Origin of the sequence: Luteimonas viscosa (assembly GCF_008244685.1) — a bacterium.
Classification (GTDB): domain Bacteria; phylum Pseudomonadota; class Gammaproteobacteria; order Xanthomonadales; family Xanthomonadaceae; genus Luteimonas; species Luteimonas viscosa.
Map to the genome: position 1 here is coordinate 166,990 of NZ_VTFT01000001.1, position 115,343 is coordinate 282,332.

Sequence of the window (115,343 nt, forward strand, 5' to 3'; positions counted from 1 at the left end):
TGGACATGCCCATCGCGCGCGCCGCCTCCACTTCGCGCCGCGGCGGCGCGCCGAACAGGCGCCGGTACTCGCGACTGAACTGGGACGCGCTCTCGTAGCCGACGCGATGCGCCGCCGCCGCTGCCTCCACGCCTTCCATCAGCATCAACTGGCGCGCCTGCTGCAGCCGCAACTGCTTCTGGAACTGCAGCGGCGTCATCGCGGTCGCGGCCTTGAAGCGCTGGTGCAGCGTGGAGGGGCTCATGTGGGCGACCTCGGCGATCTGCTCGATACGCAGGTGCTCGGTGTAGCGCGCCTTGAGCAACTCGATGGCCCGGGCCACGCGCTGCGCGGCGCCATCGGCGTGACACAGCGCACGCAGTCGCGAGCCGAGTTCGCCCGCCAGCACGCGGTAGTGGATCTCGCGCAACGCCAGCGGCGCCAGCACGGCCGCCTCGCCCGGCGCATCGAGCAGCCGCACCAGGCGCAGCATGGCATCGAGCAGCGAAGCGTCGGTGCGGGCCAGGTAAAGCGCACGACCGTCGTCGGGCGCAACCGGTCGTGCCGGGGCCAGTTGCGCCGACAGCTCCGCGACCACCGCCACATCGATGTCGATGCGCAGGCACAGATAGGGACGCCCGGGCGACGCCTCGACCACCTGCCCGACCGCGGGCAGCGTCATCGACACCACCAGGTAGTGCAGCGGGTCGTAGCGGTAGAGCTCTTCGCCGACCATCGCCTGCTTGCGTCCCTGCACCACCACGCACAGGCTGGGCTGATAGACGCAGGCCAGCGGCTGCGAGGGCGTGTCGGCGCGGATCAGGGACAGGCCGGGCACCGCGCAGGCATGCACGCCGTCGTGCGGCGCGTTTCGGACAATCCGGTCGGCCAGTTCGGCGCGCTGCGCCTCGCTGCCCTGGCGGGCGGCGACCACCTTGGATGTGCGATCGGACACGGCATCTGCTCGCTTTCGGGATGGCTTCGATTATGCGCATCGGGCGCCCGGGGCCCAGCGGGTCGCCCGCGCTCACGGAGGATCGGGCAAGAATGGCCGAGCAATCGACTAACCGGCGAAGTCGCCCCGGGCCTAGGCTGTCTCCACTCCCCTTCCCCCCCAGGAGACGCCGCATGAACACGAACCTCCCCCGCCGCCAGCTCGGCCGCCAGGGCCCGACCGTTTCCGCGATCGGCCTGGGCTGCATGGGCATGTCCGACTTCTACGGCGCCAGCGAAGAGGCGCAGAACCTGGCCGTGCTCGAACATGCCGTCGACATCGGCGTGAACTTCCTCGATACCGCCGACATGTACGGCGTCGGCCGCAACGAGGCACTGCTGGCCAAATTGCTGCGCGCGCGGCGCGACGAGGTGGTGCTGGCCACCAAGTTCGGCAACGTGCGCGCGGCCGACGGCGCCTTCCTCGGCGTCGACGGCCGGCCCGAGTACGTTGCCGCCGCGTGCGACGCCAGCCTGAAGCGGCTCGGCGTCGACCACATCGACCTGTACTACCAGCACCGCGTCGACCCGAACGTGCCGATCGAGGACACCGTGGGCGCGATGGCGCGCCTGGTGGACGCCGGCAAGGTGCGCCACCTCGGCCTGTCCGAGGCCGCCCCCGACACCATCCGCCGCGCCGCCGCGGTACATCCCATCGCCGCGCTGCAGAGCGAATACTCGCTGTGGACACGGGACGTGGCCGACACCGTGCTGCCGGTGTGCCGCGAACTCGGCATCGGCTTCGTTCCCTACAGCCCGCTCGGCCGCGGGTTCCTCACCGGTGCCATCCGCAAGCCCGACGACCTGGCCGAAGACGACTGGCGCCGCCAGAATCCGCGCTTCCAGGGCGACAACTTCGACCGCAACTACGCCCTGGTGGAAGCTGTCACCGAAGTCGCCCGGGCGCGCGGCGCCAGCCCGGCGCAGATCGCCCTGGCCTGGCTGCTGCACCAGGGCGAGGACATCGTGCCGATTCCGGGCACCCGGCGCATCGAGCGCCTGGACGAGAACGCCGCCGCCGCGCAGTTGCGGCTGGAACCCGAGGATCTTGCGCGCATCGACCGCCTGCTCGCCAGCCACCCGGTCGCCGGCACGCGCTACCCGGAAGCGCACATGGGCGCCGTCAACCGCTGAGATCGCGTCGGAGCGAATCGAGGGACGCGCGACACGCAGCCACGGGATCGCCCGGCCGCGCGCAGGACGGGCGGGCGCCCGTCAATGCCCGCCTGCATTCCTGCCATGGGCAAGCATGTCCATCCGCTGCCCTCGGCGAGGCGACCCGGCTGCCTCCCGAGGGCGACTCCGACGCCTGCGCCTCGCGTGCGATCCGCTACGCCGAACCCGGCGCTGGGCCGGGAAACCGCCTCTGCACTCAATTGGTCGTCGGAGCGCCCTGGACGAAGTCGTAGCCGTTCTGCCAGGCGTCCTTGATGGAGACATCCCCGTTCGGACCCTGATAGGTCCCGTTGGGATCCGTGCGATTCGGCAGGACGTTGTCGCTCATGTGCTCATAGAGTTCCTCGCCCAGCTCCGACAGGTCGACGCCGTGATCCATCATGTCCTGGATCGCTTCCTCGATATGTCCGTCCCTGATCTTCTCCTGGATCGCCTCCTTCGCGGCGTCCGAGGCTCCCGTCAGATCAAGCGCCTGCGACACGACGGCGCCGATCGGGCCGGCCTTGTCCAGGCCCTTGCCGACGCCGAAATCAATCAGCTTGAACAACGGGTCCATGATCTCGGCGGCCTTGTCCGCGTCGTCCTTGACGCGTGTCAGGCCGGCGTCAAGCGCCTCGAAGAACACGCCGGTCATCTGCCCGTAGGCGGCGGCCATGGCTCCGCGGTTGCGGCCGTACTTGTCCTCGAACGCGGCATCGTCCATGGTCCTCAGGTCATCGCCGATCGCCTGGTACCTGTCGTCGATATGGCGCATCAGGGCCTCGGCGCTGTCGGAAAGCGGCGGCGTGAACAGAGTCATTTCCAGGACCTTGGAGTATTCGTCACGGGTCGTGCTGCCCAGGTCCTCGCCATTGGGCCCACCATCGGCATTCAGCGCCCTGTCCAGGAAATCGTCGTGTTCCTTGAGCGCCAGGGCGCCAAGCTCGTCCTTGAACTGCGCATCGTCCGCGAACTTGGCGAAGACATCCTCATTCGTCAGCGCGCTTGCGGTCGCGTCGAACAGTGCCTTCTGCAGCTCGGGCGGATAGTCGGGAACGACGATCTGGGCGTGGTAGTAGACCGTCACGTCGTTCGCGTTCGCAAGAATCCCGGAGATCCCGCCGATGGTCACGGTACTGTGCGAGTCGCCTTCACCGAAATACTTGCGCAGATCGATCCCTTCGAACTGCCCTTGCATGGACATTTCGACAAAACGGTCGAGTTCGGCCTGGCTCATGCCGCCAAGAATCCGGGTCTGGTCCTGCACCGGCATGTGCAACAGGACGTGCGACGCGATCGCCGCGGAATTCTCGTTGCCCTCGGCCATCGCCGCGTTGAAGAACAGCTCCTGCACCTCCGGGGAACTGTTCGCGAACAGATCGGAGACGAGGGTCGGCCCGAACACGTTCCCGTCGCTGGTGTCGAGATCCAGGTCCTTGTACAGGGCGGTCATGTCGGCCTGGGTCAGGTAGCCGTCCCTCGCCAGCGTGTCCAGGGCCGTACGAAGATTGTCGACGGTGCTCTGGTAATATGCGACGGCAGCGTCGTTCCCGCCGCCGCCGATGCCACCATAGGCGGAAGGATTGGCGGTTGCGGTGATCGACAGCCGCATCAGGTCGCCGACCCTGTCGTCCCCGAGCGCAGCGAAGTACTCGCTCAGCCATTCCGCGTCGTCCTTGTGGGCCTCGATCTGCTCGTTGAAGTAGTGGGCCTGGGTCGACATGTCGGAGTGACCCCACCGCTGTTCGTGGATCATCGATGCAGCGGCCTCACGGCCCGAGGCGCTCGTGTCGCCGATTGCGTAGCCGCCGGCGTCGAAGACCACGTCGGCGTTCTCATCGAGTCTCGCGCCGTCGTCGAAGGTGGCCGGGGTGTCCGAGGGAGTCTGCGGGCCGGCGTTGTGCAGCACGGGTGTCGCCGCGTCCGTCGGTGTCCCCAGGGCCTGGCTGGGCACAAGGGAGCTGGTACCGGTGTCAAGAATGATGGCCATGGCGACGATCCTCAGGGGCGGGCTACCGCCACGTTAGCCATGGCGGGCCGCCTCGAAACCTAGGGCGCACCCTATCGACCCGCCACCCCCGTAGCCCGGGTAAGCGAAGCGCACCCGGGGCGGCCCGGCACCCAAGCCCCCGCCAGAGGCAAAAGGCGTGGGAAAAAGACGTAAGGGACGATTGCCGCTGCCCGCTGGCCTGCCCCCTCGCCCGCAGACCCGCCTGCCCGTGCGCTGCGTGACCCACGCCTGGAACCCGTCCAAACCCAGGCCGAGAGGCGACCGTCTGGCGGACCGGGCGGGTTAATTCCCTCCGTCCCCTTTCCTCGTTCGCGCCACGCCATCGACGTCCGACAGTGCATCGCGCGAACCGTTCCAGCCGGATGTGATCACGCTGAAGGTGCCGTCGGTCTCCAGGACGACCGCATCGACACCTTCCAGCGATGCCTGCCCGGACGCCCTCACCGCGGCGCACAGTTCCCCATGGGTCACCCGCTGCCGGCGCATCGCGTCCACACATGGCTTGCCATCGCGCAACAGCAGCGTCGGCGCGTTCTTGACCGCCTCCTGTACCCAGCCGACGCGCACCGACGTCCACGTGATCGCGTACTGCAGCATGATCAGCAGACCCATGCCGACCACGCCCTCCACCAGCGCCACGTCCTGGGTCAGCAGCACCGTGGCGAGCGTCGAACCCAGCGCGATGGTGACGATCAGGTCGAACGCGTTCCACTTCGAGACCGTGCGCTTGCCGGTCACCCGCAACCAGGCCACCAGCGCCAGGTAGGCGAGCGTGCCCACCACGAGCACCCGCAGCACCCCGTGCCAGCTGTCGAAGAACATCGCCGCCTCCCGCACAAACCTGCGTGCATTCACGCATACGGGCGGTCGATGCGAGGTAACGGGACGCTACTCGCCAGCCCGCCGATCCAGCGATCGTGAGCCGTTCGCCCCTTTCACCACGCCCCCGGCGCCAGCCCGTCTTCCCGGCGCCCCATACAGATACTCGGCCGCGGCCTCTCCCATGCGCTTCGGATCGTGACCGACGCCGGGAACCACCTCCAACGTCCATTCGAAGTGCAGGCCCATCTCCTCAGCCGTTCTGCGGGCCTGTTCATGAAAATGCCGACCGCGGGCAAGGCGGTGCAGTCCCTGCCGGTCCGTGTCCGGGCTGCGAACCAGATCTCCGCGCGTCTCACTGGCGTCATCCAGCTCGCCCAAGAACACGACCAGCCGCCGGGCGAACGCCGTCGCCAGGCCGCGCGCGTCGATCGGCGCGTCCTCGAGGCCGAAGGGAAAACGTGCGTCCGGTGCTGGCACCGTATACCAGCCGGCATTGGAGGCCAGGATCCGGTCCGCGCGGGTGTCCTCCTCCGCGAACAACGCGAAGCGGTGCAGGAACTGTCCCCCGGCCGAATGCCCGAACAGGTCGTAGCGCCCGGTCTCCAGTCCGGCGGCACGCGCCGCCGCGGTGAAGATCAGGTCCATGTCACCGAACAGCCAGCGAGCACGATCGGCGACGATCCTGTAGTCCGTCATCGCACGCGCCTCCCGGTCGATGACGACATCGGCAAGCATCCCGGCCAGGTTGTAGTTCCAGAATCGCGGATAGGCCTCCTCTGCGTAGTGCGGCGAAAGCACCAGCACGCCGTGGCGCTCGGACGCGTCGATCCAGTGGTCGCGATAGGTCCAGGCATTGCGGCCCGCGCCGGGCAGCACGATCAGCACGGGCGAATGTTCCTGCAGCCGCGATGGCCGGTGGTAGAACACTTCCACCGTGCGCGACCCCCCAGGCCCCGTCCTCATGACGAAGGAACCGGAACCCGCCTCCAGCGCCAGTGCGGCGGTGTGCTCCACGCCGGCGCGCGGTTCCTCCAGGTTGGCCGCCGCGACCGGCATCGACCAAAGGCAGCCCGCGAGGGCAAGCAGGCGCAGCATCATTCAAGTACCTCCGGTTCGTGGTGAAACGCATTCCTTCGGTCAACTTCTGCGAAGCGCGCCCGCCACTCCGAGGGCCGCAGGCCGGTCTGGCGGAGGAAGGCGCGCGAGAACGCGTCGGTGTCGACATAGCCGCAGGCCCCGGCGATCTCGGCCAGGGCATGGCGACCGCAGAGCAGGCGCTGGGCTTCGTGCAGACGGATGCGCGCGACCAGCTCGGACACGCTGCAGCCGTAGCGCTGCAGCACCCTGCGCTGCAGCTGGCGCGGGCTCAGATGCGCCTGCGCGGCCAGCACGTCGAGGCGGGCGTCGCCGCCCGGCTGCGCCAACAGCCTGGCCACCAGTTCGCCCACCCGGTCGCCCCGGCCCGCCTCCAGCCTGAGCGGCTCCGAGTACTGGTCCTGGCCGCCGCTACGGCGCATGTACACGACCAGCTCGCGCGCCGTCGCCAGCGCGACCGAATGGCCGCAATCCTCTTCCACCAGTGCCAGGCACAGGTCGATACCCGCGGTGATGCCGGCTGAACTGCCCAGATCGCCCGCAACCAGGTGCAGTGCCCGCGCATCCACCTCCACGTCGGGGTAACGGCGCGCCAGATCGCCGGCGAAACGCCAGTGGGTGGTGATCCTGCGGCCGGCCGCCAGCCCCGACTCGCACAGCGCATAGGCACCCGTGCAGACCGAGACGATGCGCCGGCACCGAGGACGCGATCGCGCGAGCGCCGAAGCGACCTGCGCCAGCACCGCCGGCCTGCGCAGCCCCGATCCGCCGGGCACCAGCAGGGTGTCGACCGCGAGCCGCGCTGGGAGCGGCGTATCCGGCATGAGCACCACACCCGCCTCCGACCGCACCTGCCCCCCGCCGACGCCGTAGGTGCGCACCCGGTAGCGTCGCGACACGCCGGCCTCACGCGCATTGCGGTCGGCAGCTGCGAATACCTCGGCCGGACCCGCAACATCCAGCAACATCACTCCGTCGAACAGAATCATGCCGACGGACAGCTCGCCCGCGGAAGGAGGTCGATCACGCATGCGGGGAAGAATACGCTCGCGCGCCTGGTCGGAGGCGCCGTCGATCCGGCAGATCACGCCATGCGAGCGGCACGAGGATGTCAGGGGAAAGGGTGTCGCACCAAGGGGGCAGAGCAGGGAATCGGCCCAACGCCGGATCCAGCGCTCGGGCGCTCCCGCTATTCTGCGTTTCCAGTGCGCGCGGAGACCGACATGAAGGCAACGAAAACGACGGAAACGACGAAAACGGGACGGAGGGAATTAGTCACCCTTAATTCCCTCCGTCCCGTTTAGTTGCTCCGTCCCGTTTAGTTGTCAATCGCATACGGCATCTGCAAAGATCGCCCGGCTCTTCGGCAAGAAATGGCACGAACCAGCCCGGCCGATGAATCATCCAGGGAACTGGGAACCAGCATGAGCGTTCGCCCCACAGGTCGAGTTTTTCCCACGGCAACCGGCGCAGACCTGGTGATCGAGCGCAGCTTTCAGGCGCCGATCGAGGACGTGTGGGCCAGCGTCAGCGAGCCCGACCGCCTGGCGCGCTGGTTCGGGCGCTGGAGTGGCGAAGCGGGGCCGGGCAAGTACGTGATGCTCCAGCTGGGTTTCGAGAAAGACGCGTCGCCCTGTCGGGTGTTGATCGAGAGCTGCCGACCACCGACGCACCTGGCGGTGTGCATGAAAGACGATCACGGCGACTGGCGCCTGGAGCTGACGTTGGAGCAGCGTGGCGACACGACCCAGCTTCGTTTCGTGCAGCACCTGACCGATCCCGGACTGGTGGGCGACACCGGCCCGGGCTGGGAGTATTACCTCGACATGCTGATAGCCGCGCACGGCGGGCAGCCGCTACCGGATTTCGCCAACTATTACCCAGCCCAGCGCGAATACTTTGCCAGTCAAATCGTCGCCCAGCAGGTTGCAGGGGCAGACGGCTGAGCACCGGGCGCAGGCAGTCAATCGAAAACGGGACGGAGGGAATTTGTCACCCTTAATTCCCTCCGTCCCGTTTAGTTGCCTATATTTGGCAGAGCCGGTCAAGTGGTTTTCGCCCTCGGTTGCCGCCTGTCCCGGAAGCACCGGGCAGAGGATGCCTGCGGGCTTTCTGTAACCACTTGACGGTGGCGTAGTCGACCAGATGGAGTGGAGTGACCCCGTTTACTCGCCCTCGTCCAGGAACGCCCGCGCGATGGCGAACGCCGTCTCGTCCATTGGCGCGCGGGTGGTATTCGACAACAGGAGGATGCTCAGGCCGTCGCCCACGTACCGCAGCAGGGTGGTGTTGGCGCCCATCACCTGCCCCGGCCGATGCGCCACCCGATCCGCCCTGCCGCGTACGGTCGCCGGGGCGACCCACAGCCCATGGGCATATTCGTCCTTGTCCACCGTGAGCAGGCGCGCCAATGCATCGTGGCCGACCAGCCGGCCGTCGAACAGCAGATCGGAGAATCGCGCAAGGTCGTCGGACGTGGAAAACAGGCCACCGGCCGCGCCCCAGTTCTCGTGGTACACCGGCAACTCGTGGATGCAGGGCACGTCGCGCCCGAAACACAGGTAGCCGCTCGCCACCACGGGCGAGAGCGCGCGCCAGTCCATCATCCCGGTATCCGCGATCCCGGCCGGATCCAGCACCAGCCGCTTCAGCGCCACCGGGAACGCCTCTCCGGTCACCTGTTCGATGATGCGCCCGAGGATGAAATAGTCCGCGTTGTTGTAATCGAAGTGCGTGCCCGGCGGATGTACCAGCCTGCCGCTGGCGTACCGCTGCACGATCTGCTCCGGCGTGGCCGGCTGCTGGTACAGCGGCATGCCGTCGGCCACGGCCTGCTCGAAACTTCCCACTGAATCGCTGTTGGCGATCCCCGAGGTGTGGGTGAGCAGTTGCCTCACCGTGACCACCGGCCCACCCTCGCCCGTGTAGCCGGGCAGATAGTCGTGGATCACCGCGTCGTAATCGATGCGTCCCTGCTCGGCCAGCCGCGCGACGGCGACCGACGTGAACAGCTTGCTGATCGAGGCGATCCGGAAACGCGTATCCAGACGCATGCCGACGTCGGCCTCGATGTTCGCCTTGCCATACGCGCGATGGAAGAGCACGTCGCCACCCCTCCACACTCTCACCACACCGCTGAAATCATGCGACCGGAGCAGCGCATCCACGTCGTCGACCGGGTCGGCCCAAGCCGCCGCGGGCCACAGCAGGGCGAGCAGCAGCACAATCGCGTGCTTCATCGTGAGGACTCCGGCCAGGCGGCACGACAGGGTGCCCCGTACCACCCCGGATACGCTCCAGGCGCGACGGGTTGCAGGAAGGCTGCCGACTCGACGTTTCCGCCTTCGGTCGCGGTCCGTCTGGATCGGTCGGTGGCGTCCACATCTGCTGCAGCAAGTAGCCCGGATAAGCGAAGCGCATCCGGGTCTCTCTCGCGCCCGGAACCGACGCGACTCCCGGATGCGCTTCGCTTATCCGGGCTACGGAAGCTCTTGATAACGCCGTCACCCCCGGCATGCGAGCACCTCCGCCGGTCCTTGCCTACGGATTCGATCGAAGCAACGTGGGACTTCCGGTTGACGTTGTCTGCGCCTTGGCCGCGGATGGCCGCAAACGGGGGCCGGCGGACGGCTCGGCCGCACTAGGCCGCGATCCGCTCGATTCGATTGATGGCCTTGCCCAGCACGCGATGCGCCTCTTCCAGGTCGTAGTCCGCCTGCAGGCCCAGCCAGAACCGCTCGCTGGTACCGAGCGCCGCGGCCAGGCGCACGGCAGTATCCGCGCTTACCCCGCGCTTGCCCAGCACGATCTCGTTGATCCGGCGAGGGGGCACGCCCATGGCGCGCGCCAGCGCGTTCTGGCTGATCCCCAGCGGCTCGATGAATTCGGCCTGGAGTACCTCGCCGGGATGGACATTGGAGAGGGTCACCATTGGTCGACTCCTGACAGTTCAGTGGTAATCGACGAGTTCCACGTCGTGGGCGTCGCCATCCCGCCATCGGAAGCAGACGCGCCATTGATCGTTGATCCGAATGCTGTACTGCCCCCTGCGAGCACCCTTGAGCGCTTCCAGCCGATTGGCCGGCGGGATCCGCAGGTCGTCGAGGACGGCAGCGGCATTGAGCATGCGCAGCTTGCGCCGGGCGGTCTGCTGAATGGTGGACGGCAGCTTCCGGGAAGGGGTCCCTTCCCAGATCTTCTCGGCTTCCCTGTCGATGAAGCTCCGGATCACGACTGCACCATAACGTTATCCGTCATATAACGCAACCCGTTATAGGTCAGCAAGACGGGCGCGGTTGAATCCCCGCCACCAGCTCGATCCTGGGGGACGTCGCGCCCATGCCAACGTATGGAGATCGCAGGAACGCGGTGCCCGGCATCATCACCGGGCCCGGCACCGCGCCCTGCCCGCTCAGTGCAAGGTGGCTGCCGACGTGCGCCAACCCGTGGGCCCGCGCGGTGGCGCCATCGACATGGACGCGTCGAACGCGAGGCTTGCCCCGGTGGGCGCGCCGTAGGCGGCATGCGCTTCGCGGACGCGGCGCTTCCCACGCAGCTCGTCGGGAAGCTGCTGTTCGGCCACCTGGTCCATGAGCTTGCTGGCGGCCTCGGCGTCTTCGAAGATCACCTCGCCGAGGACGGTGGGCGTGCCGTCGGCCAGATTCATCCGTTCGAGGCCCAGAACCATGTCGCCATAGGCGTGCAGCCGGTCGTGCAGGCGGTTGAGGGCGTCCAGCTGGTCCATTGTCATGCCGATGACAAGGGGGTCGGTGGTTCCCGCGTCGGCATCTGCGGCGACGCTCGCGTCGCCCGCCGCGTGAGCCATCTCATCCCCGGCACTCGCCGGCGGCGCGTCCCCAGCCTCGTCGTCGTCCTGCGCCCGAGCGGTCAAGGCTTCATCGGCCTCCTCCTCGTCCGCGTCCTCCAGATCGTCCTCATCGCGTGCCTGGGGTCGTTCCGGCTTGACCTCCCGCTCTGCCGGCCACGTCACCTCGTCCAGCACCTGTTCGGCCTGCTCGGCCAGCAACTCCATGCAGACGGCCAGGTCCATGCCGCTGATCACCGGGCCCCGGTTCGTCTCTTCCTCGTCGTGCCTGCGTGGCTGCGCCAGCTGCGACAGGAACTCCATGTGGCCCTGCAGCTTCTTCAGCCGGAAGTGGGTGTCCTCGGGCAGGAAATAGCCGGTGGTGTCCATCTCGTCCAGTTCGTACTTCGACATCGTCGCCTCCTCGTTCCATGAAAGGACCACCCGCCGCCACGCAGCGGGTGAGACTTCGCGAGATTCGAAACCGCACGGAGCCGCAGGAAGATCCCGGAGGGTCGTCGCATGCCGCACCGATCCTGGAGCGGGTCTCGTCCCCGCCCTTCACCGGCGCACGCGCCACGACGCGGAATCTCCAGCTGCTCAGACCACTGGTTTCCATTCTCGCGACCCCGAAAGTATCCATCAACGATACTTCGGGTGTCAACCATGCAGAAACGACAGATGTTTCCCTGCCTTCGAAAATACCCGCCATGAGCAGCACTTTCGGTACACGGCTGAAACAGTTCCGCGACGCGCGGGGCTGGTCGCAGGAGCGCGTGGGGTTCGAGCTCGAAGTAAGCAAGGCCACCGTCTCAAAATGGGAGACCGGCCGCGCCCAGCCGAGCCTGGCGCACCTCGCGAAGATCCGCCGGCTCTACGCCTCCGATGGGCTGACCCTCGACTACCTGGTCGACGATACGTTCGCCGCACAGACGCACCAGGGCGAAGCGCGCCTGTATGTCAGCGAAGGGGCGAGCGAGCCCGCAAGGACGGCGCAGAACCAGCAGGAAGTCGCCCTCCTCACCCGTTTCCGTGCATCATCACCCGCCCGGCGCCGCAGCCTGCTGAACCTGTTGGCGGAGTAACGGCGCAGGCGCGAGCACGCCGTAAGTTTCCGCTCCGACTGCGAGGATTTGTCGGAGCACGTCCTGGGGATGACGGCCTGCAATCTGTTCGCCGTTCCAAGGCGCGACAAGCCGGATTAATCCCCTCCGTCCCCAATACTGGAGGCACAGGCCCCATCCGGTCGGGTCTCAACACCCCTACAACTCCAGCTCCCACGTCTGCTCCACCAGATCCCGCCCGAACGCACGATGCGGCGCCTGCGCGGTCAGGCTGAAGCCCGCGGCCTCGTAGATGCGGCGGGCCGAGACCAGCACGTCGTTGGTCCACAGCGTGAGTTGTCGGTATCTGAGTTGCCGGGCCCGGGCGATGCAGGTGTCGACCAGGCGCCGGCCCACGCCCAGGCCGCGGGCATGCGGTTCGACGTAGAGCAGGCGCAGGCGCGCGATGTCGGGCGTGTCGCCCTTCATCAGGAAGATCGAACCCACCACCTCGCCGCCGCGCTCGGCGATCCAGCCGTCCTCGCGGGCCGCATCGAAGCCGGTGGCGTAGTCGCCCAGGATCCGCGCGATGAGCGCTTCGTAGGTCCAGTCCCAGCCGTACTCCCGTGCATAGAGCACCGCTTGCCGATGGATCACCCAGCCCAGGTCGCCAGGCACCGGTGCCCGCAGCGTGACCTCCACCGGCAATGCCTGCTGCGCATCGAACGCGCCCTGGATGGCGTGCATCGAGTGCACCAGCGCCTGCTGGCGATCGCCGGCCAGGGGTTGCAGCACCGTGGCCATGCGTCGACGGGTGCCTGCGTCGAGTGCCGCGAAGGCGTCGCGCCCGGACGGCGTCAGCGAGAGCAGCCGCCGCTTGCCGTGCGCAGGGTCGACCTCGCTGGCCAGCAGGCCACGGCCGGTGAGCGTGCGCACCACCCGGCTGAGCTGGGCCTTGTCCATCCCGAGCGTGCGCGTGAGATCGGCCGCCGCCTGCCCGCCCGCGGTGGCCAGCTCGTACAGCACTCGGCCTTCCGGCAGCGACAGGCCGCTGTCGGGCAGATGCTCGTCCAGCAGGCCGACAAGGCGGGTGTAGAAGCGGTTGAACTCCCGGACTTCCTGGACCACATCCATCGCCCCGCCCCTCTATGTTGACTCGATCAACACTCTAGTCGGAGCCCATCGGGGTGGCAAGAGCTTTCTTCGCCACGATCCGCGGCGGCATCGAGTACGTGATCAACAACCAGTACCTGCGCTCGGTGGGTTTTCGGAGACGCGCGGCAGCCTGCATGGTTGCGGCCGAGGGGAGGCAGCGACCTGATTCCGGGGTGGCCCGAGCGAACGACTAGTTCCTTCCGTCCCCTTAAGTTCCACCCGGAGGTCAAGTTGCCATGATCTCCAGGATTCGACAGGCGATCTCACGGTTGCGCCGCGTCAGCCGGCGAATCGAACTGAGAACACGGCTCTCCAGCTCATCCATCGCAAAATCCTGCGTGAGCGCGGTCGGGGTCAGGTCCAACCCGTCCAACCGCATCGGTCCACGACCGGTGGCCAGCCACTCGAAGGACACACCAGCGGCCAGAGCGATATCGACCAGGTGCCCAATGCTCGGCGACGTCCCTTGAGACGGCTTCTCCCACTGGGCGACGGCACTACGCCGCACACCCGTGGCCATCGCCAGTCCTGACTGGGAAAATCCCCCCAGTCGCCTGCATTGCCGGATGCGGACATGCATATGACTCATGGCGAACCCTCCAATCCTTCCCCTGGATGGTGGACAGCGGTACTGGCCTGGTAAGCGAATCTGCTGCGATTCTGTACAGGAACGCTGCCCGGGCCCTTGTCAGGCCATGGAAACTTCGATTTTCTGGCCCACGGCAAGTGGATCTGACGACGCGTTGGCGGCTTCGACTATTGCTCCTTCCGCTCCGTTGTGTGATCAGTGTCACGCGGCACGGGGAGTGCCGGGCGTCACCAAATAGTTCGCGACTACCGGGCTGCCGCCCCGATGGTTTCAGAAGAATTCGACCGTTGCCCTGGTTCGAGGGGCAAGGGGCGGTTCCAGAGACCTTCTGCCTGGCCCATATCCCGAAGCCCCCACCGATTCCAGGAGAGCACCCCATGCCCGTCCTTGTTCCGCACGCGGAAGACCTGGAGATGGATGACCCGCTGATGTACTGGAATCTGGTCGCCCTGGATATGAATCGACTCACCCATTCGGTGGGCGCACCGCAGGGCGGCCCACCGCTCAGCGCCCGAGCGCTGGCGATCGTCCATCTGGCGATCCATGACGCGTACTTCTCCGTCTTTGGGCGGCAAGGTGGAGAGCCGGCGCATGCGCTCCACTTCCTCAAGCCCGACGCCGAGCATCCCGGCCCACCGACAACAAGCCCATGCATGTGATTGCGGGCGCTGCTGCCTTCAGGGGACTCCAGATACATTGCCTCTCGCCCGAGTGCGCCTACTTCGCAAGGTTGGCGGTTGGGGAATGCGCGGGGGCTAGCAGGAAGATCCTGGCAGTTGGCCTCGATGGATGCGTGACCGCAAGGCAACGCAGACCACACCAGCGGACACCGACAGCTATTGCCGACCTACAGTTTCATGAAGTCCTTGCGTGACAGCTCTCAACTGAAAAAAAGAGGATGATCGTGGCAACCCTCTACCTGCGTCAGAGCGCCAAGTTGCTGCTGCCCTACTCTTGACCGGCTGCACCAACTTGCAGACGCTGAGTCGTCAAAGTCGTCTACCTCTCGCCGAGCGTGATGGGCGCACTAGTCATTTAGATGCCCAACAACGCCTTATCTCTTTCACGGCGGAAGGCTACTGTGCCGAACCGAGCTCCGATGCACTCGCCGCATACGCTGCTGCGCGCGGCATCGCGCATGCCGGAGCGGTAATGCATCAACATCAGATTGACAGCAAGACAACGAGTCACATCTCCCCCACTGTCCAGACGCTCGTTATGGAGCTTCTTAGCATGTCATATTGATTGCACAGACAACAATAATGGAGGCGGCATGGACAAGCACATCATTTTCTTCGTGCATGGAATGGGCAGGCATGACAAGGATTGGTACGAATCAGGACTAAACATACTCAGGAGCGCATACAGCGAGTACGATGCTTTCAGTAATCGTTCTTTGCTCGATACGATCGAGGTGGTGCCAGTAGTCTACGACGACCGCATCGAAACTTGGCGACAGCGAATGTCTCAGGACTTCTCTGCCTTCCGCACCGCATTCCTGGCGGAAGTGGATCCCACCGAAGCCAAGGCTGACTCGTTCAAAAAGAACCTGGATAATCTTGAGTCATGGATCGGCGCCGGCGATGATCCTGGCTTCGCTTGGACGCATGTGGCGGACGTGCTTATTTATCGCTGGATGTCGACGTTACGTTCGACGATCGATACAGCCGTGGCCACTCAGATTCTCGCTACACTGGCAAAAGATGGCGGAAACAAATGGTCTATTGTCGCCCATTCGCTTGGGACTTCGGTCGTCCACAATGTGCTGCACATGCTTTACACCAGTGGCACGGCAACCCAACAACCGCTGAAGGCCGTAGAGACGCGACCGCAGGTAGTGATGATGGTGGCCAACGTCTCGCGTGTACTCCAGCGTCCCGGAGCCAAGGTCTTCGAGAGCAACGTCAGGCCAGGTCGAGCGTCCACAGGCGCGCTCTGCAGCACATACCTTAACGTCCGCCATCGATGGGATCCCTTCGCCTATCCGCAGCCTTTTGCGCCGGACTTGTGGCCAACGCCTGGAACATTCGCTCACAGCGCATATCAGCATCTACAGCCGGCGCACCTGCACTTTGATACGGATAAGTTGTTCAAAGTGCATGATCTTGATCACTATGCTAGAAATCCGCGCGTGCACGTCCCTCTGTTCCGCGCATTGTTCGGCAGCGCATTGATCCCGGAAAGCGAATTCTTGGAAGCTAAGTCCAGCTTCGACTCCAGCATAGTATCGGACAACATTGAGGCCACTCGTTCGAAGCTCGCGTCTCTTCTGCCTGCAGAATCTGGAAACTGGCGGACCCTACTCACCTTGATTCAGCGCTTGCGAGCATAAGAAGATGCACATGACACGCGTGTTGTTCTTACTAACGTTGTTGGTGGCACCCCTGCTTGCATGGTCTCAGGACTGCAGCCTACCCAAACAAGCTGCGTCATATGAGGTGTTGTTCGCGCAGTATCAGCAACAACATTGCTTCGGCGAAAGCGCTGATAGCAGCGATGTTAAGCGCCGCATGGATGAGGCCATAGCAAGCATGAAAGGGGCGGTTATCACTGCCGATGACTCTCTAGCGTTGCGCCTGCAGGCGGCACGGGCGTTGACGGATCTGTCGAGCTCGCTGCTGGAACAGCAAGATGTGGCCAACGACGACTGGCGGCAGCGCTTGACTTACGTCCGACAGCGACTAGAACAGGCGGCAGCCGAGACGGTCGTAGCCGAGCGCGACATCCGGGCCGGCGACTGGAAGGTGGATGACTTAACCATCTTTGACGGCTCCTACTCAGTGGTGGAGCCGTTGATGCAGGATTGCGCCAAAGGCTACACCTCTGCTTGTCAACAGGCGCAACGCTCGGCTGCGGACATCCTAAGACACGCTACATTGGCAAATGCAGTTCTGGGACGGTTAGTACAACTCGTGCGCTTGGTACCTAAATATGAAGATTTGAAAGTATTAGACGATCAGTGGAGCTACTACTGGGAGCGAGGTAGATCGCAGTACCCATGGGAATTGTGGGTGAATCAGCGGCGCTTCCTTCGCGATCATCCAGATCCGAATCAGTTCGTCGGTCCGCCTACAAGCCAGATCATCCTGCTGCATTTGGATGCTGCAATGGAGTACGCGAAGTCGCATAGCGGCATGGGTTCCGAACTCAATGCCATAGCGCTGGTTGAAGTGATCGGCTACAACCGTCTCTCGTATGCGGCCGACGGCAGTTCTGGGCGCTCATTTGGTGGCTCGATCATAACCACTGTCTCACCTGAGAGCGGCGGAAAGCGCTTTGGCTGGGGTGCGATGATGCATTTCACGGACAGGATTTCGCTTGGGGTTGCCCGCCGTGACCTAGGTCGAGGAGAGGGCGAGACCACTTGGTTATTGAGCGCGGATGTAGGTAAGTTGCTCAACCTGACACCGGAAGAAGAGCAGAAGGCATTTCGAGCAGCGGTAGGTAGATGTAATGACCCAGTGATTTCCTGCTCAGGGGCTACCCTTTGAAGGAGAGCACGATGAGCCAAATGATGGACGAAGAGATCAAGCGTTGGACGGCCCGGCGGAAGTTGGCGCTGGTGCTGGAGATCATCCAGGGCAAGACGACGTTGGCCGAAGCCAGCCGCCAGTTCGACCTCACGCCCTCGGAGATCGAGAGCTGGGGGTGACCTGCCGCCACTGAACCGTACCACGTGAACGTGTAAAGTCCGTCAACCCGAGAGGTCGATGACAAGATCCAGCTCTACAACCACGGGCGCCCGCACCAAGCGTTGGGCATGAAGACACCCGCAGAGGCATATGTCTTACCGGCCTAACCTGCGCAGGAACCGCTGTGTCATTACAGCTCTGGCAGCAGATGATCTTCGACCAGCTTGACAACAGAACAGAAAGCTACCAAGCCGCCACCCCATCCCTCGACGAATCAAAGAAGGCAGCCGTCAAGACCAGGAACGCTCTGGATAAGACCATCCATGCCACCCATGCCACCCCGAAGGCAGTGAAGAAAACCGATAACGTCATTAAACTGTGTTAGAACTTCTCGTCTAGACTCATCTAACCGTCATGACGACATAGTCGCTGCAGTTCACCCTGCACTGCAAAACGGATCGGCCTTACTGTTCGTCGATTCAGAAATTAGATTGCTGTGGCGAATAGTCGAGGGATAGCAACCATTCCAATGCCTGCACTTGCGCCGTCATGACGCCTTTCGTCCTAATGTGATGGTAGAAGATCTGATACGTAGCCGCCAAATCCATCCGAATGGCTTCGGAGTCACTCTTCAACCACATGGCTCTCTTGAGCTCCACTTCAAGGTAAACATTCGAGACAACCACGTTCAAGTCACGCAGCGATCTTTCCGCGTTCTTCAGCATCAGCATCATCTTGTCCCGAGATAGGTACGCTCCTCCGCGCAAAGCCGCGATATCGAGAAAATACCCGTGCCAATCCGGCGGCACATGCTTCCCAATCAGATCATGAAGCCCACTGTCCTTTATGGACTGCGCCATCGGAGTATCGATATCTCGGTACCAATCCACCCCATGCTGAGCCGCCGCAACCATCGCATATAGCATTTCGCCATATGTCGACACTTCAACCCCATGTTCAAGTAACAATGGAGCGATCTCGGCCACGACGCTCCGTTTGATCTCAATCTCTTCTTCGTGGGCACTTTGCGCCGACTTCGCATCTAGAAAACTTTCAAACGATATCCGGATGTGGCGCTCCGATTCATCTGCCAAACGAACGCAATCAGCGGACACGTCTACGAACTGGCTAGACATCGCTATGTCCGCTGGCGTAGTTTTCTCGGGAGGCCTACCTTGGATAATCGGCAACCCGGCCGATGCATATGCCGCGGCTACCAGCTGTGAACAGAAGAACTTGCCATGCTCTACCGAGGGGACCATGGACAGGACCGCCGTAAGCACATCGATGTCAGCGTACTCGCGCTCCACTTTGGACTCAGCATAGCTGGCAGCACTCTCAAGATCGTCTCGAAGATTATCTGCGTCGCAATGCCGCAAGACTCGGACATTGGCGATGTCATTTATCAGAAAACGCCGCAATGAGATCTTGACGACACCGAATTCGGCCGATTCGACGCAGATCGGCGGCCGAGTACAAATGATCACATGCGAGAATTCACCGCGCGTTGCGGTCTTTATCGCGCCGCTTACAAACGATCCCGGGGTTCGCGTAGCGATAATGTCGCCAGGCCTTAGAGCCTCATGGTCGATGACCCAACGGGCCACGTCGGGATCATATGTACCGTTGGCATCCCCTTGCTTCATGGCCCACTACGGATTTGGCTTCACATACTGGATGACGTAGCTGGCGGAGAACAGGCCGAAGAAATTTGCTCCTTGCTGCATCTCAATTGTCTGGGCTCTTTGCTGCAAGTCCTTGTGAATCTCCGACACATCGGCGTCAGTTGCCGCCGCTGCGAGGCGCTGTCGCCCTTCCGTGACCAATCCTTGGAACTGTATCCGCCCGTCCTCGCGCAAACGCCACATGTCGTAGAGTTTGAACTGCACGATCGCCGATGCCGCCAGGCCACTGATTAGCGGAAGGACGACAACTGCGGCCTTTACCCATCGAGTGAACTCTCCAATTTCTGTCATAGCGGCGATCGCTGCTGCCGAGAAGCTCGCGAGAATCGCGATGACCTGCATTGCAAGGTACCAGCGATACGTTGACCTCGTAGCCTTTGCATACCACGCTTCGTAGTCCACGTGGAGTTGATCGATGAAGAAGGCCAGCTCTCCTCTGGGATTTGCCACATCTGACATATGCCCCTCCGAAACCTACCAGTGTGGGATCTGCAGCTCGGTCACGTTGTATGACGCCCGTGCCATGCTCTACATCGTCGCTAACGTCAACTGAAGCGGGTGAAGGCCACCATCGTCGGAGCCTGTGCAAGACCCACTTTCTCCCGAACCGCCGGTATCCATCGCTGGCGGCTTACAGCGTCGACCACGCTAGTGCGGTCAAGTCGGCACAGCCGCTGCCTTCCTTCAACGAGTCGGGACCTGCAACCAGCGACTCGACGCAATCGGCTGGCGTCTTCCGTTGGCAAGCGACCAGCGACAGCGGCCGCGTCGGGCGGGATCCCGGCGACGGCGCGGCGTGCCGCGACCAGGCAGTCTTCTTCTGCCACTAGCGCTTCCCTGTCCAGCAGGGCCGGATGCGGGTGATCGGGTATCCAGTTGTTCCGTCGCCAGGTCCGCCGGGGAAGGCTGCTGCGTTTGCTCCATGGCACATTCCTTCAAAGGGCCGTGCGTGTCACGCGATTTCAGTCATGGATCCAGAATGAACTGCTCTTGAGCTTCGACGACGTCCACCACAGCGGCGCGCCGAACTGGAAGTTGACACGCCCGGCATTGCTCTGCAGCGGCGCACGCACCCGTCCGTCGCGGCGATCGGCACGGTGGGACCCCGACTCCGGCACCACCGGGCAGATGTGGCCAGACCGGTTCGCATCCACGTGCTGCGCCGAGATGATGCAAACCGCACCCTCGTTGGCCGCCTGCTGCAGCGCGCTCAGATCGAACTCGCGGCGCCAGCCGAAGCGCGCCCCGAACTCCGGAAGCCAATGGTGCAGGCTGTTGGCATTGAGCTCGCGCACCGTAGCGGCGTACACCGGCTCCACCGGCACGCCATGGTCGAGATCTCGGAGCGCGGTTGCGGTCCACCACACCCGCGGCAGGTAGGTGCTGCCGAGGCAACAGTAGTCGTAACTGTAGATGTTGCAGTAGGTGCTGCCGGCCGTGGGCAGGTAGCGCACGCTCCTGTCCACGCGAAGCCAGCCCACAATGGCGAGCAGTTGCCTCGCGTGCTCCGCCGCCGAACCAGCTTTGCGGCGCGGAGCGTCGGGCTCATTCAGCGGGGACGCCCGCCCGCCGTCCTGCGAACGCTTGACCGGGTTCTTTGACTGCAGGTGCACCTCGACCAGCCGGTTGGCTGGCGTCTGCCGCGGCAACTCTCCGGCCGACGTCAGCCAGTCGGAAGACACATAACCTTCTACCTTTGTTCCGCCCAACTCGGTGCGGACCTTCCACCACGGTGCCCGCGCCTTCTCGACCAGTTCGACCGCATGCCCGCGCGGCAACAGGCCGATCCGGTTGGTGGTCACCACCCGTGGCGAGGACCGCAGGTTCAACTCAGATGCGCGTACCAGATACATGCAGCCTCCTTTGCTGACGCAGGGGACACAGATACAGAGCGGGGCGTACGTGCCGTGGCCACAGGGAATTGGTTAGCGTTGCGACGAGCCTGAGCCTACGCAGCCGACGCGCCGCCTCGGATAGGTCGGCGCTGGCTGTCGGAGGAGCGGTCGGGAACGTTGGCTCGCGCAACCTTCACCGGTGTCGCATGGCAGGCCGGCGCGGCGTGATTGTCCCGGTCTCATGGAAAATCCTCCATCAGGTATCCCCTATCACGGTCTGCAACAAGCGTCCCTGCCCTTCAACTCAAAAACCCTAACGTCTGGCTGTTGTCACCCAGCACGTGTTCAGGCCTCTGGCATTCGCAACGCCGTCGACGATCTCGACGAAGCGCGCACCAATCTCATCGTCCAGCCGCATCGGGCGAAACTGTCCGTCCTTGCAAAGCATCTCCACCATGGCCGGCGATCCGGCTAGCGTGCCGGCTACCGCTTCAAGGGCAGCCTCCTTGTCGCCGAGCTGGAAATGCAACAAGGCAAGGTTGTATTGCGCCCAGCGGTACCGTCCGGCCGTGCCCTCCTGGAGGGCGACGGCCTTCTCCAGGCTCGCTCTGGCACGGTCGTAGTGTTCTTTTGCAGCAGACGGATCCTCCAGGGACTTCGCATACCGGAACTCCGCGTAACCCAGGAAATTGTGGGCTTCCGAACTGTCCGGAGACACCGCCAGAAAGTCCTGGTAACTCTTGATTGCCTCGGGATACTCGCGGCTCATCAGGTGCCGGGTCCCTGCTTGCAGGAGAGGCAGCGCTTCATCCAACTTCCGGAGTCGGGTCTCCACCTCCACCAGCTCTTTCCGCTTCTCCTCAAGCTCCCCGTTGAGTACGGTGATCTTGCGCGACATCTCGGCTTCGGATGTCTGGAGAGCCTGAATCTTCTGTTCGAGGGGTGTGAGTCTGGTGGCGCTGTAGTACAGCGCGCCCACGAGAAAAACAGCGCCCGCAGCGATCATCAACATCGACATTGCCGATGAGCGTCTGAGCTTCGACAACGCATGCTCGATACGCTTGTCATCCATCGCTTCCATCCTCGATCAACTGCTCAATCAGCTTGAACGAGCGATTGAAGAAATAGATGATCCGCGCGGATGACATGGCAATCATCCCAGAACTTCCGAACAGCGCTACAAGGACCTCCGTGTTTCCCGGTTGCCTGGTGACCAGCATGTACGCTGCATACAAGAGAAGAAGAAAGGCGAACATCGTCAACAGCAGGTAGACGTATCGTTCGATCTTGAACATGGCCATCAGGCGCTCGAGCGCGCCGAGCGCCGTGTCGACCAGCTCTCTCCTTCGCCTGAACTTCGCGGCAGTCGATGGAACTCGCACACCTGAACTGGGCGGAACGGACATGGGGCATCACCACTTCTGCTGGATCAGCGATCCGGGCGGCAAGACGGAATGCTGGCAATGGCGAATCTCTCGGGCCCCGCGCGGCCACCCGAGAAGCTTGAAGTTGCGGCCCGCGGAGCGGGTTCAGCGCGACGATCGGATACCACGGCTACTGCGTCCTGCATGACCGGATCCTCTCCAGTGGGTCCCCGCCCTAGGGCAGAGGGAGTCAGTCGAGCCCCCTTCGACTGCCCCATTCGCCAATCTCCATTAGTCACAACGCACGCGGCTTCCCAGATCGGGCAGCCTGAATCGACCGTTCGTCGGAAATGCGCGAGACCGGAATCAATGCCCGCCAGAGTCCGCTTGCCCTAGGGACCACGATCTCGCCACCGGATAAATTTTGTCCAGCCGCCGGCAAAATTGGCCCGACCCCTGCCCGAACAAGCCGGCTAGCCGGCTCCCAAAGTCCGGCGACGGGCCGAATCAGTCGGCCAGCCAACAAAAAAAGCCCCGCGAAAGGAGCTTTGGGGCGCTGCGATACCGGGAACGAGCCATGCCCGCTTTCTTTGCCGGGGCGTCACTCCGCCGGCGCCGCACTCAGACGGGAACTGCGGCGGCTAAAGCGCGCGCCCAAGGCTTCGGCGGCGCCTTCCAGGCCGCGGTTGCGGCCGGAGACCTTGAGCAGGCCGTAGCCTTCGAGCGCGGTGTTCATCAGGTCGCTGCCCAGCGCCATTTCCGAGTCGGCCACGCGCTCGGTCAGGCGGTTCAGGCGGCTGAGCACCGGGCGCAGACGGTCCATCGCCACCAGGTCGGCCTGGGCCTCGGGCAGGCCCAGCGCCGGCGGCACGATGTCGGGGTTCTGCTCCAGCACCGTCAGCGTCTGGCGCACGAAGGCCTCGGACTTGTCGCCCATCTTGGTGATCTGGCGGCGGGTAGCGTTGTCCAGCGCCAGCAGGCCGGACAGGCGGGATTCCAGGTCGGACAGCGCCGCGTTGACGGCGGCCACGTCCTCGTCGGACAGGGTGAGCGACAGCAGGTTCTGGGTCACGGCAGGCTCCTTTGCATTCCATGTGAGTGGGTGCCCGGCGTGCGCCGGGCCCGTGCACAGTGCCAAGGGGCGGTGGGGATGGGTGTCGGGAAACGGCGCGAGCGCTCGTAGGGAAAACCTGAAAGCTGCGTCAGGCGAGTCTCGCGGCCATGTGCTCCCCGGTTCGGCCAGCGCACAGCTCACCTCCCCTCTATTTCGACGCGAACCCGCGGTGACGGGACCACAAGTTAATTGCCCCGTCCCCTAAATCCCGATCAGATGTCCACACGCGGCATCCCTTCCTGCGAATCGTTCATGAAATCAAAGAGGCTTCGCCCTTCCGTCACCGGAAGACCCATTACCGACGTCAACATTGCTCCATAGGCATCGCGTTCCCCGGAAAAGCTCCGGCTGACCACTCCACGCACCACGGCACCGTCACCACCGAAGATGGGCGCCCCACTCATCTTTCCCGGCACCTTTGCCCTGTAGTTGAAACAGGGGCCAGGCGTAGGCACATCCTTGAGAAGATGGTTTTGAGGATAGGACTGCACGGTCTCTCCGACCGATACAAACAGCTCCCGCTTAAGGGATGGTGTGCTCAATCTCCCATCGGCAGCGATGTCGATCGGGAAATCCTCCATCTCTGCGTATCCGATCGTGTACGTGATTTCCCCATCTGCGAACGTGCGCAGAGAAAGGTTCAGAGGCTGGTGGACCATGCCGTCGGGGAGTTCCGCCACCTTGCACACCGCGATGTCGGTGAACATCTCGAACCGGTCCCGCTCGTGCAGAAGCGGACTTTGCTTCCACTCTCCCCAATAGCGCGCACGTTCGAATGGCAGGAACTTTGCCTCCTCTCGACCCGACGCGGGGTTGACCGGAACAATGACGCCTATATTGAGATTGGCCTCGAACGCCCTACCCTGCGGCAGCTGAGTCAACCTCGCATAACCGCTATCGTGGGGATCCATCAGGACGTGACTGGCGGTAATTACGTATCCGCTGCAACTGACGACAAATGCGGTTCCGATGCACCTCGCCGTATTGCCACCCTCCATGAAGGCGACAACGGGCAGGATGCTTTGCTGCAGCAGCAGATCCGTATGACCGAAGCTTTGGAGCAGGCCTAGAAAGCTTCCGCCTCTTGGCCTCGACGTCATCAGCTCGAACCTGGGATCTATCGCAAAGTAGTCGTCTTCGCTCCCGGGCTTCGATTTCAGCGCAAGGCCCTTCAACCCTGCTACTTCCCAACGACCGTCCCGCCCCCTGCTCCATAGCGTCTTCAGAACGGAAACATCACCGGCCATCTCAAGGCCTGCTCTTCTTGCCGGCCTGAATTTCGGCCAGATGTCCGCGATACGCACTGGCCAGCTTCGGCGGGATGAAGACGAACTTCAAGAGTTCGTCCAGCATTTCCGGGTAAAGATACAGATGCGGATTCTGGGCGTTGAAGTGTTCTTTTGCCATGATCGTCCGGCGCATTCTCGAGCCGAAGCACGCATTCTGCCAAAGCAGGGCGGGACGACTGCAATGTGATCGATCGGCCAGGATTCTCTCGAGCAATCCTCCATGCAGGCGAAACTTGTATCGAGGCACTTTGTCGCTGCGCGCGAGGTTTGACCAGGCCTCCTCCAGCAGCTTCCGCTCTCCAAGTGGCAGTTCCTTACCGAACACATCCAGCACTTGGCAATAGCGACGAATTTCCCAAACTGTCAGGTCGAGATCTACCAGGACATGTCCGCGAACATGGAACGGAATGTCGATGTAACGATACTCGCCGTAATGCTTCAGATGGTCCAGAAACTCACGGCTCCGCGACGAAAGATTGATCACAAACGAAAGCCCTCCAACGAGCGACATGGCCTTGCCAAGGTCGTGCCGAACATCGGTGGCTTTGATGCGGTTATAGAGAAGGATCGCTTTGAGATACTTCTCGATCGCCTGATGCGCCGCCCACAGGAACTGCGGAAACAACTCGTATCTGCACGCAAGCCTGGCCGCGATGTAGTCGCGATCTGCTTGGTCGCGGAATGACTGGGTGGCAAATGAGTTCAGCGAGCGATCCAGTTTGTCCTGCTCACTGGTGTAGGGCGCAAACGACAATTGGCCTCCCCGCGGTCGCCCGCGCTTGTTGTGTGTGCGCGCACCGACGGGCAGGCGGCCTACCACGGGAAGTCGCGGCCGTGGCAGTATTTGTACCTGCCTCCGCTACCGCAAAGGCAAGGACTCTTTTCACGCCGGCCCTCCGCGATTGACCGCCCAAGGAGCGATCTTGCATCCATGAGCGGCTCGATCTCGTGAGCCGGGATGCTGACATAGCCATACGTTCCGGCGCGCTCGCCGCGGTTCATTACTTTCACGATCTCCTCCGACACGCGTATGAAATGGCGTATCAGAAGGTCATCCCGAATGGCGAGTCGCACATTGTCCTTGGCGAGACCGGCGTATGCCAAGGACGGATCGCCGACAAACAGGATTCGACCCTCGCCCTCCTGTTTCGGAGTAACGTCCACAAGCCGGCCATCCAGCGAAAACCATACCGCATGGAACTCTGCCTCGACCAGCACATTCGGCCATTCCCATATTTGCCAGCCGCAAAGCATCTGACCGCCCTCAGCTTCGACCTGCTCTTGGACATTTAGGAAGCATTCGTTGACTCGCGCAGTCGGAGTCGGCTGGACTTGGAGGTAGCCTGGCGTCTGACCAGGTGCGACCATGTCTACCAGTCGCATGACGTAATCCGAAATTTCTGGCGGAGTGCTGGTATGCAATGGTGTCTAGGCTCGGATGCACTCGGCGACCTGCCCGCTGGTCGTGCCAGTAGTACTGACAAATCCTGGGGTGAAGGTTACTGCGTTGTCCGTTTGCTGTGCACGATCGTTGGCCGCGAACTGGAGAAAGTCGACTCTGACCCCCGTTTTGGCAGGCTAGGATTCGTTCGCGGCGATGATATGCCTTGCTCTCTCATATAGCTCATCGTATGTAACGATCTCTGGTTGGATCGTGTTGCGACGAAACAACTCAAAGCTTCTGAGCTGTTCTCGACTAACGCCGTGCTCACCAACAAACTGCTCTAGTGAGCCGGCGACAACAAACGCCCGAGAGGAGAAGTTGAAGACCTCCTCGGCGGTTGGAAATCCGCTATCGTCTGTTAGTCGGAATGACCCCATCAGCGCTTCTGCTGCGAACGCCACAGTTCCTTGTACTTGCGCAACCGCTCCAGCAAGATCATCGGAAGGTGCCCAACACCCTTCACGATAGCTTTTCGATTTCAGCAACTTCGTCCTGTGGGTCTTTATTTCGACAAAACACAAGCTCGACGCCCGCGCCTTGGTTCTCAGAAGGGCGTCAACTCGCTTTCCGGGCTGCGCCACGTCGCTTCCTCTGACTGCTTGTTCCAGCTTCTTCCCATCGAGACTGGATGCGAATATGTAGCTGAGACCATAGCCGAAGATCCAGGGGTTCTTCTCAAAGAACTTCTGCCACAACGCTTCTGGCGTACAGTTCTTCCTTTCAAGCAAGTTCTGGAAGAAGCCCTCATCCTCGAGCAGGCATCTGAATACCTCAAGCTGCTTTTTTCGGTATGCAATCGCGACCACGTCCTGCTTGGTGAGCGAGTTCCTCACCGCCTCGGCAATCATGTCCTCGTTTTCTGAAACGAGCTGCTTTACCTGGTGGGAAGTCAAGGCGATTCGCCTTAGCTCCGAATCTGAGATGTTGATCTGGCGCCCATTCTCAAACGAAACTGCTTGGATGTTGGCGAGGAACTCACAGAATCTGCCAATTTCGTCGCCGACAAACGAAAAGCCTGTTCCATACGGCTGGCCGCTTTCGGAACTGAACTTCTGTACGGTCAAGACGAAGATCTTGCGTGGATCTTCAAGGAACTTTGCGGATATGTAGGTCGCAGCATCAGGCTTGTGTCGAAGCACAACGTCGTCGCGTTCGCGCGCGTACTCATAACCATCTGTAGACGGCAGGACCTTTGAAGCGATACGGACAAGCCGTGACTTATCGCCAAAGGATGGAAGCGAGGGACTGATGTAGGTCTTTCCCGGTTTGGGATTCTGATAGTTGTCCATAGGCGCCTCCTTGTCCTTGTGATCGTATGCCGCCGCGATCAACGAGACAAGCGAGTACTCCGGCTTGCCGGCGGAACGAAGAATGCCAGCTCACCTAGGACTACGGCGCCTATCTCAACCGCAAGCGATTGGCTCGCGGGAGAATCAGCAGAACCCAGCATGCTCATCGTCCACGCCCTTGGAGTAGGGTGAGCCCTACTCAGACCCTGCTTCTATGCTGTTCTTCGCCCCTCCAAGGGAATGAGCGACGTTGTGCCTGGCCCTACGCATTTTCTTACACAGGACTGAGAGCCCGCAGAATCATTCAACTGTTCATATGCGCGCCTAACAGCCTCTCGAATATCAAGTCGAACCTGTTCCATCGCGATCTCATTCAAGATTCGACGCTCACCCCAGCGAGACTCTGCATCAATTATCTTTGATATCCCAAACTCTTCAACGCATTTCACAAAGTAACTTGCTACCGCCGGAGTTAGCTCCAAATCCAGCTTGAATGCAAGGCGAGCGATCCTCGCGCCGAAGATCGGCTCCAGCTTCTGTGGGGGCACAACAAAATCCAACCTGCGGTCGGCCAAGCTTGTAATGAACGCACTACTCGCAAGCACCCTTCCCGTCTTCAGAGACACGGCGATTCCATCTGTTGAAAAACAAACAGTCCCCAAAAGGTTCCTTACGCTTACAAATGAGGATGCATCAAAGCGAAATGCGTAGCTCTTGCTCAGTTCCCAAGCATCAACTTCATAGCCTCCAACTAGGAACCTGTAACCACCAAAATTTGTCCTCTTAAGCAGTGATGCTTGCGCGCCGATCTCATCAGTCGCCAACGGGCCGGACACGAATACATCAAGATCATTGACGAGCTTGCTCGCACCGAACGCGATATCCCTCGGAGCCCCGCCAAAGAGGTACGCCTCGCCGTGGCTATTCCATTGCCTAATCACCGAACCGAGTGGATCAGTCTTCTTTAGCTTTCGTGTGTAGCGTCGAAGCTTGTCAACAACTTGGCTAGACAAAGAGTTCATATAACCCCAAGCTGTTTCAGATCGGCATGCACTCGGACCGCGTAAGAATCCGTCATACCGCAAACCTGGTCGCAGACAAGCTGCACCTGCCTATACCAGAGCGGCAAGCCTAAATCTGCCGATTGTCTGTATGCGCGAATATAATTTGGCGACATTAAAGACATCACATACTCGTCTATTTTTGTCTGGGTTCCATGCGCGTGCGTTACTACAGCTTTCCAGAAAACTCCCATTAGTTCCGGAAGAACACTGTGGCCTTGAAGCTCGGCCCTAATGACAGAGGGATGCTTGTAGACTCTAAGGAGCGCAAAAGCCTTGAATGCTTCAACGAGATTCTTAGCGCCGAAGTCTTCAGCAATACCCTTCTTTAGACCAGAGAATGTATTAGTGGATTCCAATTCTACGAATTTCTCAATTGCGTCCGACACCATCAGACCTATTGCGTAGCTTCGAAGAATATCAACCTGAGAGTCACGAACTTCTTTGCTGCTCAGAGGGACTTCCTTCCCGTCATCCCGCTTCATTCGAAGCGTACTAAGCCATTCCCGATCGTCGTCATATTGATTCATCAGCTGGACTATACGAACATCATCTTTGTAGCGAGGATCGGTACTAATATATGACGCGAGCTCAGCCGCACTAATCAACTCTTTCTTTACAGCATCCTCAATATCTAATACGGAGTATGCGATATCATCGCAAACCTCCATCAGATAGCTGAGAGGATGACGTACACCTATGTCCAGTCCTGTTTCACGGCTAGCCCATTCAAAAACTGCTTGCTCCGAACGAAAGACACCAAACTTCTTAGGACCATCATCTCCCTTGATGGCGTCTGCCATCCATGGATACTTCATGAACGCGCGCAATGTTGACGCGGTCAGACGTAACCCACTCTGATGATCTTGATGTTGAAGGCGCGTCAAGATCCGAAATCCTTGAGCATTTCCTTCAAACAGCAAGAAGTCCTTTAAGAGGTCACGATCGAAGGCTTTCTTGGCTTCGCTCTTAATTTTCGAGTCGTTCTCTTCAACCCAAGCGCGGATGGCCACTTCGCCCTGATGCCCAAAAGGCGGATTTCCTAGATCATGTGTCAGCGCTACTGCCGCCAACAGGGCTGGTACGTTCCGATGCGCGTTCTCGAACTCTGCCAGACCAGCAATTCGGGCAGCGACAGCGGTGCCCATTGATCTCGCTAGATTCGAAACCTCCATAGAATGAGTAAGGCGCGTCCGAACCCCGTCGTGCATATCTAATGGAAAAACCTGAGTTTTATCCTTCAGACGCCGAACTGGAGTGCAGAACACGACTCGATCAAAGTCGCGCTCATGATCTGTCCGATGATCATTAATGGTCCCGTAGATCATTTTCTTACGGTCGGGGCCGGGAACCCGCGCTGTCGAAAGAAGCTTGGACCAATCCAATGGCTTGATCTCAGTAGTCTTCGCAGCACCAACGACCTTGCGTCTTGCGGTCTTAGTCGCGCGTTTTCCGTCAGCCTTCATCCCCTTCTCCCTTGACGAACGAACTCTCTATGAGACCGAGTGAGGATGCCTATTCCCTACATATTCCGCCGATACTCCCCACCCACGTCATACAACGCATGGCTGATCTGCCCCAGGCTATGCGTCTTCACCGCGTCCATCAGCGCCGCGAACACATTCCCCCGCCGCCGCGCCGTGTCCTGAAGATACGCCAGTCCGTGGCCGTCGTGGGGCTCGGTGGCGGCGGCTGCGTCGTCTTCCACCACGTGGGCGTGCAGGGTTTCGCCTTCGGGCGCCAGCGGGTTGCGGCCGTGCTGCCAGTTTCTGACGTTACTAATCTGCTGGGCCTTTTCTTCCGGCGTTGAGCGGATCAGCTCGATCTCGGTGGCCACCTCGCCCGCGTGTTCCTTGGGCAGGAAGGTGTTCACGCCCACCAGCGGCAGGCTGCCGTCGTGCTTCTTGTGCTCGTAGTACAGCGACTCTTCCTGGATCTTGCCGCGCTGGTACATGGTGTCCATGGCGCCCAGCACGCCGCCGCGCTCGCTGATGGCTTCGAACTCCCTGTACACGGCCTCTTCCACCAGGTCGGTGAGCTGGTCGACGATGAAGCTGCCCTGCCAGGGGTTCTCGCAGAAGTTCAGCCCCAGCTCCTTGTTGATGATCATCTGGATGGCCACGGCGCGGCGCACGCTGTCTTCGGTGGGCGTGGTGATGGCCTCGTCGAAGGCGTTGGTGTGCAGGCTGTTGCAGTTGTCGAACAGGGCGTACAGGGCCTGCAGCGTGGTGCGGATGTCGTTGAACTGGATCTCCTGCGCGTGCAGGCTGCGGCCGCTGGTCTGGATGTGGTACTTCATCATCTGGCTGCGGCTGCCGGCACCGTAGCGCTCGCGCATGGCGCGCGCCCAGATGCGGCGGGCGACGCGGCCGATGACGGTGTACTCCGGGTCCATGCCGTTGGAGAAGAAGAAGCTCAGGTTGGGCGCGAAGTCGTCGATCTTCATGCCGCGCGCGAGGTAGTACTCGACGATGGTGAAGCCGTTGCTCAGGGTGAAGGCGAGCTGGCTGATCGGGTTCGCCCCGGCCTCGGCGATGTGGTAGCCGGAGATGGACACCGAGTAGAAGTTGCGCACCTTGTGGTCGACGAAGTACTGCTGGATGTCGCCCATCATGCGCAGGGCGAACTCGGTGCTGAAGATGCAAGTGTTCTGGGCCTGGTCTTCTTTGAGGATGTCGGCCTGGACGGTGCCGCGCACGGTGGCGAGGGTCTCGGCCTTGATGCGGGCGTAGGTGTCCGCATCGACCAGTTGGTCGCCGGTCATGCCGAGGAAGGCGAGGCCGAGGCCGTCGTTGGTGGGCGGGAGGTCGCCGTGGTACTGCGGGCGCGGCCTGCCCTGGAAGAACGCGTCGATCTTCTGCTGGGCTTCGTTCCAGCGGGCGTCGTCGGCCTTGAGGTGTTTCTCGATCTGCTGGTCGACGGCGGTGTTCATGAACAGCGCGAGGATGATCGGCGCCGGGCCGTTGATGGTCATCGACACGCTGGTGGTGGGCGCGCACAGGTCGAAGCCGGAGTAGAGCTTCTTCATGTCGTCCAGCGTGGGGATGTTGACGCCGGAGTTGCCGATCTTGCCGAAGATGTCGGGGCGCTCGGCCGGGTCTTCGCCGTAGAGGGTCACGCTGTCGAAGGCGGTGGACAGGCGCGCGGCGGGCTGGCCGGCACTCAGGTAATGGAAGCGGCGGTTGGTGCGCTCGGGCGTGCCTTCGCCGGCGAACATGCGGATGGGGTCTTCGCCGGTGCGGCGGTAGGGGTAGACGCCGCCGGTGTAGGGGTAGCTGCCGGGCAGGTTCTCCTTGCCCAGGAAGGTGAGCAGTTCGCCCCAGCTCTTGTAGGTGGGGGCGGCGATCTTGGGGATTTTCTGGTGGCTTAAGGAGTCGCGGTAGTTTTCGACGCGGATCTTCCTGCCGCGGACTTCGTATTCGGTGACGTCGTCGGTGATGGATTTGAGGCGGGCGGGCCACTCGCGGAGGTTGCGGAGGTTTTCGGGGGTGAGGGCCTGGACAGCGTCGTTGTAGCGTTGGCGGAGGGTCAGGAGGGTGCGGTCCGGGGGAAGAGCGCCCTCATCCGCCCTTCGGGCACCTTCTCCCGCAAGCGGGAGAAGGGTAGATACGGCTGCGGCTGGGGCTGGGGCTCTGGATTCGGCTGGGTTTCCGCCACTCACGTGGACTGGCGTGGAATGACCGCCACCCACGTTGTCATTCCGAGGCGAAGCCGAGGAATCTGCTTTTGCGGCGGCGGAAGGTAGATCCCTCGCTTCGCTCGGGATGACAGGGTTTGGGGTGGCGGCGGTTTCTGCCCCCTCTCCCGCTTGCGGGAGAGGGTTGGGGTGAGGGGCTTTTGGTTCGGCGGCAAGAGCGCCCTCATCCGCCCTTTGGGCACCTTCTCCCGCAAGCGGGGGAAGGGAATTCCGACCCTGCGGGGGAAGGAGGTCGTTGGCGTCGTAGAGGTCGAGGGCCTTGGGGAGCTTCGGGTCCTCGAGTTCCTTGAGGGACTGCCAGAACGACTGGGCGCGATCGGCGGCTTCGGCCTGTTTTTCGATTGAGGCGTTGATCGCCCTGCCCTGCTCGGCGATCTCGGCCAGATAACGCACGCGGGCGCCAGGGATCAGGACGGTGGCGCGGGGTTCCTTGAGGGAGGTGTCGAGCTGCGGCTGCCAGTTGCAGCGCACGGCCTCGCGCGTCCTCGATCCTGCACGCTCTTCTACAGCGGCAGGCTGGTCGTCTCCAGTCCCCGTTCCCGAAGGCTGGTCTTCCCCCTTCCCCATTCCCATCTTCGCCGCCAGCAGGCGGCAAAGATTCACGAACATCCAGCTGATGCCGGGATCGTTGAACTGGCTGGCGATGGTGGGATACGCCGGCACGTCCTCGTCCGCCGTCTGGAAGGCGGTGCGGTTGCGCTTCCACTGTTTGCGCACGTCGCGCAGGGCGTCTTCGGCGCCGCGCTTGTCGTACTTGTTGAGCACGATCAGCTCGGCGAAGTCGATCATGTCGATCTTCTCGAGCTGGCTGGCGGCGCCGTAGTCGCTGGTCATCACGTAGATGGGGAAGTCGACGAGGTCGACGATCTCCGAATCGCTCTGGCCGATGCCGGCGGTTTCGACGATCACCAGGTCGAAGCCCAGGCCCTTGAGGAAGGCGATGCAGTCCTTCAGCACGGCGTTGGTGGCGACGTTCTGACGGCGGGTGGCCATCGAGCGCATGTAGACGCGGTGCGAGCGCAGCGAATTCATGCGGATCCGGTCGCCCAGCAGCGCGCCACCGCTGCGGCGGCGGGTGGGGTCGACGCTGATCACGGCGATGCGCATCTTCGGGAAGCTGGCGAGGAAGCGGTTGAGCAGTTCGTCGGTGACGGAACTCTTGCCGGCGCCGCCGGTGCCTGTGATCCCGATCACTGGCGTGATCGGGCGGGAATCGGGAGTCGGGATTCGGGATTCGGAAGAGCGCTGGGCGGACCAGCCCTTGCGCATCAGGGCAAGTTCGGCCTCGGAGAAGACGCCGTCCTCGATGGCCGAGAGCATGCGGCCGATCGCGATCTCGTCTTCGATCGCCGGCCTCGGCTGTTTCGAATCCCGACTCCCGAATCCCGAATCCCGGTCATTGCGCGCAGTGCGCGCGATGACATCGCCAATCATCTCCACCAGCCCCATCTTCATGCCGTCGTTGGGGTGGTAGATGCGTTCGACGCCGTAGGCTTCGAGTTCGCGGATCTCCTCGGGGGTGATGGTGCCGCCGCCGCCGCCGAAGACGCGGATGTGGCCGGCGCCGCGTTCGCGCAGCATGTCGACCATGTACTTGAAGTATTCGACGTGGCCGCCCTGGTAGCTGGACAGGGCGATGGCGTCGGCGTCTTCCTGCAGGGCGGCGCGCACGACGTCCTCGACGCTGCGGTTGTGGCCCAGGTGCACCACTTCGGCGCCCTGGGCCTGGATCAGGCGACGCATGATGTTGATGGCGGCGTCGTGGCCGTCGAACAGGCTGGCGGCGGTGACGAAGCGCAGCGGGGAGGTGTCGGGCCTGGCTTCGGGGAGGCGGTCGGCTGGCGTGGCCATGGCGCGGGTCCGGCTTGATTTCAGTTGGAACCGATTGTAGCGCGGCGCGGTTTACGCCCTTCGTAGCCCGGATAAGGCCAAAGGCCGCATCCGGGGTGTGGGTTCGGTTGCGACGAATGGGCGTCCCGGGTGCGCTTCGCTTACCCGGGCTACGGGTCGCGCCTTCGGCGCGCCCTCATCCGCCCCTTCGGGGCACCTTCTCCCGCAAGCGGGAGAAGGGAGGAGCGGGTCGCTTCTGCTCCCGTTTGCGCGCCTGCTCCCTCTCCCTCTCCCTTTCCCTTTCCCCCTCCCTTTCCTCTCCCGCGCCTCCGCTCCCTCTCCCGCTTGCGGGAGAGGGTTGGGGTGAGGGCCGGCGGTGGCGTGGATCTTTCGTGCGGGGCCCCGGGTGCGCGTTGCTTACCCGGGCTACGCCCCCACCCGCCGGCCGAAATGCCAAACTGGCCGGCATGACCCGTAGCCCATCCTCGAAACGTTCGCCGCGCGCGCGGCGCCCGAAACGGCCGCCGCTCACCGTGAAGCAGCGCGTCAAGCGCATCGTGGCCTGGGGCCTGTTCTCGCTGGTGGCGCTGGTGCTCAGCGGCGTGCTGCTGGCCGACCACCTGATGCCGCCGGCCACCGGCGACAAGGGCCATGCGCTGCCGATCGTGCCGGGGCAGACCTCGCTCGACCGCGAGCTCGAACCGCTGCTGGCGCGCAATCCGGGCAGGACCGGCACGATCATGCTGCCCGACGGGCTGGATGCGTTCGCGGCGCGTGCGATCTCGGCGCGACAGGCGGGGCGCAGCCTCGACCTGCAGTACTACATCTGGCACGACGACCTCACCGGCCACCTGCTGATGTACGAGGCCTGGAAGGCGGCCGAACGCGGCGTGCGGGTGCGCATGCTGCTCGACGACATCAACACCTCCGGCAAGGACGCGGCGCTGCTGGCGCTGGACGCGCACGAGAACATCGAGATCCGCGTCTACAACCCGTTCCGCAACCGCGACGGCGTGGCGCGCGTGCTGGAGATGGTGCAACGCATGTTCAGCGTCACCTACCGCATGCACAACAAGGCCTGGATCGCCGACGGGCGGGCGGCGGTGGTGGGCGGGCGCAACATCGGGCTGGAGTACTTCGGCGCGCACGAGGAAACCAACTTCCGCGACCTCGACGTGCTGCTGTTCGGCCCGGCGGTGGAACAGGCCAGCGCGATCTTCGACGACTTCTGGAACAGCGAGGCGGTGGTGCCGATCGCGCAGCTCAACCGCAAGTCGCGGCGCACACTGGAATCGGTGCTGGCCTCGATCAAGGAGGAGGCCGGCAGCGAGCTGGCGCGGCGCTACCTCGACCAGGTGGACCTGTCGCCGAGCGTGCGCATGTACTTCGCGCAGGAACTCACGCCGTACTGGACCGAACACATCCGGGTGCTGTCGGATCCGCCGCTGAAGTGGAAGACCGAGACGCGGGTCGACGGCCTGGTGGTGGAACTGATCGGGCTGCTGCGCCAGACCGAGCACAAGGCGCTGCTGGTCTCGCCCTACTTCGTGCCGGGCGACGAGGGCGTGGCCGCGCTCGCGACGCTGGTGCGCCAGCGCGGCGCGCACGTGGGCGTGATCACCAACTCGCTGGCCGCCAACGACGTGCTGGCGGTACATGGCGGCTATGCCAACTACCGCGAGGCGTTGCTCAAGACCGGAGTGAAGCTGTACGAGATGCGCCCGCAGGCGACGGACTCGGACGCCAGCCTGTTCGGCAGCAGCGGCGCCAGCCTGCACACCAAGGCCTTCGTGGTCGACGACCGCCATGGCTTCATCGGTTCGTTCAACATCGACCCGCGCTCGATCGAGCTCAACACCGAGATGGGCGTGCTGTTCGACGACCCGGGGCTGGCGGTGGCGCTGCGCGAGGAATACCTGCGCCTGGCGGGCCCGAACCACAGTTACTGGGTGTACCTGGACGGCGAAGGCCGCACGCGCTGGCTCGACCGCGCCGCGAAGCAGCCGGTGGTGCTGGAGCACGAGCCGGAGACCTCGCTGTGGGAACGCGGGCTGGCGCGGGTGGTGGGCTGGCTGCCGGTGGAGTCGCAGCTGTAGGGCTCGGCCGGGGCGGCGAAACCGGGGTCACGGGCAATTCGCGAACGAGGGGCGTAGAATGCCGCGCCTGTCACGCCAGCCGTGCCCGCTTCCGGGCCACATTCCTTCCGAATCAATCACTTGCCACCTGATCAGAGGCCCCGCACGGAGCACGCGCGGCGCCCCTCGACGGAGTTTTATCCATGATTTTCGAACAGCTCGAGACCTACGGCCACGAACAGGTCGTGTTCTGCCACAACCCGGACGTGGGCCTGAAGGCCATCATCGCGATCCACAACACCGTGCTGGGCCCGGCCCTGGGCGGGACCCGGATGTGGCCGTACAAGACCGAGCAGGACGCGCTCAACGACGTGCTGCGGCTGTCGCGCGGCATGACCTACAAGAACGCGGTGGCCGGCCTGAACCTGGGCGGCGGCAAGGCGGTGATCATCGGCGATCCGGCCAAGGACAAGTCCGAGGCGCTGTTCCGCGCGTTCGGGCAGTTCGTCGATTCGCAGGGCGGGCGCTACATCACCGCCGAGGACGTGGGCATCGACGTCAACGACATGGAGTACGTGTACCGCGAGACCCAGTTCGTCACCGGCGTGCACCAGGTGCACGGCGGCTCGGGCGACCCGTCGCCGTTCACCGCCTACGGCACGCTGCAGGGCCTGATGGCGGCGCTGAACCGCAAGTTCGGCGACGAGGACATCGGCAAGTACGCCTACGCGGTGCAGGGCCTGGGGCACGTGGGCATGGAGTTCGCGAAGCTGCTCAAGGAGCGCGGCGCGAAACTCTTCGTCACCGACATCAACCAGGAGCTGGTCGAGCGCGCGGTCAGCGAACTCGGCGCCACGGCGGTGGGGCTGGACGAGATCTACGACGTGCCGGCCGACGTGTATTCGCCGTGCGCGCTGGGCGGGACGGTCAACGAGAACACCCTGCCGCGGCTGAAGGCGAAGGTGATCTGCGGCGCGGCGAACAACCAGCTGGCCAACAACGCGATCGGCGACGAGATCGCCAAGCGCGGCATCCTGTACGCGCCCGATTACGCGGTGAACGCGGGCGGGGTGATGAACATCTCGCTCGAGATCGACGGCTACAACCGCGAGCGCGCGATGCGGATGATGCGCACGATCTACCACAACCTCGCGCGCATCTTCGAGATCGCCGAGCGCGACCGGATCCCGACCTACCAGGCCGCCGACCGCCTGGCCGAGGAACGCATCCAGACGATCGGCAAGCTCAAGCTACCGATGGGCCGCAGCACTCCACGCTTCCAGGGCCGCGTGCGCGGGCTCTGACGCCCGGCGTCGCCCCGACGGTCCGTAGCCCGGGTAAGCGAAGCGCACCCGGGAAGCCCACCTTTCGTCGCGGCCGATCCCACATCCCGGATGCGGCCTGCGGCCTTATCCGGGCTACGTGGCTTCTCGCGGGCATGCCATTCGGGGGTGGAAGGTGCGCGGCGAACCCGCTCTCCCTTCTCCCGTTTCGCGGGAGAAGGTGCCCCGAAGGGGCGGATGAGGGCACGCCAAAGGCGCGTTCCGTAGCCCGGGTAAGCGAAGCGCACCCGGGGCTTCCCCATTCGTCGCAACCGACCCGACACCCCGGATGCGGCCTTCGGCCTTATCCGGGCTACGCGGCTGTCCCTTCTCCCGTTCCACGGGAGAAGGTGCCCCGAAGGGGCGGATGAGGGCACGCCAAAGGCGCGTTCCGTAGCCCGGGTAAGCGGAGCGCACCCGGGGCTTCCCCATTCGTCGCGACCGACCCGACATCCCGGATGCGGCCTTCGGCCTTATCCGGGCTACGCGGCTGTCACTTCTCCCGTTCCACGGGAGAAGGTGCCCCGAAGGGGCGGATGAGGGCACGCAAGGCGCGTTCCGTAGCCCGGGTAAGCGAAGCGCACCCGGGGCCCCCATTCGTCGCAACCGACCCGACACCCCGGATGCGGCCTTAGGCCTTATCCGGGCTACGCGGCTGTCCCTTCTCCCGTTCCACGGGAGAAGGTGCCCCGAAGGGGCGGATGAGGGCACGCCAAAGGCGCGTTCCGTAGCCCGGGTAAGCGGAGCGCACCCGGGGCTTCCCCATTCGTCGCGACCGACCCGACATCCCGGATGCGGCCTTCGGCCTTATCCGGGCTACGCGGCTGTCCCTTCTCCCGTTCCACGGGAGAAGGTGCCCCGAAGGGGCGGATGAGGGCACGCCAAAGGCGCGTTCCGTAGCCCGGGTAAGCGGAGCGCACCCGGGGCCCCCATTCGTCGCGACCGCCCCGACACCCCGGATGCGGCCTTCGGCCTTATCCGGGCTACGTGGGGGTTGCAGGAGGCGGCGCGGCCGGCGCGGTCGCGTTGTAGCATGTGAAACCAATCCAGACGGAGCGCGGCATGCGGACTTTCCCCCTCGGCGAGGACATCGACAGCCTGCGCGAGGCGGTGCGCCGCTTCGCCGAGGCCGAGATCGCGCCGCGCGCGGCCGCGATCGACGAACAGAACGCCTTCCCGCAGGAACTGTGGGCCAAGCTCGGCGAGCTGGGCCTGCTGGGCATGACCGTGCCGGGCGAGTTCGGCGGCAGCGAGATGGGTTACCTCGCCCATCTGGTGGCGATGGAGGAGATCTCGCGCGCCTCCGGCTCGGTGGGCCTGAGCTACGGCGCGCATTCCAACCTGTGCGTGTCGAACCTCTACGCCAACGGCAACCAGGCGCAGCGCGAGAAGTACCTGCCGAAGCTGTGCAGCGGCGAGTGGAAGGGCGCGCTGGCGATGAGCGAGCCGGGCGCGGGCTCGGACGTGGTCGGCTCGATGTCCTGCCGCGCCGAACTCAAGGGCGATACCTGGATCGCCAACGGCAACAAGATGTGGATCACCAACGGCCCCGAGGCCGACGTGCTGGTGGTGTACATGCGCACCGCCAGCCGCGAGCTGGGCAGCAAGTGCATGACCGCCTTCATCGTCGAGCGCGGCTTCAAGGGGTTTTCCACCGCGCAGAAGCTCGACAAGCTGGGCATGCGCGGTTCCAACACCTGCGAGCTGGTGTTCAAGGATTGCGAGATCCCCGCGGAGAACGTGCTGGGCGAGGTCAACAACGGCGTCAAGGTGCTGATGAGCGGGCTCAACACCGAGCGTCTGGTGCTCAGCGGCGGGCCGCTGGGGCTGATGCAGGCCGCGCTCGACATCACCCTGCCCTACGTGCGCGACCGCCGCCAGTTCGGCCAGCCGATCGGCAGCTTCGGGATCATGCAGGCCAAGGTCGCCGACATGTACACCGCGCTGCAGTCGAGCCGCGCCTTCGCCTACCAGGTGGCGCGCGACTACGACGCCGGCCATCGCTCGCGCATCGATGCCGCGAGCTGCCTGCTGCATGCGAGCGACGCCGCGGTGCAGGTGGCGCTGGAGGCGATCCAGGCGCTGGGCGGCAATGGCTACATCAACGAGTACGCGACCGGGCGGATCCTGCGCGATGCGAAGCTGTACGCGATCGGCGCCGGCACCAACGAGATCCGGCGGATGCTGATCGGGCGGGAGCTGTTCGCGGGGAATCACTGATCGGCCGCAGCGCGGCGCCTGGCTACGATCGCTGGACCTGCATTTCGTTCCTCCGGTCATCCAGAGCGCAGCGACTTCCGTAGCCCGGGTAAGCGAAGCGCACCCGGGAAAACCACCTCTCGTCGCAGCCGACCCCACATCCCGGATGCGGCCTACGGCCTTATCCGGGCTACGTGGTGGTGCCGATGCACTCGCCGGGATTTCTCCCTTCGGTCGAAATGACAAGGAGAGGGTCGGAATGACAAGGGGACATCCGCGAGGCACGCGAACGTAGGCGCCGACGCGGCGCGGACGGACGCCCGCGCCGCGTTCCGGGCGCTCAGAACCCGATCGCGTAGCGCAGCGACCCCATGCGCTCGTCGCCGCGCGGGCCGAAGCGCTGGTCGAGGCCGAGCGAGAGCGAGCCGCTGCGACCCAGCGGTGCCTGCACGCCGATGCCGAACAGCCCGCCCGACTTCGCGGCCGCGGCGAGCGGCAGCGGCGACCAGCTGTCGAGGCCGACGAAGCTGGCGTCGACGTCGAAGCCGCCCGTCGCCAGCGTCTGCTGCCACTCGGAATACGCATGCAGCCGCGCGCCGCGCCAGTCGAACGCCGCGCGCAACCCGGCCGTCGCCTGCGTGCGCTGCAGCGTCGCCGCGTGCGTGCGCAGGGCGTAGCCGCTGCCCCATTCCTCGAAACCGTCGTGCGAGACGCGCACGTGGTCGGCGCCGAGGTAAGGCGTGAGCTCCCACCCATCGCCGAAGTGCAGCTGGCGCCCGGCCTCGAGGCCCAGGCTCTCCACGTCGCCCGTGTAGCCGGTGAATACGCCCGCGCGTTCGGCCTCGCCGTCGAACAGCTGGCGCTCGATGTCCCGGTCGAAGCGGCCGCTGCTGGCCTGCGCCAGCGCATAGCCGCCGGCCGAAACGCGGGCGACGTACAGCGAGGCCCGGGTCTGGCGGTCGCGGCTGCGGTCGCGGTTGCCGCCGACCCAGTCGTCGGCGCGGGTCTCGCCGAACGCGAAGCCGGCCAGCAGCCCGTCGCCGAGCGCGAGATCGCGACCCAGCACCCAGCCGTCGAGCTGGAATCCGCCGCCGGCCATGCCCACGCCCGCGCCGCGCACGCCCAGCGACTGCGTCCATGCCCCGGCCTGCGCCAGGCCCGGCTGCAGCGCGCCCAGGCGTGAGGACAGTGCGCGCCGGGCCATGTCGGCCGCATCGAAGGTGAGCGTGGTCGCCAGCGCATGCGATTCGCCGGAGAGGCTGTCGAGGGCGGCGACGGCGGTGGCCTCGTCGCCGAGCTGCTGGAAGGCGCCCGCGACGCGACGGAACTCGTCGCCGACGTCGCCGGAGCGGCCGCCGGCATCGCTCGCATCGATGGCGTCGAACGCGGTTTCCACGCGCTGCGCGGCCGACACGCCCGCCGGGCGGATCCGCGACAGCGACCTGGCGGCGGCCGCGACATCGATCCGCTCGATCTCGAGCCAGGCGTCGAATGCGTCGTAGTCGATGCTGGCGTCGAGGAACAGGGAACTGGACCAGGTCAGGGTGTCGAACGTGCCGGTCAGGCCCATCGTCGCGGCCAGGACCTGTTCCCGTGCGCCGGCGGTGTAGCCGTCCTTCACGCCGAGGACATGCAGTTCCCCGCCGTCGAGTTCGACCCGACCCGACACCTGCAGCACCTGGCCGAGCGCGATGCCCAGCACCGCGCCGGCATCGTGGTTGTAGTCGCCACCGACCGTCGACGCGGTGACCGAACCGCCCGCCTCGTGCGCCAGCAGCTCCACCCGGCCGGCGTTGTGCACGTCACCGGCGACGCCGTCGCCCAGGCCGAAGGTGCCCTGGCGAGCGACCGTGACGCTGCCGGACACGTCGCGTTCGGCGAGCAGCGCGCCCTGCTCCACGCGCAGTCCGCCGGCGTTGCCCGCGGACTCGCCCAGCACCAGCGTGCCGCTGCCGCGCTTGACCAGGGCACCCTCCCCGGCCAGCGCATTGCCCCAGGTCGACTCGATGCCGTCGAAATCGACCGTGAGGTCGCCCCAGTCCAGCCTGGCCGGGCCGCGCACCGCGGCCTCGATGTCGACCGCGCCATGGCCGAACACCTCGTCCACGCCGGGTGCGCCGATGTCGGTCGCGGTGCCGAGCAGGGTCTGCCGCACCAGGTCGTTGTCGAAGTAGGGAAACGCCTCCCACACCAGCGCGGCGGCGCCGGAGACGATCGGCGCGGCGAACGAGGTGCCCGACCAGCGCCAGTACTCCGGATCGTCGGGGGGATCGTCGGTGCCGGTCGCGATCACCGTGCCCGGGGCGGCGAGACAGTAGTCCATCGCCACCCCGCAGGCGTTGGAGTACTCGGCCAGGGTTGTCGGCGATTCGGCATCCAGCGCCGCCACCGCCAGCCAGCCGCGCTCGAGGTCCCCGGCGGGCAGGCTGCCGCCGGTGCCCCGCTGGCTCGGCAGGGCCGACATGTCGGAGGGATCGTCGAAGCCGGAGTTGCCGGCGGAGAACACCACCAGGCCGCCGTGTTCGACGATGAAGGGCCGGTACTCGGCGGCGATCTCCGCGGTGGCGGCCGGGTTGGTCCAGTACAGGCCGCCCCAGGAGTTGTTCATGATGCGCACGTCGCGGTCGATCAGATCGGCGTGGATCGGCGCCAGGCCCAGCGCGCCATCGACCTCGTTGCCTTCGCCGCTGCCGTCGTCCTCGGGCGGCTCGTCGCTGATGATCCGCGCCGAGACGATCTCCGCGCCCGGCGCGACGCCGCCGGGCCACTGCCCGAACGCCTGCCCGGCGATGATCTGCGCCACCGCGGTGCCGTGGCCGACGACGTCGTCGACGGACAGGTCGTTGGCGTTGGGGTCGATGTACGTCAGGTTGTCCACGACCCGCCCGGCGAGCGCGGGATGGTCGCGGTTGACGCCGCTGTCGATCACGCCGATGCGGATGCCCTCGCCGCTCCAGCCTGCTTCCTGCGCGGCATCGGCGCCGGTCCAGGTCAGGTGGTGGCTGAAGTCGGGATTGGGGTCCTCGACCACCGGCGGGCCGGGCGGCGGCTCCGGCGGCGGGATGGGAGGCGGGGCCAGCGGCGGGGGATCGGGGCGCGTCGCGCCGCCGCCTCCGCCGCAGGCGCCCAGCGCCAGCCCGATCCAGAGCGCCACCGTCAGGCGCGATACGGCTCCCAGGTCCCGCTTCGACATTCCCGCCTCCATTGCATGTCCCGCGCCGTCCACGGCGCACTCCCGGACTCTACACGCGCCCGGCTGCCGTTGCGCTGCCCCGGGCGGGCGCGTTTGCCGGCACCGGTCACGAACGCGATAATCCAGGGCCCCACGCATCCCCGGAGTCCCCCGTGAGCGACGTCGTCATCGTCGGTGCCAAGCGCACCGCCATCGGTTCCATGCTCGGCCAGTTCACCGGCGTGCCCACGCCCACCCTCGGTGCCACCGCGATCCGCGGCGCGCTCGAACACGCCGGCATCGCGCCCGGGGAGGTCTCGGAAGTGATCATGGGCTGCGTGCTGCCGGCCAACCTCGGCCAGGCGCCCGCGCGCCAGGCCTCGCTGGCCGCCGGCCTGCCGAAGTCGACCGGCTGCACCACGATCAACAAGGTCTGCGGTTCGGGCATGAAGGCGATCATGCTGGGCCACGACCTGATCAAGGCCGGTTCGGCCAGCGTGGTGGTCGCCGGCGGGATGGAGTCGATGACCAATGCGCCGCACATGGTCTCGGCGCGGCCGGGCCTGCGCTACGGCGATGCCAAGCTGGTCGACCACATGGCCTGGGACGGCCTGACCAACCCCTACGACGGCCAGTCCATGGGCGTGTTCGCCGAGGCCACCGCCGACAAGTACGGCTTCACCCGCGAGGAGCAGGACGCCTACACCATCGAATCGGTCACGCGCGCGCAGGCGGCGATCGCCTCGGGCGCGTTCAAGGCCGAGATCGTCCCGGTCAAGGTGGTGACCCGCAAGGGCGAGGTGGAAGTCGATACCGACGAGCAGCCGGGCAAGTCCGACATCGCCAAGATCCCGACCCTGCGCGGCGCATTCCGCAAGGACGGCACGGTGACGGCCGCCAGCTCGTCGAGCATCTCCGACGGCGCCGCGGCGACCATCCTCACCAGCGCGGAGAATGCTTCCAGGCTGGGGCTGAAGCCGATTGCACGCATCGTCGGCCACGCGACGTTCTCGCAGGAACCCGAGTGGTTCACCACTGCGCCGGTGAGCGCGATCCGCAACCTGCTCGACAAGGTCGGCTGGACGGTCGACGAGGTCGACCTGTTCGAGGTCAACGAAGCGTTCTCGGTGGTGGCGATGGCGCCGATGCGCGAACTCGGCATCGCCCACGGGAAGATCAACGTCAATGGCGGCGCCACCGCGCTCGGCCATCCGATCGGCGCGAGCGGTGCCCGGCTGGTGGTCACCCTGTTGCATGCGCTGCAGGCCCGGGGCGGCAAGCGCGGCGTCGCCACCCTGTGCATCGGCGGCGGGGAAGCGACGGCGATCGCTGTCGAGATGGCGTGAAGGCATTAAGCACGTGTTACGGTTAACGCGCTTTTGACAAAAAAGCCACGCGCCCCCGCTTGACAGCGATCATGGGCTTGTCATCATGTCGGCGGCGCGCACCTTGCGCGTTGCCACCTTTCAGACGAGGAAGATCGATATGACCATCAACAAGGCTCTGCTCGCGCTGGCTCTGGGCTTCGCCCTGGCCGCCTGCAGCAACCAGCAGCAGGCCGAGAACGCCGCTGAAGACGCGGCCGATTCCGCCGCCGACGCCGCGACCGAAGCCGCCGAGGCTGCTGGCACCGCGACCGAAGCGACCGCCCAGACCGCTGCCGACGACGCTGCCGCCGCCGCTGACGCCGCTGCCGACGCCGCTGCCGACGCCGCTGCTGCGACCACCTCCGAGGGTGCCGACGCGGCCGCCGACATGGCGGAGAACGCGGAAGACGCCGCGGACGACGCCGAAGACGCTGCAGAAGAAGCCAACCCGTAATCACGGGCCGGCTCGAGTCGTAAGGAAGCCGCCGGCCCTGCCGGCGGCTTTTTTTCTTTTTAACATCGCGTTCGGCACAATGCGGCCGCGGCCACGGGGGAGTTCCGGGGCCGGATCGACCGCTGCGACCGTCCTTACCTTGCATACCCGGAGATAACCCTTGAATACGAAGATCCTCGTCCTCGCCGCCGCCAGCGTGCTCGCCCTCGCCGGCTGCAAGAACACCGCCGAAGGCGCCGCGGAAGACACCGCCGCCGCTGCCGCCGCCACCGAACAGGCCGCCGCCGACGCCGCTGCCGCCACCGAGCAGGCTGCTGCCGACGCCGCCGCCGCCACCCAGGAAGCCGCTGCCGAAGCCGACGCCGCCATGGACCAGGCCGCCGCCGAGGCCGACGCCGCCATGGACAACGCCGCCGACGCCACCAAGGAAGCCACGGCCGATGCCGCCGGCGCCGTGAGCGACGCCGCCGCGGAAGTCGAGGAAGAAGCGCGCGACTGATCGCACGCGCCATGCCGTACCGGAAGGGCCCGCCTCGCGCGGGCCTTTTCCTTTCCGGTCCTTCCCCAGCCGCCGCCGGCGTGGCGGGCAGCGTCGCACGCGGTCACGTATCCTCTGCGCATCCTTCGCAGCGCGCCCGACGATGACGGTCCTGAACTCGCAACTCGATCCCCGTTCGCAGGCGTTCCTCGACAATGCCGCCTACCACCGCGCACTGGTGGAGGAACTCGACCGGCGCCTGGCGCGCGCGGCCGACGGTGGCGGCGAGCAGGCGCGCGGCAGGCATGCCGGCCGCGGCAAGCTGCCGGCGCGCGAGCGCATCACCGCCCTGCTCGACCCCGGCTCGCCGTTCCTGGAGATCGCACCGCTCGCGGCCGAGGACATGTACGACGGCGCCGCGCCCGCGGCGGGCATGGTCTGCGGCATCGGCCGGGTGATGGACCTCGAGGTGGTGGTGGTCGCCAACGACGCCACGGTCAAGGGCGGCACCTACTTCCCGATGACGGTGAAGAAGCACCTGCGCGCGCAGGAGATCGCGCGCGAGAACCGCCTGCCCTGCATCTACCTGGTCGATTCGGGCGGCGCGTTCCTGCCTCTGCAGGACGAGGTGTTCCCCGATCGAGAACATTTCGGCCGGATCTTCTACAACCAGGCGCGGCTGTCGGCGGAGAACATCCCGCAGGTCGCGGTGGTGATGGGCAGTTGCACCGCCGGCGGCGCCTACGTGCCGGCGATGTGCGACGAGAGCGTGATCGTGAAGGAACAGGGCACGATCTTCCTCGGTGGCCCGCCGCTGGTGAAGGCGGCGACCGGCGAGGTGGTGGATGCCGAGGCGCTCGGCGGCGCGGAGGTGCACACCAGCGTTTCCGGCGTGGCCGACCACTTCGCCGAGGACGACCGCCATGCGCTGGAGATCGCGCGCGGCATCGTCGGCCACCTCAACCGCCGCAAGCAGGTGCCGCTGGCGGTGCGCGAAGCGCGCGAGCCGCTGTATGCCGCCGGGGAGTTGTACGGCATCGTTCCGAAGGACACGCGGCGGCCGTTCGACATCCGCGAGGTGATCGCGCGCATCGTCGACGGCAGCGAGCTGGACGAGTTCAAGGCGCGCTACGGCAAGACCCTGGTCACCGGTTTCGCGCACCTGCACGGCTATCCGGTCGGCATCATCGCCAACAACGGCATCCTGTTCGCCGAAAGCGCGCTCAAGGGCGCGCACTTCATCGAGCTGTGCAACCAGCGCGGCATCCCGCTGGTGTTCCTGCAGAACATCACCGGGTTCATGGTCGGCCGCAAGTACGAGAACGCGGGCATCGCCAAGGACGGGGCGAAGATGGTCACCGCCGTGGCGTGCTCGAGCGTGCCCAAGTTCACCGTGGTCATCGGCGGCAGCTTCGGTGCCGGCAACTACGCGATGTGCGGGCGCGCCTACGGGGCGCGCTTTTTGTGGATGTGGCCGAACGCGCGCATCAGCGTGATGGGCGGCGAGCAGGCCGCCAGCGTGCTGGCGACGGTGCGCCGCGACGGCATCGAGGGCAAGGGCGGCCAGTGGAGCGCGGAGGACGAGGAAGCGTTCAAGGCGCCGATCCGCGAGCAGTACGAGTCCCAGGGCAGCCCGTGGTACGCGACCGCGCGGCTGTGGGACGACGGCATCATCGATCCGGCCGACACCCGGCGCGTGCTGGGCCTGGGGATCTCCGCCTCGCTCAACGCGCCGATCGAACCGGCGAAGTTCGGCGTGTTCCGGATGTAGTACCCGGCGTCGCGATGGCTCGTGATGGCCCGCGCACCCCGGCTCGTCGTCCCGTGGATCCCGTCAGCCCGTGGATCCTGTCATTCCGTTGACCCTCGTCCGGTGGATCCCTGTCATCCGTTGACCCTGTCATCCCGTGGACCCTGTTGCCTGTCGTCCCGAGCGCAGCGAGGGATCTTCTTCCAGGCGACCGGATGCCAGATCCCTCGCTGCGCTCGGGATGACAGTGTTTCGTCCGTCGTCGCAGGCAGCCGGCGTCGGTCACGCCACGCCGGAGCATGGCCTTTCTCACGCGGAAGCATGGCCTGACCACCCGAGAGCACGGCCTGTCCCGCAAGCGCATGGGCTGTCCACGCAGGAGCACGGCCTGTCCACGCGAGAACGTGGCCCGGCAGCGTCCGCCATCTGCTAACGTCGCCTGCCCTCCCGAGCCGTCGACGATCCGATGTCGTTTCCCCGCCGCATCCTCTTCGCGCTGGTCCTCCTGCTCCTGGCGGCCTGCGCTCGCGACCGCGCCGATGCCGCGCCCGTGGCCGGGAACGCGGACGGGACGCCTGCCGCACCGCTCGGCGCGGTCGCCAGCGGCGTCTATCCCGACCTGTTCGCGGACGCGGGCTACGACGCCGAGGAGATCGAGGCCAGGGTCGCCGACGCATTCGAGCAGCTGTTCCATGGCGATCCGGAGGAGCAGGCGCTGTATTACGAAGCCGGCCGGAACGACGATGGCCCGCTGGCCTACATCCTCGACGTCAACAACGACGACGTGCGCTCGGAAGGCATGTCCTACGGGATGATGATCGCGGTGCAAATGGACCGGAAGCGCGAGTTCGACGCGATCTGGAACTGGGCGATGACCCACATGCATCACGACGATCCCGCGCATCCCGCGCACGGCTACTTCGCCTGGTCGGTGAAGACAGACGGCACGCCGATCGACGAGATGCCCGCGCCCGACGGCGAGGAATACTTCATCACCGCGCTGTACTTCGCCTCGGCACGCTGGGGCGATGGCGAAGGCATCCACGACTACCGCGCGCAGGCGGACCGGCTGCTGCACGACGTGCTGCACCGGCAGCCGATCACCGGCCCGACCAGCCGCGGCACGATGACCGCGACCAACCTGTTCGACCACGACGCGAAAATGGTGCGTTTCACGCCGGACGTGGTGAACGCGGCGCACACCGATGCGTCCTACCACCTGCCCGCGTTCTACGAAATCTGGGCGCGCGTGGGGCCGGAGGCCGATCGCGCTTTCTGGCGCGAGGCCGCGCAGGTCAGTCGCGACTACTTCGTGGCCGCTGCGCACCCGCGCACCGCGCTGACGCCGGACTACGGCAACTTCGACGGCACGCCCTGGGCCGCGTCGTGGCGGCCCGACTCCGCCGACTTCCGCTACGACGCCTGGCGCAGCGCGATGAACTGGTCGATGGACTGGTCGTGGTGGCGCGCCGATCCGCGCCAGGTGGAACTGTCCAACCGCCTGCAGGCGTTCTTCGAAGCGCAGGGCATGCAGGGCTACGCCAGCCTCTACACGCTCGACGGCAAGCCGCTCGGCGGCGGCCAGACCACCGGGCTGGTGGCGATGAACGCGGTGGCCGGGCTCGCGGCCGACCATCCGCGGCGGCTGGCCTTCGTGCGCGCGCTGTGGGAGCGGCCGGTACCGACCGGCCATCATCGCTACTACGACGGCATGCTCCATCTGATGGCGCTGCTGCACGCCAGCGGCCGCTATCGCGCCTGGCTGCCCACGGGTGCGGAGGGCTGATCGCCTGCATCAGGCCGGATTGAACAACATGCGCCAAGTGGTTGCCGGGTAACGGATTCGGTGAGCCTCGTCACAGTGTGAAGGTGGTGTGCACGTGCTAGGCTCCAAGGCTCATTCCCCCGTTCGGCCGGCGCGCGCCGGCCATATTCCTGCCCAGCCCCCGAGGAACCCCGAGATGGCCATCTTCAGCCCGCAGAACAACGCCCCCGCCAAGAAGGACCAGCCGTCCTTCGCCTCCGACGCGCCGCCTGCGAGCCCGCAGCGCGAGACGCCCGCCGTCGCCGATTTCAATCCCAGCCAGGTCGCGCCGCCGCGCCCGGCCGTGCAGGCGGACACCTCGGCCAAGGAATCGCTGATCGCCGCCGACCTGACCATCGAGGGCAAGATCGAGGGCAGCGGCCATGTCCGCATCGCCGGCAGGTTCAAGGGCGACGTCAACGTGCAGGGCAACCTGCGCATCGAGAACGGCGCCAAGCTCACCGGCGGGGTCAAGGCCAAGCAGGTGGTGGTGGCGGGCGAACTCGACGGCAACATCGAATCCGCCGCGCGGGTCGAACTGATGGACTCGGCGATCCTGACCGGCGACGTCAAGGCCGGCTCGCTGACCGTGGCCGCCGGCTCCAAGATCCGTGGCCATGTCGAATGCGGCTGGGACGCGTCCGAGGCCGTGGCGCCGCGCAAGAACGGCAAGGCCGCCGAGGCGACGGAGCTGCGCGAAGTCGCGTCCTGAGCGCGACGTGAGCACCCCGAAGCCGGGTACGGCAGGTGCCACGCGCACCTGCCCGCACTGCAAGACGACGATCCTCGAAAGCGCGAGCATCTGTCCCTCGTGCAAGCACTACCTGCGTTTCGACACGCCGCGCACGGGCCCCGGCGCGCCCCAGCCCAGCACCACGGCGCTGCAGGTCGAGGGGATGATCCGGCACCCGTCCGACGGCGGCGCCTGGGAGTATTCGGTGTTGCTGACTGTGCGCGACGACGAGGGCAACGAGCTCGCCCGCCACGTGGTCGGCGTCGGCGCGATGCTCGCGGGCGAGGAACGCACCTTCAACCTGTCGGTCGAGGTCACCCCGACCAGCGACATGCGCAAGCCGGTGCGATCGCCGAACAAGCGCGGCGTGCGCCACTGACGCAATCCGGCCCACCACGGCAAGGCGGCTTCGGCCGCCGACGCGCGTTGGCGATCCCGGCCTTGCCGGGCGCATATCCCGGACGCACCTCCGGCCTCATCCCGGTCAAGGGGCGCGCAGGACGCATTCGGCATTCGGCTGTCGCCGGGCACGCGGGATCGTTTGACGCGTGCGGACGAGTCCGGACGGAAGGTGGCGGAAGGTGCCCCCGGATGCGGCCTTTGGCCTTATCCGGGCTACCCCGTACCGGTCGGGCGCGGTCGCGGACACCGTGACCGAAGTCGTCGCGCCGTCGGCGCACCTGCCGGATCCGTAGCCCGGACAAGGCCGCAGGCCGCATCCGGGACAACGACGAGGGACACCTCCCCGTACGCACCGCCCCGGAATCGCGACGCGGTCGCCCTGCTGCTCAACTGCAGCCGTTGCAGCCGCCGCAAGCGCCATCGCGAGGCATCGCAGCCGGCGCCAGGCGCTGCCCCAGCGCACGCATCCAGCCGGGCCTGCCCTCGCGCACCAGCGGCACTGCGAGCGCGATCCGCATCCGGCGGGTGCCGTCCGGAAACTGCCGTCGGGCCACGAACCAGGCGCTGTACGCGACCACGGCGGCCACGACCACGTACTGCAACAGCAGACCGGTCTGCATGGCGTCAGCCCGCGCCCAGTGCGCGCGCGACCTGGTAGGTCAGCAGCGACGCCAGGTAAGCCAGCGCGAACAGCCCCGCCGCGTTCGCGGCCATGATCCGCCAGGAGTTGGTCTCGCGCTTGATCGTCGCCCAGGTGGAGATGCACTGCGGCGCATAGATGAACCAGACCAGCAGCGACAGCCCGGTCGCCAGCGACCAGCCGTCGGTGATGATCGGCGTGAGCGCCTGCGCCGCGGCCTCGTCGTCTGCGGCCGACAGCGCGTAGACCGTCGCCAGCGACGACACCGCCACCTCGCGCGCCGCCAGCCCCGGGATCAGCGCGATGCAGATCTGCCAGTTGAAGCCCAGCGGCGCGAACACCACGGCCAGCGCATGGCCGATGCGTCCGGCCAGGCTGTAGTCGATCGCCGGCATCGTCGCGTCCGGCGGCGGCGCGGGTACGTTGAGCAGCACCCACAACAGCACGGTGAGCGCGAAGATGATCCCGCCCACCCGCTTGAGGAAGATCATCCCGCGTTCGTACAGGCCGATGGCGAGGTCGCGCGGATGCGGCACGCGGTAGGACGGCAGTTCCAGCAGCAGCGCGTGCTCGGAGGTGTCGCGCCGCCAGCGCTTCATCACGAACGACACCAGCAGCGCGCTGGCGATGCCCGCGACGTACAGCCCGAACAGCACCAGGCCCTGCAACCCGATCGGCCCCCAGACCGTGCGCGCGGGGATGAAGGCACCGATGAGCAGCGCGTACACCGGCAGGCGCGCCGAACAGGTCATCAGCGGCGCGACCATGATCGTCGCCAGCCGGTCGCGCGGATCCTGGATCGAACGCGTGGCCATGATCCCGGGAATCGCGCAGGCGAAGCTCGACAGCAGCGGGATGAACGAGCGCCCCGACAGGCCCGCGCCCTTCATCAGCCGGTCGAGCAGGAACGCCGCGCGCGGCAGGTAGCCGCTTTCCTCCAGCGCCAGGATGAAGGCGAACAGCACCAGGATCTGCGGCAGGAAGATGATCACCCCGCCCAGCCCGGCGATCACCCCGTCCACCAGCAGACTGTTGAGCGGCCCCTCGGGCAGCGTGCCGCCGACCGCCCCGCCCAGCCACCCGGTGCCGGTGTCGATCAGATCCATCACCGGCGTCGCCCAGGCGTACACCGCCTGGAAGATCAGGAACATCACCACCGCCAGCGCAACGAGCCCGAACACCGGGTGCAGCAACCAGCGATCGAGTGCGTCGTCGATGCGCGCGGTGCGGCGCGGCATGCGTATGGCTGCGTCGATCAGGCGCCGGGTTTCGGCATGCAGGTCGGGCGCGGGGTCGCCCGCCACCACACGCGCGGCCGGCGGCACCGGCATGCGGTCCAGGCGGTCGAGCAGCGCCTGCGCGCCGTGGTGCCTGACCGCGACGGTTTCAACCACCGGAATGGCGAGTTCGCGCTCCAGCGCCTCGAGGTCCACCGTGATGCCGCGACGCCGGGCGACGTCGATCATGTTCACCGCCAGCACCATCGGCCGGCCGAGCGAGCGCAGTTCGAGCGCGAAGCGCAGGTGCAGGCGCAGGTTGGTGGCGTCGACCACGCACACCAGCAGGTCCGGGGCCGGCTCGCCGGGATAGAAGCCGCGGCAGACGTCGCGCGTGATCGCCTCGTCGAGGCTGGCCGGCTGCAGGCTGTAGGCCCCGGGCAGGTCGAGCAGCACGTATTGGCGACCCTGGTCGCCACGGAAGCGACCTTCCTTGCGTTCCACGGTCACGCCGGCGTAGTTCGCAACCTTCTGGCGGCTGCCGGTGAGCAGGTTGAACAGTGCGGTCTTGCCGCAGTTCGGATTGCCGACCAGCGCCAGGCGCCAGGGCCGCGCGTCGAGGGCGTCCGCGGCGCTCATGCGGCGACCAGGCGTACGCGCGCGGCCTCCGCGCGACGCAGGGCGAAGCGCGTGTAGCCGACCTGGACCAGGATCGGATCGCCGCCGAAAGGCGCGCGGGCCACCACTTCCACGGCCTCGCCGGCGACGAAGCCCAGCTCGCGCAGGCGTCTGGCGATGCCGTCGGCGGCATCGCGCTGGTCGACCGATTCGACGATGGAGGGTGTGCGACGAGGCAGGTCGGCGAGGGTCACGGGTATCAATTGAATACGAATTGTTCTCATTCTAGCAGCCAGTGCTGGCTGCGGCGCCATGGCCAGCGGCTATCATCCGGTGCCGCCCCGCCGATCCCGACGCCATGCCGGAACCGCTGTCGACCCGCCAAACCGGCGCTGTGCTGCGTCTGTGCCTGGAGCGACCCGCGCTGCACAATGCCTTCGACGCCGATCTGATCGGACGGCTGACCGACGCCCTCGCCGCTGCGGCCGACGACGCCCGGATCCGGGTGGTGGTACTGGAGGGCGCCGGCGCCTCCTTCTCCGCCGGCGCCGACCTCAACTGGATGCGCGGCATGGCCGCCGCCAGCGAGGCGGCGAACCGCGACGACGCCCTCGCCCTCGCCCGCCTGATGCGCACGCTGGACGAACTGCCGAAGCCGACCATCGCCCGCGTGCACGGTGCCGCGTTCGGCGGCGGGGTCGGCCTGGTGGCGTGCTGCGACATCGCGATCGGCGTGCCGGAAGCGAAGTTCGGCCTGACCGAAAGCCGGCTCGGCCTGTTGCCGGCGGTGATCTCGCCCTACGTGGTCGCCGCAATCGGCCCGCGCCAGGCGCGACGCTGGTTCGCCACCGCCGAGGTCTTCGACGCGGCCCAGGCGCTGCGGATCGGGCTGCTGCACGCGGTGGTCGAAGCCGATGCGCTGGACGCGGCGGTTGAGCGCCAGGTCTCGCTGCTGCTCAAGGCCGGGCCGCTGGCTGCGGCCGCTGCGAAGTCGCTGGTGCGCGATGTGCTGGCGGGCGGCGACCGCGATGCGCTCGATGCCGCCAACGCCACACTGATCGCGAAACTGCGCGTTTCCCCGGAGGGACAGGAAGGCCTGTCCGCCTTCCTCGACAAGCGCCCCGCGCGCTGGACGTCCTGAGGCCTGACCATGCTCGACCACGTCGGTGTCCCCGTGTCCGACTATGCCCGCAGCCTGGCGTTCTATCGCCAGGCGCTGGCGCCACTCGGCATCGTGCTGCTGATGGAAATGACGCCGGAGGCGACCGGAGGCAACGGCGCCGCCGGTTTCGGCAGCGGCGAAGAGCCGTTCTTCTGGTTCGGCGACGACGGCGCGCCCGGCGTGCACACCCATGTCGCCTTCCGCGCCGACAGTCGTGCGCAGGTGGATGCCTTCCACGCCGCCGCGCTCGCCGCCGGCGGCCGGGACAACGGCGCACCGGGCCTGCGCCCGCACTACCATGAACACTATTACGGCGCGTTCGTGCTGGATCCGGACGGACACAACATCGAGGCCGTGTGCCACCGTCCGGAATGACGCCCCGGTCCGAACCCGCTGGAACGAGGACCCCGCTGATGTTTTCGAAGATCCTCATCGCCAACCGCGGCGAAATCGCCTGCCGCGTGATCCGCACCGCGCGCCGGCTGGGCGTGCGCACCGTGGCCGTGTTCTCCGAAGCCGATGCCGACGCCCAGCACGTGCGCCTCGCCGACGAGGCCTGGCCGATCGGCGGGCCACGGCCGGCCGAGAGCTACCTGCGCGGCGATGCGATCCTCGAAGTGGCGCACCGCAGCGGCGCGCAGGCGATCCACCCGGGCTACGGCTTCCTCAGCGAGAACGCGGACTTCGCCGACGCGGTGGAGACCGCGGGCCTGGTGTTCATCGGCCCGAAGGCGTCGTCGATGCGGGCGATGGGCAGCAAGGCCGGCGCCAAGGACCTGATGCACGCCGCGGGCGTGCCGGTGGTGCCGGGCTACACCGGCGAGGACCAGTCGCCCGGCACGCTCGCGCGCGAGGCCGCGCGCATCGGCTTCCCGCTGATGATCAAGGCCGCGCACGGCGGCGGCGGCAAGGGCATGCGCATCGTGCGCGCGCTGGACGAGTTCATCCCGAACCTGGAAAGCTGCCAGCGCGAGGCCGCCAATGCCTTCGGCCGCGACCGGGTGCTGCTGGAGCGCTACATCGAGTCGCCGCGCCACATCGAGATCCAGGTGTTCGGCGACTCGCAGGGCAACGTGATCCATCTCAACGAGCGCGAATGCTCGGCGCAGCGGCGCTACCAGAAGGTGCTCGAGGAATCGCCTTCGCCCTTCCTGACGCCGGAACTGCGCGCCGCGATGGGCGAGGCCGCGGTGCTCGCCGGGCGCGCGATCGGGTATGCGAACGCGGGCACCGTGGAGTTCATCGTCGACCCCGACGGCCACTTCTACTTCATGGAGATCAACACCCGCCTGCAGGTGGAACACCCGGTCACCGAAATGACCACGGGCCTGGACCTGGTCGAATGGCAGTTGCGGGTGGCCGCCGGCGAACCGCTTCCGCTGGCGCAGGACGCGGTGCCGCAGCGCGGCCACGCGATCGAGGTGCGCCTGTACGCCGAGGATCCGGATGCCGGCTTCCTGCCCGGTTCCGGCCGGCTCGAGCGCCTGCAACTGCCTGCACCGTCCGCGCAGGTGCGCATCGACTCGGGCGTGGTCGAGGGCGACACGGTGACGATCTTCTACGATCCGATGATCGCCAAGCTGATCGTGCACGACGTCGACCGGCCCTCCGCACTCGCCCGCCTGCGCGAGGCGCTGGCGGCCTGCGCGATCGAGGGGCCGAAATCCAATATTCCCTTCCTGGAGGCGCTGGTGCGTCACCCGGCGGTGGTCGAGGGCCGGATCGACACCGGCTACCTCGACCGGCACCTGGACGAGTTCATCGGCGCCCCGGCCGACGAAACGGATGGCGCGGACCTGCTGCTGGCGGCCGCGACCATTGCGCTGTTGCGGCAGGAACACGATCAGCGCGAAAGCGCCAGGCGGTCGGGCGACCCGACCTCGCCGTGGGCGATCGCCGACGGCTGGCGCCTCGGCCACGCCGGGCAGCGGCCGCTGGCCTTCCAGCATCGCGACGAGCGGATCGAGCTGCTGGCGCAGGGGACGGGGGGCCGTTATCGCATCGCCCACGGCAGCCGCCTGGCGGACGTCGAGGGCGCGCGCCTGTCCGAGCAGGCGCTCTCCCTGCGTATTGACGGCAGGGGACTTCGTTTCCATGTCTCGCAGGGTTCCGGACGCGTCGAGGTGCACGATGGCGTGCGCCGGTTCGCCGTGCAGCCGCTGGCGATGTACCGCCACGAGGCATCCGGCCCGGAGGCCGGCGACGACCGGGTGCGCGCGCCGATGCCCGGTCGCGTGGTCGCGATGCGCGTCGCCACCGGCGACAGGGTGCAGCAGGGACAGGAACTGGCGGTGATCGAAGCGATGAAGATGGAACTGGCGCTCAAGGCGCCACGCGCCGGCACGGTCGGCGAACTGCGCGCCGCGGCCGGCGATTTCGTCGAAGCCGACAGCGTGCTGGTCGTACTGGAGGACTGAGGTGGCCCTGCCCGCGCACGTGCGCATCGTCGAGGTCGGCCCGCGCGACGGTCTGCAGAACGAGCAGGCGCAGGTGCCGACGGCCGCCAAGATCGAGCTGGTCGACCGGCTTTCGGCGACCGGCCTGCGGACCATCGAGGCCACCAGCTTCGTCAGCCCGAAATGGGTGCCGCAGCTGGCCGACGCGGCCGAGGTGTTCTCCGGCATCGACCGGCGGCCCGGCATCGCCTACCCGGTACTGGTACCGAACCTGCAGGGCTACGAGCGTGCGCGTGCCGTCGGCGCGAGCGAAGTCGCGGTGTTCACCGCCGCGTCGGAAGCCTTCAATCGTCGCAACACCAACGCCGGCATCGACGAATCGCTGCAGCGCTTCGCGCCGGTGCTCGAACGCGCGCGCGACGAAGGCGTGCGCGTGCGCGGCTACGTCTCCACCGTGCTCGGCTGTCCCTACCAGGGTGCGGTGCCGCTCGCCGACGTGGTGCGGGTGGCGAAGGCGCTGCACGCGATGGGCTGCTACGAGGTCTCGCTCGGCGACACCATCGGCGTCGGCACGCCCGGCGGTGCGCGCGCGATGCTGCGGGCGGTCGCCGCGGACGTGCCGATGGGCGCGCTGGCGGTGCACTTCCACGATACCTGGGGCCAGGCACTGGCCAACATCCTCGCCTGCCTGGAGGAAGGGGTCGCGGTGGTCGACAGCGCCGTCGCCGGCACCGGCGGCTGCCCCTACGCACGCGGCGCCTCCGGTAATGTCGCGAGCGAGGATGTCGTGTATATGCTCCATGGCATGGGCATCGACACCGGCATCGACCTTCCCCGGCTCGCCGACACCGGCCGCTGGCTCTCCGGGATGCTCGGTCGCGAAACCGGCAGCAAGGCCGGGCGGGCCCTGGCGGCGGCCGGATGACCTCGCGGCCGCTGCCGGACGAGGCCGCGATGCCCCCCGCCAACGACGGGACGGCGCAGATCGTCGCCTCGCTGGAAGCGGCCTGCCGCGACCTCGCGCTGCCGGCCGCGGCCCGCGACCTGTTCGCCCGGGCGCGCGACGCCCTGCGCGCCGCCAGCAGCGATGCCGAAGCCGCGCGCCTGCGTTACCACGCCCTGTTCGACGCGGTCCCCGACCCGGTCAGCATCCTCGACGAGAGCGGCATCGTGCTCGATCTCAACAGGGCCGGGCTCGCGGCGTACCGGCGCCCGCGCGAGGAGATCGTCGGCCAGCCGATCGAGGTGCTCAATCCCGACCTGCCCAAGGACCACATGCGGCCGGTGCTGGAGACCCTCAACCGGGGCGAGACCTACGTGATCGAGGTCGCCAACATGCGCGGCGACGGCACCCGCTTCCCGGTGGAGGTGCATTCGGCCGGTTTCAGCCACGACGGGCGCCGTTGCGTGGTGGCGGTCGCGCGCGACCTGTCCGCGCGGCGCGTGGCCGAACTGCGCTACGGCCAGCTGCTGGAAGTGATCGACAAGGGCGTGCTGGTGCTCGACGATCGCGGCCGGCTGGTCCAGGCCAATGCCGCGGCGATGCGCATCCTCGGCGCCGACGAACACCACGATTTCCAGGACTACCTGCGCGCCGGCGACTGGGCGATGGTCGACGAAGGCGGCCGGCCGATCACGGTCGAGGACCTGCCGCCGGCGGACACGCTACGCACCGGAAAGGCCACGGAAAGCCGCGTGCTCGGGCTCTACCACCGGCCGGAACGGCGCCTGCGCTGGCTGTCGGTGAGCAGCGTGCCGCTGTTCGCGCCGGGCGGGCGCAAGCCGGTGCAGGTGCTGTCGTTCTTCAGCGACGTCACCCAGCTCAAGCGCGACAGCGCGCTGTTCGACCGGGCCCAGTCGCTGGCCCACATCGGCGGCTGGGAATGGGAAGTCGACCGCGACGCGCTGTACATGACCGACGAGGCGCTGCGGATCCTCGGAGGACGCACGATGCGGTCGGTCGGCGACCTGCTGTCGGCGCTCGTGCGCGACGACCGCATCCGCCTCGAGACGGCGCTGGAACAGGCGATTTCGGGCAACCGCCCGATCGATCTCGAGGTGCAGGGAACCCGGGTCGACGGCAACCCGCTGTGGCTGCGGATCATCGGCGAGGCCGAGATCAACCGCAGCGAGGGCACCAGCATCACCGGTACCCTGCAGGACATCACCGAGCGCAAGCAGGAGCAGGAGACCCTGCGCGTGCGCGCGCGCACCGATCCGCTCACCGGCCTGCTCAACCGCGACGCGATGCTGTACGAGCTCGAGACCCGGATGCGCGACGCGCTGCACGGCGGGATCGCCGTGCTGTACATCGACCTGGACCGCTTCAAGATGGTCAACGACGTGCTCGGGCATGCCGCCGGCGACGACCTGCTCAATGCCGCCGCCCGCCGCATCGCGCGCGCCGCCGGCACCGAGGGCCTGGTCGCCCGCTTCGGCGGCGACGAGTTCCTCGTCGCCTGCAACACCCGCGACGACGAGGCGCGTCCCGAGCGCATCGCCGACGCGATCCTCGAAGCGTTCTCCGAGAGTTTCCGTTTCGAGAAGGAGGAGTTCGCGATCACCGCCAGCATCGGCATCGCGCGCTCGCCGCGAGACGGCGACCGGCCGCAGGTGCTGATCCAGAACGCCGATGCGGCGATGTACGACAGCAAGCGCCGGATCCTCAACGGCCGCCAGGCGTTCACGCCGGAACTGGCGCAGTCGCAGGAAAACCGGCTGCGCATGGAGAACCACCTGCGCCGCGCGGCCGACAACGACGAGTTCCGGCTCGTCTACCAGCCGCAGGTCGACCTGCGCGACGGCGCCACGGTGGCCGCCGAGGCGCTGATCCGCTGGCAGAACCACCAGCTCGGCGAGATGCGGCCCGACCATTTCATCGGCCACGCCGAAACCACCGGCGACATCGTCCGCATCGGCGGATGGGTCCTGCGCGAAGCCTGCCGCCAGGTGGCGGAGTGGCGCGACGCGGGCCTGGGCATCATCCGCGTCGCGGTGAACGTGTCCTATCGCCAGTTCCTGGTCGAGGACCTGGCGGAGACCATCCGCAAGGCCCTCGAAGAACACCGCCTGCCGGGATCGGCGCTGGAGCTCGAGTTCACCGAGCGGGTGCTGATCGAGGATGCGCCCGACACCCTGCGCACCTTCGCCGCGCTGCGCGAGATGGGCATGATCCTGACCATCGACGACTTCGGCGAGGGTTACAGCGCGCTCAACTACCTGCGTCGGCTGCCGATCCACGGGCTCAAGCTCAGCCAGCTGTTCGTCGAGGGCGTGCCCGGCAACCATTCCGACGTGGCGGTCTGCCAGGCGGTGGCCGGCATCGCCCGCAGCCTGGGCCTCGGCCTGGTGGCCGAGGGCATCGAATCGGAGGCGCAGCGCCGCTTCATGCTGGAACTGGGCGTGCCGGTGGGCCAGGGCTTCCTGTTCGCGCCGGGGCTGCCACCGGACGAGTTCGCGCGTCGCCTCGCCCCGCAGCGCTGACCGCCTGCCCGGGCTGCTGGCTCCAGCGTCGCACGTCGCCTGCAACGGTCGGGCTCGCGGTGCGGTCGACCCCGGGGCCAGGTCCGCATCCATCGCCACCGCGGAAGGCGCGTTAAAATGCGCGCTTTCCGACGCGGGAACCCGCCCATGCAATCCGCATCCGTCCGCGCCGTCGTCAGCGGCGGCGTCTCCGGCCTCGGCCTGGCCGTGGCGCAGCGCATCCTCGCCGATGGCGGCAAGGTCGCGTTGTTCGACGTCAACGACGACAAGGGCGCCGCCGCGGTGGCGAAGTTCGGCGCGGCCAACGCGCGCTACTTCCGCACCGATGTCACCAGCGAGGACGGCGTGGTCGCGAGCGTGGCCGAGGCGAAGGAGTTCCTCGGCGGGTTGAACGTGGCGGTGAACTGCGCCGGCATCCTCGGCGCCGGCCGCGTGCTCGGCCGCGAGGCGCCGATGCCGCTGCAGCAGTTCTCCAACACGGTGATGGTCAACCTGGTCGGCAGCTTCAACCTGGCCAAGGCCGCGGCCGCGGCCATGCAGCACAACGAGGCCGGCGACGACGGCGAACGCGGGGTGATCGTCAACACCGCTTCGGTGGCCGCCTACGAGGGCCAGATCGGCCAGGCGGCGTATTCCGCGTCCAAGGGCGGCGTGGTCGGCATGACCCTGCCGATGGCGCGCGAACTGGCGCGCTTCGGCATCCGTGTCAACACCATCGCCCCGGGTATCTTCTGGACGCCGATGGTCGACGGCATGCCGGAGGAGGTGCAGCAGTCGCTCTCGGCTTCGATCCCCTTCCCCTCGCGCCTGGGCCGGCCCGGGGAATTCGCCGACCTGGTCGCCTACATCGTCGGCAACCGCTACCTCAACGGCGAGACCATCCGCCTAGACGGCGCGGTACGGCTGGCACCGAAGTGACCGCCGCAGGCGGTCATCCCGAGCACAGCGAGGGATCTCGCACCGCAGGCGGTCATCCCGAAGCGCAGCGAGGGATCTGCCGATACAGACTGTCATCCCGAGCGCAGCGAGGGATCTCGCACCGCATCGACGCGCGTGCAGAAGATCTGACGGAATTCGCGCGACGGTTTGCAGATTCCTCGCTACGCTCGGAATGACAACGTCCCCCTCTCTCATCCCCCAATCCCAATCCCCAATCCCAATCCCCAATCCCAACCTTCCAATGAAAGCCTACGACATCAAGAAGGGCAACGTCGTCGAACACAACGGCACCGTCTACCAGGTGCGCGACATCGAGCGCAGTTCGCCGCAGGGGCGCGGCGGCAACGTGCGCTTCCGCTTCATCATGTACAGCGTGCCGGGCGGCAACAAGCTCGACGCCAGCTTCGACGGCGACGACAGCCTGACCGAAGTCGAGTTGCAGCGCCGGCAGGCGACGTTCTCGTACAAGGATGGCGAGGCCTTCGTATTCCTCGACGACGAGGACTACACGCCCTACACGCTCGACGCCGATGTCATCGGCGACGATGCCGGCTACATCACCGACGGGCTCAGCGGCAGCTACGTGCAGATCATCGACGAGCAGCCGGTCGCGCTGCAGCTGCCGCAGCACGTGACCCTGGAAGTGGTCGAGACGCCGCCGGAACTCAAGGGCGGCACCGCGACCAAGCGGCCCAAGCCGGCGACGCTCAACACCGGCCTGGAGATCATGGTGCCGGAGTACATCGTCACCGGCGAACGCGTGCTGGTGAACACCACCACCGGCGAGTTCGGGGGCCGCGCGGACTGATCGATCGCGGCGTCGCTGCGTCGCCGCCGAGGCACATCGCCGCTCCGCGGCGCGGCGGGCTACGGAGACGCGGCCTCCGCCAGCCGGCGCAGATGGTCGCCGGCCAGCACGAGGTTCGCCTCGACCCGCTCCAGCCTGCCGCGCTGCGTCTCCGGCAGCCACTGGTGCGCGCGCGCGTGCAGGCCGTCGCGCAAGCCGCGCAACCTGGCGTCGTCCTGCGCCACCGCGACGGCCAGCCCCTTGCGCTCCCCGCCTTGCGGAAGCCCGTAGCCGTCCGGCAACAGGGCCGACGGACGGCCGGCGTAGGCGCCATCGGCCAGCAATTCGCGCAAGGCGTCGGCAGCGCCGGACAGGTCTTCATCGCCACGCAGGAAGCGCTGCTTCAGGGCCTCGCGCGCCTGCGCCTGCTCGCGCCGCAGCGCCGCCTGCTCCAGCACCAGCAACGCCGCGGAGGCGCGCAGGTCGCCGCGTTCGAGCCAGGCCGTACGCGTCGCCGGGTCCAGCGCGAACCACGCCTGCGCATCGTCCACCGGCAGGTCCAGCCGCGCGTCGGCAATGGCGAACAGGCCGGCGAAATATCCTGCCAGCGACTCGAATCGGTAGCCGTCGCGCAGCGCCGCCGCGGGATCGTCCAGCACCGAGGCGTCGGCGATGCCCTCGCGCTGCAGGCGCCGCAGCAGTCCGGTGGGCGTGATGCTGCGGAGCGGCGCCCGCGCCAGGCGCGGCACTCCGTCGTTGAGCAGCTTCCAGGTCTCGACCGCGCAGTTGTTGCCGACGAAGTAGTAGCGCCCGTCGTAGCTCCAGTGCACCTGCGCGGCGCGTCCGAGCAGGCCGGCGATCTCGGCCTCGTCCAACCGCAGCGGAATCGACCGCAACCCGCGCAGCTCGACCTTCGTGTACTCGTCGACCACCTGTCCCAGCGGCAGCACGAACAGCCGCGAGGGATAGGAACCGGTCAGCCCGCGCCAGCTGGAGATCTGCACGTCGTCGACGAAGGCGCGGAACGAGAGCACGACGTGGTGCTGCAGGTCGAACCGGCAAGCCGGTCCCCGCGCCCGTCCGGGCGCGCACACCACCAGCCGCAGCATGCTGTGACCCCAGCGGCTCATCGGACGTTCGTTGGCTTCCGCGAACAGGTAGTCAACGGACTGGATACGCGCCGGATCGATGTCGAGCATGCGCAATGCGGCGGCATCGTCGGCCGCCGCGACGAACGGCAGCGCCTGCGCACAGTCCTCCGCCGCGGCCTTCGCGCCGGTAGCGAAATGCGACGCGAAGTACCGGTGCAGCGCGGGTCGTCGACAGGCGTATCCGGGATCGAGCAGGAAGTGCTCGAGGTTCACCGCGACGAATTCGGCCGGCGAATGCAGTTCATAGGCGTCGGGACTGCGGTCGCGCATGTCGTTGCGCGAGACGCGCAGGCCCAGGCGCAGCGGTCGTACCGGCCAGCCGGCGAGATCGAGCAGGCGCGCATCGCGCGACAGGCCGCCGCGCGGGGAACGGTCGTAGACGTGGGCGAGCTCGTGCAGGATCGCCGCCAGCGCGGCGCGCGCCGACGGATCCGCATGCCCCGCGCGAACATCGCGCGACATCCAGTCGTCGAGCAGCGATCGCCGCAGGTCGACACGGCCATTGCGCGTGCGTCCATGCACCTGCCGCGGGAGGTCGTCGCGCCAGCGCAGCACGACGGTGCGGTCGAGGCGTTCGCGGAACGCGGCTGGCAGCGCCCCGAGCGCCTGGTCGACCAGCGCCCGCGTCGCCGCTGTCTGATCCGGGGAGAGCCCGGCAGGATCGATCTCGAGCCGCAGGGAAGCCTGTGCCTGTGCGGCGCAGGCCAGCAGGCCCGCCAGCAGGCACGGGCGGGCCAGGCCTCGCACGGAAAAGGCGATCAGCGGGCGAGGATCGCCAGCGCGAGCTGCAGGTCGCTGGTCTCGCGGCTGCCGGGGTCGCGCTCGCGCAGGTGGCGCAACGCCGACTCGAGCCTCACGCCGCGGATCGCACCGTCGCTGGCGACGAACATCGCCGCGTCGTCGCGGGCCTCGAGCACGAGCTTGTCGTCGCCCGACGTGCTGCCGGACGAAGCCGACGAGCCTGCCGACGAGGCGCCGCCCGAGGTGCCGGCGAAACTGCCGGCATACGCCGGCGCGGCAAGCAGCATCAGCCACAGCACCGAAAACAACGCTCGCATCATCAGGTTCGCCTCTGCAGCCGGGTCCGGCGCGCAGGATATCGCGATGTCCCGCACTGCAGCTGAATGCCAGCGGGGCCATGCGCCGGCCATGCCACCGGTCACGCTTCCGGTCGGGCCTCGGCCGTCGCCGGCACCACCGTCCCCTGGGCGATCGCGCACAGCGCCTGCGCCTGCGCACGAAGCGCATGGATCTCGCAGCGGCAGACCGCCTGCCGCCGCCCGGCCGACACCGCGAAGGCGCGCGCAACCAGCGCTTCGCCGGTCGCCGGCCGCAGGTAGTTGATCTTGAACTCGGAGGTCAGCGCATTGCCGCCGAGCGCCATGCCCCCGGCGAAGGTGATGGCGTTGTCCGCCAGATAGGCCAGCACACCCCCGTGGGCGAAGCCATGCTGCTGCAACAGCTCGTCGCGCAGCGGCAGCCGGATCTCGGTGTCTTCGGCCGAAGCCCGAACCAGGGTGGCGCCGAGCAGGCGGCTGAACGCCTGGGCCTCGAAGATCCCGCGCGCGAACGCCGCCAGCGACTCGGCGTCCCGGATCACGGCTCGTCGAACAGCTTGCCGGGATTCATCAACCCGTCGGGATCGAGCACCCGGCGGATGCCGCGCATCAGCGCGATTTCCGCTTCGCTGCGGGTCGAGGCCAGGTAGGGCTTCTTGACCAGGCCGATGCCGTGCTCGGCGGAAATGCTGCCGCCATGGCGCTGCAGGGCACCGGCCAGCAGCTTCGTCACACGCTCGCACTCGGCCACGAAATCCGCCTGCGCCATCGCCTCGGGCTTGAGCACGTTGATGTGCAGGTTGCCGTCGCCGATATGGCCGAACCAGACCACGTCGAAATGCGGGTACTCGCGCCCCAGCAGCGCCCGGGTCTCGGCGAGGAAGGCCGGCATCGCCGAGATCCGCACCGAGACGTCGTTCTTGTAGGGCACGTACTGCGCCAGCGCCTCGGTGATGCCCTCGCGCAGCCGCCACAGCTGCGCGGCCTGGGCATCGCTCTGGCTGATCACGCCGTCCAGCACCCAGCCCTCGCCGAGGCACTGTTCGAACGCCGACAGCGCGGCCACCTGCTCCGCCTCGCCGGCCGCGAACTCGACCACCACGTAATAGGCGTGCACCTCGTCGAACGGCTTCTGCGCGCCATGGGCCAGCACGTGGTGCAGGGCGCGGTCGGTGAAGAACTCGAAGGCCTCGAGCCGCAGTTTCGAGCGCAGGGTCTCGAACACCCGCATCAACGCGTCGAAATCCGGCAGCGCCAGCAGCATCACGCTGGTCGGCGGCGGCGGATCGGTGAGCCGAAGCGTCGCTTCGACGATGATGCCGAGCGTGCCTTCCGAGGCCACGGCGAGGTGCCGCAGGTCGTAGCCACTGGAGTTCTTGACCAGGCCTCGGCCGAGGTCGAGCAGTTCGCCGCGTCCGTCGACCAGCTTCAGGCCCGCCACCCATTCGCGGGTATTGCCGTAGCGGATCACGCGGATGCCGCCGGCATTGGTGGCGATGTTGCCGCCGATGGTGCACGAGCCGCGCGCGGCGAAATCCACCGGGTACACCAGCCCATGCTCCCCCGCCGCGTCGTGCACGGCCTGCAGCGGCATGCCGGCCTGGACCGTGAGCGTGCGGTCGACCGGATCGAAGCCCAGCGCCCGGTTCATGCGCTCGAGGCTGAGCACCAGTTCGCCGTTGGCCGCCACCGCGCCACCGGACAGGCCGGTGCGGCCGCCCGACGGCACGATCGCCACGCCGGACTCGCGCGCCCAGCGCACGATCGCCTGTACCTCTTCCACCGTCGACGGCAGCGCGATCGCCAGCGGCGCGGGTGTCCAGCGCCGGGTCCAGTCGCGCCCGTAGTGTTCCAGGTCAGCGGCATCGGTGAGCAGGCGCAACTGCGGCAGCGATTGCGAGAGCACGGCCAGGCGCGGATCGGTCATCATCGACAGGAGGCGAAGAAGGGAGCGCCAGCGTGCCAGCGACGGCCGGGGGCGTCCAGCGCGCAGGCGCGGCCAGCGCGCGTCCGGTTCGTTACCTTCGCAACGAACCGTCAAGCCCACTGTTGCGCCGCGTCGCCACCGCTGTTCCGCGCAAGGGGGCAAACGCACCTGCTGCAGCGCGGAAAAGGCGCGGTGCATCTGGGATAATGCTTCGCTCGCCCCGACGCTGACGGACACCACGCGCATGACGCCCCTGAAGACCTCGTTCCCCAAGCAGGACATCCGCGTGGTGCTGTTCGAAGGCATCAGCAGGAGCGCGGTCGAGGTGTTCCGGGCCGCGGGCTACGAGCAGGTGGAAGTGCTGCCCAGGTCGCTGGCCGGCGACGAGCTGAAGCAGAAGATCGCCGGCGCGCACATCGTCGGCATCCGCTCGCGCACGCAGCTCACCGCCGAGGTGCTGGCCGAGGCGCGCAAGCTGCTCACGATCGGCTGCTTCTGCATCGGCACCAACCAGGTCGACCTGGATGCGGCCGAGCTCGCCGGCATCCCGGTGTTCAACGCGCCCTACTCCAACACCCGCAGCGTCGCCGAACTGGTGGTGGCCGAGGCGATCATGCTGATGCGCGGCATCCCGCGCAGGAACGCCGAATGCCATCGCGGCGGCTGGAGCAAGTCGGCGCTGGGCAGCCATGAGGTGCGCGGCAAGACCCTGGGCATCGTCGGCTACGGCCACATCGGCACCCAGGTCGGCCTGCTGGCCGAATCGCTGGGGATGCAGGTGCTGTTCCACGACATCGAGGCCAAGCTGTCGCTCGGCAACGCGCGCGCGGCCGCGGGGCTGGACGAACTGCTGGAGCGATCGGACGTGGTCACCCTGCACGTGCCGGAAACTCCCGCCACCCAGATGATGTTCGGCGCCGCGCAGATCGCGCGCATGAAGCCGGGCGCGCACCTGATCAACGCCTCGCGCGGCACCGTTGTTGACATCGACGCGCTGGCCGCGGCCCTGGAGTCGGGCCACGTCGGCGGCGCCGCGGTGGACGTGTTCCCGGTCGAGCCCAAGGGCAACGACGACCGCTTCGAATCGCCGCTGGTGAAGTTCGACAACGTGATCCTGACCCCGCACGTCGGCGGCAGCACGCTGGAGGCGCAGGACAACATCGGCACCGAGGTGGCGGCCAAGCTGGTGCGCTACAGCGACAACGGCAGCACCCTGTCGGCGGTCAACTTCCCCGAGGTCACCCTGCCCGAGCACGCCGGCAGCCATCGCATCCTGCACATCCACCGCAACGTGCCGGGCGTGCTGTCGCGGATCAACGAACTGTTCTCGCGCGAGGGCGTGAACATCGACGGCCAGTTCCTGCGCACCGACGCCAAGGTCGGCTACGTGGTGATCGACATCGCTTCCACGCCGGAAATCACCTCCCGGTTGCGTGCGGCCCTGAACGAGATCGAAGGCACGCTGCGCACCCGGGTCCTGTACTGAGGCCTCATCCCCGCCATTCCGAAATTCCCGCCATTTCGAAATTCCTGTCATTCCGAAATTCCTGTCATTCCGAACGCAGTGAGGAATCCCGTGATCCGCCGGCAAGGACGGATCGACCGCCTTCGCCGTCGTGAGGCGCTTCCCGCTGCGTTCGGAACGACCCTGATGCGTCGTCGCATTGCCGGGACGACAACCGGCGCACCATGACGCCTACGACCGAGAGGACACCGTCATGCCGCGCAGCTCCACCGCCTTCCTGTTCGATCTCGACGGCACCCTCGTCGACAGCGTCTACCAGCACGTGCTGGCGTGGAAGGAGGCCCTCGACCGCGAGGGCGTCGACCTGTCGGTGTGGCGCATCCACCGCAAGATCGGCATGAGCGGCGGCCTGTTCACCAACATCCTGCTGCGCGAGACCGGGCTGGACATCACCGACGAGCGCCTGGAACGCCTGCGCGGATGGCACGCCGAGGCCTACAACCGCCAGGCGGCCGCCGGTGCGATCCGGCCGCTGCCGGGGGCACGCGAGTTGCTGGCGTTCCTCACCGCCGAGGGCATCCCCTGGGCGATCGCGACCAGCGGCCGGATGGAAACCGCGGCGCCGAACATCGCCGCGCTGGGCGTCGATCCGGCGCAGGTCCCGGTGGTCACCCGCGACCAGGTGCGTTACGCCAAGCCCGACCCCGACCTGTTCCTCGCCGCCGCCGACCGGCTCGGGGTCGACATCGAGCACTCCCTGGTGATCGGAGACAGCATCTGGGACATGCTCGCCGCGCAGCGCGCCCGCGCGCTCGGCGTCGGCCTGCTCTCGGGCGGCTACGGCCGCGAGGAACTGGAACGTTCCGGCGCGTTCCGCGTCTACGACGACCCGGCGGACCTGCTGCGCCACGTCGACGAGGTGGCCGCGCGGCGCTGAACCGAGGCGCACGCCGGCGTGGCGATCATGTGCCCGCGTCGCGACGAACAAGACCCGTAATCGCGCCGGCTGCGCGACGTGCGGCGCAGCTTCGCCTCGCGCCCCGTGGGCGCGGACACTGCGAGGCTAAGGCGAGAGCCACAGGCGCGCCATGCGCCGCAGGGACGGGTCCGCCCGGTCGTCGTCGCGCACCTCCCGGACGTCGCGCCAGGCAAGTGCGATCGACTCCGGGCCGACCACGTACCGTTCGCCCTCGCCCGCATGCACCACGTAGCGCACGTCGTAGTGCCAATGGCCGGGCACGTCGCGATGGTCGGGAATCCAGTGGCGGTCCAGGTCGAAGACCTCCGGGTCGGCGCGCAGCCCTGCGAGCCCGGATTCCTCTTCCGCCTCGCGCAGGGCCACCCGGCACAGGTCGCGATCGCCGTCGGCGTGCCCGCCCGGCTGCAGCCACAGGCCGAGCTTGCGATGGTGGGTCAACAGGACGCGGGTGCGCGAGCGGTCCACCAGCCAGGCCGAGGCGGTGAAATGTCCCGCCAGGCGCGCGCGCAGGAACGGGTCCACGGGGTCCCGCAGGAGTGTGGCGAATTCGGCCGCCTCGGCCGCCTGGTCTGGCCGGCGCCGGGCGTGGGCCGCGAATGCGACCTCCAGCGCCTCGACCTGATCGCCATCGTGCATGGACGCGTCCTCCGCCCGGGTCCGGGAAACCTGTCATTCTCCCGCATCCAGCGCCGGGTTGTGCAGTGCATCACCGTTTGGCAAGGTAGCAACAGTAACCTTCGCCGTCGCGCCACGCGGTCTACGTCCACTTTCCAGGGGAGCATCGATGTCGAAGAGTCTGTTCAGGGTCAAGCCGGTCGAGCCGGCGCCGCACGTGGACGCCGGCGAACCGGTCGAGGGCTCCCTCGAGGGCGAAGTAACGCTGAAGCGCACGCTGACGGCGCGGCACCTGGTCCTGCTCGGCGTGGGTGCGGTGATCGGCGCAGGCATCTTCGTCCTCACCGGACAGGCGGCGGCCAACCACGCCGGGCCCGCGATCATGCTCAGTTTCGTGCTCGCGGGCCTGGCGTGCGCCTTCGCCGGCCTGTGCTACGCCGAGTTCGCGGCGATGATGCCCGTATCGGGCAGCGCCTATTCCTATTCCTACGCCACGCTGGGGGAGTTCACCGCCTGGTTCATCGGCTGGTGCCTGGTGCTGGAGTACCTGTTCGCCTCGTCGACGGTGGCGGTCGGCTGGTCGGGCTACCTGGTGAGCTTCCTGACCACCACGCTCGGGCTTCCCTTCCCCGCCGAACTCGCTACCGCGCCCATCACCTGGACGAACGGCGAGTTCGTGCGGACGGCAGGCGTGATCAACCTGCCCGCGGTCCTGATCGTCGCCGCGGTCAGCGGACTGTGCTACGTCGGAATCACCCAGTCCGCGTTCGCCAATGCGATCGTGGTGGCGATCAAGGTGGCGGTGATCGCCGCGTTCCTGGGCTTCGGGTTCCAGTACGTCGACCCGGCCAACTGGACGCCCTTCATTCCGGAGAACACCGGTCCGGGCCAGTTCGGCACCGAGGGCGTGCTGCGCGCGGCGACCATCGTGTTCTTCGCCTACATCGGTTTCGATGCGGTCTCCACCGCAGCCGGCGAGGCCAAGAACCCGCAGCGCGACATGCCGATCGGCATCCTCGGTTCGCTGGCGGTCTGCACGCTGGTCTACATCGCGGTGTGCGCGGTGCTGACCGGCATGACCCACTACTCGCTGCTGGATACCGCCAAGCCCGTCGCCACCGCGCTGGAAGAGGTGATGAAGGCCGATCCGGGCGCGAACATCGGCTGGCTCAAGACCGCGGTCGAGATCGGCGCCATCGCCGGCCTGTCGTCGGTGGTCCTGGTGATGCTGATGGCGCAGCCTCGCATCTTCTACTCGATGGCGCGCGACGGCCTGCTGCCGCGGCTGTTCGGCAAGGTCCACCCGAAGTTCCACACCCCCTACATCGGCACGATCATCGTCGGCGTCGCCGCCTGCCTGCTGGCCGGGTTCATGCCGCTGAGCGTGCTCGGCGAGCTGGTCTCGATGGGCACCCTGATCGCGTTCGCAACGGTCTGCCTCGGGGTGCTGGTGTTGCGCTACACGCGGCCCGACCTGCACCGGCCGTTCCGGGTGCCGTTCTTCTGGGCCATCTGCCCGCTGGGCGTGGTGTCCTGCCTGTTCCTGTTCTTCCAGTCGTTCATGGAGCACTGGCTGATCTTCGTGCTGTGGACGATCCTGGGCCAGGTGATCTACTTCACCTACGGCTACCGCAACAGCAAGCTCAACCTGTCCGCATCCTCACGCTCGGCATGAACACAGAAGGGTTCCGCGGCGCCAGCCAGCGGCCCACGGTCCCCCGCCTCGACCTTCCCTCCAGAGCGAACGATGCGCCAATCCTCCCCGCGTGACCCGAGCCTCCCGCAGGCGCTGGCACCACTGCTGTTCCTGGCCGTCGCGCTGGGACTGGCGGTGTATCTCTACGCCGACGACTCGTCCTACGGCGCCAACCAGATCTCGCTGCTGCTGGCCGCGGGCATCGCCGCGATCATCGGCCTGCGCAACGGCCTGGCCTGGGACGAGATCCAGGACGCGCTGGTGCAGGGCGTGGCGATCGCGGTGGTGCCGATCTTCATCCTGCTGGCGGTGGGCGCGCTGATCGGCACCTGGGTGCTCAGCGGCACCGTGCCGATGATGATCGTGTACGGGATGAAGCTGCTGCATCCGGCCTACTTCTACCCGGCGACCTGCCTGATCTGCGCGATCGTGGCCCTGACCATCGGCAGTTCCTGGACCGTGGCCGGCACCCTGGGCGTGGCCCTGATCGGCGTCGCCCAGGGCCTCGACATGTCGCTGCCGATCACCGCCGGCGCGATCATCTCGGGCGCCTACTTCGGCGACAAGATGTCACCGCTGTCGGACACCACCAACATCGCCCCGGCCGCGGCCGGCAGCGAGCTGTTCGCCCACATCCGCCACATGGTCTGGACCACCGGCCCGAGCATCGCGATCGCCCTGGTGCTGTTCGCGCTGATCGGGCTGGGGAGCCGCGGGACCGGCGAAGGCGCCGCATTCGGCGACCTGCCGGCACTGCTCGAGGCACGGTTCGCACTGGGCTGGCACCTGCTGCTGCCGATGCTGGTGGTGCTCGTGCTCGCGATGCGGCGCTTTCCCGCCTTTCCGACGATCATGATCGGCGCGCTGCTGGGCGCGATGTTCGCGGTGGTGTTCCAGCCCGACGTGGTCGTCGCGCTGGCCGGCGACGAGGCCCTGTCGCGACCGATGGCGCTGCTTTCGGGCGCGTGGACGGCCCTGTTCAGCGGGTACCAGGCCGAAACCGGCAACGCAGCGCTCGACGACCTGCTCAGCCGCGGCGGCATGTCGAGCATGCTCAACACCGTGTGGCTGATCGTCTGCGCCATGGGATTCGGCGCGGTGATGGAGCGCACCGGCCTGCTGGAACGGATGATCCGCAGCGTGCTGAAGGCCGCGCGCTCGACCGGCTCGCTGATCGCCTCGACCTTGGCCACCGCGTTCGGCGCGAACGTCGTCACCGCCGACCAGTACATGTCGATCGTGCTGACCGGCCGCCTGTTCCAGCCCGAGTACCGCAGGCGCGGCCTCGACCCGGTGAACCTGTCGCGTGCGCTGGAAGACGCCGGCACGATGACCTCGCCGCTGATCCCGTGGAACACCTGCGGCGCGTACATGGCCGCCACCCTGGGTGTCGCGACGCTGGACTACCTTCCGTACGCGTTCTTCAACCTGGTCAGTCCGCTGGTGGCGGTGGCGCTGGCCTACGCAGGGTTCAAGATCCTGCGCCTGCCGGCCGCCGACGCGACAGCGCCGCCTCCCCAGCACGCGCCCGACGCGCCAGCGCCCCGCGGCTGATCCCGTTCGCGCGACCCGCCCCGACGCACTTTCCGGATCCATACATGGACAAGACGACTTCCATCCACGGCATGTGGTCCTCGCGCCTGATGTTCATCCTCGCCGCCACCGGCTCGGCGGTCGGCCTGGGCAACATCTGGCGCTTCCCGTACATGACCTCCGACAACGGCGGCGGCGCCTTCGTTCTGGTGTACCTGGGTTGCATCCTGCTGGTGGGCCTGCCGATCCTGATGGCCGAGATCCTGATCGGCCGCCACGGCCGGGTCAGCCCGATCAACACCTTCCGCAAGCTCGCGCGCGAGAGCGGGGTAAGCCGGCACTGGGTGGCGATCGGCTGGATCGGCATCGTCGCCGGCATCCTGATCCTGAGCTTCTACAGCGTGGTGGCGGGCTGGACCCTGCACTACGCCTTCCTCTACGTGAAGCAGCTGGCCGGCGGCGCCGCCATCACCGACCCCGGCGCCACCTTCGCCGCCCTGCTCGCGGATCCGCTGGAGCTGACCTTCTGGCACGCGCTGTTCATGCTGCTTACCGTGGCGGTCGTGGCGCTGGGCGTGGAGAAGGGTCTGGAGCGCGCGGTCCGGTTCCTGATGCCGGCGCTGTTCCTGCTGCTGATGATGCTGGTGGTCTACGGCATGACCACCGGCTTCATGGGCCAGGCCGCCGCATTCCTGTTCAAGCCGGACTGGACGGTGATCACCGGTGGCACCTTCCTCAGCGCGATGGGCCAGGCGTTCTTCACCCTGAGCCTGGGCATGTGCACGATGATGACCTACGGCGCCTACCTGCCGCGCGAAGGCGTGTCCATCGGGCGGGTCGGCATCGCGGTGGCGCTCACCGACACCAGCGTGGCACTGCTGGCGGGCCTCGCGATCTTCCCGATCGTGCTGTCGTTCGGGATCGACCCGGCCGGCGGCGGGCCGGGGCTGATCTTCACCTCGCTACCGCTGGCGTTCGAGACGATGCCGTTCGGGATCGTCTACGGCCTGGCGTTCTTCGGCCTGCTCGCGGTCGCCGCATGGACCTCGTCGATCTCGCTGCTGGAGCCGGCCACCGCGTTCCTGGTGGAGCGGTTCGGGATGGCCAGCCGCAAGCGCGCCGCGCTCGGCATCGCCGGGTTGTCGTGGCTGCTCGGCCTGCTCTCGGTACTGTCGTTGAACCTGTGGTCCGGCGTGCGCATCCTCGACCGCGACATCATGACCTTCATCGAGTTCATCGCCAACGACCTGATGCTGCCGCTGGGCGGACTGCTGATCGCGCTGTTCGCCGGGTGGGCGCTCAATCGCACCATCCTGCGCGAGCAACTGTCCGACATGCCGCCGGTGCTGTTCACGACATGGCGCTGGCTGATGCGGGTGGTCGCGCCGGCGCTGGTGCTGATCGTGCTGGTGCGCGCGGTGGTGTAGGAGCGGTGATTGGTGATTCGTGATTGGTGGCGCCGCCGATCCGGACATGCCGGGTGCCGGCGATCGCTGGCACCGACCGAGCCCTCTTCGGGCGGCGTGGAACCCATGCTCTTGCGAATCACGAATTGCGAATCGCGAATCACGAATCACCAATCCCGGCTTTCAGGCTAGACTTCCGCGCATGAGCGCCCTGCCCTACGACCCCCAGCGCCTGCACGAACTCGCGGGCGAACTGATCGCGAACGTGCGCGAGCTCGCGCAGCTCGGCTGGACCCCGGCCACGAGCAGCAACTTCTCCTCTCGGCTGGACGAACGGCATGCGGCGATCACCGTGTCCGGCCGCGACAAGGGGCGCCTGGTCGAGGACGACATCATGGTGGTCGACTTCGATGGCCGGGCCGTCGGCAGCGACCACCGGCCCTCCGCGGAGACGCTGCTGCACACGCAGCTTTACCGGCGCTTCCCGGACGTCGGCTGCATCCTGCACACCCATTCGCACAACCAGACGGTGGCCTCGCGCATCTTCTCGCGCAGCGTCCGGCTGAAGGGTTACGAACTGCTCAAGGCGTTCCGCGGCAACGAAACCCACGAAGCCGCGATCGAGCTGCCGGTGCTGCCCAACAGCCAGGACATGCCGACCCTGGCCGCGAAGGTCGAGGGCCTGCTCGACCGCGGACCGCTGTGGGGGTACCTGATCCAGGGACACGGACTGTACGCCTGGGGCCGCGACATGGCCGAGGCGCGCAGGCACCTCGATGCCTTCGAGTTCCTGCTGGGCTGCGAGCTGGACCTGCGTCGGATCACCACCGTCCACTGACGGCTGCGTTGCCGCGGCGGAACGCAGGCGTTCCGCCCGCGTCATTCCCTGTTCCCGGGCCGGCTGCTAGCCTGATCGCCTCCCTGCCGTGCCGAGAGCCTGCCGCCATGAGCCGCCTGCGCATCTTCTCCGACCAGAACCCCGACGCCCCCGAGTTCAGCAGCCACGACGGCGACGAGATCGCGCGCGAGCTGGCGAAGATCGGGGTGCATTTCGAGCGCTGGCAGGCGAGCCAGCCGGTCCAGGCCGGCGCCACGCCGGAACAGGTGCTGGCCGCGTACAGGGCCGACATCGACCGCATTTCCGCCGAGCGCGGCTTCACCACCGTCGACGTGATCAGCATCGCGCCGGACAACCCGAAGAAGGAGGAACTGCGCGCCAAGTTCCTCGACGAGCACTACCACAAGGAGGACGAGGTGCGCTTCTTCGTCGACGGCTCCGGGCTGTTCACCCTGCATGTCGGAGACAAGGTCTACGAGATCGAATGCGTGAAGGACGACCTGATCGCGGTGCCCGACGGCACCACCCACTGGTTCGACATGGGCCCGGAGCCGCGCTTCGTGGCGATCCGGTTCTTCGAGCAGCCCGACGGCTGGATCGGCCACTTCACCGGCACCGACATCGCGCAGCGGTTCCCGCGCTACGACGTGCCGACGAAGGGCTGAACCCGTCCTTCTGGCCGGATCCTCCATGCAACGCGCTACGCTATGGCGATGACGACGCCCGCCACGTCCCGCCTGCCGCTGATCCTGACCGATATCGAGGGCACCACCTCCTCCATCTCGTTCGTCAAGGACGTGCTGTTCCCGTATGCGCGCCGCGAGCTGCCGCGCTTCGTGCGCGAGCACGGCCGGGAACCCGAGGTCCGCCGCTGGCTGGACATGGTGGCTCTGGAAAGCGGCGGCCTGTGCCAGGACGCGATGATCGTCGAGACCCTGCAGGGCTGGATCGACGAAGACCGCAAGCACACCGCGCTCAAGGCCCTGCAGGGCATGGTCTGGGCCGCGGGTTACGAAAGCGCCGACTTCACCGCGCCCGTCTACCCGGACGCGGTGGCGGCGCTGCGCCGCTGGCATGCGGACGGGCATGCGCTGGCGGTGTACTCGTCGGGCTCGGTCCCGGCGCAGAAGCTGCTGTTCGCGCATACCGACGCCGGCGACCTGAGCGGGCTGTTCTGCGGCTGGTTCGATACCGGCGTGGGCGGCAAGCGCGAAACCGGAAGCTACGCCCGGATCGCGCGGGAGCTGGGCGTCCCGCCTGCGGATATCCTGTTCCTGTCCGACGTGGTCGCCGAACTCGATGCCGCGCGCGATGCGGGCATGCGCACCACGCTGATCGACCGGCTTGCGGACTACCCGCGGCCGCGCAGCCAAGATGATTCCGGCGGCCACCCGCGCGCGACCGGATTCGACGGCGTCGTGCCGGACGCGTGAGCCTGGCCGGCGCCGCGATACGGCGATCCCGGCGCCCGGTCCGCGCGCCGCGCCGCCTCGCCTGGCTTCTCGCCGTCGCCTGGCTGGCGCTCCACGCCGGGGCGACCGCCGATGAGGCCATCGATGCGGTGGCCCTGCGCGACCGCGCGCTGATCGACGCCCGCCTCGCGCAGATGCCCGTGCAGCAGGCGGGGCGGATCGACCTGTTCGCACTCTCGTTCGCCGGCGACGGCAACGAGGACGTGTTCCGCAACGAGGCCGCCTACTTCGAGACGCTGGCCACGGCACGCTATGGCGCGGGCGGCCGCGCGCTCGCGCTGGTCAACCATCCCGACAGCCTGGCGGCCGCGCCGCGCCCGCTGGCGACGCTCGACAACCTGCGCCACGCGCTGCAGGGCATCGCCCGCAGGATGGATCCGGAAGAAGACCTGCTGCTCCTCTTCGTCACCAGCCACGGCAGCCCCGGGCACGAGCTGACGGTCAGCCTGGCCGACCGGTTCGACACCACGCTGGCGCCGCAGCAGCTGCGCGCTGCGCTCGACGACGCCGGCATCCGCCACCGGCTGCTGATCGTGTCGGCCTGCTACTCCGGTGGCTTCATCCCCGCCCTGGCCGCGCCTGAAACCCTGGTCGTCACCGCCGCGCGCCACGACCGGCCCTCCTTCGGCTGCGGCGACACCGCCAGCGCCACCTATTTCGGGCGCGCGCTGCTGGTCGAAGGCCTCAATCGCGACGGCGGCCTGATCGAAGCTTTCGACTACGCCCGGCGCCAGGTGGCGCGGCGCGAGACGATGGAGGGACACGAATCCTCGTATCCGCAGATCTGGATCGGCGAGGAGATCCGCGCGCGCCTGCACGCCTGGGAGGCGGGCCTGGTGCGCGGCCCCGTGCTGGCCTATCCGCATCCGCTCTAGCGGCGCGCGGGCGGCCCCCCTCCGTCACGGTTCGATCTCGACCAGCCGGTAGACGATGGAGGCGCGATGCTCGTCGCCGTGGTCGTCGAAGGCGCGCACCTCCACCCGGTGCGCGCCCGGCGCCAGGCGGGTCGGCAGCGCGCCACGCCACAGGTGCGGCGAGCGTTCCGCTTCGGGCGAGCGGTCGAAGCTGCGCAAACTGTCGGCCAGATCGTCGCGGACGTTCTCGACCAGCAGTCGCGGGTCCGGCGCCGGGGTCCAGGCCATCGGCAACCAGTCGCCGTCGTCGACGCGGTATTCGACCCGGGTCCCGGCGTGGCCCATGAACACGTTCGCGTAGACGCCCCAGGCGGGATAGGCGCCGCGCCGCAGCAGCTTCGGCACGTGCAGGGCCATCGCATCGGTGCGCGAGAAATCGTCCGCCGGGAGCGTGGTCGGATGCCAGGCCAGCCGGTATCCGCCGTCGCCGGCGATGCGCAAGGTCGCGAAGCCGCGCGGCGTGCCGTCGGCCATCGTCGATACCGGCACGCCGTCGTCCTCGGCCACGCCCGACCAGTACGACCCGCTCATCGCACCGACGTTGTACTCGCGCAGCGGCGCATCGCCCTGCCAGCCCGTGCGTGCATCGTGGAAGAACTGGCGCTGCGCGTGGCGGTGGCCGCTCAGCAACAGCAGTTTCGGGAACCGGCGCAGCAGCGCGAACAGCCGCGCGCGGTCCTCCGCGCGCACGCTGGGTGGACGGTCGCCCTCGGCGGTGTCGAACCAGGGAATGTGGGCCGCGACCACGAGCAGGCGTTCGCGATCGACGTGCTGCAGGTAGCCCTCGAGAAAGGCGAACTGGTCCTCGCGCAGGCCGCCGACGTAGGCCGGGCGGCTGCCCCGCATCGCGACGACGTTGTCCAGCATCACGAACACCGCCTCGTGTTCCTCCCAGGCCCAGGTATCGGGCCCGAACACGCGGCGGAACGTGGCGAGCGAATCGTGGTCGTCCTGCGCGCCGGGATCGAGGTCGTGGTTGCCGGCAACGTGCAGCCAGGGCACGCCCAGCGACGCGGTGGTGCGGTTGATCCCGTCGTACAACGCCAGATCGTCATTGGCGACATCGCCCAGGGTCAGCCCGAGCGCGGCGTCGCGATGCGGCGCGAGCGCGCGCGCCACGACACGGGCGTAGTAGTCGACCTCGCGCGGGGTACCGGCCTGCGGATCGCTGGACACGATCACCTTCAGCCCTTCGCCGCCACGCGCGCTCGGCTGCAGCGCGAAGTCGCAGGATGCGGCTCCCGGCCCACGCCAGAACGCCGGCAACCCGTCTTCGGCGCGGGCGACGGCGAAACCCGGAGGTTTGATCACGAACACGGGCGCCATCGCACCGGCAGGCAGGCGCCAGGCGCCGTTGGTAGCGCTGGAAACGATTTCCCTGCCGTTCGACACGCGCACATCGACCAGACCGCGCTCGTCCGGCTGGCGCAGGCCGTCGCGGTTGCCGTCCTCGAACACCACGCCGCTGCTGCAGGCCCAGGCGCTTGCCGCCAGCGCCTGCGCCAACAGCAGCGACAGCAACGACAGCCACGGGATGGTTCGGCGGTGGCGCACGGTGTCTCCCCACATGGCACGATTTGTCCCATTATGGCGGGCATTGGCGTTACCCCTGTTGCCGACGGGAGCAATGGACGGAAACGCGCAGATGGAATCCGCGACAGGCCGGGGCAGACGATGACGAAGGCTTTGCGATGCATCCTCGCGTGGCTGGCATTGCTGCCGAGCCTGCCCGTCGCCGGCTCCACGCTCGAACTCGCCGACACCGCCACCAGCGCCGGGCTCTCGCCGCACCTCGCCTATCGGCACGACGCCAGCCTTTCCGACCGCCCCGGGGATGCCTGGCGCCGCGTCGACCGCGGCGAATTCGCGCCACTACCGGGCGGCAAGGACGCCTTCGGCTTCCAGAGCGGCGCATTCTGGTTCCACGCCACGATCGTCAACCGCAATGCCGGCGAGCAACGCTGGCTGCTGGTGCAGGAGTATCCGCTCAGCGACCGGATCGAGATGTTCCTGCGCTATCCGGACGGTCGCATGGTGCGGCATGTCGGCGGCGACCACGTGCCGTTCGCCGCCCGCAGCGTGCGCTACCGCCATCCCAACGTCCTGGTCGACCTGCCGGTCGACACCCCGGTGCAACTCCTGGTCCGGGTAGAGAGCGAGAGTTCGATGCAGGTGCCGCTGCACCTGTACACCCAGACCGCGTTCACCGAGGTCTCGCGCGACGCGCAACTGGCGATGGGCCTGTACTACGGCATCCTGCTGGCGCTGTTCTTCTACAACCTGGTGCTGTGGCTGTCGCTGCGCGACGCCAGCTACTTCTGGTACCTGTGCCACATCACCGCCTTCGGGCTGGTGCTGTTCACGCTCAACGGCCTGGGCTTCGAGTACCTGTGGCCGGATTCGCCGTGGATGGCCGACCACATGGTGCCGATCTCGATCTGCCTGGCCCTGGTGGCGATGCTGCAGTTCGCGCGCACCTTCCTCGAGCTGCCGCAGCGGGCGCCGAAGCTCAACGCAGGCACGGTCGGGCTGATCATGTTCTTCCTGGTCTTCGGCGTCGCCTCGATCTGGCTGCCCTACCGCATCTCCACGCCGGTCGCCTCGCGCGCGGTGCTGGTGGGCGTGCTCTGGATCGTGCTGGCCACCATCCACGTGCTGCGCCGCGGTTACACGCCCGCGAGGCTGCTGCTGCTGGCCTGGTCGATGTTCCTGCTGGGCACGGCGATCTTCACCCTGCTCGCCTTCGGCGCCCTGCCCAAGAACTTCGCCACCGAGTACGGCGTGCAGATCGGCTCCGCGCTGGAGATGCTGCTGCTCTCGATCGCGCTGGGCTACCGCTATGCGCAGCTGCGCAACGAGAACCAGCGCATCACCACCGAGGCCAACCGCCAGCTCGAGCGCAACGTGGCCCTGCGCACGCAGGAGCTGCGGCAGGCGCTGTCGCAGCTCGAGGAGGCGCACGTGAAGCTGCAGGATTCCAGCCGCCGGGACGCGCTCACCGGCCTGTACAACCGCAGCTACTTCCATGAAGGATTCGACCGGCTGCTGGCGGAGTGCCGCGACGCGCGCAGGCCGCTGTCGCTGCTGATGGTGGACCTGGACCATTTCAAGTCGATCAACGACCGCCACGGCCATCTCGTTGGCGACGATTGCCTGCGCTGGGCCGCGCGCCGGATCGGCCGGGCGTTGCGCCCGCACGATGCGCTGCTGGCGCGGTTCGGCGGCGAGGAGTTCGTGGTGGTGCTGCCCGACCACGACCTGCGTGCGGCGGTCGCCGTCGCCGAGGACGTGCGGCGCGCGCTGATCGCGGAACACTGGGAGTCGGAGGGCACCCGCCTGGAGATCTCCGCCAGCATCGGCGTGCACACCATCGCGCCGGATGCGTCCGACGACATCGACGACGCCCTCGACACCGCCGACAAGGCCCTGTACGCGGCCAAGGCCAACGGCCGCGACTGCGTGCGCACTTCGATCACCGCGGCATAGCAGGCGGTCGCGGCGCGTGGCGCGCGTCGCCTTGTCGTCCCAGACACGGCGCCTTGTCATCCCAGGCACGGCGCCTTGTCATCCCGGGGCACGGCGCTTTGTCATCCCGAGCGCAGCGAGGGATCTCGAGCTGGCGCCATTACCGGGAGAATCTCTCGCCCGTTCGGGATCCCGGGTCCGACCTCCTGCCGCCTCCGGCACGACGGAGGCGCGAAGCCCCTGCTACCACCTCAGCGGCGCCGCGTCGCGAGTTTCGCCTCCACGTCCGCAAGTCCGAGGCCCCGCGCGCGCAGCAACACCAGCAGGTGGAACAGCAGGTCGGCGCCCTCGCCCAGCAGCGCGTCGTCGTCCTCGGCGACCGCGGCGAGCGCGGTCTCCACGCCCTCTTCGCCCACCTTCTGCGCCATCCGGCGCACGCCAGCCTCGAACAGCTTCGTGGTGTAGCTGCCTTCCGGCCGCTCCGCCGCACGCCGTTCGACCAGGGCGGACAACTCGGCCAGCGTCGAACCCGGCGCCGACGCGAAGCAGCTCTCGCGCTGCAGGTGGCACGTCGGCCCCTGCGGATGGGCGAGCACCAGCAACGTGTCGCCATCGCAGTCGACGTCGACCGAGAACAGGTCCAGGACATGCCCCGACGACTCGCCCTTGGTCCACAACCGGCCCTTGCTGCGGCTGAAGAAGGTCACCCGCCGCGACGACAGCGTCGTTTCGAGCGCGGCGCGGTCCATGTAACCGAGCATCAGCACCCGCAGCGTGCGCGCGTCCTGGACGATCGCGGGCAGCAGGCCACCGCCCTTGTCCCAGTCCAGCGCCGCCAGTGCAGCCCCGGTCGCTCCTGCCTCAGTCACTGCGCACCTCCACGCCGCGCGCGCGCAGCAACCGCTTGAGTTCCGGAATCCGGATCGTACCGCCGTGGAACACGCTCGCGGCCAGCGCGCCGTCGACGTCCGCCTGGCGGAACGCCGCCTCGAAGTGCGCGGGCTCGCCGGCGCCGCCGGACGCGACCAGCGGCACCGTGCACAGCTCGCGCACGACGCCCAGTTGTTCGAGATCGTAGCCGTTTCGCACGCCGTCGCTGTCCATGCAGTTGAGCACGATCTCGCCGGCGCCCAGGCGCTGCGCCTCGACCACCCACTCCAGGGTGCGGACCGAGGGCGCGCGCATGCGGTCCGGATCGCCGGTGTGGGTGCGCACCCGCCACTCGCCGTCCGGCTCGCGGATCGAGTCGATGCCGACGACCACGCACTGCACGCCGAACGCCTCGGCCAGCTCGGAGATCAGCGCCGGCCGTTCCAGCGCCGGCGAGTTGATCGAGATCTTGTCGGCGCCGGCATGCAGCACCGCGCGCGCGGTTTCCACGTCGCGGATGCCGCCGGCCACGCAGAACGGGATGTCGAGCCGCGCCGAGACGCGTTCCACCCAGCCGCGGTCCACCGAGCGCTGCTGCGGCGTGGCGCTGATGTCGTAGAACACCAGCTCGTCCGCGCCCTCGTCGCGATAGCGCAACGCGAGTTCGACGATGTCGCCCATGTCGACGTGGTCGCGGAAGCGCACGCCCTTGACCACGCGTCCGTCGCGCACGTCCAGACAGGGGATGATGCGACGCGCGAGCATCAGCGCGCGCCCACCGCGGCCAGGGCCTGCGGCAGTTGCAGTCTGCCCTCCAGCAGCGAGCGGCCGAGCACCACGCCGGCGCAGCCCTGCGCGCGCGACTGCAGCACGTCGTCGAGGTCGCGCACCCCGCCGGAAGCCTGCAGGGCGAGCCCGGGCACGGCCTCGGCCAGCAGGCGATAGAGCGCCAGGTTCGGCCCGGTCATCATCCCGTCGCGGGTGATGTCGGTGCACAGCAGGTGGCGCAGGCCGCGCGCGGCATAGCGCTGCGCCATCTCCTGCAGCGTGCCGGCGGCGGTCTCGGTCCAGCCGTGCACGGGCAGGCGCCAGATGCCTTCGCGGTCCTGGCGCGTGTCCAGGGCGATGGTCAGGCGCTCGCTGCCGAGCGCGTCGAGCCAGTCGCAGACGTTGTCGGCCTCGCGCACCGCCAGCGAACCGATCACCACGCGTGCGGCGCCGGCGTCGAGGATCCGCTGCACGTCCTCGCGCGAACGCACGCCGCCGCCGGTCTGCACCTTCAGTCCGGTGGCGGCGGTGATGTCACGCACCAGTTGCAGCAGCGTGTAGCCCCCGGCGCGTGCCGCGTCCAGGTCGACCAGGTGCAGCCATTGCGCGCCCTGCTCCGCGTAGGCCCGGGCCAGCGCCAGCGGATCGTCGCCATACCGGGTTTCCTGCGCGTAGTCGCCCTGCGCGAGCCGCACCACGCGCCCGTTTCGCACGTCGATCGCCGGATACAGGGTGAAGGTCGCGTTCATGCGGATTCCATCGACAGGAAGTTGCGCAGCAGCCGTGCCCCCGCTGCGGCCGAGCGCTCGGGGTGGAACTGCGCACCCATGACGTTCCCCCGGCGGACCACCGCGGCGAAATCGACGCCATGGCGGGTGGAGGCGATGCAGTCGGGCGTCGTCGGCGCGGCATAACCATGGACGAAGTAGGCGTACTCCCCGCTGCCGAAACCCGCCAGCAGCGGATCGTCGCCCTGCACCTGCAACTGGTTCCAGCCCATGTGCGGGATCCGGATGCCCGGCGCCGGCTGGAGCCGCCCCACCCGTCCGGGCAGGATGCCGAGGCAGGGCGTGTCGTCCTCCTCGGAATGCTCGAACAGCAGCTGCATGCCGACGCAGACGCCGAGCAGCGGCTGGCGCAACGCACGCAGGGTTTCGACCAGGTCGAGTTCGCGCAGGCGCCGCATCACGGTCGCAGCGGTACTGACCCCGGGCAGGATCACGCGTTCGGCGTCGCGGATCTCGCCCGCATCCGAGGTCAACGTGGCCTCGACGCCGAGCCGGCCCAGCGCATACCGCACCGAACCGATGTTGGCGCCGCCCGCATCCACCAGGGCCAGCCGCATCACAGCGTGCCCTTGGTGCTGGGCAGCTCGACGCCTTCGCGCCGGATCGCCATGCGCAGCGCGCGCGCGAACGCCTTGAAGCAGGCCTCGACCTTGTGGTGGTCGTTCTCGCCTTCGACCTTGAGGTTGAGGTTGAGCGCGGCGGCATCGCAGACCGAGCGGAAGAAGTGCTCCACCAGCTCGGTCGGCATGTCGCCGACGCGCTCGCGACGGAAGCTGCCCTCGAACACCAGGTACGGCCGTCCGCCGAAGTCCAGCGCCGCGCTGGCGAGGGTCTCGTCCATCGGCAGGGTGAAGCCGTAGCGCGCGATGCCGCGCTTGTCGCCCAGCGCCTCGCGCAAGGCCTGGCCCAGGGCGATGCCGGTGTCCTCGATGGTGTGGTGCTCGTCGATGTGCAGGTCGCCCTCGGCGGTGACCGTCAGCGCGAAGCCGCCGTGCTTGCCGATCTGGTCGAGCATGTGGTCGAAGAACGGCAAGCCCGTCGACACCCGTGCGTCCGCGGCACGGTCCAGGTCGAGTTCGACCCGGATCCGCGTTTCCTTCGTGTTCCGCTGCACCACCGCGCGACGCGGCGCGTCGGCCAGCTCGTGCGCGATGCCGGGCCAGTCCCACTCGCCGCCGAACTGCGCGGTGCGCAGCTGGAAGCCGCGGATGCCGAGGTTGCGCGCGAACTGCAGGTCGGTCTCGCGGTCGCCGACCATCGCCGAGCGGTCGAGGTCGATGCCACGGTCGCGCAGGTAGTGCTGCACCAGCCCCAGCCCCGGCTTGCGCGTGGGCGCGTTGTCGGCCGGCCAGGTGCAGTCGACCAGCACCTCGCGGAACACGATGCCCTGGCTTTCGAACACCTGCAGCATCAGGTCGTTGGGGCCGTCGAAGGCGGCGCGCGGATAGGCCTCGCTGCCCAGCCCGTCCTGGTTGCTGACGATCACGAACTCGAAGCCGGCATCGCGCAGCCGCAGCATCGCCGGGATCACGTCCTTCACGAACCTCAGCTTCTCATAGGCGTCGATCTGGAAGTCTCCGGGCTCCTCGATCAGGGTGCCGTCGCGGTCGACGAACAGGATCTTCGTGGCCATCAGGCGGCTCCCCGCCCGTGGGCAGCGATCCGGGCGGTCGCGGGTTCGAGCGCCGACAGCACGGCGAGTACGCGATCGTTCTGTTCCGGCGTGCCGATGGTGATCCGCAGCGCGTCGCCGAGGCCGCGCGCGGCGCGCTGGTCGCGCACCACGATGCCAGCCGCCAGCAGGGCGCGGAAGGCCGCTTCGGCGTCCCGGAACCGCACCAGCAGGAAGTTGGCCTGCGAGGGATACACGCGCAGCACGCCCGCGAGCGCGTGCAGGGACTGCCGCAGCCGCACGCGTTCGCGGCGCACATTGCCGACACGCTGCGCCGTGGCCACGCGGGCCTCGGGCGAGAGACCGGCGACCGCGAGCGCGGCGCACGGGGACGGTACCGGATAGGGCGCCTGGCAGCGGCGCAGCGCGGCGATCAGGCCCGGGTCGGCGATCGCCACGCCGATCCGTGCCGCCGCCAGGGCATGGGCCTTGGACAGCGTCCGCAGCACCACCAGGTTGGGAAGCGCGTCCAGCAGGGTGGTGGCGGACGGCGCTTCCCCGAACTCGGCATACGCTTCGTCGACCACGACCAGGGCGCGTCCCGCCAGCCGCCGTGCGAGCGCGGCGATATCGCCGAGGGCGATCGCGCCGCCGCCCGGGTTGGACGGCGAGCACAGGAACACCAGCTTCGCGCCACGCACCGCGGCCACGTCGCCGATCGCCTCGAAATCGGGCACCAGGCCCGCCTGCGGGTCGTCCAGCAGCGGCACGTCGATCAATGGCGCGCCCTGCAGTCGCGCGCTCACCGCATACATGCCGAAGACCGGCGAGGTGACCACCACGCCATCGCGACCGGGCACGCAGGTGGCGCGGACCAGCAGGTCGATCGCCTCGTCGCTGCCACGGCCTATCAGCAGCTGCTCCGCCTGGACTGCGTACAGCGCAGCCAGCATCCCGCGCAGATCGGCGGGCTGGGGATCGGGGTAGCGTCGGCAGGTGCCATCGCCATCGGCCGGATTGGGCCAGGCGGATTCGTTCGCGTTGAGCCAGATCTCGCCGTCCAGCGCTTCGCTGCGCGCCGAGCTGTAGCCGGCGAAGCCCTGCAGGTCCTCGCGCAGCAGGTCGGTCACGGCGTTCACGCGGCCTCCTGCGCGGATCCCGCGCGGCCCATGCGCAGGCGCACCGCGCTGGCATGCGCTTCGAGTCCCTCGGCCTCGGCCAGGGTGACCGCGCAGGCGCCGATGCCGGCGATGCCGGCCGCACTGGCGGCCTGCACGCTCACGAAGTTCTGGAAGCTCGCCACCGACACCCCGCTGCAGGCGCGCGCCGCGCCGTTGGTCGGCAGGACGTGGTTGGTGCCGCTGCAGTAGTCGCCCAGCGCCTCGGGGGTGAAGTCGCCGAGGAAGACCGAGCCCGCTGCATCCACCCGGTCGAGCCAGGCGCGCGGTTCGCGCAGCGCGAGGATCAGGTGTTCCGGCGCGTACGCATTGCTGATGTCGAACGCATCCCCGAGTGCCTCGACCCGCACCAGCCGCGAGCCCGCCAGCGCCTGCCGGGCGATGTCCGCGCGCGGCAGCGCCGCCAGCTGGATGGCCAGCTCGCCCTGCACCGCATCGAGCAACGCGTCGCTGTCGCTGAGCAGCAGCACCTGCGAATCCGGTCCGTGTTCGGCCTGCGACAGCAGGTCGGCGGCGACGAACGCGGCATCCGCACCCGCGTCGGCGATGACCAGGACTTCCGAAGGCCCGGCCGGCATGTCGATCGCGGCCGATCCGCCCTGCGCCACCTGCTGCTTGGCCTCGGTGACGTAGCTGTTGCCGGGTCCGAACAGCTTGTCGCAGCGCGGCACGCTGGCGGTCCCGAACGCCATCGCCGCGATCGCCTGCGCGCCGCCGAGCTTGAACACGCGATGCACGCCGGTCAGTTGCGCGGCGAACAGCACCGCCGGATCCGCGCTTCCGTCGCGCCGCGGCGGCGTGCACAGCACGCGCTCGCGGCACCCGGCCAGGCGCGCGGGAACTCCCAGCATCAGGGCCGTCGACGGCAGCGGCGCGCTGCCGGCGGGCACGTACAGGCCCACGCGCGCGATCGCGCGCACCATCCGCTCGCAGACCACGCCCGGCGCGGTCTCCACCGAATACGGCTGGACCATGCCGGCGCGGTGGAAACGTTCGATCCGCTCCGCCGCATCCACGATCGCGCTCCGGAGCGCCGGCGACAACGAAGCCGCGGCGGCCTCGTACTCCGCCTCGGCGACTTCGAAGGCATCCGGCGCCACCCCGTCCAGGCGCGCGCTGATCTCGCGCAGCGCCTCGTCTCCGCGCGAGCGCACCTCGTCGATGATCGCGGCAACGGTGTCGCGCGTGCGACCGGCGACCGCCTGCACCGGCCGCTGCAGCGCAGCTTCCCGCGCCGCGACGTCGAGCGCCGGCCAGTCCAGCCGCTGCACCAGTTCCGCGCTCACGCCAGCATCCTCTCGACCGGCAGCACCATCAGCCCGCGCGCGCCGGCCCGCTTGAGATCCTCCAGCCGCTGCCAGGTCATCGCGCCGTGGCACAGCGCCTGCAGCGCCAGGGTGTCGGCGCCGTCGACCTGCAGCACGGTGGGCTGCTCCGCGTCGGGCAGCATTTCCAGCAGCCCCGGCACCTCGTCGCGCTGCGCCTGGAACAGCAGCAGGCGGCTGTCCTTCAGCCGCAGCACGCCGTCCAGGCGCCGCAGCAGCATCTGCGCCAGTTCACCACGGATATCCGCGAACGGCTGCACCGGGCCGGCCAGCACCGCCTCGCTGCGCATGATCGTCGCCACCGGCTTGAGCTGGTTGGCGAGCAGCGTGCCGCCGCTTGAAACGAGGTCGCAGATCAGGTCCGCCTGCCCCAGCCGCGGCGCGATCTCGACCGAGCCCGACAGCATCACCACGCTCGCCTCCACCTCGTGCTCCGCCAGCCATTTCGCGAGCAGGCCGGGATAGCTGGTCGCGATCCGCCGGCCCTGCAACTGCTGCGGGCCTTCCCATTCCCAGGCCTCGGGCACCGCGATGTCGAGCCGGCAGCCGCCGAAGCCCAGCGCACGGACCTCCTTCGACACCTGCGCCCTGCCCTCGCCCGCGCGCAACGCGGCCTGTTCGTCGAGCACGTTGCGGCCGACGATGCCGTAGTCGCAGACGCCGTCGGCGAGCAGGCCGGGGATGTCGTCGTCGCGCACCAGCAGCAGGTCGACCGGCAGCGTTTCGCCGTAGCAGAACAGCCTGTCGCGGCTTTCGCGCCACGACAGACCGCACGAAGCCAGCAGCGCCCGTGCGGGGTCGCTCAGGCGACCGGATTTCTGGATCGCGATGCGCAGGCGATCGCGCGCCGCGGGAACGGCCGTAGGGCTCATCTCGGGTCCTCAGTGGCTCTGGGCGAGCCGGGGGTACTGGCGCTTGACCGCCGCGGCATAGCCGCCGGCGCCATGTTCGAGCGTGCGTGCGACCCGGCCGATGGTGGTCACGCTCACCAGGGTGCGCTCGTGGATCTCGCGGTACGGCACGCCCTGCAGCAGCATCGGCACCACACGCCAGCGGTCGGCCATGGCCTCGAGCTCGGCCGGGGTGCACAGGTCGCGCAGGAAGGCGCCCACGTCGTCGACCCGCTCCAGACCGGCAAGCGCCTTGGCCAGCGCCCTGAACGAGGCGTCGGCGTCGGAATCCGGCAAGGGTTCGATGCGCTGCTTCATCGCGTCAATGTAATAGCGCGTTATTACATTGTCAATATCTCGCGACGGTTCCCGGTGCCTGCTGGACACGCCCCGGGCCGGGCTGGAGAATCCGGGGACCCCGCCCGGAGTGTCGCCAGACAATGGACATGCGACCGGCAGCCGCGACTTTCCTGTTCTGCGCGATGGTGTTCACGATGCCGTTGCCCCAGGCCGCATCGCGCTCGTCCACGCCCGAAACCGCTGTTCCTGAGCGCACATCGATCCGGTCCGCGGCCGAGCTGGATGCCTGGTTGGGGCGCCAAGCCGGCAGAACCACGCCGCTGGATGCCCTTGCACTGGGCGCGCGCGAACGCTTCCTGCTGAGCCTGGTCTGGGGAAGCCGCGGCCTGGGAAGCTTCGATCCGGACGTCCTTGCCGATGAACTGCCGCAGCCGCGGATCGATGCGATCCTGCAACTGTTCGGCGACGAGGTCGCCCGCCACGCACCCCGCAGCCGCCTGCCTGCAGGCACCGCGGAGTCCCGCCCGGCCGCGACGGACCGCATCGGTCCACTGGAGCGGCGTTACACCGATTTCTACCGGGTGACGCGGGAACAGCATGGCCCGGATGCGCCCAGCCTCGTCGCCCAAAGCTTCGACGCGCTGCTGGCCGATGCTTACGACCCGCGGCAACTGCAGGATCTCGACGAGCGCCACCTGGCGATGCTGTGGAACGCCGCCCGGACCGTGGCCGGACTGGCCCCTTCGCCACGCCACGTCGAGGCGATGGAAGCGGTGTTCGACGAAAGCGTCCGTCGCTCGCGTGGACAACCACCCGCAGAGCGCGTCCGTGCGATGCGCAACGCGCTGCTCGCGTCGCACCGTTTCGACGCTGCCCGGCAGCTGGGCGTCCGCTACCCCACCGCGGCATTGTCGCCATTGCCCGCCTTTATCGAGCCGACCGGCGACCACAGCTCCATGCGACACGGCATCTGGCGCATGTCGGGCGACGGCAGTCGGCTGCAGTACGAGTCGCTCGACCTACGCGGCACGCGCATCGTGGTGACCGCCGGTTGCCACTTCTCGCTCGATGCCGTCGCCGACATCTCCGCCGACCCGGTACTCGGCCCCGCATTCGCAGGCCACGCCTACTGGCTGATGCAACCGCCTGGCGTGGAGGACATCGATGCGGTGCGCGAGTGGAACCGCCGCTTTTCCCGGGCTCCGGCGTTGATGATCCACGATCGCGAGGGATGGCCGATGCTCGCCGACTGGCCGATGCCCGAGTTCCATGTCCTGCAGGACGGCCGTATCGTGGACAGCCTGACCGGATGGCCCCGCGGCGACGACGGCCGGCAGCGCGAAGCGCTCATGGGGATGTTGCGGCGTGCGGGCCTGATCGGGCACGTGCGGCCCCGCCGCGCCCCCTGACGATCAGGGCGAGGCCCGCTTCCGCCGCTGCAGCAGGGCCCAGGCCGCGACCACGCCGCACAGGGCGCCGGCCCAGGCCATGAACACGCGCGCGCCGAGGAAATCGGGATCGTGCATCTTCGCCAGCGCGACCCGCGCGTACAGCGGCGACTCGAGCCGCACCACGCCGAGATAGAACAGGTTCCAGCTGTCGATCCCCGCGGCGATCGCGATCGCGCTGACGCAGGCCCAGCCGATGGCGCGGGCTTCGCCCCACCCGGCGCGCCGGCACAGCCAGCGCCAGAACCCGAAGCACAGCATGCCGATGGCGAAGGCGATCAACGCCGATTCCATCACCCCGGGCCAGCCGGAATGGAGGGGCAGGTTCATCGCCGCCCGCTGGCGTTCAGCGCCCGATCGCCGCGAGCAGGCTGCCGTCCGCGACCAGGGCCACCGCCGCGGCCACCTCGCCGTCGAGCGCGCGGTCGCGGTCGAGGAAGGCGATGCGTTCGCGGATCGCCGCGTGCGCCGCCGCGACCGCGGTCCCGGGATGGAAGGCATCGGCCGCGGCCAGTTCCGCCCGCAGCGCCTCGACCTCGCGCAGGAAGTGCGCATGCCGCGGGTCGCCGTCGCCCACCCCGTGCACCTTGCGCGCGAGCGCGGCGGCGTCGGCGCGGCGCGCCAGGTCGCGCGCGGCGTTGATCATGTCCAGGCGCAGGTCCAGCGCCTGCGCCGCGGTGTACAGCTCCAGCGCCAGCACCTTGCCCAGGTCGTCGGCCATCGCCAGCACGTGGCGCGCCTCGTTGGTGCCCATCGACACGTGGTCCTCGGCATTGGCGCTGGTCGGGATCGAGTACACGCTGGCCGGGTGCGCGCGCGTGGCGAGGTCGTTGACGATCGCCGCCGCCGTGTACTGCACGATCATGTAGCCCGATTCGGTGCCATCCTCGTTGCCGATCAGGAAGGCCGGCAGGCCGTCGCTGGTAGCCGGATCGACCAGCTTGTTGAGCCGCCGCTCGCTGATCGAGGCCAGCACCGAGATCGCGGCCTTGACCCCGCTCATCGCAAGCGCCAGCGGCATGCCGTGGAAATGGCCGGCCGAGATCACCTGTTCCTCGACATGCTCGGCCTGCCTGTCGGGGAACACGAGCGGGTTGTCGGTGACCGCGTTGAGCTCGATGTCGAACACCCGCTTGGCGTGTTCGACGCAGTCGCGCACCGCCCCGTGCACCTGGGGAATGCAGCGCAGCGAATAGCTGTCCTGCGGCTGGTGCTTCTTGCCGCCGCGGAACGGCATGAAGCGTGCGTAGAACTTCTCGCGGCCGTGGCGCTGGTCGCTGGGCACCCAGTCCCAGCCGATGTCGAAGCCCAGGCGCTGCGCATCGGGCGTGTCCCAGCTCGACGGCAGCCACGGGCGGAAGCGCGGCACCAGGTGGTAGGGAATGTCGGCCAGGGTGGAGCCGTCGAGCAGCTCGCGCAGGTGCGTCGCCGTATGCACCTGGCCCGGGTGCGGGCGCAGCGCGTGGACCTCCTCTGCGAACGCACCGAGCCGGCCGGCGAAGGCGTCGATGGTCATCGCCGCGGCGAGGTCGGCGGTGTCGAGCAGGCGGTCGAGGCGATACAGCGCCAGCACGCCCGTCGCCAGCATCTGCGCGGTGCCGTTGTTCAGCGCCAGCCCTTCCTTGTACGACAGGCGGACCGGTTCGATGCCGGCGGCCTTCAGCGCCTCGCCGCCGGGAATGCGTTCCCCGCCGTAGAAGGCTTCGCCGCCGCCGAGCAGCACGATCGCCAGGTGCGACAGCGGCGCCAGGTCGCCCGACGCACCGACCGATCCCAGCGCCGGCACGACCGGCACGATGCCCGCGTTGAGCAGCGCGGTCAGCGCCTGCAGGGTCGACACGCGGATGCCGGAATGGCCGCGCAGCAGCGTGTTGATGCGGATGCACAGCATGGCGCGCACGATGTCCGCCGACAGCGGCTCGCCGACGCACACCGCGTGGGTGACGATCAGGTTGTGCTGCAGTTCCTCGTGCAGCGAGCGGCCGGAGCGGATGGCGCCAGGCAGTTCGTCGCGCAACGGATGCGCGCCCAGCAGCTTGTCGGCATTGCTGCCGAAGCCGGTGGAGACGCCGTAGATCGGCTCCTCGCGCGCCACCTGCGCGGCGAGGAAATCGGCGGCGCGCGCCACGTCGCGCAGCGAGGCCTCGTCCAGCGCCACCTTCGCGCCGTGCGCGACCATCACCAGCTGGTCGCGGGTGAGCGACCTGCCGTCGAGCAGTACCGGTTTCATCGTTCGATCGCCATGTTCTTCATCCGGATTGCGTGCCGCCGTGGTTCCGAACGCGGTGGAAGGAGCTTTGCACACCGCAGCGGGTCACTCCGTCATTTGCCGCGGTTCCGGCGACGACAGATCCCTCGCTGCGCTCGGGACGACACCGTTCAGGCGTTCTCGGCGGCAAGCGGCGGCAGCGTTGCCCGCATCAACCCGCGCTCTTGCCCAGCGCCCGCCACTGCTCGCGCTCGACCAGCAGCGTGCGCGCCAGGTCGGCATCGGCCACCTCGAACTGCTCGCCGCGGCGCAGGTCCTTGACCGCCACCAAGCCCTTGGCCGCCTCGTCCTCGCCGCGCACCACCACGAAGCGGATCCCGGCGCGATCGGCATACTGGAACTGGCGCGCCAGCTTGCGCGGTTCGAGCTGGGTCTCGACGTTGAGCCCGGCGCCGCGCAGTTGCTGCGACAGCCCGAGCGCGTGGTCGAGTCCGGCATCGTCGAACAGCGTCACCAGCACGTCGACCGAGCTGTCGGCGGTCTCGATCAGGCCGGCCTCGCGCAGTTGCCAGAACAGCCGGGTCAGGCCGATCGAAATGCCGACGCCCGGCAGCCTCGACTTCGTGTAGTGGCTGGCCAGGTTGTCGTAGCGGCCGCCCGAGCAGATCGAACCGATGCCCGGATGCGCGTCGAGCGTGGTTTCGTAGACGATGCCGGTGTAGTAGTCCAGGCCGCGCGCGATCGACAGGTTGAGCGCGTAGCGCGACTCCGGCACGCCGAGCGCCTGCAGCCGCCGCAGCACCTCGCGCAGTTCTTCGCGGCCTTCCTCGAACAGCGGCGTGCCGTCGCCCAGCGCGTCGAGCCTGGCCAGCGCATCGGCGTGGCCTTTCGAACGCACCCGCGAAAACGCCATGAGCCTGTCGATGACTCCCGATGCCAGGCCGAAGCCCTCGCCGGACAGGGTCGCGCGCACCGCATCCTCGCCGCGCTTGTCGAGCTTGTCGATCTCGCGCAGCACCGGCACCTGCGCGTCGGCGGCGATGCCCTGGCCCTCGAAATATCCGCGCAGCAGCTTGCGATGGTTGAACTGGATGGTGAAGTCGCCGATGTCCAGCGCCTCGAACACGGCGCTGATCACCGCCGGAATCTCGGCGTCGTGGCGCGGCGACAGCGCGTCCTTTCCGATCACGTCGATGTCGCACTGGTAGAACTCGCGGAAACGGCCGCGCTGGGCGCGCTCGCCGCGGTACACCCGCTGCATCTGGTAGCGCCGGAACGGGAACGCCAGCTCATGTTCGTGTTCGGCGACGTAGCGCGCCAGCGGCACGGTAAGGTCGAAGCGCAGGGCCAGCTCCGGCGGGCCGTCGGAGGCCTTCTCCAGCGCGCCCGTCGACTGGGCGAAGTACACCTGGCGCTCGGTCTCGCCGCCGGACTTGGTCAGCAGCACCTCCGACAGCTCGAACACAGGCGTCTCGATCGGCAGGAAGCCGAAGCCCTCGAAGCTGCGCCGGATCGTGTCGAGCATGCGCTGGAACGCGATCTGGTCGCGTGGCAGCAGTTCCATGATGCCGGGCGGGGTACGGGGCTTGATCATGCCGATGACGGGCGTATGCGAGGGGAAAGCGCCCATTCTACCCGGGCGGGGAACCGGGCCGGCGCAGCCGGGGAATCCCGGGGCCGTGGCGGAACACGGAGCGCACGGGAGCGCCTTGCGCCCGCGCCGTTCACGGGTGGGACATTTCATCCAGCGCATGCCGGCGCGCGGGCCGCTATGATGCAATCCTGCGAACGCCAGCCGCATGACCAGCCCCAACCTCGCCCGCTGCAGACAACATTCCCGCGCCGTCGTGCCGCTCGACTGCGCGCACTGCGCCGTGCGCGACCTCGCGGTCTGCGCGTCCCTGCCGCCGCAGGAAGTCGACTCGCTCGAGCGCTACGTCTCGTCCATGGAGCTGCAGGCCAACGCCGAGCTGGCCCGCGCCGGCCAGCCCTGCCGCCAGGCCTACAGCGTCACCAGCGGCATGCTGCGCCTGGTGCGGACGCTGGCCGATGCCCGGCGCCAGGTGGTGGCCTTCGTCCTGCCGGGCCATTTCGTCGGGCTCACGGAGCACGTGGTCCATCGCCAGAGCATCGAGGCGGTGGTGCCCAGCCGGGTCTGCGCGTTCGAGCTCGACGGCATCCGCGACCTGCGCCAGCGCTTCCCCGGCTTCGAGCACAGCCTGCTCGAGCGCGCCTGCCGCGACCTCGACGACGCCCACGACGCCATGCTGCTGCTGGCGCGCCTGTCGCCGCTGGAGCGGCTGGCGAGCTTCCTGCTGCGCCTGCGTGGACAGATGAAGATCCGCGAGGACGACCCGCGCATGGCGCTGCCGATGGGCCGCGGCGACATCGCCGACCACCTGGGGCTGACCGTCGAAACCGTGAGCCGCAGCTTCACCCGGCTGCGCGAGCAGGGCGTGATCGCACTCCCGGACCCGCAGCACGTCGAGATACTCGACGCCGGGGCGTTGTCGGAACTCGCCTCCGCGCTGCGCTGACCGTCGCGCCGGAACCGCCGCAGGACCGGCCACCGCGCCGAACCCCTTGCCTAGCGCCCCACCCGGTCACTAAAATACGCGGCTTGCCCAAGTCGGGGTGTAGCTCAGCCTGGTAGAGCGCTACGTTCGGGACGTAGAAGTCGCAGGTTCAAATCCTGTCTCCCCGACCAATCGGATCAAGCAGTTGCGAAAGAGCCGGCCATGCGCCGGCTTTTTTCGTTTCCGCGGTCGGTCATTCGCAGCGCGCGGACTCGATGATGTTGCCGGCATCGATGCGCACGCGCAGGCGGTCGCCGCGACGATCGGCAAGCGGCCTGCTGTCCGGACCGATCGGATCGACCAGTCCCGCACCGCTCTCGCGGGCCAGCCGGCGCATGTTGGCCTCGTCGGCAGGCTGCCCTGCCGCCCAGCCGAGCCCGCTGTCCCGGCACGCGCCGCTTCCACCGACGGAGGGACCCGGCGTCGACATGCAGCCGGCCAGCAGGACGCCTGCGGCCAGCGCTGGAAGGGTCGGAATCGCAGAGGCCGGAGCCGGTTTCGGGATCATCATGGCGCCTCCCTGACTGCGGTCGACATTGGCCGCCGGGGGAGCATACCCGCCCCGACTGTAGGAAAAGTCCTACACGGCATCGGGAGCTTCGCCGACTGCGGCGGATCACGCGGCAACCGACACTGGCAACGCCCCGGCAGCCCGGCCAATGCAACTGGCAACGGATGCCGCTCAGCAACGGAAACCAGAGCCGCGACCTTGAGCAAGTCGACCGCTGGGCCGGGGCGCCTTCTTTCCCGCGGAGCAAGCAATGACCGGATCCACCCTGCGACTGGTCCACAGCGGCGGCGGCTGGCAGTTGCTGGACGACGGCAGGCCGGTCTTCTGGTTTCCCGAACGCAGCAAGGGCCTGGAAATCGCCCGGCTGATGGCCGACGCGCGCAACCTCAACGACGGCCGGCTGACCCGGGTCGAGGCGCAGAACGACGACGGCGAGCTCGAGACCGTCGTGGCGTACGGCTGAACAGGGAACCGCGAAACCGTCATCCATCAGCGCGCGGCAGGCATCGCGCGCCATCTCTCCAGGCAACGATCATTCGTCTCGGGACCGGCTGCGCCGGTCCCTTTTTTTCTCCCATGTGAGGGAGAAATGGTCCGCGATGGAGAAGTCCCTGTCAGGACTCCGGATGGACGCCGCGCCCTGCCGCCCGGGAATCGCTTGTCGCTCGGTCAGGGCATCCTGCCCTGACTCGCGCGCAAAACATCCATGTCTTGCTTGCCGCGATCCCCGCGCGCCAGGACGCGGCTCATCGATGCTCCGGCCGCAATGGCCCGGCAGCTAGCTTCTTCGAAGCCACGCCAATGATGCGCCGATGGGCGTTCCGGGCCGGGTGTTGCGGAAAGCAGCGCATGGATGCGCTGCGGCGGCGAGTCAGCCATGGGTGAGCGCGGACGTCTTGCGCGGCACTGCCGCGCGTCCGCGCGAGCGCCCGGCGCGTTGCGCCGGGCCGGACCGCGCAGCGGGCTGACCGAGCCGAGCAGCAATGCCCGGCCCGGAACGACCCGGGCCGCAAGCCCGGGTCCAACCCTCCGAAAACCTGGCCAACTCCCTCACATGGGAGAAGAAGCTCTTTTTTCGCGGGCCGCGTCAGCCGTGGATATTGCGCGTCTGCCCCTCGCCCCGGACCACGAAGCGCTCCACGGTCAACGCCTCCAGGCCCATCGGCCCGTAGGCGTGCAGCCGCGTGGTCGAGATGCCGATCTCGGCACCGAGGCCGAGCTCGCCGCCATCGCTGAAGCGCGACGAGGCATTGACCATCACCACCGCCGAGCGCAACGCCTGCACGAATTTCTCCGCGTTGCCCGCATCGCGCGTGACGATCACCTCGGTGTGGTCCGAGCCGTGCCTGCGGATGTGGGCGATCGCCGCCTGGAGCGAATCGACCACCCGGATCGCGATCACCAGGTCGAGGTACTCGGCGTCGTAGTCGTCTTCGGTCGCCTCGCCCGCGCCGGCGAAGATCGCCCGCGTGGCGGCATCGCCGCGCAGCTCGACGCCATGCCCGCGCAGGGTCGCGGCGGCTCGGGGCAGGAATTCCGCGGCCGCGCCGGCATGCACGAGCAGCGTCTCCAGCGCATTGCAGGCGCTGGGCCTGGAGACCTTGCCGTCGACCAGCAGGCGCAGGGCGAGATCCTGGTCGGCGTCGGCATCGACGTACAGGTGGCAGACGCCCTTGTAGTGCTTGATCACCGGCACCCGCGCATGCTCGGCCACGAACCGGATCAGGCCCTCGCCGCCGCGCGGGATCGCGAGATCGACGATGTCGGTGAGCTGCAGCAGTTCGAGCATGGTCTCGCGGCGGAGATCTTCGACGATCGTCAGCGCGGCGGCAGGCACCCCGGCGGCGACCAGCGCCCGCTGCAGCGCGGCCGCGATCGCCAGGTTCGAACGGAGCGCCTCGCTGCCGCCGCGCAGGATCACGCCGTTGCCGGCCTTCAGGCACAACGCCGCGGCGTCCGCGGTCACGTTGGGGCGCGCCTCGTAGATCATCGCCACCACGCCGAGCGGCGTGCGCACGCGTTCCACGCAGATGCCGTTGGGCCTGGTTTCGCGTCGCGTCACCTGCCCCACCGGGTCGGGCAGCGCGGCAACCTCGCGCAATGCGTCGGCGATGCCCGTGAGCCTGGCGTCGTCCAGGCGCAGCCGGTCGAGCATCGCCGGTCCGACGCCCTTGGCCTGCGCTGCCGCCATGTCCTGCGCGTTGGCGGCGAGGATCGCCTGCGCATCGGACAGCAGGGCATCGGCCATCGCACGCAGCATCGCGTCCTTGGCGACGGTGGGCAGCGCGGCGACCACCTGGGCGGCGTCGCGACATCTGAGGGCGAGGTGGCGGATGTCGGTCATGGCAGGGTCGCAAGGGGCTGATTCGAGGCGCGCCGGTTCGGTCGCCGGCGCTTCGCGTTGGATGGGGCGTTCGCTAAATCAGCATCAGATCGTCTCGGTGGATGACGGTACCGCCGTAGCTGTAGCCCAGCACCGCCTCGATCTCGCGCGAATGACGGCGCGCGACGCGACGGATGTCGGCGGCGGAGTACTGGCTGACCCCACGCGCGACACGGCGGGTGCCGCGCTCGTCGCGCTGCACGATCTCGACCATGTCGCCGCGACGGAAGTCGCCGTCGGCAGTGACCACCCCGCCCGGCAGCAGCGAGGCGCCCTTTTCCACGAGCGCGTTGGCCGCGCCCGCGTCGACGACGATGGCGCCCGGCTCGGCCGGCGCGTTCTGCAGCCAGTGCTTGCGCACCGCGACGCGGCTGCGCAGGGCGTGGATGCGGGTGCCGCGCAGGCGGTCGGTCGCCAGTCCGGCCAGCACGTCGGCCCGGGTGCCGTTGAAAAGCACGGTGGCGACGCCCGCCGCCGAGGCGCGCTGCGCCGCCTCGAGCTTGGTCCGCATGCCACCGGTGCCCGCGGCGCTGCCGGTGCCGCCGGCGGCGGACAGCAACGCCTGGGTCAGTTGCGGCACCACCTCCACCGGGCGCGCGTCGGGATTGCGGCGCGGATCGGCGTCGTACAGGCCATCGATGTCGGTGGCGATGAACAGCACGTCGGCATCGACCAGCGCGGCGACGATCGCGGCGAGGTTGTCGTTGTCGCCGAGCTTGAGTTCGTCGACCGACACGGTGTCGTTCTCGTTGACCACCGGCACCGCGCGGTGGCGCAACAATGCCGCCAGCGTGGCCCGCGCATTGAGGTAGCGGCGGCGGTTGCGCAGGTCGTCGTGGGTCAGCAGCACCTGGGCCACGTGGCGGTCGAGCAGGCCCTGCCAGAACCCGATCAGGCGCGCCTGCCCGAGCGCGGCGAGCGCCTGGCGTTCGGCCATCTCGGCGCCGTCGTGCGGCTGCTCGCGCATGATCGCGCGCCCGGCCGCGACCGCGCCCGAGGACACAACCACCACTTCCCTGCCGGCCGCGTGCGAGGCGACGACGAACCCGGCGATCGCCTGCGCGTACTCGGTCGACAAACCGCCGCCGTTCGCGGCCAGCAGGCTGCTGCCGACCTTGAGCACGGCGCGTCGCCAGGGCGGCAACAACTGCTCGGAGAAGGGATGCGCGTCCATCGGCTCAGCGGGTGTTCCATTCGTGGACCGCGAGGTCCGAGGCGCCCTGGATCACCAGCGGATCGCGGCCCGCGATCTCGCGCGCCTGTTCCAGGCTGTCGATGCCGGTCAGAAGGTAGGCGCCGCCGCTGCGGTCGCCGAAGCCACCGCTCATCTCCAGCAGGCCACGTGCGCGCAGTTCGTCCAGGAACGCCGTGTGCGGCCCGACCAGCGACGGATCGAAACCGGGCCGCCGCATTAGCATCACCAGGTAGCGCGTCACCGGCTCGTTCACAACGCCTCCCAGCGCGCCTGCAAGGCGTCGAGCCTGAGGTCGCCGGCAGCGCCGGGCGATACGCGCGCGGACAGGCTGGCCTCGGGAGTGCGCCCCTGCCCGGCCGAGCCGGCACCCGCGGCTGCGGCGCGATAGGCCTCGCGGAACGGCACGCCGGCCACCGCCGCCTCGACCGCCACGTCGGTGGCGTACATGCCCGGATCGATCGCGGCCCGCATCCGGTCCTCGCGCCATTCGAGATTGGCCAGGAGCGCCGGCAGCAACTCGAGCGCCGCCAGGCCGCGACCGAAGCCGTGGAAGATCGCACCCTTGGAGCCCTGCAGGTCGCGGTGGTACCCCGACGGCAGCGACAGCAGCTGCTCGATCTCGGTGCGCGCGGCGGCGACGCTGGCGTGGGTGGCGCGCATCAGCTCGATCACGTCCGGGTTGCGCTTGTTGGGCATGATCGAACTGCCCGTGGTGTATTGCGCGGGAAGCGCCACGAAGCCGAACTCCGCGCTGGTGAACAGCGACAGGTCCCAGGCGATGCGGCGCAGGTCGAGGGTGGCGCTGCCGAGCGCTTCCAGCGCCGCCAGCTCGAACTTGCCGCGCGAAAGCTGGGCATACGCCGGCGAGACCTGCATCCGCCCGAAGCCGAGCGACGTGGTGGTGTGTTCGCGATCCAGCGCCAGGTTGACGCCGTAGCCGGCGGCAGTGCCGAGCGGATTGCAGTCGACCAGGGCGAGCGTGTCTGCCGCACGCACCGCATCGTCGATGAAGGCCTCTGCCCAGCCGGCCCACCACATGCCGGCCGACGACACCACGGCCCGCTGTACATGGGTGTAGCCGGGGATCGGCAGGTCGCGTTCGACCTGTGCGCGGTCCAGCGCGACCTTCGCGACCTCGCGAGAAAGCGATGCCACCCGCGCCAGCTTCTCCTTCAGCCACAGGCGCGTGGCCACCAGCACCTGGTCGTTGCGGCTGCGGCCGGTGTGGATCTTGCGGCCGGCATCGCCGAGGCGCTCGGTGAGGCGCGCCTCGATCGCGGAATGGCCGTCCTCGTAGCGCTCGTCGAGGACGAACGCGCCGGAGCGGAAGTCGTCGCCGAGTTGCGCCAGCTCGCGTTCCAGCCCTTCCAGCTCCGCGTCCGAGAGGATGCCGATGCGTCGCAGCCCCTGCGCATGCGCGGCACTGGCCCGGATGTCATGCAGGAAGAACTCGCGATCGAGCACCACGTCGTCGCCGGCGAGGAAGTGCTGGATCCGCGCGTCGACCTCGACACCGGGTTTCTGCCACAACAGGTCGGACATCTGGTTCTCCGTCGGGCGGGGCGCCCCGCCATCATTGTGTGCCAACAACTCCGTGATGGAACCCGCTCGCGTGCCAGGCGACGGCCAGGCGCGTGCTAGCGGGGAATCGCGGTCATCTCGTCGAAGCCGAACGCCAGGTTGAGGTTCTGCATGGCCTGCGTCGCCGCGCCCTTGAGCAGGTTGTCGAGCGTGGCCACCACGACCAGACGCCTGCCTTCCGCGTCCACCGCGAAGCCGCCGATCTCCACACCGTGCCGTCCCGCGATCCGGCTGACCCAGGGCGCGTCGTCGACGATGCGCACCAGCGGTTCGCCGGCATAACGCTCCCGGTACAGGCCACGCGCCGCCTCCAGGCCCACGGGCTCCGACAGGTGCAGGTTCACGGTCATGGTGATGCCGCGGAAATGCGGAGCGACATGCGGCATGAACTCCACCGGCCTGCCGAGCTGGCGCGTCACCTCGCGCTCGTGCATGTGCCCGACCAGCGCGTACGGCATCAGGTTGTCGCGCAGCAACTCGACATTGTTCTTGTCCGACGGGGTCGTGCCGGCACCCGAGTAGCCGGACACGCCGAAGCACTGCGGCGGGCCCGCCAGCCGCCCGAGCATCGGCGCGATCGCCAGCTGCATCGCGGTCGCGTAGCAGCCCGGATTGCTGATCCGCTTCTGTCCCGCGTAGCGGCCGCGCGTGAGTTCCGGCAGGCCGTAATGCCAGCCCTCGTCGAAGCGGTAGTCGGCGGACAGGTCGACGACCACCGTCTCCGGCGCGGCCGCGTCCAGCGCGGCGACGAAGGGCGCGGCCTTGCCATTGGGCAGGGCCAGCACGACGGCATCGGCCGCCTTCGCCGCGACCGCATCGGCGGCCAGCGATTCGAAGCGCAGGTCGCCGGCGTAACCCTCATCGTGCGCATCCACCCGCTGCCCGTCGAGTTCGCGCGAGGACACGAACGCCAGCTCGAAGTGTGGATGCGCGGCGACCAGCCGGATCAGCTCGCGGCCGGTGTGGCCGCGTGCGCCGATGATGCCGAGGGAAACGGGTGCGTGGCTCATGCGTGTGATTCCAGGCGGAAACGCAGGTGCCGGCGCACGGCCGGCCATTCGGTGTCGAGGATCGAGAACACCACGGTGTCGCGCAGCGAGCCGTCGGCGTGGCGCTTGGCGTTGCGCAGGACCCCGTCCTGCTTCGCGCCGAGCCGGGCGATCGCCGCGCGCGAGGCGTGGTTGAACCAGCTGGTCTCGAAACTCACGTTCACGCAGGCCAGGGTCTCGAAGGCGTGCTCGAGCAGCATCAGCTTGCATTCGCTGTTCACGCCGGTGCGCTGCACGCGCGGCGCGTACCAGGTGTAGCCGATCAGCAGCTTCGGCACCTCGGGTTCGAGGCCGTAGAAACGGGTGCTGCCGACGACGTCGCCGCGGGCATCGCGCACCGTGAAGGGCAGCACCCGGCCTGCGTCGCGTGCGGCCAGCACCTCGTCGACGTAGCCGGCGACCTGCGCCGGCGCCGGCACGTGGGTGTACCAGAGCCGGTCGAGGCCGCTGCCTTCAACCGCGGCGCGCAAGCCATCGACGTGCGCGACCTGCATCGGTTCGAGCACGGCATGGCGCCCGGCCAGCCTCGGCACGCTGCTCCACGCGGATGGATGCGGGCTTCCACTCATCGCTCAGTCCAGCAGCGTCGGCTGGCGCGTGGCGCAATGCGCCACGCAGCGTTCGATGTCGGCAAAGGCCTCGATCCCGTACCAGAACACCTTCCATTTCTCCTGCTTGTAGCAGCCATCGGACTCGGCGTAGTAGAAGATGTTGATCTGGTTGTTGTGTCGCGAGCGCCAGAACAGCTGCGGCGTCTCCTCGCGCATCACGTTCCAGACCGCGCGGCCGAGGCCCTCGCCCTGGGCGTCGTCCAGGACCGCGAACTTGTCCAGGTACACCATGCCGTCGCCGTCGGTGAGGATCACCGCGGCGCGGTAGTTCTCGCTGACGTAGGCGCGCAGCAGCGTGGTGCGTTCGAAGTAGTCCGGCGCCAGGCGCCGGCCGAAGCTGCGCTCGATCAGGTCGCGCAGGCGCTCGCGGTCGAACGCCTCCCAGTCCATGCCGCGCAGCACCTTCTCGCCGCGCCGGACCAGCGTGCCCGAACCCTTGTGCGTGAACAGTTCCTTGGCCAGGTCGGCTGGCCGGGTGATGGAGACCGACGATTCCAGCGGCAGGTGGTCGAGCAGGTCCTTGATCTGCTCGATCTTCACCTTCATCCCGCCGTTGATCCACGGCTGCTGCATCAGGTGCCCGTACTCGCTGGACAGGTTGATCGAATCGATCACCTGCCCTTCCGGGTCCAGCAGCCCGCCGGTGCCGGTGAGGAAGATGATCTTGTAGGGCTGCAGCACGCGCACCAGTTCGTTGGCGGCGAAGTCGGCGTTGATGTTGAGGATCTGCCCGCCTGGGGTCTCGCCGAGGCTGGCGATCACCGGGATCGAACTGGCCTGCAGGCTGGCCTCGATCGGCGCCAGGTTCACCGCCTTCACCTCGCCGACCAGGCCGTAGGTGTCGCGGTCGAGGTAGTCGGCCTCGAACACGCCGCCGGTGATCGAGGTGGCGCGGGCGCCGCCCTGCTGCAACGCCTCGACCAGGGCGAGGTTGGAGGCCTGGAACACGCGGCGCACGATCGCCAGCGCCTCGGGCGAGGTCACGCGCAGGCCGTTCACGGTCTGCTTGCCGATCCCGGCGGCCGCGAGTTCGGCATCGAGCTGCGGCCCGGCGCCATGCAGCACGATCGGGGTCAGGCCGACTTCCTGCAGGAACGACAGCGACGAGGTGAGCGCCTCGAGATCGTCGCGCAACACCGCGCCGCCGACCTTGACCACGGCGAAGCGCTTGGCGTCGACCTGCGAGAAGCGCTTGAGGTACTGGCTGATCTCCTTCGCGCTGGCCATGCTCGAGAGCAGGCGCACGATGGTCTGCCGGGTCTGCCGGTTGGCGTCGATGTTCATGCGGATCCGAGGATGCGGCCGACGATGCCGGCGTAGCGTTGCAGTTGTTCGAGCGAGACCCATTCGTCGGCGGTGTGCGCCTGGGCGATGTCGCCCGGCCCGAAGACGAGGGCGGTGAGCCCGGCACGGGAGAACAGCGAGGCCTCGGTCCAGAAGTCCACGGCGTTGCCGACCGGCAGGCCGAGTTCGTCGGCGAGGTCGCGCGCGGCGAGCCGGCGGTCCTCCGCCGCGGCGACATCGCCCGAGGGCAGCGAAGGACCGCGGAAGGTTTCTTCGTAGGCTTCGAGCGCATCGGGCGCTGCGAAACCCCGGAATGCCGCGTGCAGCTGCTCGATATCGTGCGAGGGCAGCGGCCGGAATCCGAAACGCAGCTCCGCCGCGGGCGCGATCACGTTGGCCTTGATGCCGCCCTCGATCCGGCCGATGTTGAAGCGCAGCCCGGTCAGTCCGCCGAAACGGCGATGCGATTCGAGCCCGACGAAGTCGAGCGCACGGCTGCTCCAGCGCACCGCGTGGTGCAGCGCGCTGGCATCGAGCGCCCCCGGCCCCGAGGCGTGCCCCGCCCTGCCCTTGAACGCCATGCGCACCGCGCTGATGCCGCGATGGGCCAGCACCGCCTCGCAGGACGTCGGTTCGGCGACGATCACGTCGGAAAAGCCATGGTCGCGCGCCAGGAAGGCGGCGATGCAGCGCGCATCGTTGGCTTCCTCGTCGCTGGTGAACAAAAAGGCGGCATCGCCCCGGGTGGCCTCCGCGACCGCGATCAGCCCGGCGGCCGCGCCCTTGATGTCGCAGGCGCCGAGCCCGATGGCGCGATCGTTCCCGATCCGCAGCACGTGGGGATCCGCGCTCCAGTGCGGCGAGGACGGCACCGTGTCCAGATGCACGTTGAACAGATGCCTCGGCTGCCCACGCACGGCGAACAGCGAGACCGCGCCGGCACCATGATCGCTCACTTCGACTCGGAAATCCGGCAGCTGCGCGCGGATGTAGTCGAAGATCCCGTCGGCCGTGATCGCGCGCGGCGGGTTGCGGGTGTCGAAGGACACCAGGGCTTCGAGGTGCTTGAGGATGCTGTCGAGCATGGTCTTGTGTCGTCCTGCAGACGGACTCTGGCTTGTCATCTCGAACGCAGTGAGAGATCTCCTCCCGCGGGACCGCCGCAAAGCGGATCCCTCACCACGTTCGGGACGACGGAAAGTCGGCGCCTCAGCGATTGACCTCCGCCCAGAGCGTGCTGCTCATGCCGAACAGCTTGATGAAGCCCTCGGCCTCCTCCACGCCCCAGTCGGCGGACTGCGCGTAGGTGGCGCCCTTCGAGTGCAGCAGGCGCGGCGACTTGACCGCCACCGCGTCGACGCGTCCGCCGCGGGTCTCCAGCACCACCTCGCCCGTGACCTGCTGCTGCGACGAGGCCAGGAACGCCTCGAGGTCGGTCTTCAGCGGGTCGTGGAAGAAGCCCTCGTACACCAGCTCCACCCACTTGCGCGCCACCTCTGGCTTGAAGCGGTTCTGCTGCTTGCTCAGCACCGCCTCCTCGAGCGCGCGGTGCGCGGTGAGCAATGCCACCAGGCCCGGCGCTTCGTAGACGATGCGGCCCTTGAGCCCGATCACGGTATCGCCGGTGTACATGCCGCGGCCGACGCCGTACGAGGCGAAGAGGCGATTGAGCTTCGCCAGGATCTGCTCGCCGGGCAGCACCTTGCCGTCGAGTTCCACCGCTTCGCCGCGCTCGAAGCGCAGGTTCACCGTCAGCGGCTCGACCGGCCACGCGCCGCGCGGCGCGCACCAGCCGCGCGCGCCCTCGCCCGGCGTCTCCCACTGGTCGATCTCGCCGCCGGACATGGTCACGCCCAGCAGGTTCTCGTTGATCGTGTAGGCCTTCTGCTTGGCGCGCACGCCGAAACCGCGCTGCTCCAGGTAGGCCTGCTCGTAGGCGCGGGTCTGGGTGTGCTCCTTCTGGATCTCGCGGATCGGCGCCACGATGCGGTAGCTGCCCTGCGCCTTGATCGCCAGGTCGAAGCGCACCTGGTCGTTGCCCATGCCGGTGCAGCCATGCGCGATCGCATTGGTGCCGAGCTCGGCGGCGCGCGCGAGCGACGCATCCACGATCAGGTAGCGGTCCGACACCAGCAGCGGGTACTGGCCCTGGTAGCCCTCGCCCGCCCACACGAACGGCCTGACGAAGCCGCTCCAGATCGCGGGCCCGCCATCGACGGTGACGTGGCTGGCCACGCCCAGCTCGGCCGCGCGCTTCTCGATGAACTCGCGCTCGTCGGCATCCACGCCGCCGGTGTCGGCGAACACGGTATGCACGTTCCAGCCGCGTTCCTGCAGGTACGGCACACAGAAGCTGGTGTCCAGGCCGCCCGAGAACGCGAGGACGATGTCGCGGCTTGCAGCCGCGGGGTCGGGGATTGGGGATTCGGGATTCGGGGAAGCGGCTTGCTGCGACATGGGGGAATCTCTGTGGAAATGATGATCTGACCGGCGGCGGGATCCGCTGTCGCGAATCCCCAATCCCTAGTCCCGGCGGCCCACCAGGGCCGCCATCACGCTTTTTTGCACGTGCAGGCGGTTCTCGGCCTCGTCGATGGCGATGCAGTTCGGCGAGTCCATCACCGCGTCGGTGGCCTTGACGTTGCGGCGCAGCGGCAGGCAGTGGCTGAACACGCCGTTGTCGGTCAGCGCCATCTTGGCCTCGTCGACGATGAAGTGCCTGTACTGGTCGCGGATCGGCTTCTCCGGCGCCCAGTTTCCGAAGTACGGCAGCGCGCCCCAGCTCTTGGCGTAGACCACGTCGGCGCCGGTGTAGGCGCTGTCGATGTCGTGGCTGACCGCCAGCGAGCCGCCGCTCTCGGCCACGTTCTGCGCCGCCCAGCCCATGTAGCGCTCGTCGAGCACGTACTCGGGCGTGGGGCACAGCAGGGTCACGTCCATTCCCAGGCGGGTGGCGATGGTGAGGGCGGAGTTCGCGACCGCTGTATTCAGCGGCCTGGGGTGGTAGGTCCAGGTGAGGACGTACTTCTTCCCGCGCAGGTCGGAGGTGCCGAAGTGCTCCTGCAGCGCCAGCGCGTGCGCCAGTTCCTGGCAGGGATGGGTGATGGTTTCCATGTTGATCACCGGCACCGGCGAATACTTCGCGAACGACTTCAGCACCAGGTCCTCGCGATCGCGCGTCCAGTCGACGAACTTCGGGAAGGCCCGCACGCCGATCAGGTCGACGTAGCGCCCCAGCACGCGCGCCACCTCCGCGATGTGCTCCTCGGTATCGCCGTCCATCACCGTGCCCAGGTCGAACTCGACCGGCCATGCATCCTTGCCCGGCTGCAGCACCACCGCGTGCCCGCCGAGCTGGAACGCGCCCAGCTCGAAACTGGTGCGGGTACGCATCGACGGGTTGAAGAACACCAGCGCGATCGAGCGACCCTTGAGCGCATCGCCGAGCTTGTCGCGCTTGAAGACGGCGGCCTGCGCCAGCAGCGCATCGAGATCTGCGCGGCTCCAGTCCTGCGTGTTGAGGAAATGCTTCATTGACGGCATCCAGGTCTCGGGTAGATGGCGATTGCGTGCTTCAGAAACGAAAAAACCCAGCCTCTGGCTGGGTTCCGGCATGACGGCGAAAACGTCCGGTCGACCCAGCTCAGGCGCAGGGATCCGGTCGGCGCGCACGCGAGGTCATGCCGGCCGCCATGCGGGCGGAGGTCAGGACATCGGCGTGGGCAAGTGCATGTTTCACGGCGCGCATCCTCGCACGGCGCGGCACGCACTGCAACAAACCCCGCAGGCTCAAGGGGTTTCCTGTGAAACCAGCGGCGTCACCGAAACGCGCACCCGCAGCCGGTTGCCCGGGTCCGCCGGCAGCCGCGAGCGGTACTTGACGCCACGATGCACGTAATCCACGTCGTAGGCGATGGGGCGCCGGAACTCGCGCTCGACGGGCACCATCCGGCACTGCCCCCCGGCCGAGGGCGCGACTTCCTCCACCTTCGGATCCGGGGTCAGCGCGCCCTTGACCGCGCCGATCATGCGCGCGAAGCCGGTCTTGTCCTCGGTCTCCTCGACCGGGGTCGAGGCTTCGCAACGCTCGACCATGCTGGTGGCCTGCAGGGTCTGGTACACCGGTTCTGCACGCAGCACCTGGGCGTATTCGACCCTCACGTTCTCCGGCTGGCGCGCCGGCGCCGCTTCCGGCTCCGTCTGCGCGGCCGCTGGCAGCGCAAGGCACAGGACCAGGGCGGCGGAGAGCCCGGCGCGGAGCCTGTGGACGGGGAACTTCGGGATTCGGACCATTGCGCGCCAGTGTAGGCGCTGTCGACCCGCCCTCGGCTGAACCCTCGCCGCCTTCGGCGCCCGACCGGGAGGGCCGCACCGGCGCATCCCGCGGCGCCGAGCCTGCCCGCGAGCCGCGACACGCTCTAGAATCGACCGTTTCCCGCCGCCGTGTGCCGATGCCCCTGCGCCTGTTCAACAGCCTCACCCGCCGCGTCGAAGCCTTCGTGCCGCTCGATCCGGCCTGCCCGACGATGTACCTGTGCGGGCCGACCGTCTACAACTACGTGCACATCGGCAACGCGCGCGGACCGGTGGTGTTCGGCGTACTGGCCGCGCTGCTGCGGCGGCGCCACGGCGACCTGCGCTATGCGCGCAACATCACCGACGTCGACGACAAGATCAACGCCGCCGCGCGCGCCGCCGGCGTGCCGATCGCCACGATCACCGACCGCTTCGCCGCCGCCTACCGCGAAGACATGGCCGCGCTGGGCGTGGACGGCATGTTCAAGCCCGACCTGGAACCCGCCGCGACCGAGCACATCGCGCAGATGACCGACATGATCGCGCGCCTGATCGCCAGTGGGCACGCCTACGAGGCCGACGGCCACGTGCTGTTCGCGGTCGAGACCTTCGAGGACTACGGCAAGCTCTCCCGGCGCGACCCGGACGAGATGCTGGCCGGGGCTCGGGTCGAGGTGGCGCCGTACAAGCGCAATCCCGGCGATTTCGTGTTGTGGAAGCCATCGAACGACGACCTCCCCGGCTGGGAGTCGCCCTGGGGCCGCGGCCGGCCGGGCTGGCACATCGAATGCTCGGCCATGGCCGCGGCGCACCTGGGCGAGACCATCGACATCCACGCCGGCGGGGTCGACCTGCAGTTCCCGCACCACGAGAACGAGGTCGCGCAGAGCGAGTGCGCGCACGGCGGGCGGATCTTCGCGCGGACCTGGTTGCACAACGGGATGCTGACCCTGTCGGGCACGAAGATGTCGAAGTCGCTCGGCAATATCGAGAAGGTGCACGACCTGGTACGCGAACACCCGCCAGAGGCACTGCGCTATGCGCTGCTGTCGGCGCACTACCGGCAGCCGCTGGACTGGTCGGATGCGCTGATCGAGCAGAGCGTGCGGACCCTGGACCGGCTGTACGGGACGCTGCGCGACCTGGCCGATGTCGCGGCCGCTCCGACCATACCCGCGGAAGTGGAAACCGCGCTCGACGACGACCTCAACACGCCGGCGGCGCTGGCGGAACTCGCCCGGATCGCGGGCGAGGCACGCAGGGCGGAAACGGACGACGACCGCCAGCGGCTGAAGGCGGAACTGCTCGGCGCGGGCCTGGCGCTGGGGCTGCTGCAACAGTCGCCGCAGGCATGGTTCGCGCGCGGTGCTTCCGGCGAGGGCGACGAGCGCATCCAGGCGCTGATCGACGAGCGCGCGGCGGCGAAGCAGTCGCGCGATTTCGCCCGGGCGGATGCGATCCGCGAGCAGCTGGCTGCGGAGGGCATCCTGCTGGAGGACACGGCGCAGGGGGTGCGGTGGAAGCGGGCCTGAGGGTCGGCGCCTGCCCTATCGGTTCCCACGGAAATGCAAGAGCTTCCGCTCGCCGAGGGCGAGCGGGTTCATTTCTTTTGATGAGCGTCAAAAGAAACGAACCAAAGAAAAACGCTCTCCCCGCAACGGCACAAGCTCGAGGCTGACACAGGATCGGGATTTTCCGACTCGCCATCCATGGCTCGGTCGGAAAACGCCGCACATCCTGTGCGGCTCCCTCCGGGTCTGGAGTTCACACGGTGGTTTGAAGAAGTGCGCGACGATCCGTTTCTCGCCTGCCTCACGTCACGCATCCTTGTCGATGACGCTGTCCCCAATCTGTGCTTACCGGGTCCGCTTCTGCTCAGAGTGATGCGGCGTCGGGATTGGGAGACCCGGAGGGCGGCGCGCAGGACGCGCGCCGTTTTTCTTTGGTTCGTTTCTTTTGGCGCTTTCCAAAAGAAATGAACCCGGCCGCCGCAGGCGGACGGAAGCTCTTGCACGTCAAGATCCGCATGGGCCAACAACAGTTCCGACGCGTGACGCAAAAAAAATCTGCCCCGTGTTCTTTCGTGGAAAGTACCTGCAGAACTTGATCAGTCGCCGAACGGGGAGCCTGATGGCCGTCCTCGCCGCAGCCCCATCTGCGACAATACCGCCCCACCACACTCGACATCCGCGCCCCCACCTGGCGCCACCACCCAGCCCAAGTGACCACCCCCTCCCCCTTCCCCCTCGAACCCACCCCCGCCGCCGCCCAGGCCGCGATCAAGGAAGAATTCGCCTTCTTCAGCGACTGGTCCGAGCGCTACCAGTACCTGATCGACCTCGGCCGCAAGCTGCCGCCGTTCCCGGAGGAATGGAAGACCGAGGAGCATCGCCTGCTCGGCTGCCAGTCGATGGTCTGGATCGTGCCCGAGGGCGATGCGGCGCGGCTGGATTTCCGCGCGACGAGCGATTCGGCCATCGTCTCGGGCCTGATCTATCTCGCGCTGCGCGTGTACTCGGGCCGCAGTGCGCGCGAGATCGTCGAGACCGAGGCCGACTACATCGCCGACATCGGCCTGGCCAAACACCTCTCGCCGACCCGCAACAACGGGCTGGCGGCACTGCTGGCCTTCATCCGAGAGTCCGCCAAGCGCGCGCTGGCGTGAGCCCGGGCGGGTCGAAGCGGAAAGAGGACAGCCGCGCCGCGCCACTGCGCAACCGGGATTTCCGCCTGCTGATGGGGTTCCGGATCTTCACGATCCTGTCCTACCAGGGCGTGGCGGTGACGGTCGGCTGGCATGTCTACGAGCTCACCCGCGACCCGTGGATGCTGGGCCTGATCGGGCTTGCCGAAGTGGTGCCCTACTTCTGCGTCGCGCCGTTCGCCGGCCACCTGGTCGACATCCTGCCGCGGCGCAGGCTCGGCGCTTTCGCGGCCGCCTGCCTGGCGATCACGCCGCTGCTGCTGGTGGCGATCGCGACCGGCTGGTGGACCGCCGGCGGACTCGCGGCGATCTATGCCGCGATCGCGCTGACCGGCTGCGTGCGCGCGTTTCTGGGCCCGGTCTACAACGCGGTGTTCGCACGGGTGCTGCCGCGCGAACAGTACGTGCGCGGGGCCAGCCTGGGCAGCATCGTGTTCCAGTCGGGGCTGGTGACGGGGCCGGCGATCGGCGGCTTCCTGGTCGGATGGGCCGGCAAGCCCGTCGCCTACGGCGTGGCCGCGGTGTTCGCGGCGCTCGCCGCGGTGGCGATGCTGCGCCTGCGGGTCAGCGAACCGGCGCCGCAGCTACAGCGCGCGCCGATCTTCGCCAGCATCGCCGAGGGTGCGCGCTTCGTGTTCGGTCACCAGATCCTGCTCGGGGCGCTGGCGCTGGACATGTTCGCGGTCCTGTTCGGCGGCGCGATTTCGCTGGCGCCCGCCTTCATCACCGAGATCCTGCACTACGGACCGGAAGGGCTCGGCATCCTGCGCGCTGCGCCGGCGCTGGGCGCCGTGGCGGTCGGGGTGTGGCTGGCGCGCCGCCCGCTGGACCGCGATGCCGGGCGCATCCTGCTGTTCGCCGTGGCAGGGTTCGGGGCATGCATGGTCGGTTTCGGGTTGTCCGGGATGTTCTGGCTGTCGGCGGCGTTCCTGCTGCTCTCGGGCGTCTGCGATGGCATTTCGGTGGTCACCCGCTCGACGATCATGCAACTGGCCACGCCCGACCACATGCGCGGGCGGGTCTCGTCGATCAACGGCCTGTTCGTCGGCTCGTCCAACGAAATCGGTGCGTTCTACGCCGGCTCGATGGCGCGCCTGCTCGGCCTGGTGCCGGCAGTGGTCCTCGGCGGCTGCGTCACCGTCGGCATCGCCGCCGCGACGGCCTGGCGTTCGCCGAAGCTGCGCCGGTTGCACTTCAGCGACCTCAAGTGACCCACCCTGGCGAGCGTGCTGCGTTCGCCCGCCGCGTCGACGCGAGCATGCCCCCGCGTCCGGACTCCTCGCTTCCCCGGCCGGCAGCTCGAGCGCCGTTCGCGGTTCGGTCCCGGAAAAGGAAAAACCCCGCCGAAGCGGGGTTTTCCAGATCGAAGGCGCGCCGGCGACTCAATCGCCCATCTGCTTCTGCATGTGCTCCCAGCGCTCCTGGGCATCGATGGTGCGTTCGGCCTGCGGCCTGGCTTCGAGCCGGTCGAGTCCGATTTCCTCGCCGGTGTCGACGCAGTAGCCGTAATCGCCCTCGTCGACGCGACGGATGATGCTCTCGATCTTGTTGATCAGCTTGCGGTAGCGGTCGCGGGTGCGCAGCTCCAGCGCGTTCTCGGTCTCGCGGCTGGCACGCTCGGCCTCGTCGCCGACATCGCGCACTTCGTCCTTGAGGTTCTCGATGGTCTGCCGCGACTCGTCGACCAGCTCCTCGCGACGCGCGAGCAGCTTCTGCCGGAAATACTCGAGCTGCAGCGGATTCATGTACTCCTCGTCCGCGGCGGGCTTGTAGCCGGCGGGCAGGATCGGGCGACCGGACTCGGGGTCTGTCTCGTAGGGGACGACCTTGAATTTCGGCTTCACCGCGGGGGCCGAGGACTTGGTGGTCACGGCGACCGCGACCTTGCCCTGGACCCGCGGCGTGGGCGCCCGGGCGACCGCTGACGCCGCAGGTGCGCTGGTCGGCGTGGCGGCTTTGCCCTTCTTCTCGGCCACAGCGGGCGCGGAAGCCGGCTTCACCGGCGCGGGCGCCTTCCTGGACGTGGCCGCAGCCTTCGCCGGAGCGGTCTTCGCCGCAGGCGCTGCCGCCTTCTTCGCGACCGGCTTGGCGGCCTTCTTCGCGGGGGCCACGGCGGGCTTGCCGGCCGGCTTCTTCGCCGGTGCCTTGGCCACCTTCTTCGCGACCGGGGCCTTTTTCGCAGGCGCCTTCTTCGCTGCTGCCTTGCGGGCGGCAGCGGGTTTGGCGGCGGCCTTCTTCGCAGGCGCCTTCTTCACCGCCTTCGCGGCGGACTTGGCCGCCTTGCGGGCGGCAGGCTTGGCCGCTTTCGCGGGCTTGGCGGTTTTCTTCGCAGACTTCTTGACGACCACTTGCTGCAATTCCTCTTGGTTTCCCTTGGACGGGAAAAGCGGGCTGTTATACCCTGCCCCGGCGGCAGCGGCAACCGCGCCGAACCCGAAAGAAGCCGTGATCGACCGATTCCTCATCGCCCTGCTGCGGGGCTACAAGCGCTTCATCAGCCCGTTGCTGGGCCCGCGCTGCCGGTTCGTGCCCAGTTGCTCCGAGTACGCGATGGAAGCGATCGGCCGTTTCGGCGTGCTCCGCGGCGGCTGGCTGGCGGTGCGCCGGGTCGGTCGCTGCCACCCCCTCCACCCGGGCGGCCTGGATCCGGTGCCACCCAAGACCGACGGAACCCGCTGAATGGCCGACACCCTGATCGTCAATGCCCGCCTGGTGAACGAGGGCCGCGAGTTCGACGGCGACCTGCGGATCGAAGGCGATCGCATCGCCGCCATCGGCAGCGGCCTGTCCGCACGTGCGAACGAGACCGTGGTGGACGCGGCCGGCCGGCGCCTGCTGCCCGGCATGATCGACGACCAGGTGCACTTCCGCGAGCCGGGCATGGAGCACAAGGCCGACATCGCGACCGAATCCGCCGCGGCGGTGGCCGGCGGGCTGACCAGCTTCATGGACATGCCCAACACCAGCCCGCCGACGCTGAACGACGCCGCACTGGCGGACAAGTACGCGCGGGCCAACGGCCGTGCGCGCGCCAACTACGGCTTCTACTTCGGCGCCAGCAACGACAACCTGGAGAACGTGCGCGGCATCGATCCGAAGGCCACGCCCGGCCTGAAGGTCTTCATGGGTGCATCCACCGGCAACATGCTGGTCGACGATCCCGACACGCTCGATGCGATCTTCCGCGACACCCCGGTGCCGATCATCACCCACTGCGAGGACACGCCGATGATCGACGCGATCCTGGCGCAGTACCGGGAGAAGTACGGCGACGACATCCCGCCCGAATGCCACCCCGACATCCGTTCGCGCGAGGCCTGCATCAAGTCCACGCGTCTGGCGCTGGAACTGGCGCGGAAACACGATACCCGCCTGCACGTGCTGCACATCTCGACCGCAGACGAACTGGCGCTGTTCGAGCGCGGGCCCATGATTCGCGCCGATGGCAGCCGCAAGCGCATCACCGCCGAGACCTGCATCCATTTCCTGCGCTTCGACCGCGCCGACTACGCGCGGCTGGGCCACCAGATCAAGTGCAACCCCGCGATCAAGGACGCCTCCGACCGCGTTGCGCTGCTGCAGGCGCTGGCCGACGACGTGGTCGACGTGCTCGCCACCGACCACGCGCCGCATACCTGGGAGGAGAAGCACAATCCCTACGTGCGCGCGCCCAGCGGCCTGCCCCTGGTGCAGTACGCGCTGGTGGCGGCGCTGGAGTGCGTGCATGAAGGGCACTTCGACACCGCCCGCGTGGTGCAGAAGTTCGCGCACGCGCCGGCGCAGCTGTTCGACGTGAAACAGCGCGGGTTCCTGCGCGAAGGCTACTTCGCGGACCTGGTGCTGGTGGACGACACGCCGTTCACCGTGCGCCGCGAGGACGTGCTGTCCAAGTGCGGCTGGTCGCCGTTCGAGGGCACCACCTTCCGTTCGCGCATCGCATCGACCTGGGTCAATGGTGCGCTGGCCTGGGACGGCGCGTCGCTGGTCGGGAATCCGCTGGGCCGGCGGCTGGAGTTCGATCGATGACGCTGGCGTACTGCCGGGCATCCGGCCTGCGCCCGCCCCTGCCGCTGGTCCACGCGCACGCCGCCGGCGGCGCCGTGCGTGCGCGCGCCTCGCGCGCCTCGCGCGTGGTGCGATGGGTGCTGCTGGCCGCGATCGCCTGGCTGCCGGGCGTCGCGCCATTGCCGATCGCCCGCGCGGACGACGCCGTTGCAGCGACGGACGACCGCGTGGTGTTCCCCGCCAGTGTGCCGCAGGGCGCGATGGTGCTCGGCAAGGTGCCGCCCGGCAGCGCGGTCACCCACGCCGGCCGCACGCTGCGGACGACCGGCTACGGGACGGTGGTGTTCGGCGTCGGCCGCGACGCGACCGGACCGCTGGTGGTATCGGTGGTGCGCCCCGATGGTCGCCGCGAGGACGCCCGCCTCGCGGTCCAGCCGCGCGACTGGCCGCTGCAGCGCGTGAACGGCGTCCCGCCGAAGACCGTGGACCCGCCGCCGGCCATCGCCGAACGGATCCGACGCGAGCAGGCGCGCGTCTCCGCGGCCCGCGTTCGCGACGATCCCCGTACCGATTTCACCCAGGCCTTCGTGCGCCCGGTCGAGGGACGCATCAGCGGCCGTTTCGGCCGTGCGCGCGTATACAACGGCAAGCCGGGCGCACCGCATTCGGGCATGGACATCGCCGCCGCCAGCGGTACGCCGGTGCGCGCGCCCGCTGCCGGCATCGTGACCTTCGCCGACAAGGACCTGTACCTGACCGGCGGCACCCTGCTGGTCGACCACGGCCACGGCATCAGCAGCAACTTCCTGCACCTGTCGCGGATCGACGTGAAGGTGGGCGAGCGGGTGGAACAGGGCCAGGTGATCGCGGCGGTGGGGTCGACCGGGCGTTCCACCGGGCCGCATCTGCATTGGGGGATGAGCTGGTTCGATGTGCGCATCGATCCCCAACTGGTGCTCGAACGCGCCCCGTAGCCCGGACAAGGCCGAAGGCCGCATCCGGGGCCGCATCATTTGCGACGCCGGCGACACCCACCCCGGGTGCGCTTCGCTTACCCGGGCTACGCGGGGTGGGACCCGTGGCCCGGATAAGGCCGACGGCCGCATCCGGGACCGCGTCAGATTCGCGGCGCCGGCGACACCCATCCCGGGTGCGCTTCGCTTACCCGGGCTACGCGGGGTGGGACCGTAGCCCGGATAAGGCCGAAGGCCGCATCCGGGGTCGCGCCAGATTCGCGGCGCCGGCGACACCCACCCGGGTGCGCTACGCTTACCCGGGCTACGCGGGGTGGGACCGTAGCCCGGATAAGGCCGAAGGCCGCATCCGGGGCCGCATCATTCGCGACGCCGGCGACACCCGTCCCGGGTGCGCTTCGCTTACCCGGGCTACCCCGGGCTACGGGGGGGTGAATTGGCGCGATGTCGAGGTTCAGCGTCCGGCGGGTGGCGACGCTCGCTGCATCAGGCGGCCCAGACGCGCGAGGCTGGGCGAGTCCGCCAGGTCTTCGGGCGATACCAGCCGCGGATTGGGTGTCCGGTCCACCGGACCGGCGCCGGTGCGCAGCAGCGCATCCGCTCCCTCCTTCGCCACCACGCCGTGTGCCGACTTCGCCAGCACGCCCTGTCGCGCCAGCTCCAGTTCCTCGTCCGAAACGGCGGGCAGCGAACCTTCCGCCTCGCCCGCCCCCGACAGGTCGACGCTCCTCATCGCATTGACCAGGGTCCGCGGCGCCTGCAGCGACTGACGCCCTTCGGGCCGCAACAGCGGCCAGACCTCGTCGAACAGCGCCTTCCAGTCGATGTCCGGAAACGGCGCGGTGCCGCGCGCGCCGACCACGATCTCCGGCGCCAGTCGCCCCGGCGGCGCCGCGGCGCATTCGGCATAGGCCCGATACACGACCTCGCTGCAGACCATGCCGTCGGTGGAGTCCGGCAGCGCATGGTCCAGGGCCACGCGCACCAGCAGCCGCGTCCACGGATGCACCGGCCACTTGCCGCGCACCGCCATGATCACGCCCAGCAGCGCCAGCTGGTCGACCGGATACGGAATCCCGAGCAGGCTCTGGGCCTTGGCCAGGACGTCGGCAAGGTCGGCGGCATCGAGCGGGCCGCCACCGTCGCCGTGCATGCGGTAGGCATCGATGAAGTGGTAGTTCGTCTGGTCGGCGATCCGCTGCGCCAGCGGATAGCGCCGCACTCCGGACGCGGCCGCCTCGATCAGGTCGCCGCCGTCGGCGACCACGGCAGCGTGGCTGTAGTCGCCATCGCTGGCCCAGGCGATCAGCTCCGAGAGCGGACCTTCCCCGAGCATCAGCAGGATGTCGCCGGTCTGCAACTGCGCGATCGGCAGTGGCGGCG

The 115,343-nt window shown here is 67.9% G+C and carries 103 protein-coding genes, 1 tRNA gene and 2 pseudogenes (2 of these 106 only partly in view); 46 read left to right on the top strand and 60 right to left on the bottom strand.

The window, feature by feature from the left end:
- On the bottom strand, positions 1–934 hold the 5' portion of the coding sequence (locus FZO89_RS00825) for an AraC family transcriptional regulator (protein ID WP_149101488.1). Its footprint begins 8 nt before the window's first position; only the first 934 of its 942 coding nucleotides appear in the window; the start codon lies at positions 932–934; the stop codon falls past the left edge of the window.
- 173 nt (positions 935–1,107) lie between these two features.
- Between FZO89_RS00825 and FZO89_RS00830 the strand changes: the two genes are divergently transcribed.
- Complete coding sequence (locus FZO89_RS00830; RefSeq protein ID WP_149101489.1) at positions 1,108–2,106, top strand: aldo/keto reductase; 999 nt, start codon at positions 1,108–1,110, stop codon at positions 2,104–2,106.
- Between the two features lie 238 nt (positions 2,107–2,344).
- Here FZO89_RS00830 and FZO89_RS00835 read toward each other — a convergent pair whose 3' ends face one another.
- The 4 genes from FZO89_RS00835 to FZO89_RS00850 form a co-directional block, all read right to left on the bottom strand.
- On the bottom strand, positions 2,345–4,117 hold the full coding sequence (locus FZO89_RS00835; RefSeq protein WP_149101490.1) for a hypothetical protein: 1,773 nt from the start codon (positions 4,115–4,117) through the stop codon (positions 2,345–2,347).
- Between the two features lie 303 nt (positions 4,118–4,420).
- Entirely contained in the window at positions 4,421–4,960 is a 540-nt protein-coding gene (locus tag FZO89_RS00840) for a DUF421 domain-containing protein (protein WP_149101491.1), read from the bottom strand.
- 66 nt (positions 4,961–5,026) lie between these two features.
- Positions 5,027–6,058, bottom strand: a complete 1,032-nt coding sequence (locus tag FZO89_RS00845) for an alpha/beta hydrolase family protein (protein ID WP_149101492.1) — start codon at positions 6,056–6,058, stop codon at positions 5,027–5,029.
- Positions 6,055–7,143, bottom strand: a complete 1,089-nt coding sequence (locus tag FZO89_RS00850; protein WP_187470991.1) for a GlxA family transcriptional regulator — start codon at positions 7,141–7,143, stop codon at positions 6,055–6,057. Before FZO89_RS00850 ends, FZO89_RS00845 begins: the two co-directional genes overlap by 4 nt.
- A gap of 336 nt (positions 7,144–7,479) precedes the next feature.
- Here FZO89_RS00850 and FZO89_RS00855 point away from each other — a divergent pair, with 336 nt between their 5' ends.
- Entirely contained in the window at positions 7,480–8,001 is a 522-nt protein-coding gene (locus FZO89_RS00855; protein ID WP_149101494.1) for an SRPBCC family protein, read from the top strand.
- Positions 8,002–8,220: 219 nt separating this feature from the next.
- Here FZO89_RS00855 and FZO89_RS00860 read toward each other — a convergent pair whose 3' ends face one another.
- From FZO89_RS00860 to FZO89_RS00875, 4 genes are all read right to left on the bottom strand, one after another.
- Positions 8,221–9,294 carry a serine hydrolase domain-containing protein gene (locus FZO89_RS00860; protein ID WP_149101495.1) on the bottom strand — a complete coding sequence of 358 codons (1,074 nt, stop codon included), beginning with the start codon at positions 9,292–9,294 and terminating at the stop codon, positions 8,221–8,223.
- Positions 9,295–9,695: 401 nt separating this feature from the next.
- Positions 9,696–9,986 (bottom strand): HigA family addiction module antitoxin, encoded by a 291-nt coding sequence (locus FZO89_RS00865; protein ID WP_149101496.1) that lies wholly within the window; start codon positions 9,984–9,986, stop codon positions 9,696–9,698.
- Between the two features lie 18 nt (positions 9,987–10,004).
- Positions 10,005–10,286, bottom strand: a complete 282-nt coding sequence (locus FZO89_RS00870) for a type II toxin-antitoxin system RelE/ParE family toxin (protein WP_149101497.1) — start codon at positions 10,284–10,286, stop codon at positions 10,005–10,007.
- Between the two features lie 180 nt (positions 10,287–10,466).
- Positions 10,467–11,273, bottom strand: a complete 807-nt coding sequence (locus FZO89_RS00875; protein ID WP_149101498.1) for an XAC0095 family protein — start codon at positions 11,271–11,273, stop codon at positions 10,467–10,469.
- Positions 11,274–11,569: 296 nt separating this feature from the next.
- Here FZO89_RS00875 and FZO89_RS18415 point away from each other — a divergent pair, with 296 nt between their 5' ends.
- On the top strand, positions 11,570–11,944 hold the full coding sequence (locus FZO89_RS18415) for a helix-turn-helix transcriptional regulator (protein WP_187470992.1): 375 nt from the start codon (positions 11,570–11,572) through the stop codon (positions 11,942–11,944).
- A 177-nt stretch (positions 11,945–12,121) separates the two neighbouring features.
- Here the strand turns inward: FZO89_RS18415 and FZO89_RS00885 are convergent, their stop codons facing one another.
- Entirely contained in the window at positions 12,122–13,036 is a 915-nt protein-coding gene (locus tag FZO89_RS00885) for a bifunctional helix-turn-helix transcriptional regulator/GNAT family N-acetyltransferase (protein ID WP_149101500.1), read from the bottom strand.
- Positions 13,037–13,283: 247 nt separating this feature from the next.
- A complete protein-coding gene (locus tag FZO89_RS00890; protein WP_149101501.1) occupies positions 13,284–13,646 on the bottom strand; it encodes a helix-turn-helix domain-containing protein in 363 nt (120 codons plus the stop codon).
- 377 nt (positions 13,647–14,023) lie between these two features.
- On the opposite strand from FZO89_RS00890, the gene FZO89_RS00895 reads away from it, so the two are divergent.
- The 6 genes and pseudogenes from FZO89_RS00895 to FZO89_RS00920 all read left to right on the top strand — a co-directional run bounded on the left by FZO89_RS00895 (position 14,024) and on the right by FZO89_RS00920 (position 17,663).
- Positions 14,024–14,305, top strand: a complete 282-nt coding sequence (locus tag FZO89_RS00895) for a hypothetical protein (RefSeq protein WP_149101502.1) — start codon at positions 14,024–14,026, stop codon at positions 14,303–14,305.
- Positions 14,306–14,919: 614 nt separating this feature from the next.
- Positions 14,920–15,978, top strand: a complete 1,059-nt coding sequence (locus FZO89_RS00900) for a hypothetical protein (protein ID WP_149101503.1) — start codon at positions 14,920–14,922, stop codon at positions 15,976–15,978.
- Positions 15,979–15,988: 10 nt separating this feature from the next.
- The gene (locus tag FZO89_RS00905; RefSeq protein ID WP_149101504.1) at positions 15,989–17,137 is read left to right on the top strand and encodes a hypothetical protein; all 1,149 of its coding nucleotides are present in this window, start codon (positions 15,989–15,991) and stop codon (positions 17,135–17,137) included.
- 11 nt (positions 17,138–17,148) lie between these two features.
- Positions 17,149–17,292, top strand: a pseudogene (locus tag FZO89_RS00910) (DUF1153 domain-containing protein); the annotation flags it as partial.
- A 66-nt stretch (positions 17,293–17,358) separates the two neighbouring features.
- Positions 17,359–17,445 (top strand): annotated as a pseudogene (locus FZO89_RS00915) (IS3 family transposase); the annotation flags it as partial.
- Positions 17,446–17,462: 17 nt separating this feature from the next.
- Positions 17,463–17,663 (top strand): hypothetical protein, encoded by a 201-nt coding sequence (locus tag FZO89_RS00920; protein WP_149101505.1) that lies wholly within the window; start codon positions 17,463–17,465, stop codon positions 17,661–17,663.
- Positions 17,664–17,757: 94 nt separating this feature from the next.
- Here the strand turns inward: FZO89_RS00920 and FZO89_RS00925 are convergent, their stop codons facing one another.
- The 13 genes from FZO89_RS00925 to FZO89_RS00985 form a co-directional block, all read right to left on the bottom strand.
- A complete protein-coding gene (locus tag FZO89_RS00925; RefSeq protein ID WP_149101506.1) occupies positions 17,758–18,924 on the bottom strand; it encodes a YiiX/YebB-like N1pC/P60 family cysteine hydrolase in 1,167 nt (388 codons plus the stop codon).
- Positions 18,925–18,930: 6 nt separating this feature from the next.
- On the bottom strand, positions 18,931–19,422 hold the full coding sequence (locus FZO89_RS00930; protein WP_149101507.1) for a hypothetical protein: 492 nt from the start codon (positions 19,420–19,422) through the stop codon (positions 18,931–18,933).
- Positions 19,423–19,925: 503 nt separating this feature from the next.
- The gene (locus FZO89_RS00935) at positions 19,926–20,816 is read right to left on the bottom strand and encodes an SH3 domain-containing protein (RefSeq protein ID WP_149101508.1); all 891 of its coding nucleotides are present in this window, start codon (positions 20,814–20,816) and stop codon (positions 19,926–19,928) included.
- 295 nt (positions 20,817–21,111) lie between these two features.
- A complete protein-coding gene (locus FZO89_RS00940; RefSeq protein WP_187470993.1) occupies positions 21,112–21,870 on the bottom strand; it encodes a tetratricopeptide repeat protein in 759 nt (252 codons plus the stop codon).
- Positions 21,863–22,204, bottom strand: a complete 342-nt coding sequence (locus tag FZO89_RS00945) for a hypothetical protein (protein ID WP_149101510.1) — start codon at positions 22,202–22,204, stop codon at positions 21,863–21,865. The genes FZO89_RS00940 and FZO89_RS00945 overlap by 8 nt, the downstream gene beginning before the upstream one ends.
- A gap of 559 nt (positions 22,205–22,763) precedes the next feature.
- Positions 22,764–23,234 carry a hypothetical protein gene (locus tag FZO89_RS00950; RefSeq protein ID WP_149101511.1) on the bottom strand — a complete coding sequence of 157 codons (471 nt, stop codon included), beginning with the start codon at positions 23,232–23,234 and terminating at the stop codon, positions 22,764–22,766.
- A gap of 254 nt (positions 23,235–23,488) precedes the next feature.
- The gene (locus FZO89_RS00955) at positions 23,489–24,580 is read right to left on the bottom strand and encodes a serine protease (RefSeq protein WP_222928065.1); all 1,092 of its coding nucleotides are present in this window, start codon (positions 24,578–24,580) and stop codon (positions 23,489–23,491) included.
- Positions 24,525–25,385 carry a HEPN domain-containing protein gene (locus tag FZO89_RS00960; RefSeq protein WP_187470994.1) on the bottom strand — a complete coding sequence of 287 codons (861 nt, stop codon included), beginning with the start codon at positions 25,383–25,385 and terminating at the stop codon, positions 24,525–24,527. Before FZO89_RS00960 ends, FZO89_RS00955 begins: the two co-directional genes overlap by 56 nt.
- Positions 25,379–25,948, bottom strand: a complete 570-nt coding sequence (locus FZO89_RS00965) for an SEC-C domain-containing protein (RefSeq protein ID WP_222928066.1) — start codon at positions 25,946–25,948, stop codon at positions 25,379–25,381. Before FZO89_RS00965 ends, FZO89_RS00960 begins: the two co-directional genes overlap by 7 nt.
- A gap of 195 nt (positions 25,949–26,143) precedes the next feature.
- Positions 26,144–27,298 carry a Shedu immune nuclease family protein gene (locus FZO89_RS00970; RefSeq protein WP_149101513.1) on the bottom strand — a complete coding sequence of 385 codons (1,155 nt, stop codon included), beginning with the start codon at positions 27,296–27,298 and terminating at the stop codon, positions 26,144–26,146.
- Between the two features lie 212 nt (positions 27,299–27,510).
- Positions 27,511–28,320 carry a hypothetical protein gene (locus FZO89_RS00975; protein ID WP_149101514.1) on the bottom strand — a complete coding sequence of 270 codons (810 nt, stop codon included), beginning with the start codon at positions 28,318–28,320 and terminating at the stop codon, positions 27,511–27,513.
- Complete coding sequence (gene dgt / locus FZO89_RS00980; RefSeq protein ID WP_149101515.1) at positions 28,317–29,825, bottom strand: dGTP triphosphohydrolase; 1,509 nt, start codon at positions 29,823–29,825, stop codon at positions 28,317–28,319. Before dgt ends, FZO89_RS00975 begins: the two co-directional genes overlap by 4 nt.
- A 56-nt stretch (positions 29,826–29,881) precedes the next feature.
- A complete protein-coding gene (locus FZO89_RS00985; RefSeq protein WP_149101516.1) occupies positions 29,882–33,907 on the bottom strand; it encodes a methylmalonyl-CoA mutase family protein in 4,026 nt (1,341 codons plus the stop codon).
- A gap of 446 nt (positions 33,908–34,353) precedes the next feature.
- Here FZO89_RS00985 and FZO89_RS00990 point away from each other — a divergent pair, with 446 nt between their 5' ends.
- From FZO89_RS00990 to FZO89_RS01000, 3 genes are all read left to right on the top strand, one after another.
- A complete protein-coding gene (locus FZO89_RS00990) occupies positions 34,354–35,982 on the top strand; it encodes a phospholipase D family protein (RefSeq protein WP_149101517.1) in 1,629 nt (542 codons plus the stop codon).
- A gap of 182 nt (positions 35,983–36,164) precedes the next feature.
- Complete coding sequence (locus FZO89_RS00995; protein ID WP_149101518.1) at positions 36,165–37,265, top strand: Glu/Leu/Phe/Val dehydrogenase dimerization domain-containing protein; 1,101 nt, start codon at positions 36,165–36,167, stop codon at positions 37,263–37,265.
- Between the two features lie 1,080 nt (positions 37,266–38,345).
- Positions 38,346–39,503: an isovaleryl-CoA dehydrogenase gene (locus FZO89_RS01000; protein WP_149101519.1), complete on the top strand. Its 1,158-nt coding sequence runs from the start codon at positions 38,346–38,348 to the stop codon at positions 39,501–39,503.
- 319 nt (positions 39,504–39,822) lie between these two features.
- Here FZO89_RS01000 and FZO89_RS01005 read toward each other — a convergent pair whose 3' ends face one another.
- Positions 39,823–42,675 (bottom strand): S8 family serine peptidase, encoded by a 2,853-nt coding sequence (locus tag FZO89_RS01005; protein WP_149101520.1) that lies wholly within the window; start codon positions 42,673–42,675, stop codon positions 39,823–39,825.
- Positions 42,676–42,827: 152 nt separating this feature from the next.
- Between FZO89_RS01005 and FZO89_RS01010 the strand changes: the two genes are divergently transcribed.
- From FZO89_RS01010 to FZO89_RS01035, 7 genes are all read left to right on the top strand, one after another.
- Complete coding sequence (locus tag FZO89_RS01010; RefSeq protein WP_149101521.1) at positions 42,828–44,000, top strand: thiolase family protein; 1,173 nt, start codon at positions 42,828–42,830, stop codon at positions 43,998–44,000.
- Between the two features lie 139 nt (positions 44,001–44,139).
- Complete coding sequence (locus FZO89_RS18420; RefSeq protein ID WP_187470995.1) at positions 44,140–44,475, top strand: hypothetical protein; 336 nt, start codon at positions 44,140–44,142, stop codon at positions 44,473–44,475.
- Between the two features lie 160 nt (positions 44,476–44,635).
- Positions 44,636–44,974 carry a hypothetical protein gene (locus FZO89_RS01015; protein ID WP_149101522.1) on the top strand — a complete coding sequence of 113 codons (339 nt, stop codon included), beginning with the start codon at positions 44,636–44,638 and terminating at the stop codon, positions 44,972–44,974.
- Positions 44,975–45,116: 142 nt separating this feature from the next.
- Positions 45,117–46,724, top strand: a complete 1,608-nt coding sequence (locus FZO89_RS01020) for a carboxyl transferase domain-containing protein (protein ID WP_149101523.1) — start codon at positions 45,117–45,119, stop codon at positions 46,722–46,724.
- Positions 46,725–47,169: 445 nt separating this feature from the next.
- Entirely contained in the window at positions 47,170–48,489 is a 1,320-nt protein-coding gene (locus FZO89_RS01025; RefSeq protein WP_149101524.1) for a family 8 glycosyl hydrolase, read from the top strand.
- 175 nt (positions 48,490–48,664) lie between these two features.
- Positions 48,665–49,219, top strand: coding sequence for a bactofilin family protein (locus FZO89_RS01030; RefSeq protein ID WP_149101525.1), 555 nt, complete (start codon positions 48,665–48,667; stop codon positions 49,217–49,219).
- Between the two features lie 7 nt (positions 49,220–49,226).
- On the top strand, positions 49,227–49,619 hold the full coding sequence (locus tag FZO89_RS01035) for a hypothetical protein (protein WP_149101526.1): 393 nt from the start codon (positions 49,227–49,229) through the stop codon (positions 49,617–49,619).
- Between the two features lie 409 nt (positions 49,620–50,028).
- Here the strand turns inward: FZO89_RS01035 and FZO89_RS01040 are convergent, their stop codons facing one another.
- From FZO89_RS01040 to FZO89_RS01050, 3 genes are read right to left on the bottom strand one after another with little or no spacing between them, the layout of a single operon-like run.
- On the bottom strand, positions 50,029–50,262 hold the full coding sequence (locus FZO89_RS01040) for a DUF6587 family protein (RefSeq protein WP_149101527.1): 234 nt from the start codon (positions 50,260–50,262) through the stop codon (positions 50,029–50,031).
- A gap of 4 nt (positions 50,263–50,266) precedes the next feature.
- Positions 50,267–52,138: a ferrous iron transporter B gene (feoB, locus tag FZO89_RS01045; RefSeq protein ID WP_149101528.1), complete on the bottom strand. Its 1,872-nt coding sequence runs from the start codon at positions 52,136–52,138 to the stop codon at positions 50,267–50,269.
- Entirely contained in the window at positions 52,135–52,371 is a 237-nt protein-coding gene (locus FZO89_RS01050; RefSeq protein WP_149101529.1) for a FeoA family protein, read from the bottom strand. Before FZO89_RS01050 ends, feoB begins: the two co-directional genes overlap by 4 nt.
- 104 nt (positions 52,372–52,475) lie before the next feature.
- Here FZO89_RS01050 and FZO89_RS01055 point away from each other — a divergent pair, with 104 nt between their 5' ends.
- From FZO89_RS01055 to yeiP, 7 genes are all read left to right on the top strand, one after another.
- Positions 52,476–53,258, top strand: coding sequence for an enoyl-CoA hydratase-related protein (locus tag FZO89_RS01055; protein WP_149101530.1), 783 nt, complete (start codon positions 52,476–52,478; stop codon positions 53,256–53,258).
- 9 nt (positions 53,259–53,267) lie between these two features.
- On the top strand, positions 53,268–53,654 hold the full coding sequence (locus FZO89_RS01060) for a VOC family protein (RefSeq protein WP_149101531.1): 387 nt from the start codon (positions 53,268–53,270) through the stop codon (positions 53,652–53,654).
- 38 nt (positions 53,655–53,692) lie between these two features.
- Positions 53,693–55,696 (top strand): acetyl/propionyl/methylcrotonyl-CoA carboxylase subunit alpha, encoded by a 2,004-nt coding sequence (locus tag FZO89_RS01065; RefSeq protein WP_149101532.1) that lies wholly within the window; start codon positions 53,693–53,695, stop codon positions 55,694–55,696.
- Positions 55,697–55,703: 7 nt separating this feature from the next.
- Positions 55,704–56,600, top strand: a complete 897-nt coding sequence (locus FZO89_RS01070; RefSeq protein ID WP_149103969.1) for a hydroxymethylglutaryl-CoA lyase — start codon at positions 55,704–55,706, stop codon at positions 56,598–56,600.
- 29 nt (positions 56,601–56,629) lie between these two features.
- Positions 56,630–59,158: a sensor domain-containing protein gene (locus FZO89_RS01075; RefSeq protein WP_262378465.1), complete on the top strand. Its 2,529-nt coding sequence runs from the start codon at positions 56,630–56,632 to the stop codon at positions 59,156–59,158.
- Between the two features lie 147 nt (positions 59,159–59,305).
- Entirely contained in the window at positions 59,306–60,076 is a 771-nt protein-coding gene (locus FZO89_RS01080) for an SDR family NAD(P)-dependent oxidoreductase (protein WP_149101534.1), read from the top strand.
- Positions 60,077–60,338: 262 nt separating this feature from the next.
- On the top strand, positions 60,339–60,905 hold the full coding sequence (yeiP, locus tag FZO89_RS01085) for an elongation factor P-like protein YeiP (protein ID WP_149101535.1): 567 nt from the start codon (positions 60,339–60,341) through the stop codon (positions 60,903–60,905).
- 59 nt (positions 60,906–60,964) lie between these two features.
- On the opposite strand, the gene FZO89_RS01090 is transcribed toward yeiP, so the two are convergent.
- From FZO89_RS01090 to FZO89_RS18620, 4 genes are all read right to left on the bottom strand, one after another.
- The gene (locus tag FZO89_RS01090; RefSeq protein WP_149101536.1) at positions 60,965–62,782 is read right to left on the bottom strand and encodes a DUF7844 domain-containing protein; all 1,818 of its coding nucleotides are present in this window, start codon (positions 62,780–62,782) and stop codon (positions 60,965–60,967) included.
- A gap of 11 nt (positions 62,783–62,793) precedes the next feature.
- Positions 62,794–63,096 (bottom strand): DUF2388 domain-containing protein, encoded by a 303-nt coding sequence (locus FZO89_RS01095; protein ID WP_187470996.1) that lies wholly within the window; start codon positions 63,094–63,096, stop codon positions 62,794–62,796.
- A 98-nt stretch (positions 63,097–63,194) separates the two neighbouring features.
- Complete coding sequence (locus tag FZO89_RS18615; RefSeq protein ID WP_222928068.1) at positions 63,195–63,635, bottom strand: PaaI family thioesterase; 441 nt, start codon at positions 63,633–63,635, stop codon at positions 63,195–63,197.
- Positions 63,632–65,020, bottom strand: coding sequence for an FAD-binding oxidoreductase (locus tag FZO89_RS18620; protein WP_222928069.1), 1,389 nt, complete (start codon positions 65,018–65,020; stop codon positions 63,632–63,634). Before FZO89_RS18620 ends, FZO89_RS18615 begins: the two co-directional genes overlap by 4 nt.
- 244 nt (positions 65,021–65,264) lie before the next feature.
- Here FZO89_RS18620 and serA point away from each other — a divergent pair, with 244 nt between their 5' ends.
- Both serA and FZO89_RS01115 read left to right on the top strand, forming a co-directional pair.
- Positions 65,265–66,506 carry a phosphoglycerate dehydrogenase gene (serA, locus tag FZO89_RS01110; RefSeq protein ID WP_149101538.1) on the top strand — a complete coding sequence of 414 codons (1,242 nt, stop codon included), beginning with the start codon at positions 65,265–65,267 and terminating at the stop codon, positions 66,504–66,506.
- Positions 66,507–66,738: 232 nt separating this feature from the next.
- A complete protein-coding gene (locus FZO89_RS01115; RefSeq protein WP_149101539.1) occupies positions 66,739–67,422 on the top strand; it encodes an HAD family hydrolase in 684 nt (227 codons plus the stop codon).
- Between the two features lie 126 nt (positions 67,423–67,548).
- Here the strand turns inward: FZO89_RS01115 and FZO89_RS01120 are convergent, their stop codons facing one another.
- Positions 67,549–68,100, bottom strand: coding sequence for an NUDIX hydrolase (locus tag FZO89_RS01120; protein ID WP_149101540.1), 552 nt, complete (start codon positions 68,098–68,100; stop codon positions 67,549–67,551).
- A 148-nt stretch (positions 68,101–68,248) separates the two neighbouring features.
- Here FZO89_RS01120 and FZO89_RS01125 point away from each other — a divergent pair, with 148 nt between their 5' ends.
- From FZO89_RS01125 to FZO89_RS01155, 7 genes are all read left to right on the top strand, one after another.
- A complete protein-coding gene (locus tag FZO89_RS01125; RefSeq protein ID WP_149101541.1) occupies positions 68,249–69,754 on the top strand; it encodes an amino acid permease in 1,506 nt (501 codons plus the stop codon).
- Between the two features lie 72 nt (positions 69,755–69,826).
- The gene (nhaC, locus tag FZO89_RS01130; RefSeq protein WP_149101542.1) at positions 69,827–71,329 is read left to right on the top strand and encodes a Na+/H+ antiporter NhaC; all 1,503 of its coding nucleotides are present in this window, start codon (positions 69,827–69,829) and stop codon (positions 71,327–71,329) included.
- Positions 71,330–71,373: 44 nt separating this feature from the next.
- Positions 71,374–72,735 carry a sodium-dependent transporter gene (locus tag FZO89_RS01135; RefSeq protein ID WP_149101543.1) on the top strand — a complete coding sequence of 454 codons (1,362 nt, stop codon included), beginning with the start codon at positions 71,374–71,376 and terminating at the stop codon, positions 72,733–72,735.
- 181 nt (positions 72,736–72,916) lie between these two features.
- Positions 72,917–73,552 carry a methylthioribulose 1-phosphate dehydratase gene (locus FZO89_RS01140; protein ID WP_149101544.1) on the top strand — a complete coding sequence of 212 codons (636 nt, stop codon included), beginning with the start codon at positions 72,917–72,919 and terminating at the stop codon, positions 73,550–73,552.
- 107 nt (positions 73,553–73,659) lie between these two features.
- Positions 73,660–74,217 (top strand): 1,2-dihydroxy-3-keto-5-methylthiopentene dioxygenase, encoded by a 558-nt coding sequence (locus FZO89_RS01145; RefSeq protein WP_149101545.1) that lies wholly within the window; start codon positions 73,660–73,662, stop codon positions 74,215–74,217.
- Between the two features lie 48 nt (positions 74,218–74,265).
- The gene (gene mtnC / locus FZO89_RS01150) at positions 74,266–74,985 is read left to right on the top strand and encodes an acireductone synthase (protein ID WP_149101546.1); all 720 of its coding nucleotides are present in this window, start codon (positions 74,266–74,268) and stop codon (positions 74,983–74,985) included.
- Positions 74,982–75,899, top strand: coding sequence for a C13 family peptidase (locus FZO89_RS01155; protein ID WP_149101547.1), 918 nt, complete (start codon positions 74,982–74,984; stop codon positions 75,897–75,899). The genes mtnC and FZO89_RS01155 overlap by 4 nt, the downstream gene beginning before the upstream one ends.
- 24 nt (positions 75,900–75,923) lie before the next feature.
- Here FZO89_RS01155 and FZO89_RS01160 read toward each other — a convergent pair whose 3' ends face one another.
- Positions 75,924–77,492: a calcineurin-like phosphoesterase C-terminal domain-containing protein gene (locus FZO89_RS01160; protein WP_262378467.1), complete on the bottom strand. Its 1,569-nt coding sequence runs from the start codon at positions 77,490–77,492 to the stop codon at positions 75,924–75,926.
- Between the two features lie 120 nt (positions 77,493–77,612).
- Between FZO89_RS01160 and FZO89_RS01165 the strand changes: the two genes are divergently transcribed.
- Positions 77,613–79,424, top strand: coding sequence for a sensor domain-containing diguanylate cyclase (locus tag FZO89_RS01165; protein ID WP_187470997.1), 1,812 nt, complete (start codon positions 77,613–77,615; stop codon positions 79,422–79,424).
- Positions 79,425–79,654: 230 nt separating this feature from the next.
- Here FZO89_RS01165 and hisIE read toward each other — a convergent pair whose 3' ends face one another.
- The 9 genes from hisIE to FZO89_RS01210 are packed head-to-tail and all read right to left on the bottom strand — an operon-like array spanning position 79,655 to position 87,152.
- On the bottom strand, positions 79,655–80,272 hold the full coding sequence (hisIE, locus tag FZO89_RS01170) for a bifunctional phosphoribosyl-AMP cyclohydrolase/phosphoribosyl-ATP diphosphatase HisIE (RefSeq protein ID WP_149101550.1): 618 nt from the start codon (positions 80,270–80,272) through the stop codon (positions 79,655–79,657).
- Entirely contained in the window at positions 80,265–81,038 is a 774-nt protein-coding gene (gene hisF / locus FZO89_RS01175) for an imidazole glycerol phosphate synthase subunit HisF (protein ID WP_149101551.1), read from the bottom strand. Before hisF ends, hisIE begins: the two co-directional genes overlap by 8 nt.
- Positions 81,038–81,790, bottom strand: coding sequence for a 1-(5-phosphoribosyl)-5-[(5-phosphoribosylamino)methylideneamino]imidazole-4-carboxamide isomerase (gene hisA, locus FZO89_RS01180; protein WP_149101552.1), 753 nt, complete (start codon positions 81,788–81,790; stop codon positions 81,038–81,040). Before hisA ends, hisF begins: the two co-directional genes overlap by 1 nt.
- Positions 81,787–82,386 carry an imidazole glycerol phosphate synthase subunit HisH gene (gene hisH / locus FZO89_RS01185; RefSeq protein ID WP_149101553.1) on the bottom strand — a complete coding sequence of 200 codons (600 nt, stop codon included), beginning with the start codon at positions 82,384–82,386 and terminating at the stop codon, positions 81,787–81,789. The genes hisA and hisH overlap by 4 nt, the downstream gene beginning before the upstream one ends.
- Positions 82,386–83,462 carry a bifunctional histidinol-phosphatase/imidazoleglycerol-phosphate dehydratase HisB gene (hisB, locus tag FZO89_RS01190; RefSeq protein ID WP_149101554.1) on the bottom strand — a complete coding sequence of 359 codons (1,077 nt, stop codon included), beginning with the start codon at positions 83,460–83,462 and terminating at the stop codon, positions 82,386–82,388. Before hisB ends, hisH begins: the two co-directional genes overlap by 1 nt.
- On the bottom strand, positions 83,462–84,580 hold the full coding sequence (gene hisC, locus FZO89_RS01195; RefSeq protein WP_149101555.1) for a histidinol-phosphate transaminase: 1,119 nt from the start codon (positions 84,578–84,580) through the stop codon (positions 83,462–83,464). The genes hisB and hisC overlap by 1 nt, the downstream gene beginning before the upstream one ends.
- Entirely contained in the window at positions 84,577–85,890 is a 1,314-nt protein-coding gene (gene hisD, locus FZO89_RS01200) for a histidinol dehydrogenase (protein ID WP_149103972.1), read from the bottom strand. Before hisD ends, hisC begins: the two co-directional genes overlap by 4 nt.
- An 11-nt stretch (positions 85,891–85,901) precedes the next feature.
- Entirely contained in the window at positions 85,902–86,816 is a 915-nt protein-coding gene (gene hisG, locus FZO89_RS01205) for an ATP phosphoribosyltransferase (RefSeq protein WP_149101556.1), read from the bottom strand.
- A 9-nt stretch (positions 86,817–86,825) separates the two neighbouring features.
- Complete coding sequence (locus FZO89_RS01210) at positions 86,826–87,152, bottom strand: YerC/YecD family TrpR-related protein (protein WP_149101557.1); 327 nt, start codon at positions 87,150–87,152, stop codon at positions 86,826–86,828.
- A gap of 272 nt (positions 87,153–87,424) precedes the next feature.
- Between FZO89_RS01210 and FZO89_RS01215 the strand changes: the two genes are divergently transcribed.
- Positions 87,425–88,543: a hypothetical protein gene (locus tag FZO89_RS01215; RefSeq protein WP_149101558.1), complete on the top strand. Its 1,119-nt coding sequence runs from the start codon at positions 87,425–87,427 to the stop codon at positions 88,541–88,543.
- Between the two features lie 3 nt (positions 88,544–88,546).
- Here the strand turns inward: FZO89_RS01215 and FZO89_RS01220 are convergent, their stop codons facing one another.
- The 3 genes from FZO89_RS01220 to hisS all read right to left on the bottom strand — a co-directional run bounded on the left by FZO89_RS01220 (position 88,547) and on the right by hisS (position 92,385).
- The gene (locus tag FZO89_RS01220) at positions 88,547–88,912 is read right to left on the bottom strand and encodes a hypothetical protein (RefSeq protein ID WP_149101559.1); all 366 of its coding nucleotides are present in this window, start codon (positions 88,910–88,912) and stop codon (positions 88,547–88,549) included.
- Positions 88,913–88,928: 16 nt separating this feature from the next.
- Entirely contained in the window at positions 88,929–90,812 is a 1,884-nt protein-coding gene (locus FZO89_RS01225; protein WP_149101560.1) for an HAL/PAL/TAL family ammonia-lyase, read from the bottom strand.
- A gap of 190 nt (positions 90,813–91,002) precedes the next feature.
- Positions 91,003–92,385 (bottom strand): histidine--tRNA ligase, encoded by a 1,383-nt coding sequence (gene hisS / locus FZO89_RS01230; protein ID WP_149101561.1) that lies wholly within the window; start codon positions 92,383–92,385, stop codon positions 91,003–91,005.
- A 205-nt stretch (positions 92,386–92,590) separates the two neighbouring features.
- Between hisS and FZO89_RS01235 the strand changes: the two genes are divergently transcribed.
- Entirely contained in the window at positions 92,591–93,328 is a 738-nt protein-coding gene (locus tag FZO89_RS01235; protein WP_262378468.1) for a Crp/Fnr family transcriptional regulator, read from the top strand.
- A 93-nt stretch (positions 93,329–93,421) separates the two neighbouring features.
- Positions 93,422–93,498 (top strand) — tRNA-Pro (locus FZO89_RS01240).
- A gap of 62 nt (positions 93,499–93,560) precedes the next feature.
- On the opposite strand, the gene FZO89_RS18690 is transcribed toward FZO89_RS01240, so the two are convergent.
- Positions 93,561–93,704, bottom strand: coding sequence for a hypothetical protein (locus tag FZO89_RS18690; protein ID WP_262378469.1), 144 nt, complete (start codon positions 93,702–93,704; stop codon positions 93,561–93,563).
- Positions 93,705–94,128: 424 nt separating this feature from the next.
- On the opposite strand from FZO89_RS18690, the gene FZO89_RS01250 reads away from it, so the two are divergent.
- The gene (locus tag FZO89_RS01250; protein ID WP_149101562.1) at positions 94,129–94,341 is read left to right on the top strand and encodes a hypothetical protein; all 213 of its coding nucleotides are present in this window, start codon (positions 94,129–94,131) and stop codon (positions 94,339–94,341) included.
- A gap of 624 nt (positions 94,342–94,965) precedes the next feature.
- On the opposite strand, the gene FZO89_RS01255 is transcribed toward FZO89_RS01250, so the two are convergent.
- The 11 genes from FZO89_RS01255 to FZO89_RS01305 all read right to left on the bottom strand — a co-directional run bounded on the left by FZO89_RS01255 (position 94,966) and on the right by FZO89_RS01305 (position 106,274).
- Entirely contained in the window at positions 94,966–96,222 is a 1,257-nt protein-coding gene (locus FZO89_RS01255; protein WP_149101563.1) for a glutamate-5-semialdehyde dehydrogenase, read from the bottom strand.
- Positions 96,223–96,295: 73 nt separating this feature from the next.
- Positions 96,296–97,435: a glutamate 5-kinase gene (gene proB / locus FZO89_RS01260; RefSeq protein WP_149101564.1), complete on the bottom strand. Its 1,140-nt coding sequence runs from the start codon at positions 97,433–97,435 to the stop codon at positions 96,296–96,298.
- Between the two features lie 4 nt (positions 97,436–97,439).
- Positions 97,440–97,679, bottom strand: a complete 240-nt coding sequence (locus tag FZO89_RS01265; protein WP_149103975.1) for a YciI family protein — start codon at positions 97,677–97,679, stop codon at positions 97,440–97,442.
- 26 nt (positions 97,680–97,705) lie between these two features.
- Positions 97,706–98,998, bottom strand: a complete 1,293-nt coding sequence (gene argH / locus FZO89_RS01270; protein ID WP_149101565.1) for an argininosuccinate lyase — start codon at positions 98,996–98,998, stop codon at positions 97,706–97,708.
- 95 nt (positions 98,999–99,093) lie between these two features.
- Positions 99,094–100,047 (bottom strand): N-acetyl-gamma-glutamyl-phosphate reductase, encoded by a 954-nt coding sequence (argC, locus tag FZO89_RS01275; RefSeq protein WP_149101566.1) that lies wholly within the window; start codon positions 100,045–100,047, stop codon positions 99,094–99,096.
- Complete coding sequence (locus FZO89_RS01280; RefSeq protein WP_149101567.1) at positions 100,044–100,655, bottom strand: GNAT family N-acetyltransferase; 612 nt, start codon at positions 100,653–100,655, stop codon at positions 100,044–100,046. The genes argC and FZO89_RS01280 overlap by 4 nt, the downstream gene beginning before the upstream one ends.
- A gap of 3 nt (positions 100,656–100,658) precedes the next feature.
- On the bottom strand, positions 100,659–101,981 hold the full coding sequence (locus FZO89_RS01285) for an acetylglutamate kinase (RefSeq protein ID WP_149101568.1): 1,323 nt from the start codon (positions 101,979–101,981) through the stop codon (positions 100,659–100,661).
- Positions 101,978–103,066, bottom strand: a complete 1,089-nt coding sequence (locus tag FZO89_RS01290; protein WP_149101569.1) for an acetylornithine deacetylase — start codon at positions 103,064–103,066, stop codon at positions 101,978–101,980. The genes FZO89_RS01285 and FZO89_RS01290 overlap by 4 nt, the downstream gene beginning before the upstream one ends.
- Positions 103,067–103,190: 124 nt before the next feature.
- Positions 103,191–104,438: an argininosuccinate synthase gene (locus FZO89_RS01295; protein WP_149101570.1), complete on the bottom strand. Its 1,248-nt coding sequence runs from the start codon at positions 104,436–104,438 to the stop codon at positions 103,191–103,193.
- Positions 104,439–104,504: 66 nt separating this feature from the next.
- On the bottom strand, positions 104,505–105,524 hold the full coding sequence (locus FZO89_RS01300) for an N-acetylornithine carbamoyltransferase (protein WP_149101571.1): 1,020 nt from the start codon (positions 105,522–105,524) through the stop codon (positions 104,505–104,507).
- A gap of 246 nt (positions 105,525–105,770) precedes the next feature.
- Positions 105,771–106,274, bottom strand: coding sequence for a hypothetical protein (locus FZO89_RS01305; protein ID WP_262378470.1), 504 nt, complete (start codon positions 106,272–106,274; stop codon positions 105,771–105,773).
- A 158-nt stretch (positions 106,275–106,432) separates the two neighbouring features.
- Here FZO89_RS01305 and cysS point away from each other — a divergent pair, with 158 nt between their 5' ends.
- From cysS to FZO89_RS01320, 3 genes are all read left to right on the top strand, one after another.
- A complete protein-coding gene (gene cysS / locus FZO89_RS01310) occupies positions 106,433–107,809 on the top strand; it encodes a cysteine--tRNA ligase (protein WP_149101572.1) in 1,377 nt (458 codons plus the stop codon).
- Between the two features lie 689 nt (positions 107,810–108,498).
- Positions 108,499–108,942, top strand: coding sequence for a SufE family protein (locus FZO89_RS01315; RefSeq protein ID WP_149101573.1), 444 nt, complete (start codon positions 108,499–108,501; stop codon positions 108,940–108,942).
- Positions 108,943–109,013: 71 nt separating this feature from the next.
- Positions 109,014–110,192 (top strand): MFS transporter, encoded by a 1,179-nt coding sequence (locus FZO89_RS01320; protein WP_149103977.1) that lies wholly within the window; start codon positions 109,014–109,016, stop codon positions 110,190–110,192.
- Between the two features lie 171 nt (positions 110,193–110,363).
- Here the strand turns inward: FZO89_RS01320 and dksA are convergent, their stop codons facing one another.
- The gene (dksA, locus tag FZO89_RS01325; protein WP_425480406.1) at positions 110,364–111,338 is read right to left on the bottom strand and encodes an RNA polymerase-binding protein DksA; all 975 of its coding nucleotides are present in this window, start codon (positions 111,336–111,338) and stop codon (positions 110,364–110,366) included.
- 88 nt (positions 111,339–111,426) lie between these two features.
- Here dksA and yidD point away from each other — a divergent pair, with 88 nt between their 5' ends.
- Genes yidD through FZO89_RS01340 form a run of 3 tightly spaced genes read left to right on the top strand, consistent with a single transcriptional unit; the run spans position 111,427 to position 113,960 of the window.
- Positions 111,427–111,660 (top strand): membrane protein insertion efficiency factor YidD, encoded by a 234-nt coding sequence (gene yidD / locus FZO89_RS01330; RefSeq protein ID WP_149101575.1) that lies wholly within the window; start codon positions 111,427–111,429, stop codon positions 111,658–111,660.
- Complete coding sequence (locus FZO89_RS01335) at positions 111,661–113,007, top strand: dihydroorotase (RefSeq protein WP_149101576.1); 1,347 nt, start codon at positions 111,661–111,663, stop codon at positions 113,005–113,007.
- The gene (locus FZO89_RS01340) at positions 113,004–113,960 is read left to right on the top strand and encodes a M23 family metallopeptidase (protein ID WP_149101577.1); all 957 of its coding nucleotides are present in this window, start codon (positions 113,004–113,006) and stop codon (positions 113,958–113,960) included. Before FZO89_RS01335 ends, FZO89_RS01340 begins: the two co-directional genes overlap by 4 nt.
- A 454-nt stretch (positions 113,961–114,414) precedes the next feature.
- Here the strand turns inward: FZO89_RS01340 and FZO89_RS01345 are convergent, their stop codons facing one another.
- Positions 114,415–115,343, bottom strand: the 3' portion of a protein-coding gene (locus FZO89_RS01345) for a C40 family peptidase (RefSeq protein WP_262378471.1). The gene runs 25 nt beyond the window's last position; 929 of the gene's 954 nt are visible here — the last part of the coding sequence; its start codon lies off the right edge, out of view — the gene reads right to left on this strand; its stop codon occupies positions 114,415–114,417.

Coding starts and splice junctions, on each gene's coding strand:
- FZO89_RS00830 (WP_149101489.1), top strand. CDS start 1,108: ATGAACACGAACCTCCCCCGCCGCCAGCTCGGCCGCCAGGGCCCGACC.
- FZO89_RS00835 (WP_149101490.1), bottom strand. CDS start 4,117: ATGGCCATCATTCTTGACACCGGTACCAGCTCCCTTGTGCCCAGCCAG.
- FZO89_RS00840 (WP_149101491.1), bottom strand. CDS start 4,960: ATGTTCTTCGACAGCTGGCACGGGGTGCTGCGGGTGCTCGTGGTGGGC.
- FZO89_RS00845 (WP_149101492.1), bottom strand. CDS start 6,058: ATGATGCTGCGCCTGCTTGCCCTCGCGGGCTGCCTTTGGTCGATGCCG.
- FZO89_RS00855 (WP_149101494.1), top strand. CDS start 7,480: ATGAGCGTTCGCCCCACAGGTCGAGTTTTTCCCACGGCAACCGGCGCA.
- FZO89_RS00860 (WP_149101495.1), bottom strand. CDS start 9,294: ATGAAGCACGCGATTGTGCTGCTGCTCGCCCTGCTGTGGCCCGCGGCG.
- FZO89_RS00865 (WP_149101496.1), bottom strand. CDS start 9,986: ATGGTGACCCTCTCCAATGTCCATCCCGGCGAGGTACTCCAGGCCGAA.
- FZO89_RS00875 (WP_149101498.1), bottom strand. CDS start 11,273: ATGTCGAAGTACGAACTGGACGAGATGGACACCACCGGCTATTTCCTG.
- FZO89_RS18415 (WP_187470992.1), top strand. CDS start 11,570: ATGAGCAGCACTTTCGGTACACGGCTGAAACAGTTCCGCGACGCGCGG.
- FZO89_RS00885 (WP_149101500.1), bottom strand. CDS start 13,036: ATGGATGTGGTCCAGGAAGTCCGGGAGTTCAACCGCTTCTACACCCGC.
- FZO89_RS00890 (WP_149101501.1), bottom strand. CDS start 13,646: ATGAGTCATATGCATGTCCGCATCCGGCAATGCAGGCGACTGGGGGGA.
- FZO89_RS00895 (WP_149101502.1), top strand. CDS start 14,024: ATGCCCGTCCTTGTTCCGCACGCGGAAGACCTGGAGATGGATGACCCG.
- FZO89_RS00900 (WP_149101503.1), top strand. CDS start 14,920: ATGGACAAGCACATCATTTTCTTCGTGCATGGAATGGGCAGGCATGAC.
- FZO89_RS00905 (WP_149101504.1), top strand. CDS start 15,989: ATGACACGCGTGTTGTTCTTACTAACGTTGTTGGTGGCACCCCTGCTT.
- FZO89_RS00925 (WP_149101506.1), bottom strand. CDS start 18,924: ATGAAGCAAGGGGATGCCAACGGTACATATGATCCCGACGTGGCCCGT.
- FZO89_RS00930 (WP_149101507.1), bottom strand. CDS start 19,422: ATGTCAGATGTGGCAAATCCCAGAGGAGAGCTGGCCTTCTTCATCGAT.
- FZO89_RS00935 (WP_149101508.1), bottom strand. CDS start 20,816: ATGTATCTGGTACGCGCATCTGAGTTGAACCTGCGGTCCTCGCCACGG.
- FZO89_RS00940 (WP_187470993.1), bottom strand. CDS start 21,870: ATGGATGACAAGCGTATCGAGCATGCGTTGTCGAAGCTCAGACGCTCA.
- FZO89_RS00945 (WP_149101510.1), bottom strand. CDS start 22,204: ATGTCCGTTCCGCCCAGTTCAGGTGTGCGAGTTCCATCGACTGCCGCG.
- FZO89_RS00965 (WP_222928066.1), bottom strand. CDS start 25,948: ATGCGACTGGTAGACATGGTCGCACCTGGTCAGACGCCAGGCTACCTC.
- FZO89_RS00970 (WP_149101513.1), bottom strand. CDS start 27,298: ATGGACAACTATCAGAATCCCAAACCGGGAAAGACCTACATCAGTCCC.
- FZO89_RS00975 (WP_149101514.1), bottom strand. CDS start 28,320: ATGAACTCTTTGTCTAGCCAAGTTGTTGACAAGCTTCGACGCTACACA.
- dgt (WP_149101515.1), bottom strand. CDS start 29,825: ATGAAGGCTGACGGAAAACGCGCGACTAAGACCGCAAGACGCAAGGTC.
- FZO89_RS00985 (WP_149101516.1), bottom strand. CDS start 33,907: ATGGCCACGCCAGCCGACCGCCTCCCCGAAGCCAGGCCCGACACCTCC.
- FZO89_RS00990 (WP_149101517.1), top strand. CDS start 34,354: ATGACCCGTAGCCCATCCTCGAAACGTTCGCCGCGCGCGCGGCGCCCG.
- FZO89_RS00995 (WP_149101518.1), top strand. CDS start 36,165: ATGATTTTCGAACAGCTCGAGACCTACGGCCACGAACAGGTCGTGTTC.
- FZO89_RS01000 (WP_149101519.1), top strand. CDS start 38,346: ATGCGGACTTTCCCCCTCGGCGAGGACATCGACAGCCTGCGCGAGGCG.
- FZO89_RS01005 (WP_149101520.1), bottom strand. CDS start 42,675: ATGTCGAAGCGGGACCTGGGAGCCGTATCGCGCCTGACGGTGGCGCTC.
- FZO89_RS18420 (WP_187470995.1), top strand. CDS start 44,140: ATGACCATCAACAAGGCTCTGCTCGCGCTGGCTCTGGGCTTCGCCCTG.
- FZO89_RS01020 (WP_149101523.1), top strand. CDS start 45,117: ATGACGGTCCTGAACTCGCAACTCGATCCCCGTTCGCAGGCGTTCCTC.
- FZO89_RS01025 (WP_149101524.1), top strand. CDS start 47,170: ATGTCGTTTCCCCGCCGCATCCTCTTCGCGCTGGTCCTCCTGCTCCTG.
- FZO89_RS01030 (WP_149101525.1), top strand. CDS start 48,665: ATGGCCATCTTCAGCCCGCAGAACAACGCCCCCGCCAAGAAGGACCAG.
- FZO89_RS01040 (WP_149101527.1), bottom strand. CDS start 50,262: ATGCAGACCGGTCTGCTGTTGCAGTACGTGGTCGTGGCCGCCGTGGTC.
- feoB (WP_149101528.1), bottom strand. CDS start 52,138: ATGAGCGCCGCGGACGCCCTCGACGCGCGGCCCTGGCGCCTGGCGCTG.
- FZO89_RS01055 (WP_149101530.1), top strand. CDS start 52,476: ATGCCGGAACCGCTGTCGACCCGCCAAACCGGCGCTGTGCTGCGTCTG.
- FZO89_RS01060 (WP_149101531.1), top strand. CDS start 53,268: ATGCTCGACCACGTCGGTGTCCCCGTGTCCGACTATGCCCGCAGCCTG.
- FZO89_RS01065 (WP_149101532.1), top strand. CDS start 53,693: ATGTTTTCGAAGATCCTCATCGCCAACCGCGGCGAAATCGCCTGCCGC.
- FZO89_RS01075 (WP_262378465.1), top strand. CDS start 56,630: ATGCCCCCCGCCAACGACGGGACGGCGCAGATCGTCGCCTCGCTGGAA.
- FZO89_RS01080 (WP_149101534.1), top strand. CDS start 59,306: ATGCAATCCGCATCCGTCCGCGCCGTCGTCAGCGGCGGCGTCTCCGGC.
- yeiP (WP_149101535.1), top strand. CDS start 60,339: ATGAAAGCCTACGACATCAAGAAGGGCAACGTCGTCGAACACAACGGC.
- FZO89_RS01095 (WP_187470996.1), bottom strand. CDS start 63,096: ATGATGCGAGCGTTGTTTTCGGTGCTGTGGCTGATGCTGCTTGCCGCG.
- FZO89_RS18620 (WP_222928069.1), bottom strand. CDS start 65,020: ATGACCGATCCGCGCCTGGCCGTGCTCTCGCAATCGCTGCCGCAGTTG.
- serA (WP_149101538.1), top strand. CDS start 65,265: ATGACGCCCCTGAAGACCTCGTTCCCCAAGCAGGACATCCGCGTGGTG.
- FZO89_RS01115 (WP_149101539.1), top strand. CDS start 66,739: ATGCCGCGCAGCTCCACCGCCTTCCTGTTCGATCTCGACGGCACCCTC.
- FZO89_RS01120 (WP_149101540.1), bottom strand. CDS start 68,100: ATGCACGATGGCGATCAGGTCGAGGCGCTGGAGGTCGCATTCGCGGCC.
- FZO89_RS01125 (WP_149101541.1), top strand. CDS start 68,249: ATGTCGAAGAGTCTGTTCAGGGTCAAGCCGGTCGAGCCGGCGCCGCAC.
- nhaC (WP_149101542.1), top strand. CDS start 69,827: ATGCGCCAATCCTCCCCGCGTGACCCGAGCCTCCCGCAGGCGCTGGCA.
- FZO89_RS01135 (WP_149101543.1), top strand. CDS start 71,374: ATGGACAAGACGACTTCCATCCACGGCATGTGGTCCTCGCGCCTGATG.
- FZO89_RS01140 (WP_149101544.1), top strand. CDS start 72,917: ATGAGCGCCCTGCCCTACGACCCCCAGCGCCTGCACGAACTCGCGGGC.
- FZO89_RS01145 (WP_149101545.1), top strand. CDS start 73,660: ATGAGCCGCCTGCGCATCTTCTCCGACCAGAACCCCGACGCCCCCGAG.
- mtnC (WP_149101546.1), top strand. CDS start 74,266: ATGACGACGCCCGCCACGTCCCGCCTGCCGCTGATCCTGACCGATATC.
- FZO89_RS01165 (WP_187470997.1), top strand. CDS start 77,613: ATGACGAAGGCTTTGCGATGCATCCTCGCGTGGCTGGCATTGCTGCCG.
- hisF (WP_149101551.1), bottom strand. CDS start 81,038: ATGCTCGCGCGTCGCATCATCCCCTGTCTGGACGTGCGCGACGGACGC.
- hisA (WP_149101552.1), bottom strand. CDS start 81,790: ATGAACGCGACCTTCACCCTGTATCCGGCGATCGACGTGCGAAACGGG.
- hisH (WP_149101553.1), bottom strand. CDS start 82,386: ATGCGGCTGGCCCTGGTGGATGCGGGCGGCGCCAACATCGGTTCGGTG.
- hisB (WP_149101554.1), bottom strand. CDS start 83,462: ATGGCCACGAAGATCCTGTTCGTCGACCGCGACGGCACCCTGATCGAG.
- hisG (WP_149101556.1), bottom strand. CDS start 86,816: ATGAGCCCTACGGCCGTTCCCGCGGCGCGCGATCGCCTGCGCATCGCG.
- FZO89_RS01210 (WP_149101557.1), bottom strand. CDS start 87,152: ATGAAGCAGCGCATCGAACCCTTGCCGGATTCCGACGCCGACGCCTCG.
- FZO89_RS01220 (WP_149101559.1), bottom strand. CDS start 88,912: ATGAACCTGCCCCTCCATTCCGGCTGGCCCGGGGTGATGGAATCGGCG.
- FZO89_RS01225 (WP_149101560.1), bottom strand. CDS start 90,812: ATGAAACCGGTACTGCTCGACGGCAGGTCGCTCACCCGCGACCAGCTG.
- hisS (WP_149101561.1), bottom strand. CDS start 92,385: ATGATCAAGCCCCGTACCCCGCCCGGCATCATGGAACTGCTGCCACGC.
- FZO89_RS01235 (WP_262378468.1), top strand. CDS start 92,591: ATGACCAGCCCCAACCTCGCCCGCTGCAGACAACATTCCCGCGCCGTC.
- FZO89_RS18690 (WP_262378469.1), bottom strand. CDS start 93,704: ATGCGCCGGCTGGCCCGCGAGAGCGGTGCGGGACTGGTCGATCCGATC.
- FZO89_RS01250 (WP_149101562.1), top strand. CDS start 94,129: ATGACCGGATCCACCCTGCGACTGGTCCACAGCGGCGGCGGCTGGCAG.
- FZO89_RS01255 (WP_149101563.1), bottom strand. CDS start 96,222: ATGACCGACATCCGCCACCTCGCCCTCAGATGTCGCGACGCCGCCCAG.
- proB (WP_149101564.1), bottom strand. CDS start 97,435: ATGGACGCGCATCCCTTCTCCGAGCAGTTGTTGCCGCCCTGGCGACGC.
- FZO89_RS01265 (WP_149103975.1), bottom strand. CDS start 97,679: ATGCTAATGCGGCGGCCCGGTTTCGATCCGTCGCTGGTCGGGCCGCAC.
- argH (WP_149101565.1), bottom strand. CDS start 98,998: ATGTCCGACCTGTTGTGGCAGAAACCCGGTGTCGAGGTCGACGCGCGG.
- argC (WP_149101566.1), bottom strand. CDS start 100,047: ATGAGCCACGCACCCGTTTCCCTCGGCATCATCGGCGCACGCGGCCAC.
- FZO89_RS01280 (WP_149101567.1), bottom strand. CDS start 100,655: ATGAGTGGAAGCCCGCATCCATCCGCGTGGAGCAGCGTGCCGAGGCTG.
- FZO89_RS01285 (WP_149101568.1), bottom strand. CDS start 101,981: ATGAACATCGACGCCAACCGGCAGACCCGGCAGACCATCGTGCGCCTG.
- FZO89_RS01290 (WP_149101569.1), bottom strand. CDS start 103,066: ATGCTCGACAGCATCCTCAAGCACCTCGAAGCCCTGGTGTCCTTCGAC.
- FZO89_RS01295 (WP_149101570.1), bottom strand. CDS start 104,438: ATGTCGCAGCAAGCCGCTTCCCCGAATCCCGAATCCCCAATCCCCGAC.
- FZO89_RS01300 (WP_149101571.1), bottom strand. CDS start 105,524: ATGCCGTCAATGAAGCATTTCCTCAACACGCAGGACTGGAGCCGCGCA.
- FZO89_RS01305 (WP_262378470.1), bottom strand. CDS start 106,274: ATGGTCCGAATCCCGAAGTTCCCCGTCCACAGGCTCCGCGCCGGGCTC.
- cysS (WP_149101572.1), top strand. CDS start 106,433: ATGCCCCTGCGCCTGTTCAACAGCCTCACCCGCCGCGTCGAAGCCTTC.
- FZO89_RS01320 (WP_149103977.1), top strand. CDS start 109,014: ATGGGGTTCCGGATCTTCACGATCCTGTCCTACCAGGGCGTGGCGGTG.
- FZO89_RS01335 (WP_149101576.1), top strand. CDS start 111,661: ATGGCCGACACCCTGATCGTCAATGCCCGCCTGGTGAACGAGGGCCGC.
- FZO89_RS01340 (WP_149101577.1), top strand. CDS start 113,004: ATGACGCTGGCGTACTGCCGGGCATCCGGCCTGCGCCCGCCCCTGCCG.